Genomic DNA, 115,343 nt, shown 5'->3' with positions numbered 1-115,343 from the left:
CCAAACGCCCCGAGGGCGCCGAATAACGCCGCACCGTCAGGGGACGATTCCGGGACGCCCCGGCGTCACACCGCGTGACGTCCCGGACCGCCCGGAACGTCCCCTCCGGCGACGGACATGGGATCCGGCCGGACGGGCCCGGAGACGTCCGGGCCGCACCGGGAGACGTCCTCGAGCCACCTGACCACGGAGTGAGCCACCATGTCCGCCTACCTGCGATTCCCGACGGTCTTCGGCGACGTCGTCGTGTTCTCCGCCGAGGACGACCTCTGGATGGTGCCGGCCGCCGGCGGCCGCGCCTTCCGCCTCACCGCGGGGGTCGCCGAAGCCGGCTATCCCCGCTTCTCCCCCGACGGCGACCGGATCGCCTTCGCCGGCCGGGAGGAGGGCCCGGAGGAGGTCTACGTGATGCCCGCCGACGGCGGCTCCGCCCGGCGCGTCACCTACCACGGCACCCGCTCCACCGTCACCGGCTGGGATCCCGACGGGGCGATCCTGTACGCCAGTGACGCCGGCCAGCCCTTCCACGGCCAGAAATGGCTGCACCGCGTCCTGCCGCACCGCGGCCCCGAACGGCTGCCGTACGGCCCGGCCAACTCCATCTCCTACGGCCCGCACATCGTGATCGGCCGCAACACCGCCGACCCCGCCCGGTGGAAGCGCTACCGCGGCGGCACCGTCGGCGACCTCTGGATCGGCGACGGCGTCTTCCGGCGGCTCATCGCCCTGCCCGGCAACCTCGCCTCCCCCTGCTGGGCCTCGGGACGCGTCTACTTCATCTCCGACCACGAGGGCGTGGGCAACGTCTACTCCTGCACCGCCGACGGCACCGGCCTGCGCCGGCACACCGACCACACCGACTACTACGCCCGCAACCTGTCCGGCGACGGCCGCCGGCTCGTCTACCACGCCGGCGGCGAGCTCTACCTGCTGGACGACGGGGAGTCCCACCGCGTCGAGGTCAGCCTGCGCAGCTCCCGCACCCAGCGCAACCGCCGCTTCGTCGCCGCCGAGAACTTCCTCGACAGCGCCACCCTCAGCCCCGACGGCAGCGGCCTGGCGATCACCACCCGCGGCAAGGCGTTCTCCTTCGCCGCCTGGGAAGGCCCCGTCCGCCAGCACGGCGCCCCCTACGGCGTCCGCTACCGGCTGCTGACCTGGCTCAACGACGGACTGCGGCTGATCACCGCCGCCAGCGACGACCGCGACCGGGAGACCCTGACCGTCCTCACGGCCGACGGCGGATCCGGTCCCCAGCGGCTCGACCACCTCGACACCGGCCGGATCACCGCGCTGCAGGTCTCCCCCAAGGCCGACACCGTCGCCGTCACCAACCACCGCAACGAACTGCTCCTCGTCGACCTGGCCGCCGATCCCGCCGAGGCCACCGTGATCGACTCCAGCCGGTTCGGCGCCGTCGAGGACCCCGCCTGGTCACCCGACGGCCGCTGGCTCGCCTACGCCTTCCGCGACACCGCCCAGACCATGGCGATCAGGCTGTGCCGGGCCGCCACCGGCGAGACCTTCCCGGCCACCCGGCCCGTGCTCTGGGACTCCTCCCCCGCCTTCGACCCCGCCGGCCGCTACCTCTACTTCGTCGGCCAGCGCGTCTTCAACCCCGTCTACGACGAGCTCGGCTTCGACCTGGGCTTCCCCCTCGGCTCCCGCCTCTACGCCCTGGCCCTGCGCGCCGGCACCGGCTCCCCCTTCGTCCCCGAACCCCGGCCCCTGTCCGGCGCCGACGAGGAGGACGACGAGGAGGAGGTCGAGTTCGCCGTCGACACCGACGGCCTGGAGGACCGCATCGTCGCCTTCCCCGTCCCCGAGTGCCGCTACGAGGCCGTCGCCGCGGTCAAGGGCAAGGCCGTCTACCTCACCTACCCCGTCGAGGGCGCCCTCGGCGACGAGCACGCCGCCTTCTCCGACGGCACGCTGTGCGCCTACGACTTCGCCAAGCAGAAGCACGAGACGCTGGTCACGGACGTGTCGGAGTTCCAGCTCGGCCGCGACGGCGCCACCCTGCTCTACCGCTCCGGCTCACGGCTGCGCGTCGTCAAGGCCGGCGAGACCCCCGAGGACGACGAGAGCCCGGGCCGCGAGAGCGGCTGGATCGACCTGTCGCGCGTCAAGGTCTCCGTCTGCCCCGAAGCCGAATGGCGGCAGATGTTCCGCGAGGCCTGGCGCCTGCAGCGCGAGCACTTCTGGGCCGAGGACATGGCCGGCATCGACTGGGCGGGCGTCTACCGCCGCTACCTGCCGCTGGTGGACCGGGTCACCACCCGCGGGGAGTTCTCCGACCTGCTGTGGGAGCTGCTCGGCGAGCTCGGCACCTCCCACGCCTACGAGAGCGGCGGCGCCTACCGCGCCCGCCCGCACTACCGCCAGGGCAAGCTCGGCGCCGACCTGTCCTTCACCGACGGCCTGCACCGCATCACCCGCATCGTCGACGGCGACCGCTGGGACCCCGGGGCCACCTCCCCGCTCAACCGCCTCGGCGTCGACGTACGGCCCGGCGACGCGATCATCGCCGTCAACGGCCAGAGCGTCAACGCCGCCACCGGCCCCGCCGAGCACCTGGTCAACCAGGCCGAAGAGGAGGTCCAGCTCACCGTCGCCCGCGGCGAGGAGACACGGACCGTCACCGTGCGGGCCGTCGCCGACGAGCAGCCGGGCCGCTACCGCGACTGGGTCCGCGACAACCGCGCCCGCTGCCACGAGCGCACCGGCGGCCGGATCGGCTACCTGCACATCCCCGACATGGGCCCGGACGGCTACGCCGAGTTCCACCGCGGCTTCCTGGCCGAGTACGACCGGGAGGGCCTGATCGTCGACGTCCGCTTCAACGGCGGCGGCCACGTCTCCTCCCTGCTGCTGGAGAAGCTGTCCCGGCGCCGCCTGGGCTACAACCACCCCCGCTGGGGCGTGCCCGAGCCCTATCCCGAGGAGTCGCCCCGCGGCCCCATGGTCGCGATCACCAACGAGTGGGCGGGCTCCGACGGCGACATCTTCAGCCACACCTTCAAACTGCTGGGCCTGGGCCCGCTGATCGGCAAGCGCACCTGGGGCGGGGTGATCGGCATCTGGCCCCGCCACCAGCTGGCCGACGGGACCGTCACCACCCAGCCGGAGTTCTCCTTCGCCTTCGACGACGTGGGCTGGCGGGTGGAGAACTACGGCACCGACCCCGACCTGGAGGTGGACATCACCCCGCAGGACTACGCCGCGGGGATCGACACCCAGCTGGACACCGCGATCCGGGTGGCGCTGGAGCGGCTGGCCGCCCACCCGCCGCACACGCCCAACCCCGCCGACCGGCCCCGGCTCTCCATCCCCCCGCTCCCCCCGCGCTGACTCCTCCGGGCGCCGCACGCGGGCGGGGGCGCCGCCGGCCGCGGCCACCGTACGAGGGTCAGAGCGGGGTGCCGCCGACCAGGCACCCCACGGAGGCCGGGGCGGAGGTGCCGCCGGCCGGGCCACCGTACGGAGGTCAGGGCGCGGCCCACTCCGCCAGCCGTGCGGCCAGCGCCCGCACCTCCCCGCGCAGCGCCTCCGGTTCGAGCACCGTGAACGGCCAGCCGAGCCCGGCCAGCATCTGCGCCATCCCGTCCAGCCGCTCGGCCCGCGCCGTCAGCAGCACCCCCTCGGGCGTCTCCTCCAGCGTCGCGGCCGCCGCCGGCACCCGGCGGCGCACCTCCTCCAGCGTCGTGGCCAGCAGCACCCGCACCTCGTGCCGGTACGGCACCGCCGACAGCGACCCCGTCACGTGCCCGGCCGCGTCGAAGCCCTCCGGGACCTCGAAGCCCCGCCCGGTGCGCTCGGCGTCCGCCACCCGGTCCACCCGGAAGGTGCGGAGCTCGCCGCTGCGGTGGTCGAACCCCGCGACGTACCAGCGCCCGGAGTGGAAGACGATGCCGTACGGGTCCAGCTCCCGCTCCGACGGCTCCCCCCGCCACGACCGGTAGGCCAGCCGTACCGTGCGCCCGTGCCGGACGGCGTCGGCCAGCACCAGCAGCGGCCCGGCCCTCGGGACCGGCGTGGCCGCCGGGGCACGGGTGTGGTCCAGGGTCTGCGCGACCGCGTCGACGCGCTCGCGCAGCGCCCGCGGCAGCACCCGCTGGATCTTGGCCAGCGCGCTCTCGGTCGCCGCCTCCCCCACCGCCAGGCCGGTCCGCCGCCCGGCCACCAGCCCCAGCACCACCGCCGTCGCCTCGTCGTCGGTGAGCATCAGCGGCGGCAGCTTGTAGCCCGGCAGCAGCCGGTAGCCGCCGTAGCGCCCCCGCTCGGCCTCCACCGGCACGCCGAGCTCGCCCAGCCGGACCGCGTAACGGCGCACCGTGCGCTCGTCGACCTGCAGCCGGGCGGCCAGCTCCGGCCCGGTCAGACCGGGAGCGGCCTGCAGGAGTTCGAGCAGTGCCAGCACCCGCGCGGCCGTCATGGGAAACACCTCGTAAATCAGGACCGGAACTGCCCGGATTCCATCCTAGGGTGGAAGCACACGACGACGGAAGGACGAAGAACCCATGAGCCAGCCGACCACCGGCACCCCCGCCCCCATCACCGCCGAGACGCCGGCCCGGCGGACCTACGTCCTGGTCCCCGGCTTCTGGCTCGGCGGCTGGGCCTGGGAGAAGGTCGCCGCCCGGCTCCGCGCCGAGGGCCACGGCGTCCACCCCGTCACCCTCACCGGCCTCGGCGACCGGGTCCACCTGGCCACCGCGGAGACCGACCTGGAGACCCACGTCCAGGACATCGTCAACACGATCGTCTACGCCGACCTGCACGACGTGGTCCTCGTCGCGCACAGCGGCGGCGGCGGGCCCGTCACCGGGGCGGCCGACCGGATCCCCGAGCGCATCGCCCGCGTGGTCTACCTCGACAGCGGCCCCATGGCCGACGGCACGGCCTGGACGGACATGAACGAGCCCGCGGAGCGGGCCTTCGTCGAGCGGCGGGTCGCCGAGCAGGGCGGCACCGCCTACCCGCTGCCGTCCTGGGAGGAGCTGGAGAAGACCGGGGCCAGCCTGGAGGGCCTGGGCGAGGCCGAGCGCGCCTGGTTCGCGTCCCGCGCGACGCCGCAGCCGTACGGCGCCATGACCGCCCCGCTGGCGCTCACCGGCGCGGCGGCCCGCCTGCCCAAGACGCTCGTCGCGTGCTCGTTCCCGATGGAGCAGGTCCACGCGATGATCTCCTCCGGCCACCCGTTCTTCACGGCGCTGGCCGGGCCTGAGTGGAGCTTCGCCGAGCTCCCCACCGGCCACTGGCCGATGTTCTCCGAGCCCGGGCGGACCGCCTCGCTCCTCGCAGCCCTGGAGGGGTGAACCCGGCCGTGCCCGCCGCGGCCGGGTCCCGCCCGGAGCGGACGGAGCGGAGGGGGCCCGGTCAGCGTCGCCCGGCCGGCTCGTCGGCGGGCTCGTCGAGCCAGCCGCGGGCCGCGGCGAAGGTCGTCTTGGCGATCAGCCGCTGCCCCGCGGCGTTGGGGTGGAAGAAGTCCCATCCGCTGACGTGGTCCAGCGTGAAGGGATGGCGGAACACCGCCCCGCCGTCGAACCGGCACGCCCGGCCGTACTCCGCGCAGACGTCCGCCAGCGCCCTGTTGTAGGCCGCGACCCGCGCCCGCACCCGATCGCGGCGCGCCCGGTCGGCCGGGGCGGTGGAGGCCGGGCGCGCCAGCATCGTGGGGCAGATGCGGCCCACCGTCCAGAAACCGCGGGCCGCCGCGTTGCCCCTGCCCACCCGCCACAACCGCTTCAGATCGGGGATGCTGGCCAGGAACACCCGCGCCCCCGGCCGCCGCTCCTTCAGCAGCCGCAGCGCGGCGGCCACCCTGGCCCGGTAGACCGGGACCGGCGTCATCCTCCGCTCCTCCGGCACGCAGGCGTCCTGGGCCCCGATCAGGACCGTCACGTAGTCGGCCCGCCGCGCGACCGCCCGCGTCATCTGCCCGGACAGGTCGGCGCTGGTCGCACCTGGGACGGCGAGGTTGACGTTGTGCCCCTCGACTGCCTCGTCCCGGGCGAGCAGCCGCAGGTAGTGGCTGAGCACCTCGGCGTGGTCCCCCGCCGCCCACGAGCGCGAGGTGCAGGAGACGTACCAGCCGCAGACGTTGAACCCGGCGCTGATGGAGTCGCCCAGCGCCGCCATGACCACCGGCCGCCACGGCACGGCCGTCCGGCGCACCTCAGCCCCGGCGGCCCCTGCCGGGCCCGCCCAGCCGACCAGCAGGACCGCCGTCGCCGTCAGTGTCGCCGTCAGTTTCGCCGTCGGTGTCGCTGTGGACACGGTCACACTCCTGCGCGCCATGGCACCTCCGGGTGAGAGCTCACATCTGCTCCCGGATGTATCACCGCAGGCCAGGACGGCGCTCCCGGTTGACCGACTCCCTTGGTTCCCTTGACAGACCCCTGAGGCCGTGCCTACCCCGGGGGGCCGCCGTCGAACACGTTCAGTTTCCGCATAGAGTGTCAGGGGTGAGAGCCGCGCTCGGATCGACCCGTCCTCTCGTGGTGAGAACCGCCCTCGTCGCCGACCCCGGCGACCTGCTCACTCGACTTCCCGCCGCCGCCCCGCATGCCTGGATCCGGCACGGCGAGGGCCTCGTCGCCTGGGGGGAGGCCGCGCGGGTGAGCGTGCCGCCCGGCCCCGGGCGCTTCGACTGGGCCCGCGACTGGCTCTCGTCCGTCTTCGCCGGGGCCCACGTCGACGACGAGGCGCACGCCCCCGGCTCCGGCCCCGTCGCCTTCGGCTCCTTCACCTTCGACCCCGCCTCCCCGGGGTCCGTCCTCGTCGTCCCGCGGACGGTCCTCGCCCGCCGTGACGGCCGGGCCTGGCTCACCACCATCGGCGAGGGGCGCCTCGACGAGATCACCGCCCCCCGCGACCCCGGCCGGATCAGCTACGGGGACGGCAGCCTCACCGCTCCCGAATGGGAGCACGCCGTCGCGCAGGCCGCCCGCCGGATCCGGTCCGGCCGCCTGGAGAAGGCCGTGCTCGCCCGCGACCTGACCGCCGTCGCCGAACACCCCATCGACGTGCGGGTGCTCCTGTCCCGCCTGGCCGGGCGCTTCCCCGAGTGCTACACCTTCTCCTGCGCCGGGCTGGTCGGCGCCACCCCCGAGCTCCTGGTCCGTCGCACCGGCGAGACCGTCGAGTCCCTAGTCCTGGCCGGCACCACCCCCCGCGGCACCGGCCCGGACGACGACGCGGCACGCGGGGCCGCCCTGTTCGCCTCCGCCAAGGACCGCCGCGAGCACGCCTGCGCGATCGACTCCGTCCGCCGGACCCTCGCCCCGCTCTGCGCCGAGCTGAAGATCCCGGAGGAGCCCGAGCTGCTCGTGCTCCCCAACGTCCAGCACCTCGCCAGCCCGGTGACCGGCCACCTGTCCGCCGGGCTCTCGGTCCTGGACGTGGTCGCCGCCCTGCACCCGACGGCGGCCGTCGGCGGCACCCCCACCCGGACCGCCCTGCAGGTCATCCGCGAGCTCGAGGGCATGGACCGGGCCGGATACGCCGGCCCGGTCGGCTGGATCGACTCCCGCGGCGACGGTGAGTGGGGCATCGCCCTGCGCTGCGCCCAGATCGAGGGCGCCCACGCCCGGCTCTTCGCCGGCTGCGGCATCATGGGCGACTCCGATCCGGCCGCCGAGCTCGCCGAGGCCCAGGCCAAGTTCCGGGTCATGCAGTACGCCCTGGAGGGCTGAACGGAGGCTCGGCGGCCCTCATACGGCGGCGCGGAAAGCCCGATGGGGCGGCGATCCCGATGACGCGGCCGGCGACTCCGATGACACGGCGGCCGGGCACCCCCGTGGCGCGAGCGCACTCGGCGATCCCCGCAGCATGGCGCCGCCCGCGGCCCCGGATGCCGGGACCGCCCGGAACCGACCGGCCGCGAGGACCGGTCCGGTCAGCACCGGGGCCCCGCCCGGAGCGGTCCCGGCCGACGCCCTGACCGCCCCGACCGCCCCGCCGTCATCCGGCGTGGTGCTTGCCCTTGCCGCGGTCCTTCATCCGGACCGTGATGAAGATGACGATGGCCAGCAGGACGACGCCCAGCACCGCCTTGGAGACGATCCCCATGTACTGCTCGACCAGGTGGTAGTTCTCCCCGAGTGCGTACCCCGCCATCACGAACGCCGTGTTCCAGATGAGACTGCCCATCAGGGTGAGCAGGGTGAAGATCGAGAGCGGCATGCGCTCGACGCCGGCCGGGATCGAGATGAGGCTGCGGAAGATGGGGATCATCCGCCCGAAGAAGACCGTCTTCTTGCCGTGCCTGGCGAACCAGGCCTCGGTCTTCTCGATGTCGGAGACGCTGACCAGCGGCAGCTTGGAGGCGATCGCGATCACCCGCTCGCGGCCGAGCAGCGCGCCCACCGCGTACAGCGCCAGCGCACCGATCACCGATCCCAGGGTGGTCCAGAGCACGGCGTCGAACAGGCCCATGTTCCCCTGGCTGGCGGTGAAGCCTGCCAGCGGCAGGATCACCTCGCTCGGCAGCGGCGGGAACAGGTTCTCGAGCGCGATCGCGATCCCGGCCCCGGGCGCTCCCAGGGTCTCCATAAGGTTGATCGCCCACCCGGCGACTCCGTCGACAGTCGTTGAACTCATGGGGACAAGGCTAGGGAACCCTGGATATGCCATGCATGAGGTAGAGCGCCGTTGTGGAGTGACGGCCTCCCCAGCCGGAGGGTGTGGAAAACCCCAAGATCCGGCCATCCGGCGGCGGCGGCCCCGCGGTTCGCCGGAGGCGGCCACCGCCCATTGACGTCTTCGCACGTCAGGACGTTGCAGTGACCGCGCGAAGGAGGGAGGACGACCGGAGCCGGAACCACTCGGCGAGAGGAGGGACGGCCCGGCGGAGCCGGAGGCGGCCGCGTCACACCCGGAAGCGATGTGACCCATCTCACAGTTCCTCTGACCTCATGGAGGGGGAAGACCCGTCAGACTTTCCGGAGATACACCGTTTCACCTGGTTCGATGACGGCCTGGCCCGCCGTCAGCGTGGCGACCCAGTCGGGGAAGATCCCCAGCTCCGACTCCCGCACCGCCACCTCGAGACCGACCCGCGCGCCGTAGACCGCCCCGCGCACCTCGTACGGCGAGATCCGCAGGTCGTTCTCCAGCCGCCCGGCGCGGAGGTGGTCCACGGTCACGGTCATGATCCTGGCCGGCACCATCTCCACCGGCACGACCAGGTCCAGCGTCCTGCCGACCGCCCCGCCGTACGCGCGGACCAGCCCGCCCGCGCCCAGTTTGACCCCGCCGAAGTAGCGGGTGACCACCGTGGCCACGTCGCCGAGGCCCCGGCGCAGCAGGGTCTCCAGCATCGGCGTGCCCGCCGTCCCGCCGGGCTCGCCGTCGTCGTCGGCCTTCTGCAGCCGCCGGTCGCCGATCACGTAGGCCGAGCAGTTGTGCGTGGCGTCGGGGTGGAGCCCCCTGCGCCCGGCGACGAAGTCGCGCGCCTCCTCCTCCGAGGCGGCCGGGACGATCGCGCAGATGAACCGCGACCGCTTGATCTCGATCTCGTGCTCGACGGGTTCGCCCAGGGTCAGGTACGGCTCGGCCACCGCATCAGAGTATCCAGGCCGCTGGTTTTACAATGTAGATTCTTTGCTGGTCGGACTTCCGCTCCGCGCCGGAGGCGGGCACGCCGGTTCGCCCCCGCCGATCCGGCGCGGCCGCCGGTAGGCGACGATCCGCACCGTGACGGCGGCCATGATCGCCGCCTCTGCGATGTAGATTCACTGCGGGAGGCTCCGATGACCGAGCAGTTCGAAGCGATGCCCAGCGACTGGACCCGGGCGCTGGCGATCGTCGCCCATCCCGACGATCTGGAGTACGGCTCCGCGGCGGCGATCTCCCGCTGGACCAGCGAGGGACGCGAGGTCTTCTATCTGCTGGTCACCAGGGGCGAGGCCGGCATCGACACGGTGCCCCCCGGCCAGGCCGCCGCCCTGCGGGAGAGCGAGCAGCGGACCGGGGCCGCCGTGGTCGGCGTCACCTCGGTCGACTTCCTCGACCACCGCGACGGAGTGATCGAGTACGGCCCCGCCCTGCGGCGGGAGCTGACCCGGGAGATCCGGCGCCGCCGGCCGGAGCTGCTGATCACTCTCAACCACCACGACACCTGGGACGGCCGCACCTCCTGGAACACCCCCGACCACCGCGCCGTGGGCCGGGCGGTCCTGGACGCCGCCGCCGACGCGGGAAACCGGTGGATCTTCCCCGAGCTGGCCGCCGAGGGCTTCACCCCCTGGAACGGCGTGCGCTGGGTCGCCGTGAACGGCTCCCCCCACCCGACCCACGCCGTCGACGTGAGCGATCACCTGGAACGCGCCGTCCGCTCCCTGCTGGCGCACCGCACCTACATCGAGGCGCTCACCGACCGGAAGCCGGAGGAATACTGCCGCGCACTCGTCTCCCAGGCCACCTCGGAGGCCTCGGCCCGCTTCGGCGGCCGGCCGGCCGTCTGCTTCGAGCTGTTCCCCCGCTGATCCCGGATCAGGCGGGATTCACCGGGCCGGGCCCGCTTCCCGCCGCACGGCCGGCGCCGGAGGGCTGACCGTACCCGGCCTCAGCGGCGCCGCCGCGGCCGCCCGGACGAAGGCGACGACCTCCGGCGGGCCTGCCGTGCGGCAGCGGGAGCGGCCTTGGCGGGCAGGGTCAGGCGGACCCGGGTGCCGTGGCCGGGACCGCTCTCGATGTGCACGTTCCCGCCGTGCATGTCGGCGATTCTCCGCACCAGGGCCAAGCCCACGCCGGTGCCGCCGATCGCCCGCTGCTCGGCGGTACCGCCGCGGTAGAAGTCGTCGGAGACATGGTCGAGGTCCTGGGGGTCGATGCCGGTGCCGGTGTCGGCGACCTCGATCGCCGGGGCCGGGCCGGCGGTGACGGTGACGTCGATGCGGCCGCCGGGCGGGGTGAACTTGACCGCGTTGTCCAGCAGGTGGGCCAGCGCGTGCCGGATGCGCCCGGCATCGGCCCAGGCGATCACCGGTGCCGGGGCGTGCACGGTCACGGCCAGGTGCTCGGTGCGCCCCTGGGCGGTGATCGCCTGCACGGCGTTCTGCGCCAAGGCCACCAGATCGGTCTCGGCCGGAGTGAAGGCGGCGTTTCCGGCGTTCAGGCTGGCCATCAGCAGCAGCTCGTCCAGCAGCTGACCCAGCCGGGTGCTGTTGCGGTCGATGACCTCCAGGAAGCGCGCCTGGGTCGCGGCGTCCAGGTCGCCCTCGCGGATCAGCTGCAGGTAGCTGTGTATCGAGGTCAGCGGGGTGCGCAGTTCGTGGTTGACGGTGCGCAGGAACTGGTTCTTCACCTCGTCCACCTGGCGCAGGCGGCGAACCTGCTGCTGCTGCTGGACGAGCAGGCGCTCGCGCTCCTCGGTGATCTGGCGGCGGTCGGTGACGTCGGTGGAGATGCCGTCGACCAGCAGCCGCTCCCCCTCCCGGCGGGGCGCGCCCCGGCTCCAGATCCAGCGGGTGACGCCGTCCAGGCCGATGAGCCGGTACTCCAGCTCGGCCCGCCGCCCGGCGATGAGCTCGGCGCAGAAGGCGCCGAAGGCGTCCCGGTCTCCGGGATGGACGAAACGCAGCATGACGGCGATGAAGTCGTCGTCGGGCGACAGGCGCAGCCGCCCGCCGAACACGGTGGTGTGCTCGGTGTTGACGTAGACCGGGCGGGCGGTGCCGTCGGGCCGGATCTCGACGGTCCAGACCTTGTCGGTGAGCTGGTCGATGATCCGGTCGAACCGGCGGCGGCTCTCGGCCAGCTCCAGCGCGAGCTCCTCGGCGCGGCGGCGCTCCATGTACCGGCCCACATGGGCGCACACCCCGTCCAGCAGGTCGGCCAGATCGTCGTCGGGTTGCCGGGGGTGGTCGCCGGCGAAGGTCAGCACGCCCAGGACCTGCGCGCCGCTGCGCACCGGCAGGGCCACGGCCGAACGCAGACCGGCCCGCAGACCGGCCCGCACCCGGGGGGTACCGGCCGGCTCGGCCGCCGTGTCCGCGATCCAGACCGGCTCACCGCGCTCCCAGGCCAGCCCCGGCAGTTCCTCCCCCCTGACGAACACCTCCGGATGGTCTGCGGTGAAGGCGGACAGGTCCCGTCCGGGCCTGCTCCAGCTACCGATCCTGGTGATGGCCCTCTGGTCCCCGTCGACCTGCCAGTACTCGCCGTAGGCCCACCCCAGCGCGTCGGTGACCGCGGCGGCCACGCCGGCGGCGGCCTCCTGGCTGGAGGCGGCGTCGGCCAGCACCCGGGTGACGGCCTGCTGGGCCTCGCGCAGCAGGCCGATGCGGTACGAGTCGGTGATGTCGTGGCCGGCGACCAGCGCGCCCAGGCGGTGCCCCTCCGGCGTGTCGATGGGCCGGCCGTTGACCAGGAAGCGGCGCGGCCCGGCATCGGTCTCGGCCACCACCTGCCGCCCGTGGAAGCACTCACCGGCCCACGCCCGGGCCAGCGGCATCTCCTCGACCGCCAGCGGAGTCCGCCCGTCGGGGGCGTACAACGGATAGGAGCGCAGCCAGGAGTGCACGTCGGAGGGCGGGGTGTCGGTGTGCAGGCTCTCGCGCAGCGGCCTGTTGATCACCAGTCTGCCGTTCTCGTCGCAGGCCATCACCGACACCTCCAGGCTGTCGAGCAGGGCGCGCAGGAAGGTGCGCTCCTGCTGCCTGCCCGCGGCCCCCTGCGCGGCGTCGGCGCGGGCCAGCCGCAACGCGATCTCGGGCTCGATCAGGGCGGCCAGGTCCTCCAGGATCCGCACCTGCTCGCGGCTCCAGGTGCGGGCCGTGGCGTCGATGACGCACAGCACACCGATCACCTGCGCGGCCGGCGTGTTCAGCGGCACCCCGGCATAGGCCGCCAGCCGCCCGCCGGTGCTCTCCACGAGATCGTGCCAGCGCCCGTCACCGCGGGCGTCGTCGATCACCAGAGGCGCGTCGTCGGCCACGACGTGCCGGCACAGCGACCGCGCCAGGGGGTTCTCCCGCACCGCCTGCGGATCGGCCATCCCCGCCGTGCTGACGACGACCTGCCGGTCCTCGGTGATCAGCGACACCATCGCGACCGGCACGTCCAGCAGCCGGGTCGTCATCCGGGTCACCCGGTCCAGCACCGGTACCTCCGGCGCGTCGAGCAGACCGGTGGCGTGCAGTGCCTGCAGCCGTTCCGGGTCGCCGATGCGATCTTGATCACTCGCCCCCATGGCACACCACCCCTCACACCTTTCCTACCCATATGAGGGATTTCATCGGGCAGGTCGCGGGGAAGCCGTGCCGGACCCCGGGTGGTCCGACGCGCAGGAGGACGCGGAGAACGCCCCGTCACGGGGCCGCGGCGGGGCGATCCCGATGGGTGAAGATGCTGAGCAGGCTGTCGATGCGCACATCCGCCTCCGCCGGATGCCGGAAGCGCCGGGTGGCGTCGATGCTGTAGTGGTTGCGCCGCCCCACCCGGGTGCGGGTGAGGTAGCCGGCCTCCTCCAGGTCGGCGACGATCGCCTGCGCGGCCCGTTCGGTGATCCCGATCCCGGCGGCCACATCGCGCAGGCGGATCTGCGGATCCTGCGCGATCATCAGCAGGACCCGGGCGTGGTTGGTGAGGAACGTCCATCGGGCGGAAGGCCGGTCGGTGTCAGAGCTGCCCATGATCTCACCCTGGAAGTTCGCTGCCCGCAGGTTCGCCTCGCGAACCGGATCGCGTGCGGTCTCTTTCTGCTCACGATCTCATACGAAGGATATTTCATGTAACCCAGTTCGGGGTTATCCTTCGGGAGTGGTCGATCAACCCTACCACACGGACAAGTGAGGGATCGCAGGAGCGTCATGACGAACCGCTCTGTTGCCGAGGTGGATGCCAGGCCGGCCGGCGCCGGTTCCACTGCCGGGGCTCCGTCGAGGACGGCGCCGGTGGACGGCGACCTGACGCTCCATGGCGGACGGCGGCCGGAGAGCGGCGCGCCCGCGCCGGTGGAGCAGCCGCTCTACGGCGATCAGCGTCTCCGGATCGCCCGTTACGCCGGGCGGTCCGGTCATGTGCTGAGGCTCAGCGGGCAGATCGACGCCGGCAACAGCGCCGTGCTGGCGCGTGTCCTGAACGGCCACGGCGCGTGCGATGCGGGCACCGTCATCGACGTCGGCCAGGTGAGCTTCATCGACGTCTCCGGGCTGCGCGCCCTGTTGACCTGCGCGTGTCCGGCATCGCACCGGGTGCGCCTGGGCGATGTGCCGCCTCATGTGCAGCGGCTGCTGACCCTGCTGGGCTGGGACGGACTGTGCGACCGCATGACGTGGCCCGAAGACCTGCTCGCCGAGTGGGCGGCATAGCCGCCCGCGGCATCAGGTCTCCGGCGGGTCCACGGGGAGGCACACCGTGAAGACCGTGCCGCCCCCGCCGCGGGGGGAGGCGGTGATGGTGCCGCCGTGCGCGGTCACGATCGCCTTGGTCACGGCCAGGCCCAGGCCGGTTCCCTTGATCCCGGCGTCTTTGGCGGTGGAGGCGCGGAAGAACCGGTGGAACAGCTGCCCGTACTGCTCGGGAGGGATGCCGATACCGGTGTCGGCCACCGTGATCATGACCGATCCGCTCGCACAGGCGCTGCCGGCCGCGGGCTGGGCGGTGACGGTCACCCTCCCGCCCGGAGGGGTGTACTTGATCGCGTTCGACAGCAGGTTGTCGATCATCTGGCGCAACCGCACCGGGTCGGCGTGCACGCGCAGAGCCTGGGCGAGTTCGGCGCCGACGGTCAGCCGCTTGGCCTCGGCGGCGGGCCGGTGGTCGTCGACGGCCTCGCGCAGCAGGCCGGTCAGCGCCAGGGGCCGGGGGTCGATGCCGATGTGCCCGGCCTCCAGACGGGCCAGTTCGAGCAGGTCGTCGACCAGACGTTGCAGGTGGGCGCTCTTGCGGTCGATGACCTCGGTGAAGGCACGCTGCCCATCGGTCAGGTCCGCGTCGTCCAGCAGCAGCTCGGCGTAGCCGCGGACGGCGCCGATGGGGTTGCGCAGCTCGTGGGTGACCAGCGCCATCAGCTCGTCCTTCATCCGGTCCAGTTCCCGCAGACGGCGCACCTGCTCCTGCTCGGCGGCCAGCAGGCGCTCGCGCTCCTCGGCGATCCGGCGGCGTTCGGTGACGTCGGTGGAGATGCCGTCGACCAGCAGGCGGCCGCCTTCGCGGCGTGGCATGCCCCGCATCCAGATCCAGCGGGTGACGCCGTCCAGCCCGACCAGGCGGTATTCGATCTCCGCTCTGCGACCGGAGGAGACCGCGGACCGGAAGTCGGCCATGGCCGGGAGATCGCCGGGGTGGATCCGGCGCATGACGACCTCGGCTGGATCGACGCCCTCGGGCGGCGGCCCCCCGAGCAGTTTGGCGAGGTTGGGGCTGGTGTTCAGGCAGCGGGCCGCCCCGTCCGGGCCGGTCTCCACCGTCCACACGTCGTCGTCGAGCTGGGCGATGATCTGCTCGAACCAACGGCGGCTCCCGGCCAGCTCCAGCGCGAGCTCCTCGGCGCGGCGGCGCTCCATGTACCGGCCCACATGGGCGCAGATCCCGTCCAACAGGGTGACCAGGTCCTCGTCGGGCTCCTGGACCGTGTCGGCGAAGAAGGCCAGCACGCCCCCTGCCTGGCCGCCGCTGTGGACGGGCAGGCCGATGGCGGCGTGCAGACCGGCCCGCAGCGCCTCGTGCTTGCGGACGAAGTCGCGGTCGTCGGCGGACAGGTCGGCCACCCACATCGCGCGGCCGCTGTCCCACACCAGCCCGGCCAGTCCTCTCCCCCGCTCGAAGGTGAGCGGCTCGGCGCCGGTGAAGACCGATGCCTCCCGTCCGGGCCGCACCCAGGAGGCGATACGCGTGACACCGCTCCGGTCGGGCCGCACCTGCCAGTACTCACCGCAGGTCCAGCCCAGCGCGCCGGTGACCGCGGCCAGCACCCCGGCGGCGGCCTCCCGGCTGGAGGCGGCCTCGGCCAGTACCTGCACCACCTCCTGCTGAACGCGGCGCAGCACACCGAGGCGTTTCTGGTCGGTGATGTCGTGCAGCAGGGCGTCGTACAGCAGCCCGTCGCCGCCGCCGGCGGCGGTGCGCACGAGCATCTCGGCGGGGAACTCCCGTCCGGACCGGTCGACCGCGGTCAGCTCCAGGCGCCGCCCCGCCGGTCCGTCCTCTTCCCGCACCCGGCGCAGGACCTGCTCCCAACCGGCGCGCAACCGTCGCGGGCAGACCAGTTCCTCGACCGGGCTGCCGAGCGCCTCGGCGGGCGACCAGCCGAACAGGCGCTCGGCCGCGGCGTTCCACGCCATCACCTCCCCGGCGGCGTCGAAGGACAGCGCCGCCTCCGGCACATGGTCGAGCGCGGCCTGCGCGTGCGCCAGCCGCACGGCGATCTCCGCCTCCACCATCGCGGCCAGGTCCTCCAGCGTGCCCAGCTGCTCCGCGTTCCACTGCCGGGGCCGGTCGTCGATCACGCAGACCGCGCCGAGCACCCGGTCGCCCTCGGTGTGCAGCGGCATCCCCGCATAGGACAGCAGGTGCCCGCCGCCCACCGCCTCCACCTCGCACCAGCGCTCGTCGGTACGGGCGTCCGGCACGACCAGCGGCGCGCCGGTGGCCACGATGTGCTGGCACAACGACTGCGACAGGGGATTGTGCTGGGCCCTCCACGGATCGGCGGGCCCGGCCGCGCTGATGACGACCTGGCGGTCGGCGGTGATCAGCGACACCATGGCCACCGACGTCTCCAGCCACCGGGCCGCCAGCCGGGTCACCCGGTCCAGCAGCGGAACGTTCGTCGCCTCCAGCAGGCCGGTCGTGTGCAGGACCTGCAGGCGGGTCCGATCACGGAAACGGTCGACCGTACCCATCACCTTCACCTCCAAAGGAGTCTTGTACCCCTCTGTAGGTGTTTTGTCCGCTTATGAGTGGCGACCTCACCGGGCCGACGCCGGTTCCGTCAGCGTCTGCCGCCGATGAGCCCGTTCCCCGGGGCACGGTCGGCGTCGTCGCCGCGATGCCCCGGCTCACCCCGCCATGGCCGCGCGGACCGCCGCGCTCGCCGCCTCCCGCATGGTGACGTGCAGCGCCGCGTTGGCCCCGCGCTCCGTGCGCACCTCCACGATCCGCACCCCCTGCCCGCGCAGCGCCTTGTCCAGCTGCCCGGGCTCGCTCACCGCGGTGTACGGCGTGCCGGTGGCCGCGGCCGTGTAGGCCAGGTCCACGCCGTGCCGGGTGCCGAAGACCCGCTCGAACGGATCGCGGAACGCGGCCTGGGGCAGCAGCGAGAAGATCCCGCCCCCGTCGTTGTTCACCACGACCAGGCACAGGTCGGGACGGGGCTCCAGCGGGCCGAGGACCAGCCCGTTCTGGTCGTGCAGGAACGTCAGGTCGCCCATCAGCGCGAACGCCGGGCCGTTGTGGGCCAGTGCCGCGCCCATCGCGGTCGACACCACCCCGTCGATCCCGGCGACGCCCCGGTTGGACAGGATCCGCAGCCCCCGCCTGGGCCGCATCGCCTGGTCCAGGTCGCGGATCGGCATGGAGGAGCCGACCGTCAGCAGCGACCCGTTGGGCAGCAGGTCCGCCAGGTCCCGCGCCAGGCGCGGCTCGCTGAGGCCCGAGTCGTCCAGCACCTCGTCGATCGCCGCCCGGGCCGCCGCGTCGGCGCGGCGCCAGGAGTGCAGCCAGGCGTCGTCGCCGGCCGCGATCGGGATCTCCACCGCCTGCGCCACCTGGGTGGCCGAGCGGGTCGGGTCGGGCCAGCGGGTCAGGTCGGGGGCGACCACGACGTGCTCGCCGGCCTGACCCAGCCACCGGAGCAGGGACTTCGACAGGCTGGGTCGGCCGAGGGTGACCACCACCTCCGGGCGGTGCGCCTCGGCGAACTCCGGGGTGCTCAGCAGGTGGTGGTAGGCCGACATCGTGTGGTCGCCGTAGCGGGCGCCGCCGTTGGGCTCCGACAGCACCGGCCAGCCCGCCATGCCGGCCGCCGCGACGTACCGGCGCGTGCCCACGGCGCCGTCGCCGACCACCAGCACGCCCCTGCGGGTCTGCGGCAGGTGCAGCGCGACGCCCGGGGGCGCCACCCGCGCGCGGACCCAGGGCCCGTCCGCGCCGCCGTCCAGGGGCTCGCACCAGGAGGCGTCGCCGTCGGGGACCAGAGGCTCCCGGAAGGCCAGGTTGAGGTGGACCGGGCCGGGATCGGCGGGGCCGAGCGAACGCTGGTAGGCGCGGCACACCAGGGAACGCCAGTAGGCGACCTGGCCGGGCCGTTCCTCGGGGACGCCGACCTCGGCGAACCAGCGGACCGCCGTGCCGTACAGCTTGAGCTGGTCGGCCGTCTGGCTCGCGCCCGTGTCGCGCAGTTCGGGCGGGCGGTCGGCGGTGAGCACCAGCAGCGGCACCCCCGACTCGTGCGCCTCCATGACCGCCGGGTGGAAGTTGGCCGCCGCCGTGCCCGAGGTGCAGACCAGGGCCACCGGGCGCTCGCCGCGCCGGGCCAGGCCCAGGGCCAGGAAGGAGGCCGACCGCTCGTCGATGCGCACGTGCAGCCGGACCCGGCTGTCGGCGTGCGCGGCCAGGGCGAGCGGGGCGGAGCGCGAACCGGGCGCGATCACCACGTCCGTGAGGCCGCAGCGCACCAGCTCGTCGACCAGGACGGTCGCGAGCGCGGTCGCGGGGTTCACCGTGCCTCCTTCAGGCGCCGCACCCAGGCGGGCGACTCGATCTCGTAGCGGGACAGGGCTCCCGGGTCCGCCTCGGAGCGCCGTACCGGGAGCGTCCCGTCGACCGGGACGAGCGGCTCGGCCACCACGTCCCCCTCCAGCAGGGACAGGGTGCCCAGACCGCAGGCGTAGGGCAGGTCGGGCAGGGCCGCGGCGAGCGCCACCCCGGCGGCCAGGCCGACGGAGGTCTCCACCGCGCTGGAGACCACGGCGGGCAGCCCGCACGCCTCCACCACCCGCAGCGCGGCCGCCACCCCGCCGAGCGGCTGCACCTTCACCACCGCGATGTCGGCCGCCTCCGCCGCCCGCACCTTCAGCGGGTCCTCCGCGCGCCGGATCGACTCGTCGGCCGCGATCGGCACCTCGACCCGCCTGCGGACCCGGGCCAGCTCGTCCAGGGTCGCGCAGGGCTGCTCGGCGTACTCCAGGCCGAAGCGGCGGTCCAGCCCGGTGATCCGGGCCACCGCCTCGTCGACGTCCCAGGCGCCGTTGGCGTCCACCCGGATCCGGCCCGCCGCGCCGAGCGCGTCGCGCACGGCCTCGACTCTGGCCAGGTCGTCGGCGAAGGTCTGGCCCCGCTCGGCGACCTTCACCTTGACCGTGCCGCAGCGGGCCCGCCGTACCATCGCGCGGGCCTGCTCGGGTCCGACGGCGGGCACGATGGCGTTGACCGGGATCCGGTCGCGCAGCGGCGCGGGCCAGCCGGTGAAGGCCGCCTCCTCGGCGCAGGCACGCCAGCGGGCGCACTCGGCCGGGCCGTACTCGGGGAAGGGCGAGAACTCCCCCCACCCGGCCGGACCCCTCAGCAGCAGGCCCTCACGGGCGGTCTGCCCGCGGAAGCGGGTCCGCATCGGGATCCGGAACGCCCGGAGCTCCGCCGTCTCCGGTGCCCCGGATCCTCTGGCGCCCATTACGGCCGACGCGGAAACGCGCCGGAGCCGGGCGCCCGCTCCTCCCCGGACGCGTCGCGGCCCTCGCGGGCCCGCCCGCCCGTGCCGGCCGGGCCCCGCCGCGAGGAGGTCCGCGCACCGGACCGGGAGGCGCCGCGGCGTTCCGGCCGGTCGGCCGCGATCCTCACGGTCTCCTCAGCGGCCTCGCGGACGACGTCCTCGTAGTCATCCGACCGCTTCCAGCCGACCGTCACGATCGTCTCGCCCCTTCCCCCGCGCCGGCCCCTCGGTCGTCGTCCGGCTCGTCGGCACTAACCTTACCGAAGGCCCGCACAGGGCCTCTGCCTGCGGGCCGGGGACGAATGCGGTCCCCGTCAGGGGGTGACCCGCCGTCAGGTGGGACACCCGAGCATGGTAAGGGTCGGTGGAATCCCACCGTTCACCCTCCTGGATCAGGATCTCCAGCTGATGCGTTCGATTCCGAAGCGGGCAGGCGGCCGGGAGCTGCACGCCGTGACCCTGCCGCCGGGGCCCGCGCTGTTCCACGCGGTCGCCGCGGCGCTCGACGACAGCGGTCCCGCGGGCCCGGCGATCCTGCCCCTGCCGCCGAACCTGCCCGGCCCCGCGCTGCGGGCGACGCTGGAGGCCCTGCGCCCGGCCCGGCTGGACGGCGTACGGCGGCCCGGGGGCGAGCCCGTCCCCCCGGAGGTGGCCGTGGTGATCGCCACCAGCGGCACCACCGGGGTCCCCAAAGGCGTGCAGCTGTCCGCCGCCGCGCTGCGCGCATCGGCCTCGGCCTCCCTGGAGCGGCTGGGCGCCCGGCCCGGTGAGCGGTGGCTCTGCTGCCTGCCGCCCTCGCACGTCTCCGGCCTGCAGGTGCTGGTCAGGTCCCTGCTGGGCGGGACCGAGCCGGTCGTCCACGACGGCTTCTCCGCCGAGGCGGTGCTCGCCTCCGGGGCCGCCCACGTCTCGCTGGTCCCGACCCAGTTGCGCCGCCTCCTGGCCGTCTCGGCGGACCTGTCGGCGTTCCGGACGATCCTGCTCGGCGGGGCGGCGGCTCCCCCGGGACTGCTGGACGAGGCCCGCGCGGCCGGCGCCCGGATCGTCACCACCTACGGCATGAGCGAGACCTGCGGCGGCTGCGTCTACGACGGCCGCCCCCTCGACGGTGTGGACCTGCGGATCGGCGGCGGTTCCCCGGACGGCCGGATCCGCATCGCCGGGCCCGTCCTCTTCTCCGGTTACCGGCTCCGGCCCGACCTGACCTCCGCGGCCCGCGACGGCGACTGGTTCGTCACCTCCGACCTCGGCACGCTGGAGGACGGCCGGCTGCGGGTGCTGGGCCGGGCCGACGACGTGATCAACACCGGCGGGGAGAAGGTCGTCGCGGCGGCCGTGGCGGCCGCCGTGGCCGAGCACCCGGCGGTCGCCGACGCCGCCGTGGTCGGCCGCCCGGACCCCGAGTGGGGCGAGCGGGTGGTCGCCGTCGTGGTCTCCCCCGCTCCCCCGTCGCTGGCCGGGCTGCGCGTCTTCGTCAAGGAGCGGCTGCCCGCCCACGCGGCCCCGGCCGAGCTGGTCGTCGTGCCCGAGATACCGCTCCTGTCCAACGGCAAACCGGACCTGGCCGCGCTCCGTCGTGCGCTGCGAGGGGAACCGTGAGGGTGCTCCCGACGTCGAAGAGATGACGCGAGCAGGAAGGACGAGCCCGATGAAGCCAACCCGCAAGACGTGGGTCTCCGCCGGAGTCGTCGCCGTGGTCCTCACCGGCGGCGTGTCCGTCGCGGCGGCCGCCTCCGCGGGCGGGGCCGGACGGGCGGGCGGACCCGCGCCCGCGATCGAGCCGAACGAGCCGGTCCCCGCAGGATCGGCTCCGCCGACCGCCCCGGTCCCGCCCGCCTCGCCGGAGCCGACCGGCCCGGTGGAGGACTTCGTGGTCTCCAAGGAGATCGGCCCCGAACCCGAGAAGGTCGCGCGCTACTGGACCGAGCACCGGATGGAGGAGGCCCGGCCGATGCCGATGCCGGTGGTCGAGGGCCGCGTCGATGGCCCCGTCGACGGCTCTGTCGAGGGTCCGGCCGGCCCGACCGGGTAGGCGGTTCTGGACGGCGCGACAGGACTCCGATGGGATGGGCCGGTTGAAACCGGCCCATCCCATCATATTTTCCCCGTCAAGTCGGGAACAGAAAGGTCGTCCGCGGGGTTATTGGTACTGGTGCGCTGAGCGGTCCCCCGGCCGCCCCACCCGCAACGTGTCACACCCACAACCTGCAAACAGACGACTCCGTAACGGAGGAGGTGTCCTCATGCCCCAAACCGCCGCCGCGACCTCGACCGAGGCCCCGACGACCCTCGAGCAGCTCCTTGACCGAGGGCGAGTTCAGGGTCACCTTTCTCTCGCGGAGCTGCGCCACGCCTTCGCCGACGCGGGCATCAGCCCGGCCGAGGGCCGCACGATCCTGCGCGAGCTCACCGAGGCGGGCGTGAGCCTGGCCGCCGAGGACGAGCCCACGCTCGCCGCGGCCACCAAGAAGGCCGCGGCCAAGACCGCCGCCCGCAAGACGGCGGCCCGCAAGGTCTCTCCGCGCACGGCCGGGGCCGCCGGCGGCAGGACCGCCGAGAAGGCCGGGAAGAAGGCCGCGGCCGCCCCGCAGGACGCCCCGTCCGGCAAGACCGCGCCGGGGCCGGACGACGAGCCGGAGAACCTCGAGGCGAAGCTGGCGGAGGAGGGCTGGACCGCCCCTGACGAGGCGGAGCTCGAGGCCGAGGTGGAGCAGGCGGCGGCGGACCTGGACGACCAGTCGTCGGTCATGGGCGACTCGGTGCACACCTACCTCAAGTCGATCGGCCGCCGCACGCTGCTCACCGCCGCGCAGGAGGTCGAGCTCGCCAAGCGGATCGAGGCCGGCCTGTACGCCGAGGCCAAGCTGGAGTCCGAGCCCGGCCTGCCCGCCGACGTCCGCGACGACCTGGAGTGGGTCGCCGAGGACGGCCGCCGCGCCAAGGACCACATGCTGGAGGCCAACCTCCGGCTCGTCGTCTCCGTCGCCAAGAAGTACACCGACCGCGGCATGGCCCTGCTCGACGTGGTCCAGGAGGGCAACCTCGGCCTGATCCGCGCGGTGGAGAAGTTCGACTACACCAAGGGTTACAAGTTCTCCACCTACGCGATGTGGTGGATCAGGCAGGCCATCCAGCGCGGCTTCGCCGACTCCGCCCGCACCATCCGCCTGCCCGTGCACGTGCTGGAGATGCTGTCCAAGCTCTCCCGCGTCGAGCGCGACATGCACCAGCGGCTGGGCCGCGAGCCCACGCCCGAGGAGCTGGCGGTCGAGCTGGACAGGACCCCCGACCAGATCGAGGAGCTGCTGCGCACCAGCCGCCAGCCGCTCAGCCTCAACGCCACCATCGGCGAGGACGGCGAGACCACCATCGGCGACCTCATCGAGGACGTCGACTCCCCGGAGGCCTCCGAGGTGGTGGACCGCCAACTGCTGGGCGAGCAGCTGCGCGGCGTGCTCGGCAACCTCTCCCCCAGGGAGGCCCGGATCATGGCCCTGCGCTTCGGCCTCGTCGACGGCAAGCCCCACACCCTCGACGAGATCGGCAAGCACCTCGGCCTGACCCGGGAGCGCATCCGCCAGCTGGAGAAGGAATCCCTGTCCAAGCTGCGCCACCCGAGCAACACCCGCCCGCTGCTCGACTGGGCCAGCTGAGCCCCGCGGACGCGCCGAGCCCCGGTACGGTCCCGCCGTACCGGGGCTCGGCGCGTCCGGCGCCCGGGTCTCAGGGCGTGGTGCCCGCGCGGTTCGCGGTGCCGACGGGGAGCACGTCGCGCGGCATGTCGACGAGGCGGTTGCGCTCACGCAGAGTGCGCAGGCGCTCGACCTCGGTGGTCCACTCGGCTCCTCTGGGGGTCGCCCGGCCCTTGCGGCGGCGGAGCCGGTCGTCGTAGGACCTGACGCCGAAGGCCACCCGCTGGTTGGCCTCGGCGGCGCGCAGCGCCTCGGTCAATGCCTTGTCCAGGACCAGGGCGGCGGCCCGCCGCTCGGCGGAGGAGGTCGTGGTGGCCTGCACCTCGCGCAGCGCGGCCTCGGCCAGGCGGGCCTTCCGCAGAAGCTCGGGGAAGCTCTTCCCGACCTCCTGGTCAGCGTGGTAGCGAACCTCCGCCTCCCGGCTCACTCGCGGTCGGAAAAACGCCATCTTCTGCCCTCTCTCGGCTGACTGCCCGGCTGGTGACAGCGGTTAGCCTACGCCGTCCGCCGCGGGCCCACGCACTCAGGGGACGGCGGCGCACCATGCGGCACCGCGCGGCACCGGCGAGCGGCTCAGTGCCGCCCCGGTGCCGCCCCGGTGCCGCCTCAGTGCCGACCCGGTGCCGACCCGGTGCCGGCCCGGCGGACACGCCGCCGACGGAACCGGCGATTTCCTTTACACAGTAAGGCAGCTGGTGGCAGGATGGCTCCATGCCGGCCAAGCGACCACCGATCCCCCTGTCCAGGGAGCGCATCATCGAGGCGGCCCTGCACATCGCCGACAGCCAGGGGCTGCGGCGGCTGACCATGCGGCGGCTGGGCGACGCGCTCCAGGTGGAGGCGATGGCCATCTACCACCACCTGCCCCGCGGCAAGGACGCGCTGATGGACGCCCTCGCCGAGCACGTCACCACTGTCCACGTGGAGCCCGGCGGCGACTGGCGGGAGACCGCGCGCGAGTGGTGCCGGGCGAGCCGCGCCGCACTGCGGGAGCACCCCGGAGTGCTCGCCCTGGCCCTGACCAAGCCACCCAAGGGGCAGGCCGCGATGGCCGTGCGGGAGCAGACCGAACAGCTGGCCGAGGCGGGGCTGCCGGACGCGGCCCAGGCCGTGCGGGCGCTGCGCGCCTACGTCTTCGGCGCGGTGGCGGTGGAGGTCCAGCAGTCGGGCTGGGCCGAGCCCGCCGGTCCGGAGGATGACGCCGAGCCGTGGCTGCCGCCCTCCAGAGGCGGCGGCAGCGCGGCGGCCGACGCGGATTTCGAGCGGGGGCTCGACGCCCTGCTGGCCGGCCTCACCCGGAGCTGACCCCTCCCGGACCGGCGCGGACGGCCCGGGACGCGGAGGCGGCTCCGGTCGGCTCTCCGGTTCACAACCGATCGTTTACACAATCTCCGGCGTGTCGCACTTGGCCGGTTATCGGGTGATGCGGCACGCTGTGTCATAGGTCACATACCGGTGTCATAGGTCACGCCCCCACTGGGACCGAAGGGCCACTTCCAATGGCCCTCAAACGGTCCTAACTGACTATGTCGCGCGGGTGTGACCCGTCACACACTTGAGCTGTTCAGTGTGCACGCCTCACCCCGTTCGAGGCGTGCACCGTCATATGTCAACCGCAAACGCTCGTCCCTCGTCATACGTGGGAACGGGGTCCCATCGGTGACGGTGCCCGCCGATCGCCGACGTCGACCCCGGCGAGCCGACACGAGAGATCTGGAGGCACGCCGATGTGCCCGCACGAGCCGTCCTGCCCTTCCGCCGATGGGCCGGGCCGCGAGGCCGCCCGCACCGTGGTCGCCCACCCCGAGCAGGGGTGGAGCCTTCTCTGCAACGGCGTGGTGCTGTTCGAGGACACCGGTGAGCTGCTGCCCGATGGTGCCGTCATCGAGCCGCACCGCCCCCTGGCCGGCGTCTCCTGAGCATCCGCGTCACCGGGGGCGGGCCGCGCCCTGTCTGATCAGCGCCGGGCCCGCGCCCTGGCGTCGAGCCACCCGGCCACGGCCCCGCCCACCAGGGCGGGGTCCTTCTTCAGGTCGTGTCCCTCCCCCGGCAGCACGACCAGGCGTGCGACGTCCTCCGCCGCCGGCACGCCGAAGGGGTCCCGGTCCCCGCTGACCGCCAGCACGTCCACGCCCGCGGCGCGCAGTTCCTGCGCGCGGGAGCGCTCCGGCCTGCTCGGCGGGTGCAGCGGGAAGGCCAGTGCGACGACCGCCTCGGCCCCCACCGCGCCCGCCGTACGGCACGCCACCCTGGCCCCGTTGCTCCGCCCGCCCTGCACCAGCGGCAGGCCGGGGTGACTCCGGCGGACCTCCGCCACCGCGGCCGCCCACGCCTCGTCCTGCTTGACCGCCGAGCCCGGCGCGTGCGCACCGCGCAACCGGAACGGCTGCGTCACCCGGGCGACCAGGCCGCCGATCCCCAGCACGGCGTCCCGTACGGCCAGCAGGTCCGGCGCCTCCACTCCCCCGGCCGAGCCGTGCGTGAGGACCAGCAGGAACCTGGGGTCCGGAACCGGGTCGATCTCGGCCCGCGCCGGGCCGTGCGGCGTCACGATCTCCATGGGGGAACGCTACCGGTGCCGTCCGCGGATCTCGTCCTGATGACCGATGCCATGCCCCCGCGCAGGGTGCAGACTGGGAACGTGCAGGAAAACCACGACATCCGCCAGGACATGCGCGCCACCCTCGACGCCCGGCGCGAACTGGGCCCCGAGTACGAAACGGCGCTCGTCGAGTCGTTCGTCGAACGGCTCGACGCGACCATCGCCGCCCGCGTGCGGGCCGAGGTGCATGCCACCGGCTCCGCACCCTACGGACCGCCCCCCAAGAAGCAGCGCAGGAGCGGTGATTCGTCGGCCACGATCGCGCTGGGCTCACTGGGCATCGGCATCCCGCTGACCGGCATCGCCGCGGGCGAGGCCGGGGTCGCCGGCCTGCTGCTCGCCTGGGGCGGCATCATCGCGGTCAACCTCGCCCACGCGCTGGGCGGCTGGCGCCGCCGCGACTACCGCGACTACTGATCCGGCCGCCGTCCCCCGCCGGGGCCGTGCCCCCCCGGAGGGGGTGCTCCCACGGGTGGATCGGCCGCCGGGCCGGACGGCCCGGCCCCCGAGCGGTGCCCGGTCCGCCCGCTCCCAGCAGGGACCGTGACACGGCTCCTGCTCCGTCCCGCATGAGGGTGGGCCCGCGGCGGCGGAACCGCCACTCGCTACGGCAGGTCGCGGTCGCGGCGCAGCCGGACCTGGGCGGCCAGCCGCTCGTCGGCATGGCCGAGGCCGTAGTCCCACACCCGCTCGGCGTCCTCGTCGCGCCCCCGCAGCGGGAGCGTCCGGGCCAGGAGCTCGATGGCCAGCGCGCTCGTCTCGACGTCGCCGCCCTCCTCCACCGCCCCCTCGAACTCCGCGCACGCCAGTTCCAGGTGCGCCACGCCGAGCAGCACCCGCAGCCGCGGCGGATCGGCCACGTCCGGCACCGCCAGCGCCTCCAGGAGCACGTCGGCCGCTTCCCCGGGTTCCCCCTCCTCCAGGAGGAACTCCGCCAGCCGCTGGGCCGCCCGGGAGGCGATCTCCGGGTCCCCGGTGGCCAGGGCGGCCCGCAGCGCCTCCTCCGCCTCCCGCTCGTCCGCGGCCAGCCGGGCCAGGGCCATGTGCGCCAGCGGTGCGTAGCCGGGGTTCCCGAGCCCCAGGGCGGCCTGCCAGGCCGCCCTGGCCTGATCGGTCAGGTCCTCGCTCTCGAAGCTCTCGGCGAGCAGGCAGGCCGCCTGCGCGGCGAACTCCGGATGCCCCGTCGCCAGCGCGGTGCGCGCGGCGGCACGGGCCCCCGGCACGTCCCCCCGCTCCTGGAGCACCACGGCCAGCCCCACCGCTGCCTGGGCCCGGTCGGGCCCGTCGGCGTCGGCGGCCAGCTCGGCGAAGATCGCGGCGGCGCCGTCCAGGTCGCCGTCCTCGGCCAGCCTGCGCGCGACCTCCAGGGGGTGTGTGTCGACGTCCGGCATTCAAGATCCTCCCCGGGTAAGGAACGGCCCCGAGCCTAACGACTCGGGGCCGTCCGCGTCTTCGCATACGCGGTGATCCGTGCGGTCCCGCGGGCGGGCCGTACGGCGGGCGGGTCAGTCCTCGTACGCCTCCAGCGGCGGGCAGGAGCAGACGAGGTTGCGGTCGCCGTAGGCCTGGTCGATGCGGCGCACCGGCGACCAGTACTTGCCCTCGCGCAGCGACGGCACCGGGTAGGCGGCCTCGGTGCGCGTGTAGGCGTGGGACCACTCGTCGGCGGCGACGCAGTCGGCGGTGTGCGGCGCGTTGCGCAGCGGGTTGTCGGTCCGGTCGTAGGCCCCCGAGGCGACCTTCCCGATCTCCTCCCGGATCGCGATCATCGCGTCGCAGAACCGGTCGAGCTCGGCCAGGTCCTCGCTCTCGGTCGGCTCGATCATCAGCGTCCCGGCCACCGGGAAGGACATGGTCGGCGCGTGGAAGCCGTAGTCGACCAGGCGCTTGGCCACGTCGTCGACGGTGACGCCGGTCTCCTTGGTGATCTGGCGCAGGTCGACGATGCACTCGTGGGCGACCAGCCCGCCCCGGCCGGTGTACAGGACCGGGTAGTGCGGAGCCAGTCGGCGGGCCAGGTAGTTGGCCGACAGGATGGCCTGCTCGGTCGCGGCCTTGAGGCCCTCGCCGCCCATCATCCGGATGTAGGCCCAGGAGATCGGCAGGATGCCGGCCGAGCCGTACGGCGCGGCGGAGACCGGGCCGACCGCCGAGCCCTCGCGCAGCGGGTGGCCGGGCAGGTAGTCGGCGAGGTGGGCGCGGACCGCGACCGGGCCGACACCGGGGCCGCCGCCGCCGTGCGGGATGCAGAAGGTCTTGTGCAGGTTCAGGTGGGACACGTCGGCTCCGAACTCGCCGGGCTTGGCCAGGCCGACCAGGGCGTTGAGGTTGGCGCCGTCGACGTAGACCTGGCCGCCGGCCTCGTGGACCAGCTCGCAGACCCGGGTGATGCCCTCCTCGTACACGCCGTGCGTGGACGGGTAGGTGACCATGATCGCGGCGAGCCGGTCGCGGTGCGCCTCGATCTTGGCCTCCAGGTCGCCGAGGTCGACGTTGCCGTCGTCGTCGCAGGCCACCACGACCACCTTCATGCCCGCCATGACGGCGCTGGCGGCGTTGGTGCCGTGCGCCGAGGACGGGATGAGGCAGACCTCGCGACCGGCCTCGCCCCGAGCCCGGTGGTAGGCGCGGATGGCCAGCAGGCCGGCGAACTCGCCCTGGGAGCCGGCGTTGGGCTGGATCGACACGGCGTCGTAGCCGGTGACCTCGGCCAGCCAGCGCTCCAGCTCCCTGATGAGCTCCAGATAGCCCTCGACCTGGTCCTCGGGGGCGTACGGGTGCAGGCCGGCGAACTCCGGCCAGGTGATCGGCTCCATCTCGGTGGTCGCGTTGAGCTTCATGGTGCAGGAGCCCAGCGGGATCATCGACCGGTCGAGCGCGACGTCCTTGTCCTGGAGCCGGCGCAGGTAGCGCAGGAGCGCGGTCTCGGAGCGGTGGGCGTGGAAGACCGGGTGGGTGAGGTAGTCGCTCGTGCGCAGCAGCTCGGCGGGGAGCGCGTCGTGCGCGGCGGCGTCCAGGTCGGCCAGGACCGCGCCGCTGACCTCGAAGGCGGCCAGGACCTGCTCCAGGTGGAGCAGCTCGGTCTTCTCGTCGCAGCTGACGCCCACGTGGTCGGCGTCGACCAGGCGGAGGTTGACCCCGTTGTCGCGGGCGGTCGCGACGACCCGCTCCGCGCGGCCGGGCACCCGGGCGAGCACGGTGTCGAAGAAGACGTCGTGCACGACCTCCACGCCGCCCTGGCGCAGGCCCTCGGCGAGCACCACGGCGAGCCGGTGCACGCGCCGGGCGATCCGGCGCAGGCCGTCGGGGCCGTGGTGGACGGCGTACATGCCGGCGATCACGGCGAGCAGCACCTGCGCGGTGCAGATGTTGCTGGTGGCCTTCTCCCGGCGGATGTGCTGCTCGCGGGTCTGCAGCGCGAGCCGGTAGGCGGGGCGCCCGTCGGCGTCCTGGGAGACGCCGACCAGCCGGCCGGGCATCTGCCTCTGGAGACCCTCGCGGACCGCCATGTAGGCCGCGTGCGGGCCGCCGAAGCCGAGCGGGACGCCGAACCGCTGGGAGGAGCCGATCGCGATGTCGGCGCCGAGCTCGCCGGGCGGGGTGAGCACCGTGAGCGCCAGCAGGTCGGCGGCGGCCACGACCTGGGCGCCGCGGGCGCGGGCGGCCTCGGCGACCGCGCGGAAGTCGCGGATCCGGCCGCTCGCGCCGGGGTACTGCACCAGGACGCCGAAGCACTCGGGGAGCTCCCCGGACAGGTCGCTCTCGACCAGCTCGATGCCGAGCGGCTCGGCGCGGGTGCGCAGCACGGCCTTGGTCTGCGGCAGCGCGTCGGCGTCGACCACGAACACGTCCGACTTCGCCCGGCCGGCGCGGCGGGCCAGGGTCATCGCCTCGGCCGCGGCGGTGGCCTCGTCCAGCAGGGAGGCGCCGGCGATGTCGAGCCCGGTGAGGTCGGAGACGACCGTCTGGAAGTTGAGCAGGGCCTCCAGCCGGCCCTGGGAGATCTCCGGCTGGTAGGGGGTGTACGCGGTGTACCAGCCGGGGTTCTCCAGCAGGTTGCGGCGGATGACCGCGGGGGTGACCGTGTCGTGGTAGCCGAGGCCGATCATCGAGGTGAGCACGGTGTTGCGGGCGGCCAGCGCGCGCAGCTCCCCGATCGCCTCGGTCTCGCTCGCCGCCGAGGGCAGCTCCAGCCGGTCCGCGGAGCGGATCACCTCGGGCACGGCCACCGCGGTCAGGTCGGCGACGGAGGCGAATCCGACCGCCTCCAGCATGCGGGTCTGGTCGGCGTCGTCGGGCCCGATGTGGCGGGTGGCGAACGGCGGGGGGGCGAGCTCGCTGAGGGGTGACAGGTCGGTCATGGAAAGCCTCCCGAGGCGGTGGAGACCGGCGCTGGGCGCGGGCGTACGGGCCGGATCTCCCCCTCTGTCATCTCGACCTGAGAGCTTCACCTGCCCCTGACGGGGAGGCTTTCACCGTCGGTGAGACGCGCCTGGCGGACGCACCTGCTTTCCAGAGTTGCCTCGTCCGTGCGGTACAGGGTGCCTGAGAGATTCCGGGGAGGTTGCTCCTTCGGCGCCCCGACCATGGTCGGGGTCTCTCCCGCACAGGGTCGTCAGCGAGAACAACTTTACCCCGTGCGCCGAGCCTGCCGACGGCGGGCCAGCTCATCGCCGGGGTGATCGCCTAAAGGGCCTTCGTCGCTCTCCGCACGCTCGCCGGGAAGCTCCGCCAGGGAGCCCTCCACCTCCTGCCAGACCCGGCCCAGCGCGATGCCGAACACACCTTGGCCGCCCTGCAGCAGGTCGATGACCTCGTCGGGCGAGGTGCACTCGTAGACGCTGGCCCCGTCGCTCATCAGGGTGATCTGGGCCAGGTCGCCGGCCCCGCGGGAGCGCAGGTGGTGCACGGCGATCCGGATCTGCTGCAGGGAGACGCCCGTGTCGAGCAGGCGTTTGACGACCTTGAGCACCAGGATGTCGCGGAAGCCGTACAGCCGCTGGGTGCCGGAGCCGTGGGCGGCCCTGACGGTGGGCTCCACCAGGCCGGTGCGCGCCCAGTAGTCCAGCTGCCGGTAGGTGATCCCGGCAGCGGTGCAGGCCGTGGGGCCTCGATAGCCGACGTCGGCGGGCGGGCTCACCGGTCGCCCGTCGAACAGCAGGCCTTCTTCTCCGGCGCGCTGGCGCGCCGACCGGCGCCGCCCCGGATCATCCTGGCCGGCCGCCTTTCCTTCGCCGCTGCTGACCGCCACTGCGGACCTCCGGCTTTCTCTCATCCCATGGCCTGATCTGGGGGTTTGTACACGGCCACAGGTTCACTCGCACCGTAAGACTGGGATCTGCCTCAGTCAACGACCCCACTCGGCGCGTCGTGAAGCGTAAATGCACCGAAATTCCTACCCCGCACGGCCGAAGTCCTCCGGCGAGATCTGGTCAAGGAACTCCCTGAACTTCTCCACCTCGTCCTCCTGCCCCTCCTGGTCCTCAGGAATGATCACTCCGGCCTCCCTGACGACGTCCTCGCTGGCGAAGATGCGGGCACCGGTGCGCAGGGCCAGGGCGATGGAGTCCGACGGCCGGGCGCTCACCTCGGCCCCGTTGGAGAACACCAGGTCCGCGAAGAAGATCCCCTCCCGGAGCGCGACGATGTTCACCGTGGTCAGCCGGACCCCGAGCGCGTCGATGACGTCACGGAACAGGTCGTGCGTGAGCGGCCGGGGCGGCGGCTCCTCGGCCTGCGCCATGGCGATCGCGGTCGCCTCGGTCATCCCGATCCAGATCGGCAGGTAGCGCTCCCCGTGTGCCTCCTTCAGCAGGACGATCGGCTGGTTGGAGGGCATCTCGACCCGGACGCCCACGACCTCCATCTGCAACACGGGCTGCTCCGTTTTCGCTGGGTTCAACCGTTTCATTCAACGTAACACCCGCGGGGGCGCGGGCGCCCGGTCAGGCCCTCACCGGCCCAGGACCCCACGAACACCGGAACGCAGCAGCGAGGCGTGCAATTCCAGCAGCAGGCCGGAGATCTCCCTGGCGGTCTCGTCGGCCCGGTCGATCGCACCGGGCGCGCGACGGCGCAGCAGCGGCGCGACGGCCTGCTCCACGAGCCCGGCCTCCCGCTCGGCGGCGGCCCTGACCGCCCTCAGGTGGCGGGCCCGGAGACCGAAGGCGGACAGCGCGCCGACGCTGCGGGCCACGGCCAGCGCCTCGGCGTCGTAGTGCCGGGCCACGGCCGCCAGCAGTCCGTAGTCCTCGAGCTCGGCCAGGGTCTCCTCGTCGATCTCGGCGGCGGCCAGGAGCTCCTCGCGGCTGAGCCGGACCTCCGGCTGCGCCTCCGAGGGCACGGCGCGCGGCCGGGCGACGGGCCGCTCCTCGCGGTCGGCCTCCTCCAGCCGGTCCTTGATCACGCGCAGCGGCAGGTAGCGGTCACGCTGCTCGCTGAGGATGTAGCGGAGCCGCTCGACGTCGGCGTAGGTGAACTTGCGGTAGCCGGAGGGACTGCGCTCCGGTTCGATCAACCCCTCGCCCTCCAAGAAACGGATCTTGGAGATGCTGACGTCGGGGAACTCGCCCTGCAGCAGGGCGAGCACCTCCCCGATGCTCATGTGCGCACGAGCGGCCTGCGGGCTCATCATCCTCCAGCGGCGCCGCGGGTGAGGAACACCAGGCGGAACTTGCCGATCTGCACCTCGTCACCGCCGTAGAGCGGGACCTCCTCGATCCGCTCGCGGTTGACGTAGGTGCCGTTGAGACTGCCCACGTCGCGGACGGTGAACACGCCGCCGCCGCGCCGGTAGAACTCCACGTGGCGCCGCGAGACGGTGATGTCGTCCAGGAAGATGTCGCTCTCCGGGTGGCGGCCCACGGTGGTGAGGTCACTGTCCAGCAGGAAGCGACTGCCGGCGTTGGGACCGCGCTGGACGACGAGCAGGGCCGTGCCCGGGGGCAACTGCTCGACGGCCTGCCGCTCGGCGAGGAGCGCCTCCCCTGTCTCCGCCTCGTAGGCCTCGATCCCGGAGAGGGAGATCGTCGACGTGCTGTCTCCGGGTGTCTCGGCTCTGGTCAGCGGCGACCCGCAGCGAGAACAGAAACGCGCGTCCTCGGGGTTGGCATGACCGCACTGCGTGCAGTAGACGCTCGGCATCGATCGGCTCGGCCTCCTACCGCGAAGGCGCGGCAACGGTGCTCGGGGATGCGCGCCTCGCTTCTTCGCTTCTCAAGTGTTTGCTCAAACTGCGAATGCCGCAACTTACGCCGCTGAGGCGCAAAGGTCAAGGCGAGCACTGGACCGGGGGTTCGGTCGGGGACAAAGTTACAGGCGGGGAAGGCCCAAGGTCCATATCTTCGCCAAGCCGGGCGCGTCGCGCCGCCCGCCAGGTTCTCCCACGTCCCTCAGACCTCTCCCGTCCCGGACTCCCTCCGCCCCGCAGGCCCTCGATCCCCGCCCGCCCGGCGGGGTCACCCGGCTCACGGGCCGGCCGCCCGTTCCACGATCCGGGCCCAGTGCTCCAGCAGGACCTGCGCGGAGTCGGCGTCGGGCCCCTCGGCCCACAGGTGGGTGACCGCCTCGGAGGGGTCGGGCAGGACCAGCGTCCAGCTCCCGTCCTCGCCGACGACCCGCACGCCGTCGGTGGTGTCGATGCGCTGGCGCTCGGCCGCCTCGATGACCGAGCGCATCACCGCCCCCTTGGCCGCCCAGGGGGTCGGCACCGTACGGCGCAGCAGCCTGGCGACGGGGATCCTGGCGTCGATCTGGCTGAGCGAGAGCCGGGTCCTGGCGACCAGGCCGAGCAGGCGCAGGAAGACCGCCAGCCCGTCCACCGCCGGGCCGAACTCCGGCACGATGAACCCGCCGCGCCCGTCCCCGGCGAACACCATGTCCGGCGCGCGGGAGGCCGCGGTGAGCGCGTCGAGCGCGGTGGAGGTCCATTCGACCTGCACGCCGTGGAAGCGGCAGACCTGCTCGGCCACCCGCGTGGTGGTCACCGGCAGCGCCACCCGGCCGCCGCGCCGCTCGGCCGCGACCAGGTCCAGCACGACCAGCAGGGCGCGCTCCTCACTGATCAGCTGGCCCGTCTCGTTGACCAGCGAGACCCGCTCGCCCACCGGGTCGAACCGCACCCCGAACGCCGCCCGGGAGGAGCCGACCAGCTCCGCCAGGCGCTGCAGGTCGCGGCGGCGCTCGGCGAAGGTCTCGGTGGGCGAGGCCTCGTCCAGCCGGTTGTTGACGGTCAGCACGTCGACCCCGGCCCTGCCCAGCAGGCTCGGCAGCACCAGGGAGGAGGTGCCCCCGGCGCAGTCGACCACGACCTTCATGTCGGCGTCGCGCACGCCGGTCATGTCCACCCGGCGCAGCAGCTCGTGGGTGTAGTCCTCGACCGCCCGCGGGGGGAAGCCGAGCTCGGCGATCTCGCCGGGGAAGGCCCGGCGGAACTCCTGGCGGGAGAAGACCCGTTCCAGTTTCCGCTGCGCGGACCGGGACAGGTCGGCGCCGCTGTCGTCCATGAAGACGATGTCCACGCTCTGCGGGTCGCCCGCGGTGGTGCGCAGCGCGATCCCGCCGACGGCATTCTCCTTGGCCGTGTGGAAGCGGGAGACGGGCAGCGGGGTGGCCTCCAGGTCCAGCACGTTGATGGCGCTGGCGTTCAGGGCGCTGATCACCGCCCGCTTCAGGGCCCGCGCCGCGCGCGAGGAGTCGCGGGAGGTGACGACCGAGGCGCCCTTGCGCAGCGTCGTGGCGTAGGCGCTGGCCAGCCGTACGCACAGCTCGGGGGTGATCTCGACGTTGACGAGCCCGGAGACCCCCCGGGGACCGAACAGGCTGCGCTGGCCGCGGGACTCCCAGATCACGCTGGTGTTCACCACCGCCCCGGCCTCGACGGTCTTGAACGGGTAGACCTTGACGCCGGAGGAGACGTAGGCCTCGGCCTCGATGACGCACTCGTCCCCGATGACGGCGCTCTCCTCGATCCGGGCCCCCGTCATCAGGTCGCTGTTCTTGCCGATGACGCAGCCGCGCAGGTGGACCCCCGGGCCGACGTAGACGTTGTCGTGGACCACCGCCCGGTGCAGGAAGGCGCCCTCGCGGACCACCGCGTTGCTCCCCAGCACGGTGTACTCGCGCAGCTCGGCGCCGGCTTCGACCTTGGCGTAGTCGCCGATGTACAGCGGGCCCTTGAGCACGGCGTCCGGGTCCACCACGGCGCCCTCGGCCACCCAGACTCCGGGCGAGAGCTCGAAGGCGTCGAGGTCCACCGCCACCCGGCCGGAGAGCACGTCGGCCTGGACCGCCAGGTAGCTCTCGTGGGTGCCGACGTCCTCCCAGTAGCCCTCCGCCACGTAGCCGAAGATCGGGGCCCCGCGCGCCAGCAGGCGGGGGAAGACGTCCGCCGACCAGTCGACCGGCTCCCCCGCGGCGACCTCGTCGAGGATCTCGGGCTCCATCACGTAGATGCCGGTGTTGACCGTGTCGGAGAAGACCTGGCCCCAGGTGGGCTTCTCCAGGAAGCGCTCGACCCGGCCCCGCTCGTCGGCGATGACGATGCCGAACTCCAGCGGGTTGGGCACGCGCTTGAGCCCGATGGTGACCAACGCGCCCTGCTCCCGGTGGAACCGGACCATGTCGGTCAGGTCGATGTCGGTGAGCGCGTCACCGGAGATGACCAGGAACCGGTCGTCGCGGAGCTCGTCCGCGGCGTTCTTGACGCTGCCGGCCGTGCCGAGCGGCGTCTCCTCCGTGGCGTAGTACAGGTCCATGCCGAGCTCGTCGCCGTCACCGAAGTAGGTGCGGACGAGGGCGGCCAGGAACTGCACGGTCACCACGGTCTCGGTGAACCCGTGCCTCTTCAGCAGCCGCAGCACGTGTTCCATGATCGGCCGGTTGACCACGGGCAGCAGCGGTTTGGGCTGGTTGGCGGTCATCGGCCGGAGCCGTGTCCCCTCCCCGCCCGCCATCACGACGGCCTTCACGAATCACCTCATTAAGGCGTTCCAGCTCCTTTGAGAAGTTGCCGCACCTGTACCCAATACAGCACCCCCGACCACCAGTACAGCCCCACGCCCCAGATGGCCAGCGCCCAGCCGAGGATCCGGGCGGGGCCGGCGTACCACGCGTCGTGGTGGGCGAGGAAGAGGAGGGGGAAGGAGTAGAGCAGGTTGGCGGTGGCGGCCTTGCCCAGGAAGTGCACCGGGAGCGCCGGGCCGTACCCCAGGCGGCGCAGGATCGGCGGGATGCCCAGCAGCATGACGTCCCGCAGCGGGATGACGAGCGCCAGCCACCACGGGATGATGCCGCGCAGCGCCAGGCCGAGCAGTGTCGCCAGGATGTAGAGCCGGTCGGCCAGCGGGTCCAGCAGCCTGCCGAGCCTGCTGGTCTGGTTCCACGCTCGGGCGATCTTGCCGTCGAGCCAGTCGGAGAACCCGGCGAGCATCAGCAGCGCGACGGCCCAGCCGTCGGCCTCGGGGCCGAGCACGAGCCAGAGGAAGACGGGCACGCCCAGCAGCCTGGCCAGGCTCAGCGCGTTGGGGACCGTCCAGATCCGGTCCTCGGTCCCCGAAACTTCCGCATTCACCCGTTCGTCCCCTCCCCGTACCTGAGGGTGACACTACTGTGTTGATGGCGACGCTGACGCGTCGCGGCTCGGGGGCCGGTAACCGGCCTCGGCCCGGAGGAGTGACATATCCCTCACCGCCGTGCGGGCTGGCGATCGGCGTGAAGATCGCGTTATGGTTTCGCCGACCAACGCGGGAGCCCGGAGAACCGGGCTGAGAGGACGGCTGGAACGGCCGCCGACCGCCAGAACCTGCTCCGGGTAATGCCGGCGAAGGGAGTTTGCGCGATGTCCGACGCGCGCCCGACCAGTTCCAAGATCTACTGCGGTGACCTCCGCGTCCCCATGCGCGAGGTCCGGCTGACCAACGGCGAGTCCGTCACGCTGTACGACACCTCGGGCCCCTACGCCGACCCCGCGGTGACCGTCGACATCACCCGCGGCCTGCCCCGCCTGCGCGAGGAGTGGATCACCGGCCGGGGCGACGTGGTCCGGTACGGCGGCCGCCCGGTCGAGCCGGGCGACGACGGCTACCGGGACCCCGAGTCCCGGTCGCGCGACCTGCGCTCGCTGGACGCCGTCTTCACCGGCGGCGGCCATCGGCCGCTGCGGGCGGCGGGGGCGCCGGTGACCCAGCTCGCCTACGCCCGGCGCGGCGTGATCACCGAGGAGATGCGGTTCGTCGCCGTCCGCGAGGGGGTGAGCCCGGAGTTCGTCCGCGACGAGGTGGCCGCCGGACGGGCGATCATCCCGGCCAACGTCAACCACCCGGAGAGCGAGCCGATGATCATCGGCCGCAACTTCCTCGTGAAGATCAACGCCAACATCGGCAACTCGGCCGTGGCCTCCACCATCGCCGAGGAGGTCGACAAGATGACCTGGGCGACCCGGTGGGGCGCCGACACCGTGATGGACCTGTCCACCGGCCGCAACATCCACACCACCCGCGAGTGGATCATCCGCAACTCCCCGGTGCCGATCGGGACCGTCCCCCTCTACCAGGCGCTGGAGAAGGTCGGCGGCCGCCCCGAGGAGCTGTCCTGGGAGGTCTACCGCGACACCCTGATCGAGCAGTGCGAGCAGGGCGTGGACTACTTCACCGTGCACGCCGGGGTACGGCTGGCCCACGTGCCGCTGACCGTCGGACGCAAGACCGGCATCGTCTCCCGGGGCGGCTCGATCATGGCGGCCTGGTGCCTGGCCCACCACCGCGAGAGCTTCCTGTACGAGCGCTTCGCCGACATCTGCGAGATCCTGGCCGCCTACGACGTGGCGTTCTCTCTCGGCGACGGCCTGCGCCCGGGGTCGATCGCCGACGCCAACGACGAGGCCCAGTTCGCCGAGCTGCGCACGCTCGGCGAGCTCACGAGGATCGCCCACGCACACGACGTCCAGGTGATGGTCGAAGGCCCGGGCCACGTGCCCATGCACAAGATCAAGGAGAACGTCGACCTGCAGCGCGAGCTCTGCGACGACGCGCCGTTCTACACCCTCGGCCCGCTGACCACGGACGTCGCCCCCGGCTACGACCACATCACCTCCGCCATCGGCGCGGCGATGATCGGCTGGTACGGCACCGCCATGCTCTGCTACGTCACGCCCAAGGAGCACCTGGGGCTGCCGGACAGGGACGACGTGAAGACCGGCGTGATCACCTACAAGATCGCGGCGCACGCGGCCGACCTCGCCAAGGGCCACCCGGGGGCCCAGGCCCGGGACGACGCCCTGTCCGACGCGCGGTTCGAGTTCCGCTGGGAGGACCAGTTCGACCTGTCCCTGGATCCCGACACGGCCCGGTCCTTCCACGACGAGACCCTGCCCGCCGCCCCGGCCAAGACCGCGCACTTCTGCTCCATGTGCGGGCCGAAGTTCTGCTCGATGCGGATCAGCCACGACATCGCGGCCGCGTACGGCGGCGGCGCGGGCCTGTCCGGCGACGACGTCGAGGCCGGCCTGCGGGCCAAGGCCGAGGAGTTCGCGGCGAACGGCAACCGCGTCTACCTGCCTCTGGCCGACTGACCGGCGGGTCCCGCGGCCCCGCGGTCCGGAACCCGCCGGACCGCGGGGCCGCGTGCGCCGGGCTCCGCGGCGGACGGCGGTCCGGGTGACCTCCGTCGCATCCCGCGGCTCTCCTCAGTTCCCTTCCTCCCGCACCGATGGAACGGCGACGCCCCCACCCGGGACCGTCGTACAGCCCTCCCCCGGTTCAGCGCTGGAAAGGACCTGCCGTGAACCCCCTCTTGACCGAATTGAACCCCCCGCGGTGACCGTACGCCGCAACGCGCTGCGCGGTCGCTTCGCCGACCTGCGCATCAGCACCAAAATGCTCGTCGCCGTGGCGCTGGTGGCCGTCATGGCAGGCGTGATCGGCGTGACGGCGCTCAGCCGCATGTCGACGATGAACGAAGACATGCGGTCGATGGGGAGGGCCAACACCAACCAGGCCGCCCTCGGCGAGGTCCGCGCCCGGATGGCCGACATGTACAACACCTCGGTGGGCGCCGTCCTCGAGCGGGCCCCCGAGAAGCGGGCCGAGCGCACCCGGCAGGTGCACGACTACACCGACCAGGTGACCGCCGCGTTCGAGGCCTACAGGGCGGACGTCGCGGATTACCAGCCCCTGCAGCAGGACCTGGCCGCCTTCGAGGAGGTGTGGCAGGAGTTCGAGGTCCTGCGCGACGCCGTGATGTTCGGCGCGCCCCTGCCCGCAGGATCGGGCACGGACCTCGCCCAGGCCGCCACCCGGCTCGGCGAGACCTCCATGGAGCTCAACGTCCTGATGGACAAGCTGGTGGACAACGAGCGGAAGGCGAGCGAGATGATGGTCGCCGCCGGCAACGCCGGCTACGAGGACGCCCGTGTCTCGGTCATCGTGCTGCTCACGGTCGGCCTGGCGCTCTCCGTGGTCGTCGCCCTGCTGATCGCCCGCACGATGGTCGGCACGCTGCGGAAGCTGTCGCAGACCCTCTCCGCCATGGCCCGGGGCGATCTGACCCGGACCGTCGAGGTGACCTCCCGCGACGAGGTCGGCGAGATGGCGGTGGCGGTCAACCAGGCCAACACGGCCATCCGCGAGGCCATCGAGGCGCTGGCCACCAGCGCCGACACGCTGGCCGCCAGCTCGACCGAGTTGTCGGGCGTCAGCGACCGCATCGCCGCCAGCGCGGACGAGGCCTCCACCCAGGCCGGCAACGTCGCAGCCGCCGCCGGCCAGGTCTCGCACAACGTGCAGACCGTCTCGGCCGGCAGCGAGGAGATGGGCGCGTCCATCCGGGAGATCGCGCACAACGCCGGCGAGGGCGCCAAGGTCGCCTCGAAGGCGGTGGAGGTCGCCGCCTCCACCAACGAGACCGTCGCCAAGCTCGGCGCCTCGTCGGCGGAGATCGGCAGCGTGATCAAGACCATCACCTCGATCGCCGAGCAGACCAACCTGCTGGCCCTGAACGCCACCATCGAGGCGGCGCGGGCCGGGGACGCCGGCAAGGGCTTCGCGGTCGTGGCGGGCGAGGTCAAGGACCTGGCGCAGGAGACGGCCAAGGCGACCGAGGACATCTCCAAGCGGGTCGAGGCGATCCAGGCCGACACCGAGAGCGCGGTGGCGGCCATCGCGGAGATCTCGACGATCATCGGCAGGATCAACGACTACCAGCTGACGATCGCCGGTGCGGTGGAGGAGCAGACCGCCACCACCGGGGAGATGAACCGCAGTGTGGCCGAGGCCGCGCAGGGCAGCGCGGACATCGCGGCCAACATCTCGGTGCTGGCCGGGGCGGCGCGCGTGACGGCCGAGGGCGTGGGCGAGAGCCAGCGGGCCGCGGCCGAGCTGGCCGGGCTGTCGGCCCGGCTGCACACGCTGGTCTCCGGTTTCCGTTACTGAGATCCGGGCCCGGCCGCCCTCGGACGGGCGGCCGGGTCCGGTCGCGGTCCGGTCGCGGTCCGGTCGCGGTCCGGCCGCAGGGTCAGGAGCGGCGCGCGGCGGCGCGGGGCGACCAGGCCCAGACGAGCACGGCCACGGTCAGCCCGAACAGCGCGAGCCCGCTGGGCACGTGGGTGCCGAGCGCCTCCCAGCTGAAGTGCTGGCCCATCCCGACCAGGAACAGGCCGAGGCTGGCCAGCGCGGGCCAGCCCGCGCCGCGGCCCGGCCGCCAGACCAGCACGGCCGCCACGATCTGCAGGAGGGCGATCAGGTGCACCGCCATGCCCGCCATCACGTGGGTCTCGGCCAGGTCCGCCCCGCCGTTCACGGCCTGGCCGGCGAACGAGGCCGCGACGATCAGCCCGGCCGCCTGCGCGGTGACCAGGACGCGCAGGCCGTACAGCAGGCCGGTGGAGACCGGGCGGGTCTGGGCGGCGCGGCCCTGGGTGATGACCTCCTGCATGAGAGGTGTCCTTCCTCGCGGTGGTTGCCTGGCAGCACATCGTGGCCGCGAGGGGGCGCTCCCGTCGTCAGCCCGGGGGCGGACCCGCCGGTCCGCCGCGGGGAGGATTCCGTACCGGGCGGAAGTCCGCGCCGACCAGGCCGATCCGGTGGGCGACCACCGCCGCCTGGATGCGGTTGCGCAGGCCCAGCTTGTCCATGGCGGTGGAGACGTGGGTCTTGACGGTGGTCACGCCCACGTGGAGGGCGTCGGCGATCTCCCCGTTGGACAGTCCCGCCCCGACCAGGGAGAGCACCTCCAGCTCCCGGTCGGTGAGCCCGGCCGGGACGCGCGGGCCGGCCTGCTCCTCGGCCGCCAGGGCGCGCTCCACCACGCGGCGCAGCACGGAGGGGGCCAGCAGCGGCTCCCCCGCGGCGGCCCGGCGCACGGCGTCGACCATCCGCTCCGGCTCGTCGTCCTTCACCAGGAAGCCGATCGCCCCGGCCCGCAGCGCCGCGTAGACGTTCTCGTCCTCGGCGAACGTGGTCAGGATGACGATCCGCGCGGCGGGCCAGGCCGCCAGGATCCGCCGGGTGGCCTCCAGCCCGTCCACCCGGGGCATGCGCAGATCCATCAGCAGCACGTCGGGGCGGAGCCGCTCGGCGTGCTCGACGGCCTGCGCGCCGTCCACGGCCTCGCCGCAGACCTCCATCTCCCCCGCCGCCTCCAGGAGCATCCGCACGCCCGCGCGCACCAGCGCCTGGTCGTCGGCGACGACGACCCGGATCACGGGGCCTCCTCCCCCTGCCGCCGGGACTGGGCCGCACCGCGCCCGCTCACACCGTCTCCTCCTCCTCGCGACGCCACGGCAGCAGTCTGTACTGCGGCGTCATCCCGCACGAATATCCGGCCGGATGGCCGGGGCGCTCCACCGGGAGCGTCGCCGCCAGCCGCCAGCCGCCGTCCGGGCGGGGACCGGCGGACAGGTCCCCGCCCAGGGCGCGGGCCCGCTCGCGCATGCCCGCGATGCCCTGCCCCGAGGAGGGCAGCGCGTCGCGGGGCCCCGGCGGCGGGCCGCTGAGCACGTTCACCTCCAGCGCGCCGCCGGCGTCCCGCAGCTCGACGGTCGCACGGGTGCCGGGCCCGGCGTGCTTGAGGACGTTGGTCAGGCCCTCCTGGACGATCCTGGCGGCCGAGGCGCGCGTCACCAGGGGGACGGACTCGGCCCCCGGGTCGAGGCGGAGCTCGACCTCCAGCCCGGCGGCGTTCATCCGCTCCACCGCGTCGCGGACCACCTCCTCGGGGTCGGCGACGGGCAGGTGGGCCAGTTCGGGGTCGCGCAGCACGTTGAGCAGGCCCCGCAGGTCCTCCAGCACCTGGTGGCCGGTGGCGCGGATGTCGGCCAGCGCCTCGGCCACCGGCCCCGACGGCGCGGCGTACTGCGCGGCGCCGGCCCGCAGCACCATGGCGCCGACGTGGTGGGCGACGATGTCGTGGACGTCGCGGGCGATGCGCTCGCGCTCGGCCAGCAGGTCGGCCCGGGCGCGCTCGGCGGCCAGCTGCCTGGCCTCCTCGGCCATGGCCAGCTGCAGGCCCGCGGCGGCCCGCCGGACGCCGAGGTAGCGGCCGATGATGACCGGCGCGGCCACCATGGCCATCAGGGCGGCGATGCGCAGCGGGGTCACCTCGGCCAGTTCGTCGCCGACGACGTTCAACGCGGTCACCCCGGCGGCGAGCAGGTAGGCGACGGCGGTCCAGGACCACGAGGCGTACATCGCGAAGGCGCCCAGCGTCACCAGGAACAGGCCCTGCAGCGAGTTCGCGGCGAACTGCGCGTTCTGGTCGGCCAGCAGCACCAGTACGGCCTGCAGCGCGAAGGCCGTGCCGGGGAGCAGGCGGACCAGCCCGGCGGTGAGCCCGCAGCCGATCACGAACCAGCCCACCCCCCAGACGGGCCACGGCCCGGCGTCCCAGCCGGTCCAGGTGTCCAGGACCATGAAGGCCACCCCGCCGCCGGCCAGCAGCAGGTCCAGGCCGGGCCGGCGCTCCACCTCGGCCACCGCCTCGATGGGGCTGCGCAGGTAGCGGCCGACCACGACCGGGACCGCGCTCATCCCGAGCGGGAAGTACCAGGTGGCGGCGGTGAGGGCGGTCGCCGGGTCGGCGAGGTTGACCGCGGTGGCGGCGCCGGCCAGGACCGCGCCGGGCACGATCCGGCGCCAGGCGTCGCGGTGGGCGAGGATCCCCACGGCCACCGGGAGCAGGATCTGCGCGGTGTCGGTGGCGAACGCGGGGAACCGGTCGCCGACGACCAGGAAGGCCGCGTAGTAGGCGCAGACCACCAGCGGACCGCGCCGGACGAACCCCATCGGGGCCCCGGCCAGCAGGGCGAGCGCCGCCGCGGCCGGCCACGGCGCGGGCTCGCCGGTCTTGCCGGAGACGACGAGGCCGAGGGCGATCCCGGCGAGCGCCAGAAGGACGTCCGGCACCGGACCGCGGGATCTCATAGCGAAAAGGTATCCGCCCGCGCAGGCGGTCCGCTCATCCTCCCGAAGGGCGGCGCCTCCTCCTACTGGCCGGAAGATCGGCCGAATGACCGGTAATCAACGGCCAAAGAACCCTTAACCTTCACATCATGACCAATGACACCGCGGTCTTCCTGGGGCAGTGGATGCGGGCCCCGGGGACCACCGGAGCCGTGGCACCGAGTTCCCGCCGGCTCGCCGAGGCCGTGACCGCACCGATCCCCCACCGGGGCGATCCGGTGATCGTCGAGCTCGGCCCCGGCACCGGCGCGTTCACCGCGGAGATCCAGCGGCGGCTGGGCGGCCGGGGGCACCACCTGGCGGTCGAGATCAACCCGAAGCTGGCGGAGTTCCTCGCGGCCCGCCACCCCAAGGTCGACGTCGTGGTCGCGGACGCGGCGGAACTGCCGGACCTGCTGGAGCGGCGGGGCTTCCTCCAGGCCGACGCGGTCGTGAGCGGGCTGCCCTGGGCCGCGTTCTCCGAGGGGACGCAGGCGAGCCTGCTGGACGCCGTCGCCGCCGTCATGGGGCCGAACGCGGCCTTCACCACCTTCGCCTACAGCTTCGCCAAGCACCTGCCGCCCGCGCGGCGCTTCCGGCGGCGCCTGCACCGCACCTTCGAGGAGGTCGTCACGGGCCGGACGGTGTGGGCGAACGTCCCGCCGGCCTTCGTGTACCACGCGCGGCGCCCGCGCGCGTGACCCTCGCCTTCTGACCGAACTTCGTTCTACCATTGCGTGCGCAACCGGTTCGCTGCGCACGCGACCAGGACGGAGCCGATCAGGGTGGACTTCACTCTTCCGGAGAGCGCGCTGGCCGTACAGCGCGGCGTCGCCGACATCTGCTCACGCTACGACCTCGGCTACTGGCAGCGCTGCGAGTCCGACAAGCGCTGGCCGGAGGAGGTCTGGGCGGAGCTGGCCAAGGGCGGCTGGCTGGGGCTGGCCGTCCCCGAGGAGTACGGCGGAGGCGGCCAGGGCCTGCTGGAGCTGGCCGTGGCCACCGAGACCCTCTCCGCCTCCGGCGCGGCCGGAGGCTCGGCGTTCACCTACGTCCTGACCCCCGGCTTCGGCGCGATGACCCTGGCCCGGCACGGCAGCGCGCGCCAGCGCGAGGAGCTGCTGCCCCGGCTGGCCACCGGCGAGATCGAGACCTGCTTCGCCCTCACCGAACCCGACGCCGGCTCCAACGCGCTCGGCATCTCGACCTCCGCCCGCCGCGACGGCGACGAGTTCGTGGTCAACGGCCAGAAGATCTGGATCACCGGCGTGCAGCGCGCCGCCTGGATGCTCCTGGTCACCCGGACCGTGCCCGCCGCCGAGGCCCGCCCACGCAGTCACGGCCTGACCGTCCTGCTGGTGAACGTGCCCGAGGCCGTCGCCGCGGGCCGGCTCTCCTACCGGCCGATCCCCAAGATGGGCGCCAACACCACGCCGTCCAACACGGTCTTCATCGACGACCTGCGCGTGCCGGCGGCGAACGTCGTCGGCGAGGCGGACCAGGGCGCGCGGGTGCTGTGGGACATCCTCAACCCCGAGCGCATCCTGCTGGCCGCATCCGCGCTCGGCGGCGCCGAGGTCGCGCTGCGGGCGGCCGTGCAGTACGCGAAGGAGCGCGAGGTCTTCGGCCGCCCGATCGGCGCCAACCAGGCCGTCGCCTTCCCCCTCGCCCAGGTCAAGGCCAAGATCGAGCTGGCCAGGCTGATGCTGTACAAGGCCGCCTGGCTCTTCGACGAGCGGCGGCCGTGCGGCACCGAGGCCAACATCGCCAAGCTGACCGCCTCCCAGGCGGCCTGGGAGGCGGCCGACCACGCCTTCCAGACCCACGGGGGCATGGCCTACTCGCTGGAGTACCCCGTCGCCCGGCTGCTGGCCGACGCCCGCATCGGCAGGGTCGCCCCGGTCACCGAGGAACTGCTCCTCAACCACCTGGCCACCCAGGTCCTCGGCCTGCCGCGGAGCTTCTGACCCGCACCCGCCCGGCGGCCGCCGCGCCCGCCGCCAGCACCAGCGGCACCAGCAGGTACGGCCCGCAGGCGGCCAGCAGCGCCAGGGTGAGGACCGTGGCCACCGCCGCGGTCCGCCGCCCGGCCCCGGACAGCAGGCGGGTCGCGGCGGCGACGCCGACCGCGGTGACCGCGGCCAGGCAGGCCGAGGTCGCCCGCATCAGCGGGTCGAGTCCGAGCCCGGAGCCCGCCACCGCCGCGGTCACCGCGCCGGAGAGCACGGCCAGCAGGAGCAGGCTGCGGTGCGGCACCCGGCCCGGGTCCGCGTCATGCCCCACCCGCGCCGAGTCCGCGCCGTGCCCCACCCGCGCCGGGCCCGCGCCGCCGGCCAGCCAGGCGGGCAGTGCGCCGTCGCGGGCCAGCGCGGCGCCGAGCCGGGCGCCCCCGGCCACGTAGGTGTTGATCGCGCCGAAGCTCAGCAGCAGGGCCGCTCCGGCGGTGACCGGCCCGGCCAGGCTCCCGGCGCCGTGCTCCAGCAGCAGGGCGAGCGGGACCGGTGAGACGGCCGCCCGCCCGCCGAGCACGCCGATCACGCTCACCGCCAGCCCGGTGTAGAGCACGCCCACGACCGCCAGGGTGAGCACCGTGGCCCGCGGCAGGTGGCGGCGGGGATCGGCGAACTCGGCCGACAGGTGGCTGGCCGCCTCCCAGCCGACGAAGGCGAAGAACAGCACTCCGGCGGCCCGGGCGACCCCCTCCGGTCCGTGCGGGGCGAACGGCGTGAAGTTGCCGGGCCGTACGGCGGGCAGGGCCGCCGCCACCGCCGCGACCAGGAGCGCGACGAGCAGGACCGCCAGCAGGAGCTGCAGCCCGCCGGAGAACCGCAGGCCCGCGTGGTTGGCGGCGAACGCCGCCGCCAGCAGCCCGCAGGTCACCGCCAGGGTCCCGCCGGCGCCCAGCCCCAGGGCCGAGGAGACGTACTCGGCTCCGATCAGGGCTCCGGCCGGCACTCCGACCGGGACCGCGAAGTAGAACCACCAGCCGGTCACCGCCGCGGTCCGGGCGCCGAAGGCCCGCGCGGCGAACGCCGCCACCCCGCCGCCGTCGGGGAACCGGCCGCCCAGCGCGGCGAAGGTCAGCGCCACCGGCGCGCTGAGCGCCAGCAGCGCGGCCCAGGCCACGATCGAGGCCGGTCCGGCGGCGGCCGCGGCCAGGTGCGGCAGGGCGAGCACGCCGGGCCCGAGCACCGCCCCGAGGAGCAGCGCCGTGCCCTGTCCCGGTCCCAGCCGGCCGCCCGGCCCCGCACCGCCCGTCCCCCGTGCCCCCGCCACCCGCGTCGCACTCGTTTCCGGCACCGCACACCGGCCTTCCCATCGATCGGTCATATGCCAAGGAAGGTAGCCAGACGAACGAAGAAAACGGCCTTTCATCGAACGTTCGACCGGAATCACGGCATAATCACCGTCATGGACGAACTTGATACGGAAATCATCCGCCTTCTCCAGACGGATGCGCGGCGGTCCAACCGGGAGCTCGCCCGGCTGCTCGGCATCGCCCCCTCGACCTGCCTGGAGCGCGTGCGCGCGCTCACCCGGCGGGGGGTGATCCGCGGCTACCACGCCGAAATCGACCACGCCGCCCTCAACCGGAGCGTCCAGGCCATGGTCTCGGTGCAGGTCCGCCCGCTCAGCCGGGCCGTCATCGACAGCTTCAAGGAGTCAGTCAGCGCCCTGCCCCAGGTGCTGAGCGTCTTCGTGCTGGCGGGCGGCGACGACTTCCTGCTCCACGTCGCCGTGCAGGACCTGGACCACCTGCACGGTTTCCTGCTCGACCGGCTCAGCCAGCGCCGCGAGATCGCCGGGTTCCGCACCTCGGTGATCTTCCAGCAGGTGCGGAACCCGGTGCTGAGCCGCCTGCCCGACCCGGCGTGACCCGGAGCCGGAGACCGGGCCACGGACAGGCCACGGACGGGCCACGGACGGGCGCCGGAGCGGCGTCCGGCGTCCGGGGCGGCGTCCGGGGCTACGGATGTCCGGCGGTCAGCGGGCGCGGCACGGGCGTCCGCCGCCCGGAGTCCGGTCCGTCACGCGAAGGCCTCCTTCAGCCGCGCGGCCGCGTACTCGCGCGCCTCGGCCGCCTGGTCGAAGAAGCCGGGCAGGCCGAAGAAGCCGTGGATCGCCCCGGCGTAGCACCGGTACTCGACCGGGACCCCCGCCGCCGCGAGCCCGGCGGCGTACGCCTCGCCCTCGTCGCAGAGCGGGTCGCACTCGGCGGTGAGCACCGTGGCGGGGGCCAGGCCCGCCTTGTCGGCCAGACGAAGCGGGGCCAGCCGCGGGTCGGCCGGGTCGCCGCCGTACTGCGCGGCGAACCAGGCCATCTCGTCGGCGCCGAGCCCGTAGCCGGTGGCGTAGGTCCGGTAGCTGGGCGTGTCCATGGCGACGTCGGCGACCGGGTAGACCAGCACCTGGTGGGCCAGGCGCAGCCCGGCGTCCCTGGCCTGCCAGGCGGCCACGGCGGCGAGGTTGCCGCCCGCACTGTCGCCCAGCACCGCGATCCGCTCCGGGTCGGCACCGTAGGCGGCCGGACGGGCGAAGACGTCCCGGACCGCGGCCAGCGCGTCGTCGGCCGCGGCGGGGAAGGGATGCTCCGGGGCGAGCCGGTAGTCCACCGAGACCACCACCGCGCCGGTGCGCACGGCCAGGTCCCGGGCGAGCGCGTCGTTGCGGGCCACGCTGCCGAACACCCAGCCGCCGCCGTGGAAGTAGACGATCACCGGAAGCGGGTGGTCGCCGTCGTCCGCCCGGTAGACGCGCACGGGCACGCCCGCCGCGCTCCCGTCGCGCACCACCGGGAGCGGGACGACCGGTCCCCGCTGTTCGGCGAACCCGTCCAGGGCCCGCATCTGGGCGATCGTCTCAGGGGTGAGCTCGGCGAGGGGCGTGCCGAGATCGGTGGGGAAGAGCTTCAGGTAGGCCTCGGCCTGGGGGTGCAACGCCATGGCCGCACCCTACTCGCCCGGATCCGGCCTCCGGCGCTCAGTGGGCGGCGGCCTCGATCAGGGCCTCGATCAGGCGGTTGTCGTCGCCCCGCTCCGGATGCCACTGCACGCCGACCGCGAAGCGGTGTCCCTGCAGCTCGACGCCCTCCACGATCTGGTCGTCCGCCCAGGCCACCGCGAGCAGACCCGTCCCGAGCCGCTTGACGGCCTGCCGGTGCGGCGCGGTCACCTCCGCCCGGTCGCCGAGCGCCTTGCCCAGCGCGCTGGACACGCTGATCTGGACGGTGTGCGGCCGGCCCGGCTCGCCGTGCCGGTCATGCCCGACCACCTCGGGGAGCCAGGGGATCAGGGTGCCGCCCTGGGCGACGTTCAGCACGTGCATGCCCCTCGCGACGGCGAGCAGCGGCAGCCCGGCCTGCACCGCGGAGCGGGCCATGGCCAGCTCGAAGCGGTCGCGGTGCGGCTGGGGCCCGTCCAGGCGCCCGTCCGCGGCCGCGCCGTACAGGCCGGGGTCGAGCTCGGTGCCGCCGGCCAGGATCAGCCCGGACAGGCCCGCCGTGTAGCCGTCGATCCCGCCCAGGCCCAGGGGCGGGAGCAGCACCGGGGCGCCGCCGGCCTTCTCCACCGCCCGGACGTAGGACGCGGGTGACAGGACGGCCTCGCGGACCCAGGTGCCCCAACGGGCGGCCTCGAGGTAGGCGGTGATACCGATCAGGGGTCGGGACATGCGTCCTCCAGGGCCATGCGCGGGGTCACGCCGCCCGGCGCGGGCGGCGCCCATCCCATCTCCAGCAGCACCCCCATCATGGCGCACAGTATTTGCGCTATGTCACACATCCCGGGTATCGGTGTCGTCTCGCCGGGAAGCCGCCTCCGTCGCCGACGGCGGGGGGTTGAGGGCACGGAGGGCGTTTCGGCGGACCCGACAATGGTTTTCACCCCAATTGAATCACCCCCTTTCCGGCGAATGTGATTCTTATTCGCTTATTCCACTAAAAGCGGGCACGCCTATCACCGATAATGACCAGCCGACTACGGCAAGTTAGTTTCCGCATCATATTGGCGGGAAACGGTTGTGACGTCCAGAGGGTGATGGAAGACTTAAATTCGAGCGACCAGGGGCGCCGGGGCCGCGGGCCGCTCGTCACCCGGAACCGCCAGGGAGGTGGATCTGCACGACCGGACACCGGTCCGGTCAATGAGGTTGGGTTCCGTCACATGTCATTGAATCCGCGTCTCGTCAAGGAAAGCTTCTCCGTCGTCGAGCCCGTCGCGGACAAGGCCGCGGCGTACTTCTACGGCCGCCTGTTCGCCGAGAACCCGCACCTGCGGGGCATGTTCCCGCCGGCCATGGACGTCCAGCGCGACCGGTTGTTCGGCGCTCTGACCAGGATCGTCTGGAGCATCGACAGCCCGGACGGCCTGGCGTCGTTCCTCGGCCAGCTCGGCCGCGACCACCGCAAGTACGGCGTGCTCGCCGAGCACTACACCGCGATCGGCAACGCCCTGCTGGCCACGGTCAGGCGCTTCGCCGCCGAGATCTGGAACGCGGAGATCGAGGCGGCCTGGGTCGCCGCCTACACCGCCGCCGCCAACACGATGATCGAGGCCGCCGAGGCCGACGCCGGGGTCTCCCCCGCCTGGTGGCTGGCCGAGGTGGTGGACCACGAGCGCCGCACGCCGGACATCGCGGTGATCACCCTCCAGCCCGGCCAGCGCATGCCGTACCTGCCGGGGCAGTACGTCAACGTGCAGACCGCGCGCTGGCCCCGGGTGTGGCGGACGTACTCCATCGCGAACGCCCCGCGCGAGGACAACACCCTCCGGCTGCACGTCCGGGCGGTCTCCGGCGGCTGGGTGTCCACCGCGCTGGTCGAGCACACCCGGATCGGCGACACCCTGATGCTCGGCCCGCCGGTCGGCACGATGACGCCCGCCGACTCCGGCCGCGACCTGCTGTGCGTGGCGGGCGGCACCGGCCTGGCGCCGATCAAGGCCATCGTGGAGCACGTGATCGCCTCGGGCCGGCGGCCCAACATCCACCTGCTGCACGGCGTGCGCCACTCGCGCGAGCTCTACGACCTGCCGGACCTGATCCGGATGGAGTCGGGCTTCCCCTGGCTGCGCGTGCTCCCCGTGGTCTCCGACGAGCCCGGCTACGACGGGATGCGCGGCCGGGTGCCCGACGTGGTGGAGCGGTTCCGCTCGTGGGCCGAGCACGAGGTCTACGTCTGCGGGCCCTCCGCCATGGTCGACGAGACGGTCCGGCGACTGCAGTACGGCGGGGTGCCCCTGGCGCACATCCACAGGGACATCGCCCTGGGCGAGCCCTGAACACGCCCCGCGCTTTTCGGATCCCCCTCCAAAACGACTTTCCGTTCGAATGCGGAATGTCGATCCGATAAAGCGTGCGATACGGCTCGCACCGTGCAAGCATGGGGCCGACGAGATAAGGAGACGACATGCACGACGCACTCCTGGCCATCGGCACCCGCAAGGGGCTGTTCCTGGCCCGCTCCACCGGCGGCGGCCCGTTCGAGGTCGACCCGGTCCGCTTCTCCACCATCGGGGTCTCCGCGGTCGCGATCGACACCCGGAGCCCGTCGCCCCGCCTCCTCGCCGGCATCGAATACGGCCACTTCGGCCCGTCCGTGATGTGGTCGGACGACCTCGGCGGCACCTGGCAGGAGGCCGAGCAGGCCCCGATCGCCTTCCCCGAGGAGACCGGCGCGGCGCTGGAGCGCGTCTGGCAGCTCCAGCCCTCCCCCAGCGAGCCCGACGTCGTCTGGGCCGGGGTCGAGCCGGGGGCGCTGTTCCGCTCCGAGGACCGCGGGATCACGTTCTCCCTGGTCGAGGGCCTGTGGAACCACCCGCACCGGGCCCAGTGGCATCCCGGCGGCGGCGGGCTCTGCATGCACACCGTGCTGCCCCACCCCAGCGACCCGAAGACCATCGCGATCGCCGTCTCGACCGGCGGCTTCTACCGCAGCACCGACGGCGGCGCCTCCTGGGAGGCGGCCAACCAGGGGATCCGCGCGCCGTTCCTCCCCGAGGGGTCTCAGTACCCCGAGTTCGGCCAGTGCGTGCACAAGGTCACCGGCCACCCGGCCCGGCCCGAGCGGCTCTTCCTCCAGCACCACTTCGGCGTCTACCGCAGCGACGACTTCGGCGGGTCCTGGACCTCGATCGGCGACTCGCTCCCGTCCGACTTCGGCTTCCCGATCGTCGTGCACCCCGAGCGGCCCGACACGGTCTACGTCTTCCCGCTCAAGGCCGACATGGACCGCACCCCCGTCGACCACCGCTGCCGGGTCTTCCGCAGCGACGACGCGGGCGGCTCCTGGCAGGCCCTGAGCACCGGCCTGCCCGAGGACCCGGTCCACTCGACCGTGCTGCGCGACGCGATGTGCGCCTCGCCCGCGGGCGTCTTCTTCGGCACCCGCGACGGCGAGGTGTACGGCTCCCGCGACGACGGGGAGAGCTGGTTCACCGTCGCCCGGCACCTGCCGGACGTGCTGACGGTGCGCGCCGCGGTGCTCTAGCGTGCTGAGCCGGCGACTCACCGACAGCGTGAGGCGCGCCGGGTGGGTGAGGCGCCGGCTCTCCGCTCACCAGGTCACCAGGTCACCAGGTCACCAGGTCACCAGGTCACCAGGTCACCAGGTCACCAGGTCACCCACAGCGTGTGCGCGCCGTACACGAGGCTGAAGACGCGGAAGTCCACCTGCTCGTCCGGATCGGCCAGGGCGAGACCGGGGAAGCGCCGCAGCAGTGCCGGGAAGGCGATGCGCATCTCCATCCGTGCCAGCGGCGCCCCGAGGCAGTGGTGCACGCCATGACCGAAGGCGACGTGGCCGGAGGCTCCCCGGGTGATGTCGAGTGTCTCGGGATCGTCGATGAAGGCGGGGTCGCGGTTGGCGGCGGGGAACGAACAGAGCACGAGCGGTCCCGTGGGGATGGCATGCCCGGCGATCTCCACGTCCGTCGTGGTCGTGCGCGGCGGCAGCGACTGCACGACGGACAACCAGCGCAGCAGCTCCTCGACCGTGGGCTCGGCCTGCGCCGGATCCTCGACGCCTACCGGAGGATGGTCGGCGCCCGGCTCAACGTTCAGGAAGCCCGCCACCGGCCCGCACGCCGCATCGCCTTCGGTAACCACGGACAGCTCCGGCAGCGAACCGGGTGAACGAATCGACCTCGTACACCTGGCGACATGGGCCTTACCGACATCCCGCGACAGGCCAGAAACGGACAGTTAACCACTTTCCATTCAATCCGGATACTTACCCTAAGTAGCGTTTTGTTACTCAGAGTATCGGACATCGTCATGGATGCCACCTGCGACTCATAGTGGCCCATCCAGCACGAAAGGCGACAACGACATGTTCGATCAGCGACCTATCACGACCCGCACCCACCGGACCGCCGCCGTCCTGGCCGCTGCCGCCGCCACCGCCCTGCTTCCCTTCACCGCCCCGGCCTTGGCCGACCAGAGCGCCGATGCCCTGCCCGCGGGCGTGGTCAAGCTCAGCGACGGCGAGACCTGCCCGACCGCCACGCTGTGCCTGTACCGCGACTACGGCCGAAGCGGCCCCGCCTACGGCATCGGCGCCGGCTACACCGTCGATCTCAGCGAACTGCCCATGGGCGTGCGCACCGCCGCCGACAACATCTCCTCCTGGGTCAACCAGACCCAGCACACCGCTGTGCTGGTCGACCGCGACAACAGCCGGACCCGCCCCCTGGCCTCGAGCCAGTCCATGGAAGAGCCGATGGGCAGCAACGACAGCGTCGACGAGATCAGCTGGCAGCTGTCCTGACTCTCCGGCCCGCAGCCGGCCCCGGGACCCGCCGGCGGCCATTCGCTCGAGACGGCTTGTGCGGCGTCCCGCACAAGCCGTCCTCGCCGAAACAGCCGACACGTCCCTTGTTGCGCCCCGCCGCAGGCCCGCCGCCGCACGACCGCGCGCCATCCGCGCAGGCGCCCGCCACCACCCCGGCCCGCGCCTTCCACACGGCAGGCACCGACCCGATCCGTTCGCGTAAGGAGATCCTCATGCCACGCACCACCGTCAAACTCGCCGTCCTGGCAGCGGCCGCCGCGCTGCTGTCGCTGACCCAGCCCGCTGGCGCGACCCCGACCGGTGCCACCGCCCACCGCGGCGCGGCCGCCTCGGAGGCCTACTTCGAGTTCGACTACCCCCCGAGCCCCGACAAGGTCGTCTTCAAGCTCACCGACACCGCCAAGATCCAGGAGGCCCGCAACATCGTCAACGGCACCCAGAAGGACAGGACCCACATCATAGGCAGGATCGTCAAGCGGCCCGAGTCCTACAACCCCGGCTGGAGCTTCCACCTCGACCCGGCGTCGATCAGCTTCTTCCAGGTCGCCATCGAGGTATGCGACGCCGCCCCCCGCTACGTCGAGGACCATCTGGACGAGGCCGGCGGCGCCTTCCTGCCGGGAGCCCACTGGTGCCCGTGGAACTCGCGCCTGCTGCGCGAGGTCCCCGCGCCGCAGACCTCGTAGGCGGACCCGGTACCGCCGACGACATCCCGCAGCGACCGAGCCGCCACAAGGCCCCCGCCCGTCCGGCACCGCCCGCACCGCAACGGCCGGTGACGATGACCCGAGCCCCGACGGCTCGCCGACGCCGTCGGCCGTTCGATCGCCGCTCAGCTCCCGTCTCCGAAGATTCATCGGGTGGGCGGTGCCGGTCGTCACCCCTGGCCACCATGCCGCCGCCGACGGTTCGGCGCCGATGACCACGGGGGCCTGCCGCGGCGGGCGGCGTTGGCGGTCAGGTTGATGAGGATCTGCTCCAGCCGGTGCCACGGGCTGCTGGAGCTGGCCGGCTGGCGGGTGCACGCCGTGGCGGGCGGCGCCCAGGCCGTGGCGACGGCCCAGGAAGTGCGCCCGGACCTGACGGTGGACCGGCGGCTGCCCAGCCTGCCCCGGGCCGGGCGGACCGTAGGACCATCACGCTTGCGGTGCCGCTGCGCGCGCTATCCGGCCCTGCGCTCCCGATGCTCCGGCGGGGATCGATGCGCTCACGCGCCGCCGTTGATCGCGCCGGTCTTGAGGGAGCCTTCGCTGATCTGCCACTTGTCCAGCAGCTTGTCGTAGGTGCCGTCGTCGAACAGCTCGTACAGGGCCAGCTGGACGGCCTGGCGCAGGCCGCTGCGGTCCTTGGCGATCGCGATGCCGTAGGGAGCCGCCTCGATCTGCCGGCCGGAGATGGCCAGCGAGGGGTTCTCCCGTACGGACACCGCCGCCGGGGGGAAGTCGTCGAGGTAGGCGTCCGCCTTGCCGGCCAGCACCATTTCCTTGGAGCCGGTCAGCGTGGGCACAGCGATGATCGTCATCTTCTCGCCCGCGGGGCAGCGCTTGTTCTGCGCCTCGGCCAGGTCGACGTAGAGGGTGCCCGCCGGGAGGGCGACCCGCCGGCCGCACAGGGCCTCGATGCCGTCACCACCCTGCCCGCCGCGGGTGACGACGACGGAACCGACGTTGAGGTAGTCGACGAAGTCGACGCTCTTTTGCCGTTCGGCCTTGTCCGTGATGGAGGCCATGGCCGCGTCGAGGTCGCCCGCCTCCACCTTGCCGAGCAGTTCGGGCCAGGGCGTCTGCCGTACCTCTGCCTTCAGGCCGAGCCTGCTGGCGATCGCGGCGGCCAGCTCGACGTCGAAGCCGGTCTGCTTGCCGTCCTTGACGAACTCCATGGGCGCGAACGACAGGTCCGAGCCGACCACCAGGACACCTGCCCGCCGGATGTCGTCGGGTAGCGAGGCACGGGCGGCGGTCCGCGCGCCGGCGGCGACGGAGCCGCCCGCAGTGTCGGGTGCGGCCGCGCACCCGGTCAGCAGGAGGCCTGCGGCGACGGCCGCGGCCCAGATGGTGATCCGCATAGACGTTCCCGGGTGCTCGTAGGGCTGTGGGTCCTTTCCCCGGCAATCGACGGAAACCGGCCTCACCTGAGTACTCAGCTCCGACCTCTTGCGGTCGAAGCACAAGGAAAGCGACTGGAGAGGCAGTGATGAGACTCACTATCCGGCATCAGATCCTGGCCCTGGCGGTGGCCGGCTTCCTCCTTGTGGGAGTGGCCGGCCTGATCGGCTACCGGGGCATCTCCCAGCTGGAGGAGGCCCAGGTGCAGGCACGCGCCGCGACGGCGGCGCTGGAGGCCGCCGGAGCGGCCGACACCGCCCGGGTGGCCTTCCGCGCCGATGTGCTGAACGCGATGACCACGCGCGACAGCGCCGAGCGGCAGCAAGCCCTCGACCTGCTCGGCGACCATGTGCGCGCTCTGCGCACCGGCTTCGCACGCGTCATCGAGAACCAGCCGGAACTGACCGATGAGGTGCAGCGCCTGCAGACCACCGCCCAGGAGATGATCGCCACCGGGCAGCGGGTGGTCACCCTGGCCAGCCGGGTGGTCAGTGACCCCGGGCAGAGCGGTGCCGCTGAGGCCCGTCCCGGCTTCGAGAGCCACTACAAGACGTTCGACGAGGCCCTGCCTCTGCTGAAGCAGCGCATCGCCGCGCGGGCCGAGGAGAGCACCGCCCGGGCGAAGGACGTCGCCTCCGGCGCCAAAGCGTTCACCGTGCTCACCGCCGCAGTGGCCGCGCTGCTGCTGGGCGGCGCCGCCGTGCTCCTGGCCGGGCGGGTCTCACGCCGCATCGGCTCCTACGTGTCAGTCATGAAGGCCCTGGCCGCCAAGGACCTGACCGTCTCCATCGACACCTCCCACCACGACGAGCTGGGCGGCATGGCCCGCGCGCTGGCCCAGACCGTGGACGTGCTGCGCGACGCCCTCACCGTGATCGGCCGCCACAGCGCGACCCTGACCGAGGCCTCCCGTGAGCTGAACGGTGTCTCCACGCGGATGGACACCGCCGCTGCCGGCACCGCGGCCCGCTCCGACCAGGTCGCCGCGACCGCGGCGCAGGTCTCGGCCAACGTGCAGACCGTCGCCGCGGCCAGCGAGGAGATGAGCACCACCATCGCCGAGATCGCCGGCAGCGTCAGCCAGGCCGCCCGGGTGGCCGACACCGGCGTGCGGACGGTACGGGACGCCGGTGAGACCGTCGCGAAGCTGGGCGCCTCCAGCGCGGAGATCGGCTCGGTCATCAAGACCATCACGAGCATCGCCGAGCAGACCAACCTGCTCGCCCTGAACGCGACCATCGAGGCCGCCCGCGCCGGCGAGCAGGGCAAGGGCTTCGCGGTCGTGGCCGGCGAGGTCAAGGACCTGGCGCAGGAGACGGCCAAGGCCACCGAGGACATCGCCCGCCGGATCGAGGCCATCCAGGCCGACACCGATGCCGCGATCGCGGCCATCGGGGGGATCAGCGCGGTCATCACGACCGTCAGCGAGCACTCCACCACCATCGCCGCCGCGGTGGAGGAGCAGAGCGCCACCTCCGGGGAGATGAGCCGCAACATCTCCCAGGCCGCGGTCGGCGCCGACGACATCGCCGCCGGCATCACCGGGGTCGCCGAGGCGGCGGTGATCACCACCGCCGGGGTGGCAGAGGCCCGCCGGACCGCCGGTCAGCTCGATGAGGTCGCCGCCGAACTGCACGGCATCGTCGAGCAGTTCATCGTCTGAACGCCTGGGGACGCCGCTACCGCCTGGGCTCACTCCTGGTGCTATCCGCGAGGACGCCGAACCCGCGCTGAGCGCCCGGCGCGCCGGCTGCTCGCCGTCCTGGTCACCAGGGGGTTCACACCGCTTCCCCGGCGCTGGGCGTGGAGCGGACCATCGGCTGATCGAAGTGGTGATTTCCGCTGCTGGCCCACTCCTCCAACTCATGATCGCCAATCTGCCGATCATGCGCAGCGCGGAACCTAGGGGGCGACGCGGCCGTTGGCGACGAAGGCCGCGTGGGTGAGCGGCATCAGCTCCGCCCAGGCGGCCTCCATCTTCTCGGCCACCATCTCGATCTCACGCTGTGGGAACGACGGCACCCTGGCCTGCTCGCTCTTGGTGCGCAGCGACAGGAAGTGCATCAGCGAGCGGGCGTTGCACGTGGCGTACATCGAGGAGAACAGCCCGACGGGCAGCACCGTCCTGGCCACCTCGCGGGCGACCCCCGCCTCCAGCATCTCCTGGTAGGCGGCGTACGACTGCCGGTAGGCCGACTCCATCGCCTCGGTGACGACCTTGTGCTGCTCCGCGGTCCCCTCCACGAAGACGTACTTGCCCGGCCGCCCTTCCTGCACCAGCTTTCGCTCCCTACCCGGAATATAGAAATTGGGCTGAAGCTGGCGATATCTCCCACTTTCCTCGTTGTACGACCATCCCACCCTGTGGCGGTGAAATTCACGGAAGACGAAGATCGGCGCGCTGACGAGGAAGGTCATCGAGTTGTGCTCGAACGGGCTGCCGTGCCGGTCCCGCATCAGGTAGTTGATCAACCCTTTGGACCGCTCCGGGTCCTTGCCGATCTCCTCCAGGGACTGCTCCCCAGCGGTGGACACTCGGGCCGCCCAGAGCACGTCGGTGTCCGAAGCACTGTGCTTGACCAGCTCCACGGTCACGTCGTCGAGGAAACGCGGCTGACTGTCGTCCACGCGAGAGAACCTTCCAGGCTACGGGATCAAATCCTGACAACCTTAGCGTTCCGGCGGCGGGGCACCGCGTTCGCCCCGAGGAGCACACCCGTCGAAGGGGACCCGGGCGACCTACAGCCGGTAGACCCGGCGGGCGTTACCCGAACCGATCATGTAGGCCACCCGGGCCGCGTCGGAGGCGCTCCACTCGTCGGCCGCCAGCCGGAGCGCCAGGGCCCTGGCCAGAGCCCTGCGGTGCTGCAGCGCCCCGAGGTAGCAGGTCTCGGCCACGCCGTGGGCGTGGGAACCGAACAGCTGCTTGTGGAAGGGCGCCAGCTCCAGCAGCTCTTCGATGACGGCGTCCGCCCCGGCGCGGGCCGGAGCGCCTCCGACGTCCACGTAGACGTGCGGGAAGGCGGCCGCCAGGTGGGCGGCCTGGCGGTGGAAGGGACGGCAGCCGAGCAGGATGACCGGCACGCCCATGGGCTGGAGCGCCCGGACGAATCCGGCCATCAGCGCCGGGTCGGCCCGGTGCGGGGCCGCCTCCGGCCCGCCGTGCCCGGTGTGGAACTGCAGCGGCAGGCCGCCCGCCCGGGCCACCTCCACCGCGGTCCAGAGCAGGTGGCGCAGGAGCACCGGGTCGGCCAGCGGCTCCTTGGGGTCGGACAGCCTCCGGTTGGCCGCCGCGATGACGGCGCCCCGGCTCGGCCTGGCCGGATCGAAGTCGAGGCCGTACCGGTGGGCGATGGCCGAGGCGAGCCCGGCGGCCCGCGCGGCCCGGTCCGCGAGCTCGCCCTCCAGGGCCGAGATGTAGGAGACGCCGGCGCCCGAGGTCTCGGCCACCTCGTGCTCGATCTGCTCGATCCGGACGATCTCGTCGGCGGCGGCCTCGCCGTGCCTGCCCGTCTCGGTCACCGAGAGCAGCTCCGGTGACTCCGGGGAGGTCTCGACCAGGAAGGCGGCGACCCCCGCGCCGCGCAGCATCCGCCGGTTCACCTCCTCCGCGCCGAGTTCGGCGCGGCGGGCCAGGTAGACGGCGGGCGGGGTGTGCGGTTCCAGGTCCAGCAGCGGGGCGCACCAGCGCCGGATGGCGGCGCCGGCGGGCGTGTCGAAGTGGGTCGTGCCGGGCGGAGCGGGGGCGTCCGCTTCGGTGATCAGCAGCTCGAACCGGGCCCGCACCAGGTCGTCGCGGCGCACGCCGCGGCAGTGGTGGTCGACGAGCGGCGCCAGCAGTGCCTCCCGGACGGCGTCGGGCAGTGCGACGGGCAGCCCGTCGGGCAGCGCGTCCTGCGGTCGCATCGTCGGCTCCTCTCACATGCCCGCGGGCGGACCGGTCCGACCGGTCCGCCCGCAGCCCTATGTCAGGAGTAACTGTACGACCACCGAGCGTGTCCGCGTCGCCGTTTCAGGCCACCGGCCGGGACAGCTTCAGGACGTTGGCGATGATGCGCGCGCCCGCGCCGCCCTCGGCCGTGAGGATCGACTCGGGGTGGAACTGCACCGCGAAGCGGCGCCGTGCCACGTCCTCGATCGCCATGACCGCGCCGTCGGGGGTGAGCGCGGTGACGGTGAAGCCGTCGACCCCCGGCTGCTTGGCGTGCAGCGAGTGGTAGCGGGCGGCGACGAACTCCTCGGGGAGGCCGTCCAGCAGGGCGCTCCCGCCCATCCGCTTGACCTGCCCGCGCTTGCCGTGCTCGGGGTAGGACAGCAGCTCCAGCGTGCCGCCGGCCTGCTCGACCATGCCCTGCAGGCCGAGGCAGACGCCGAAGACGGGCAGGTCGCGGGCGTAGAGCGCGTCGACCAGGGCCGGCAGGCCGAAGTCCGACGGCCAGCCGGGGCCGGGCGAGAGCACCACGAGCGAGGGGTCGATCTCGTCGATCATCTCGGCCGGGAAGCCGTGCCGGAGGGTGACGACCTCGGCGCCCTGCTGCCGGAAGTAGTCGGCCAGGGTGTTGACGAAGGAGTCCTCGTGGTCGACCAGGAGCACCTTCATGCCCTCGCCGGGCCGCTCCGGCGCCTGCGTCGCGGCCGGTGCGGAGGCCGCCGCCCCGGCCTCGGCGGTCCGGGCCGCGACCGCGGCGAGGGCGCCGAGCAGGGCGCTGGCCTTGAGCTCGGTCTCCCGCTCCTCGGCGTCGGGGTCGGAGTCGAACAGCAGCGTGGCCCCGGCCCGCACGGTGGCGACCCCCTCCCTGATCTGCGCGGTGCGCAGGGTCAGGCCGGTGTTCATGGAGCCGTCGAAGCCGATGTAGCCGACCGCTCCGCCGTACCAGCGGCGGGTGGTGGCCTCGTGGTCCTCGATGAACTGCATCGCCCAGGTCTTGGGGGCGCCGGTGACGGTGACGGCCCACATGTGGGTGAGGAAGGCGTCGAGGGCGTCGAACCCGGGGCGCAGGCGGCCCTCGATGTGGTCCACGGTGTGGATCAGGCGGGAGTACATCTCGATCTGCCGGCGGCCGATGACCTGGACGCTGCCGGGCACGCAGATGCGGGACTTGTCGTTGCGGTCCACGTCGGTGCACATGGTCAGCTCCGACTCCTCCTTGACGCTCGACAGGAGGGTGCGGATCGCCTCGGCGTCCTCGACCGGGTTGCCGCCGCGGGCGATGGTGCCGGAGATCGGGCAGGTCTCCACCCGGTCGCCGCTGACCCGGACGTACATCTCCGGGGAGGCGCCGACCAGGTGCTCGCCCTCGCCGAGGTTGAACAGGAACTCGTAGGGCGCGGGGTTGGCCTTGCGCAGTCCCCGGTAGAAGGCGGCCGGGTCGGTGCAGGGGGCGTGGAAGACCTGCCCGGGGACGACCTCGAACAGGTCGCCGCGGACGAACTTCTCCTTGGCCGCGGCGACGACCTTGGCGTAGGCGCCCTTGGCGGGGTCGGCCGGGAGCTCGGCGGGGGCGGGCGGCAGCGGGACGCTCTCGCCGTCGCGGGGCAGGCCGTGCGTGGAGACGCCGTCCACGGTGAACTCGTAGCGGTATTCCTTGCTGGTCTCCCGCTTGCGGTCGATCACCATGATCCGGTCGGGCAGGTGCAGCACCAGGTCGCGCTGGTCGGCGGCGCGGGTGAGCACCTGCCGGATCGGCTCGAACTGGAAGGCCAGGTCGTAGCCGAAGGCGCCGTACAGGCCCAGGTGCTCGTTCTCGCCCTTGAACGCGGCGATGACCTCGCGGATCGCGGTGAAGACCGTGGGCCGACGGCTGCGCATCTCCTCGGGGAGGATCTCCGCCGACTCCGGGACGTGCACCTCGACCCGGTCGGCGGCCGGCTCGGAGACCGGCTCTCCGGCGGCCAGCAGGCAGGAGGCGACCGCGGGCAGCACGACGCGGCCCCGGGCGTTCAGCGCCCGGGCGGTGACGGTGCGGCCCCGGGCCACGATCTCCAGGCAGGGATCGACGTAGGCCAGGTGCCACCGGCTGTAGCGGCCGGGGTACTCCATCCCGGAGGAGAGGACGCCGCCGCGCCGCTCGCCCAGCGTGCTGACGACGTCGTCGAGCACGGTCTCCGGGACGTCGGCCGTCGCGACCTCGACCCTGATGCCTCCGGCGGTGGTATATCCGCTCGTCTCCACTGCAGTCTCGCCCCTCGTTGGTGTTTTTCCGATGCCAGGGGGGCGGACGCAGAAAAGGCCGCCTCCCCGGGCGGCCGTCCCTCTGCTCGCGTGTGCGAAACCTGCGCCGCCTAGAAGCGGCGCCACCACTGAAGGGTTCCGGGGTTTCGCATGCCCGCAAGAGTACCGGCGTCAGCCGTGGTCAGGCAACATCATCGACACGGGAGCGAGCTCGGGTCGCTTGGCGCCCAGACCGTCGCCGGAGGAGCGGCCCTGCAGGCGGCGGTTGACCCACGGGGCCAGGAACATGCGGGCCCAGCGCAGGTCCTCCTTGCGCGCCTCGGCCCACACCGACGGGCCCAGCGGCGGGTACGGCTCGCGCCAGTCCTCCTCGGCGGGCAGGCCGAGGGCCTCGGCGGCGCGCAGCGCGATCCTGCGGTGGCCGTCGGCCGACAGGTGGAGGCGGTCCTCGCTCCAGGCGCGGCGGTCGCGGAGCACGCCCATGGCCCACAGGTCCACGAGGGTGCAGCCGTGCCGGGTGGCGATGTCGTGGATGTGCAGGTTGTAGACGGCGATCTTGTGGTGGACCAGGCGCATCACCGGGACCTGGCGCAGGTCGAAGCCGGTGAAGAGCAGCACCCGGGCCCCGGTGGCGCGCAGTCTGCCCACGGCGGCGTCGAGCTGGGCGGCGATCGCGTCGGGGTCGCCGCCGGGGCGCAGGATGTCGTTGCCTCCGGCGCAGAGCGAGACCAGGTCCGGCGCCAGGGCCTCGGCCTGGGGCACCTGCTCGTCGGCGATGCGGCCGATCAGGCGGCCCCGGACGGCCAGGTTGGCGTAGCGGAACCCCGGCTCGCGGGCCGCCAGCAGTTCGGCCAGCCGGTCGGCCCAGCCCCGGTAGCGGTCGCCGCCGAGGTGGTCGTTCAAGCCCTCGGTGAAGCTGTCCCCAAGAGCGACATACGAGGTTATTGATGACATGTCGCAGTAGTTTGCCGCGCCCTCCGCTCCCTACGCGACCGTAGGCGCCCGGCCCGCCGCCACCGGCGTCGACCGGCCCGGGCAGCGGCGCCCACCGTGCCCAGCGCGCCCGTACGGCGCCGGACGGGTCGCGCCCACCGTGTCCGGGCGGCGTCAGCCGGACGGATCGCCCCGCCCCGTCCGGGCGGCGTCAGCCGGGCGGCCCGCCCAGCCGTACGCCCAGGTCGTCCGCGGCGTCCCGCGGGTCACGGCCCCGGTAGCCCACGTGGCGGTCGGGCCGGATGACGTAGACCGATCCCGGCTCCGCGGCGTAGCGGCGGTGCAGCAGGCCGTCCGGGTCGGACAGGTCGCCCGTGCCGTCCGGGGCGACCACTCGTGCGACCAGGCGCGGGCCGTACCGGCCCTCCAGTTCCCGCGCCGCGCGCAGCAGCGGCTCGGCCGGGGAGCCCGCGGTGAAGAGCAGGGCGGTGTGGTGCGTGCCGCGCAGCACCTCGTGGAGCCGGTGCACGCCCTCGCCCAGGACCGGGGCGTCCCAGGCCCGGCCGCCCGGGCCGGGCCCTCCGTGCCACCGTCCGGCCTGGCCGCAGATCGGGCTGCCCGGGTAACCGACCCTCAGCTGGGAGATGGCGCCCACGAGCGCGCGCCGGGCCGACGGGCGCTCCAGCACCGCGGGGGCCAGGTGCCGGAGCAGGTGCCGCCGCACGAACCTGGCGGTGGCGGAGGCCGCGACCGCCAGTCCGAAGGCCCGGTCGGTGGTGCGCAGCAGCGCGGCTCCCACCGGGTGGCGCTCGGCGTGGTAGGTGTCGAGCAGGCCGTCCGGCGCTCCGGCCGCGGCCAGGGCGAGTTTCCAGGCGAGGTTGTAGGCGTCCTGGACGCCGGTGTTCATGCCCTGGCCTCCCGCCGGGCTGTGGATGTGGGCCGCGTCCCCGGCCAGGAACGCCTGCCCGGACCGGTAGCGGCGCACCCCGCGGCGGTGCAGGCGGTAGCGGGAGACCCAGTTCGCCTCGATGATCCTGGCGGGGACCGGGAGCCGCTCGTCCAGGAGCCGCTGGAAGTCCGCCAGAGCGGGGTCCCCGTGGCCGGGCGGGACGTCGCCGAAGACGCGGAAGCGGCGCTCGCCCGGCATGGACCAGGCGGCGAGGATGCCGCTGTCCTCGAAGAGCGGGCCGCCGCCGGGGAAGAGGTAGAGCTCGCCGTCCGGAAGTTCCCAGTCCAGCCGGGCGTCGGCCATGATGAACTCCCGGCCGTAGGTCACGCCCTCGAAGGCGATCCCCGCCTGCTCCCGGACCGTGCTGTGCGCGCCGTCGCAGCCGGCGATCCAGCGGGCGGCGGCCCGCTCCACCCGCCGGTCCGCGTGGCGCAGCAGGGCGACCACCCCGCCGCCGTCCCCGTCCCCGGTCTGCCGGTAGGACTCCAGGGCGACGCCGCGCTCGACCTGCACGCCCAGGCCGGCCAGGTGCCGGGTGAGCAGCGACTCGGTCCGGTCCTGGGGCAGCATCAGCGGCCGCGGATAGGCGGTGTCCAGCTCGGGCGAGCCCGACAGGTCCGCGTCGAAGCGGAGCCGCACCGGCCGGGGGCCGGGGAACACCGCGGTGAAGGCGTCGACCTCCCGGCCCTCGGCCAGCGCCTCCGCCGCGACCCCCATGTCGTCGAAGACCTCCAGCGTGCGCGGCTGGACGACGAGCGCCCGCGAGGTCGGCGGGGGTTCGGGGGCGCGCTCGACCACGCGCGGCGCCAGGCCGTGGCGGGCCAGCTCGGCCGCCAGGGTGAGGCCGGTGGGGCCCGCGCCGATCACCAGGACGTCGGTCATGGGACCAGCATGATTCATCAAGCGATGAAATAAAAGCACCCGGCATGTCTTGCCGGTTCGCGCACTCAGGCGCGAGCTTTGTTCTATTACCAGCGGGTAAGAAACCGGATGAGGAGGACATATGGTTACGACGTGGCCGAGTTGGCCGGGCCGGTCCGCCAGGCCTCAGACCGCGCACCGGGTGGCGGTCCAGCGTGACCTCCCGGTCCCGATGCCGGACGGGGTGGTCCTGCTCGCCGACCGCTACGTCCCCCGGGGAGCCGTCCGGCCGCCCACCATCCTGATCCGCTCGCCGTACGGCAGGCGCGGGATGTTCGGGCTCATGTACGGCCGGGCCTTCGCCCGGCGGGGCTTCCAGGTGGTCATGCAGAGCTGCCGGGGGAGCTTCGGCTCCGGCGGCCTGCCGAACCCGCTCGACGAGCACGACGACGGACTGGCCACCCTCGCCTGGTTGCGCGGGCAGCCCTGGTACGGCGGGAGCCTGGCGATGCACGGCCCCTCCTACCTCGGTTACGCCCAGTGGGCGATCGCCGCGGAGGCCGGGCCCGACCTGAAGGCCATGGCCACCTCGGTGACCGCCTCGCAGTTCCGCGACGCCGCCTACGTGGGCGGGGCGTTCGCGCTGGAGTCGTCGCTGATCTGGACCACGCTGACCGCCTCGATCGACAGCCCCTTCGGCGCGCTGACGGCTCCGCGCAGGACCCGGCGGGCCGCGCTGTCGGGGCGCCCGCTGGCGGAGCTGGACGTGCTGTCGGCGGGCCGGGCCGTGCCCTTCTTCCAGGATCTGCTGACCCACCACGCCGACCCGGCCGCCTACTGGGGCAGGCGCGACTTCTCCGCCTCGGTGGGCGAGGTGGAGGCCGCGGTCACCATGGTCGGCGGCTGGTACGACGTCTTCCTGCCCTGGCAGGTGAAGGACTACCTGGCGATGCGGGCCGCCGGGCGACGGCCGCAGCTGACCATCGGCCCGTGGTACCACGCGGACGTGCGGCAGACCCGGGCGGCCAACGCCGACGCGCTGTCCTGGTTCCGGGCCCACCTCATGGGAGACCTGTCGGGCCTGCGGGAGCAGCCGGTCCGGCTCTTCGTCACCGGCGCGGACGAGTGGCGCGACCACCCCGACTGGCCGGTGCCGGGCATGCGCCCGCAGCGCTGGCACCTGCGGCCCGGCGGCGGGCTGGACCCGGGCGGCCCGGAGGACTCCGGGCCGGACCGCTACCGCTACGACCCGGCGCACCCCACCCCGGCGCTGGGCGGCCCGGTGCTGCTGGGCAACTCCGAACCGCGCGACAACCGGCGCCTGGAGGCCCGGCGCGACGTGCTCGTCTACACCGGCCCCGAGCTGCGCGAGGACACCGAGATGATCGGCCCCGTCTCCGCCGAGCTGTACCTGCGCTCCAGCACCGGGCACACCGACGTCGTGGTCCGGGTCTGCGACGTGCACCCCGGCGGCGCGTCCTACAACGTGTGCGAGGGGGTGCGGCGGCTCACCCCGGGCGACCCGGTGCCCGACGCCGACGGCGTCCGCCGGGTCGAGGTGGACCTGTGGCCGATCGGCCACCGCTTCCGCCGCGGCCACCGCATCCGCGTGCACGTGGCGAGCGGCGCCTACCCCCGCGTCGCCCGCAACCTCGGCACCGGCGACCCCCTGGGCACCGGCAGCGCCATGGTCATCGCCGACCAGGAGGTCTTCCACGACCCGTCCCGCCCCTCGGCGGTCGTCCTGCCCCTCGTCCCCCGCTGAACCGCGTCCCTCCCGCCGGCCGCGATAATGCCGAAGATCGGTGAACGGAAACGGTGAGGTGGAAGTGGGACATGGGCCCGGCACGTCCTCCCCCGCGGCGAGGACGTGCATGAGTGACAGGATCTACCAGGGGATGACACCCGAGGAGCGACTGGCCGACCGCCGGGAGCGACTGATCGACGCGGGTTTCGCCCTGTACGGCACGCTGGGTTTCACCAACACCACGATCGAGAAACTGTGCACGATCGCACGGATCTCCAACCGCGCGTTCTATGAGTGCTTCGCCACTCGCGAGGAACTGCTGGAGGTCATCTACCACCGGTGCGTGGAACAGAGCGTGCAGGTGGCCTCCCAGGCCGCTGCGCAGGCACCGAGGACTCTGGAAGGAGTCCTCGAGGCCGGGATCGAGGCCTACATCCGCTTCATCACCGACGATCCACGCCGGGCCCAGATCATGTACGTCGAACGGGCCCGGGCGAGTGCGGCCTACCTGGCGGGGACGGTGCAGATGAACGCGGCGGCGTTCTTCCAGGTCACCGGGGCGGACCTCGACCTGCCGGACACGGTCGACCCCGGTATGGCCGCGCGCGGTCTCAACGGCGCGATGGAATCCATCCTGCTGGAGTGGGTGACAGCCGAGGATCCCTTCCCGATCGAGCAGGTGATCGCGTCGGTCAAGCACGTCTTCCTCCGAGCGTTGACCGCGTGACGGCGCAGAGGCGACGGCCCGTGCGGCGGCGGCCCTACGGCGTAGCCGGTGCGGTTCCACCATGAGCCGGGGACCGCGGGTGGGACCGGGAATGAGAGGCCCCGGCCCGTCCCACAGGTGGATCAGCGGGAGCGCCGGTACTCCTCGGCCGCCGCCAGGAACACGTCATTGGCCTTCCGCTCGCCGATCGTCACCCGTACACCGTCACCGGGGAAGATCCGGACGTTGACATCGTGTGCCGCGCAGACTTCGGCGAAACCGGCGGACTCCTCTCCCAACCCCAGCCAGAGGAAGTTCGTCTCACTCGGCGGGACCGGCCAGCCGGCGCCGAGCAGCGCGCTCCGGACGCGATCCCGCTCTCTCACGGTTCGTTCGACCCGGGCGGTCAGTTCGTCCTGTGCGCGCAGCGACGCGGACGCCGCCACCTGCGCCAGCTGGTTGACGCAGTACGGCAGGCGGAGCATACGCACTCCGGCGGCGATCGCCGGGTCGGCCACCAGGTATCCGACCCGGAGCCCGGCGAGTCCGAAGGCCTTGCTGAAGGTCCGGACCACCACCACGTCGGGGCGCCCCCGCTGGAGGCGGAGTCCGTCGGGAGAGTCGGTGTCCCTGACGTACTCCCGGTACGCCTCGTCCAGCACCACCAGGCAACCGTCGGGCACGGCGTCGAGGAAGTCCTCGAGCTCGGCGCGCTTCACCGTCGTGCCCGTGGGGCTGTTGGGGTTGCAGACGACGATCAGGCGGGTCCGGGGCGTGATCGCGGCGGCCATCCCCGGCAGATCGTGCCGCTCGCCGCGGAGCGGTACGGCCACCGCCTTCAGCCCCGCGAGCTCCGCCAACATCGGATACGCCTCGAACGAGCGCCACGCGTAGAGCGCCTCCGCGCCCGGCTCGCCGACCATCTCGAACAGCAACTGGAGCACGCCGACCGACCCGCAGCCCACCACCACCTGGTCGCTTCCGACCCGCAGCCATGCGGCGATGTCGTTCGCGAGTCCACCGGCCGCCGCGTCGGGGTAGCGATTGACCCGTCCGACCGCCGCCGCCATCGCCTCGGCCACCGACGGCAGCGGCGCGAACGGCGACTCGTTGTTCGCGAGCGGGTGGGAGGTGTCCGTCGGAGTGCTGGTCAGGGATTCCGGCCGGCGCTCGCTCAGGTCTGCGAGAGTCGCCCGCAGGTGCGGTCGTAGCACGCTCATTGTCGCTCCTCGGTGGACGAAGGTGCACACGATGGGCCCGCCCTCCGGGACGGGCGCCGAAACGGCGGAGCGGTCTCAACGCCCGGAGTCGCCGATCAGGGTGAGGGCGCTCTCGATGAACGCGGTGGTGTCCGCGATCGCGCGCTCCTTCTCCACGTCGTGGAAGATCCCGTGCGGCACACCCGGGTAGATGCGCTCGGTGAGATAGGCCCCGCGTATCCTCTCGATTCCCGCTCTGCTCTCCTCGAGCCGGGCCAGCATGTCGGCGTCGCCGTGCAGCCACAGGACGGGCAGGAAGAGCAGGCTTCCTCCCCTGTCGATCCGCTCCAGCGACGCGGCGATCGCCTCCAGCGTCCTCCGCACGAAGGCGCCGTGCCAGATCAGCGGATCTTCGTTGTAACGCCGTGCCTCCTGGGGATCCCTCGACATCACCGCTCCCACGTCCAGCGGCATCTCGGGGATCTCTTCGAAGGCCAGCAGCGATGTCGCCGTGCTCCAGGCGCCGAGTACCGGAGCGACCAGGACGAGTGCCGAGAGGTCGTCGGCGTGACGCTGCGCGTAGCGGGTCGCGACCGTCCCGCCGACGGAATGGCCGATCATGACCACCGGGCGGCCGGGATGGTCGGCGCGTGCCTGTCCCACCGCCGCGCGGAGGTCGGCGACGACCTCCTCGTAATCCTCCACGAGTGCGGGCCTGCCGCCCGACAGACCGCTGCCCATGTGATCCGGCGCGTAGACGGCGGCGCCGTGCTTGACCAGAGCGTTCGCCACATGGCCGTACCGCCCGGCGTGGTCGGCGTATCCGTGGACGAAGACGGCGACGTACGCCGGGGACGGATGCGGCCACACATGCAGGTGGATCGGCTGGCGGACGCCGTCGAACCGTCGGCCTGTCTCCTGGGCCATGTTCCTCACTCCGATTTCGTGTGCTCCTCGTGCGGATCCCGGGCAGCCCCGCGTCAGGTGACGTCTTCGCCGCGGCCTCACTCCCCGAGTTCCACCCGGTAGTCCCGCATCCAGTCGTTGATCCTGATCAGCGATTCGAATCCGACGCGCAGAAAGCGCAATCCCTCCGGTGACGCCTGCCGCACCGCGGCGAACGCCTGCTGCGCGCTCTTCGTGTCCATGAGTGCGCGCACGGGGGCTCCGCGGTCCTCCATGATCTCGCTCAGCCGGCCTTTGAGCATCTGGTCGTAGTCCGGGTCGGTGATCATCGGGTAGGGCGCCTTCCTCCTGGCCAGGATGAACTCCGGGAGATCAGAGGCCATGGCCGCGCGCAGGAGGCTCTTCTCCCGTCCGTCGAAGGCCTTCATCGGCCACGGGACGTTGAAGAGGTACTCCACCAGGGAGTGGTCGCAGAACGGTACCCGTACCTCCAGTCCGACGGCCATGCTCATGCGGTCCTTGCGTTCCAGGAGCATGGGCAGGAAACGGGTGAGGAAGAGATGGCCGACCCTGCGCATGCGCCGTTCCGGCTCCGGTTCCCCGGGGAGGGAGGGGACGGCGGCCACCGCTTCCGCGTAACAGGCCGCACGGTACTCGTCCAGTGCGAGGCGTTCGGGCAGGGACGGGTCGAGGAACGAGGGTCCCTGCGGCACGCTGACATCGCCCGTGTACATCCAGGGAAACGTCTGCGCGCGGGTGGTCGCCTCGTCGTGGAACCACGGGTACCCGCCGAAGAGCTCGTCGGCGCCCTCACCGGACAGCGCGACGGTGGAGCGCTGCCGGACCGCTTTGAACAGCAGGTACAGGGACGTGTCCATGTCGGCCAGGCCCTGCGGCAGATCACGGGCGCGGAGCACCGCGGCCCTCGTCGCGGGATCGGACAGCAGCCGCGCGTCCAGGGTGATGGTCTCGTGGGCGGCACCGATCTGGGAGGCCAGTTTCGTCGCGTAGTCGGCGTCGTCGATCGGTCCGGGCCCGGCGGCCGGGGCGGGTCCGGTGAAGCCGACCGAGAAGCAGTTGAGGGCCGGCTCCCCCCGCGCCCGCATCGCGTCCGCGGCGAACACCGCCACGGAGCTGGAGTCCAGGCCGCCCGAGAGCAGTGAGCACAGCGGAACGTCCGCGACGGTCTGGGAGGCGACCGCGGTCCGCAGCAGTCCGCGGACCCGGTCGATGGTGGTGTGCAGGTCCTCGGTGTGCGGGCGGGCTTCCAGCTCCCAGTAGGCGGTCTCGCCGGTCCGCTCGCGTGAGACCCGGACGATGTGCCCGGGGCGGACCTGGAACATGCCCTTGAAGATCGCGTGTCCTGGTGTGCCCGCCCACGTCATGAGCTCCCGCAGGCCGGAGGCGTCGAGGCGGGCCCGTGCCTCGGGATGGGCCAGGATGGCCTTCGGCTCGGATCCGAAGAGCACGCCGTCCGCGGTGGGGTAGTAGTAGAGCGGCTTGATCCCCAGCCGGTCGCGGACCAGTAACAGTTCCTCGCGGCGGGCGTCCCAGAGGGCGAAGGCGAACATGCCGCTCAGCCGCCGGGCGAAGCCGGCCCCCCATTCCAGATAGGCGCGGAGCACCACCTCGGTGTCGCTGCGGGTCCGGAACCGGTGCCCTGCGGAGTGCAGTTCCCGTCGGAGCCGGTCGAAGTCGTACACTTCTCCGCTGTAGGAGACGGCCGCCGCGACGTGTCCGTCCTCGTCCGCGACCATCGGTTGCGCGCCGCCGGCCGGGTCGATGACGGCCAGTCTCCGGTGCCCCAGAGCGACGTGCCGGCCGTACCAGGTGCCCGCGGCGTCCGGACCGCGGCACGCCATGGTCTCCGTCATCGCCTCCACGGCCGAGCGCTGGGTTCGAGGGTCGCGTTCGAACGCGACCCAGCCTGTGATCCCGCACATGTCTTCCCCAAAATCTCGTCTACGCCGGAAGAGCACCGAGCTGCCGGTGCAGGCCGAGCAGGTCCATCTGGTCCCAGTGCCGGGCGAACAGGCCGTCTTCGACGAGGAAGATGTCGATGAGGCCGACGGAGAACCGCTCGCCGGAAGGCGGGATGCCGAGGATCGTGCCGACCTGCCGGCCGCTGAAGGTCATGCGTGCGACGACCTTGTCCCCCTCGACGACGAGGTCGTCGAGGGTCAGCCGCAGATCCTCCACCGACGCCGCCCAGCGCCGGACCGCCGCCCGCATGCCCTCGATGCCGCGCTCGACCGCCGGGTTCGGGTGCCGGTAGTCCGGATGCAGGCAGTGGTCCAGGTGCTTCGGTTCTCCTTCGTTGTACGCGGCCAGGAAATGCTCCATGAGGCGCAGCGCGCTTTCTCTGTTCAATGGGGTCCCCTTGTGCCCGAGGTCGAGGTGGAGCCGGTTCCGTTCGCAGGCGGTGGAACCGGTCGTCATCCGTCGCGGGGAGCCGGCTCGGCGAGCCTGCTCATCCGGGGAGGGTTCGCCGGGGCGGCCTCGATCCCGAACGCCGTCGCGGCGATGAGGTCACACGCGTCGGAGTTGCCGTACGGGTGCATGGTCCCGGCCCGCACGTCTCTGTGCGCACGCTCGTACGGGGAGCCGGGACGCAGCGCCGGCGTGCCCATCACCCTGATCACGCGGTCGACCACCTCCACGGCGTTGTTGGTTCCGACGATCTTCGTCAGCACGACGCGGGACATGCCTTGCTGGATGCTCATCGAACTCCACAGGGCGTTCCCCATCACCTCGCGCGCCGTCCGCTCGATGAGGGCGCGGGACGTCTCGACCAACGCCTCGCACTCGCTGACCGCCACCTGCACGTAAGGGCGGTTCTCCCAGCCGCGGCTCAGGACGTCCTGCACGCACTGCTCCAGGGCCCCCACGGCGACTCCGAGGTAGACCGCGGCGAAGGTGGGCATGGCCCAGCCCCACACGGTCTGCAGGAGCGAGCCGTCCAGCGAGCCCACGGGGAAGCTCAGCAGGACGTCGTCCTCGGCCACCATGACGTCGCGGAGTTCGATGTTCTCGCTGCGGGTCGCCCGCAGTGCGGAGGAGTTCCAGGTGCCCTCCAGCACGCGGACGCCGGGAGCGTCGGCGGGGACGCGGAAGACGAGGACGTGCGGGCCGCCGGGGTGTTCCCGGTACACGGCCATCGACGTCATGTGGGTCATGACCGCCGAGCCCGTCCCGAAGGTCTTGTCCCCCGTGACCAGGTAGCCTCCCTCGGTCTTGCGCGCTTTGGCACCGGTACTGCGCACCAGGGCGTGCCCCGGCTCGGCGGTGGCCCCCATCAGGATCACCTTGCCGTCGGCGATGTCGCCGAGTGTCCGCCGGGCTCGTTCGTCGCCGGTGGTGCGCCAGTTCCTGGCGAGCTGGCCGGCCATCGACAGGTGCATGTTCACGGTCAGCGCCGTGGAGGCGCATCCCGAGGCCAGCGCCTCCTGTGTCGCGGCCATGTCGGTGAGGTCGCCGCCGAGTCCGCCGAGTTCTTCGGGAACCGTCAGCCTCAGGTACCCCGCGTCCCGCAGTTCGTCGATGTTGCGGTGGGGGAACTCGGCGTTCCCGTCGTACTCCGCGGCCCGCTCGCGGAAGACCGCGGCCAGTTCGGCCGCCATGGCCACATGCCGTTCCCGGGTCGGCGAGGTGTTGAGTGGTCGCATACCGGCTCTCCGTCCGTGGGGTGTCAGGATGCTGTCGGGGTGTCGAGGAGATCAGCGGATACGAGCCAGGTGCGTGCGGCCCCCGGCGTCCCGCGCGGCGGTGTCCTAGGGATCATGCGTCCCGCCGACTCCGGCAGATCGCACGGTTCGAATACGGCGGCACGCCAGCCCCAGCCGGCCAGCCAGGACTCGGGGTCGTTCACCCCGGACCGCCAGGGGCGCCCTTCGTCGCGCATCTTCTGCAGCCAGTCCTGCATCCACGGGGCGTGGTAGAGGTCGGTGTTCACCTGCTCCAGACCCAAGGCGCTGCCTGGTGCGGACAGCTCGGTGACCTGGCCGACGACGGTGTCGGCCTGCTGCTCGCCGAGGTAGTAGAGGACGCCTTCGACCAGCCATGCCGTGGGAAGCGCGGAGGAGAATCCCGCGCGCAGGAGTTCCCTGGGCCAATCGGCGGTGAGGTCTGCGGCGACGGGGACGCGGCGGCACCGTTCGGCGGCCGGACGGTGCCGGGCGAGGAACTCCGTCTTCTGCTCGACGGCCTCGGGCAGGTCCAGTTCGTAGAGGACGGTGTCCGGACGCCACGGCAGCCGGAACGCGCGTCCGTCCATGCCCGCGGCCAGGATGACGACCTGCCGGATGGTGCCGGAGGCCGCGGTGCGGACCAGGTAGTCGTCGAAGAACTTGGTCCGCAGCGCGAGGACGTCGAAGCGGGCGGCCGGTCTGGTCCGGAGTTCCTCGTACAGTTCCGGTTCGGTGCGCCGGATGAACTCGACCGCGACCGGGTCCTCGAACATCCGGTCGGGTCTGAGCGACTCGCAGGCTCTCGCGCATGCGATCCAGTGTCCGGTTTCGGTCAGGCTCGACATCGCGCTCTTTCTCGTGTCCGGTTTCGGTCAGGCTCGACATCGCGCTCTTTCTCGTGTCCGGTTCCGCCGGCGGAGGCGGGGCCGGGGCCTGCCCGGCCGGTCACCGTTCCGGAGACGTTCACGCCCTGTGCCCGGCCGCCTCCAGGGCCTTGGTCAGCCCGCGCCGGAGGGACTCGTGCAGAATCCGGGTCTGGTTGTGGCGGAGCTGGTTCCAGTAGGCGTCACCGGCCTGGTTCCTCGTACGGAGCACGACACCGATGAACGCCGTTTCGCCGGCGACGATGAAGGACATCCGATGGTCCAGGAGCTTGTCCGTGTCACCGAGGAACACCTCGTGGCCGTCCGCCTCGAACACCTCGTAGGGGCCGAGCCTGCCTCCCTGCTCGGGCAGCGGCTGCTCCCGCCCGCTGCGCATCGTGTTGGGCTTGACCCCCAAGGGGCGGAGCAGCACCCCCTGCATTCGGATCCACAGGTCGACCAGCCAGAAGGCCCGTTCCGGGGTCATGCTCGGCTGCTCCATGGCCGATCGGGCGAGCTCGCGGGCGCCGACTCCCCCGCCCGGCGGTATCACGGCTTTCGCCGCCTCCGCGTGCGTGTACTCTCCGGCGTCGCGGAAACGTGCGAGAGCAGAGTCCCCCGGAATGGGACATGTTCTTATTTCCATGTGGAACCCCGTTTAAATCCAATGCGCGGCCGGCGGCCACGTGCCTGATTCGGGATGCAGTCGACACTGTAGGTCAACCTCTGCCAGATCTGTAGTCAATGTCCAGCTGCTGGGACAATCCCGCAGGATCTCCGATCGGCGCAAGACATGGCCGTGTGATCCATGTCACACTCGATTCGCTATTGAAGATCTCCGGCGCGTGTGCGTATGGTCGAAAAGTCCGGGTGATAGGCGCTCAGTTGATTCAAGGAACAACGGGTACCAGCCGGCTCACGGAGCAGCGGGAGTACGAATCCCATTAATCCCTGGACCGATCAGAATTCATTTTCTGGACCCAAGTCCGCTGTCGTTCGTCACCGGACGCGGACCCGCATTCGCGCGGTCAGAACAGGTGTGGGCGCGACAGGCGCGGCCACAGTCACCGAAAGGGTGAGGTAAGGGTATGAGCACTGCCACCAGCCAGAGCATCGGAGTCGAGAGCCTGACCGGCCTGGACGTCGACATGCTGGAGATCAGCGACTACATCGACGAGACCCTGCTCGACACGGCCGACCTGACCGTGACGATGGTCTCCTCGGCTTCCTGCACCACCTGCATCTGCACCTGCAGCTGCAGCTCCTGAGGTAGCAGCAGGCGCGGGGGCGAGCCTCGCCGTCCGGACCTGCCCGCGCTAATCGGGCAGGTCCGGTGTCCGGCCCGGTCGGCCCCGCGCCTGCGCGGTGCGTGATCCGATTTCTCCCGGCCGGCCGACACCGGCCATCGGACACTTCCCGCAAGCACAGTATGCCTGACCTGAAGGCATGTGCACCGGCGGCCCCGCTGCGGCATTCCGGCATCCGGTCTGCGCGTCGAAAGCCGATGGGACCGCCGGTGACGGCCCGCAGAGCGATCGGGCCGACGCGACGACCGCCAGCATCGCCTGATAAGCGATAAATCGCCATGCCATTTTTTATGCGCACTCCGGCCATCCGCATCCGGCTATTCGGTCTTCCCTTACGAAGGAAGGATTGGTATCGACGCGTGCGAACCATAATTCTGGTCCACGGTCTCATGGGCACCGAGGATGTTCACTATGCGGGATGCCGGCGATGGTGGAGCCGCCCGGTCGTGGAAGTGCGGCTTCCCGGGCACGGGGACGAACCGGGAGTTCCCGAGCATCCGGCCGCTTCAGCGATTTCCCGCGTCAGAAAGTCTATTACCGATCAGCCGGCACCCCCCGTCGTCGTGGGGCTCTCCTATCTGGGCGCCGCCGTGGCGTTTCATGCCGCGCGAAACGAACCGGGCGCGGTGGCCGGAGTCGTCATGGCGGGATACTCCTTCCTGGTCTCCCCCGACATGCTGACCCGCTGGCTGCAGGGCTTCACCGGCATGGCGGCCCGCCAGCGGCGGGCCCGCGACCATTTCGCCGACCTGCACGGCCGGCAGTGGGAGGACCTGCTCACCGCCACCTTCGACGAACTCGCCGACGGCTGCCTGAGCCTGCCCGGCCTCGACGATCTCCGGCGATTCGACGCCCCCCTCCAGCTGGTCAACGGCGCGCTGCTGCAGAACGAGCGCAGGGCGATCGAGCCGGCGGCGGCTTCGGGCGCCGACGTGACCGTGATCGCCGGAGCCGGACACGTCGTACCGGTGGACGCACCGCGGATGTTCACCGCAGCCGTCGAGGACTTCTCCGACCGCATCGACACCGAGTGCACCGTCTTTCACGAGCGGCGGCGCGCCGCGGCCCGGAGATCGTCCACCGACGCGTCCGTCGAGGAGGACGCCCGTGTCTGATCCAGGGATCGGCATCGCCGGATACGGCATCGCGCGCGTCTGCTCGCAACCGGTCAGCGTGGTGACCCGGCTCTCCGCCCCCAAGCTGGCCCGCCTCTGCGATGAGCTCACCGACCTGCGACGCGACTGGCGGGACCGGGCCCCGCAGGTGGCCGACGGGCTCACCGCCGTGGTCCCGCTGCTGGGCGACCGTTTCCAGCGCCGGGAAGTCCTCGCGCTGAGACGGCGGCTGCACCGCGCGGCGGACGTGTCCGCGGCCGAGATCGACGCGGTTCTCCACCGCCCCGGTATGCCGGCCGTGCCCGGCGCTGCGGAACTGGGTGCGCTGGCCGCCCTCCGCGACGACCTGGCCCGCCGGCTGGAGGACGAGTACGGAGCCGCCCTCGACGCGGAGCAACGGGTGCTCGCCTCCCTGGTGCGCGACGGCTCCCTGAGGGCGGGAGCCCAGCTGAGCGCCGACGGCCTGCTGCACAACATGGATCGCTACGCCGACGCCGTGGCCGGCGGGAACGCGCGCGACAAGCGTGCCCGGGCGACCGAGTCGACCCTGGTCAACCTGGTGGCACGGAGCGCGCTCAAACCGTCTCCCTTCGGGAGGCTGGTTCACACCCACCCGATCGTCTTCGAGGACCGGAGCGCGTCCGGACAGGCTCCCCCCCTGCCCGGCAGCACGGTCGCGCACCGCTCGGTCTGCCGTCTCCCCCGCCAGCTCGTGAACTGGGTCGAGCGCTGCCTCGCGGACCATCCCGGCCTCCGCTCCGCCGCCGTCCTGCGCCGGGCTCCCGTCGCGGGCTCCTCGGACAAGGGCGTCGTCTTCCTGGTCCGGGGCCGTGACGGCACCCACGAACCCGCCGCCAGGGAGCGGCTGGTCCGCATTCCGCCCGCTCCCGCCGTCGCGGAACTCCTCACGCTGCAGGCGGACGTCCCCGTCCCCGAGCGGGAGCTGCTGGCGAGGTTCGCCGCGCTTCCCGGGGAGAGCACCCGATCGGCCCGGTCCCGGCTGGACGCACTCATCGAGCGGGGTGTCCTCGCCCGCGACCTGGGCGTAGGCGAGCAGGCCGCCCATCCGATCGCGCGGCTGACCGAACTGCTCCCTCCGGACTGCGAACCCCGGCTCAGGGAGTGCGCGACCGGGCTGGCCGCCGCCGAGTCCGCGTTCGAGAAAGCCGGCATAGACCGACGGCAGGAACTCATCGCCCGGATCCAGCGGCATGTCACCGACCTCGCCGACCTGTGCGGCGTCCCCACGCCACCGATCGAAGCGGCCAGAACGCTCATCTACGAGGACACCGTGGTGGCCGCCCCCCGGCCGCAGGACGGTGACCGATGGCGGCGGCACCTGCCGGCGCTGTCGCACTGGCACCGGCTGCTTCCGATCTTCGACGACGGCGCCCACGTACGGACGATCATCGCCGACCTGGTCCGGGAGGCGTTCGGCCCCGGCCCCCACCGCCTCCTCTCCCTGTTCACGGCGCTCTCCTCCGCCAAACTGCAGGAGCTGATCGCGCAGCGGCTCACCGACCTCTCCGCCCCGGTGCCGGCGCGGCTCCGGGACCTGCAGAACTCGGTGTTCGACCTGGCCGACGCCGGCGACGGCGTCGAATCGGTCGTCGACCCGCGGCGCGCGGCGGAGATCGCCGAGGATCTCCCGCCCTGGATCCCCCGATGGCCCAGGGTGAGCTGGCACGTCCAGCACCACACGTCGGCCGGTGAGGACCTGCTGGTCGTCAACGGGGGCGCGATCGGCTTCGGACGCGCCATCTCGAGGTTCCTGCCCGCCTATGCCGCGGTCGGCGACCAGGGGTTCACCGAGCTGGTCAAGCGGGAGATCGGCGGCGGCGACCTCGAATCGGCGCCCCTCACCGACCTCTCAGCCGTCCTCGGCATCAACGCCAACGTCCATCCCCCGCTCCTGGGCGCCCACCTGCGCTATCCCTGCTCCACCCCCGAGGAGTGGGGCGGCGGCCGCGGGATCTCCCTGGAGGACTGCTGGGCCGAGGTCGACGCGGGCTCGGGGCGGCTCCTGCTCCGCAACGGCAGGGACGGCCACCCGATGCGGTTCGTACCGCTGAACTTCCTGCTCAACGAGCTCGCCCCCCGGTTCTACCAGTTCCTCGGCTTCTTCAGTCTCGGCGGCATGGCCAACCTCGCGTGGTGGGACAGGGTCGACCAGCGCCGCGGCCCCTCGGACGGGGTGCGCCGGTATCCGCGCGTCCGGTCGGGGAACCTGATCCTGGCCCGCCGCACCTGGAAGGTGCCCGCGCAGCTGCTTCCGGACCTCACCGACCGGAGCGGCGCCTCCTCCTTCCGGGAGGTACGGCGGTGGCGGGACTCCCTGGGGCTGCCGGAGCGCGTCTTCTACCGGGGATTCACCCTGCCCGATCCGCTGGTCCCCATGTCGGAGGAGGAGCAGCACACCTGGACCAGGACGCTCGCCAGGTTCCCGACCTCCGCCGAGCGCAAGCCCACCTTCGTCGACTTCACCAGCGTCACCAGCGTCCGCGCCTGGCAGCGCACGCTGCGCCGCGGCCAGGGCCACATGACGTTCCAGGAATGCCTGCCGACGGTCGACGACGCCCCGCGGGAGCACGACGACCGTTTCACCCAGGAGTTCGTGATCGAGACGACCGAGGAGGACCGGTGAGCACGACGATCGGCACGGTCTGGTTGTCCTGCCATGTCTTCTACCACGGCGACACGGATCCGCTGCTGACGGATCTCCTCCTGCCCATGGTCGACGGGCTGCGCCAGGACGGACGCGTGCGACGCCACTTCTACCTGCGCCACTGGGAACGCGGCCCGCACGTCCGGCTCCGGCTGGAGGTGCGGCCGGAGCACCGCGACGAGGTCCGCAGCGAGGTCGAGCGCAGGATCCGCGATCATCTGCGGCGTGCTCCGGGCCCCGCCGACACCGACCCGGTGCGGCTGCGGGAGGCGCTTCACCACCTCAGCGAACTGGAGCACGGAACCGCCTCCGACGAGGAACTGCGCACACCCGAGCCGCCGAACACGGTCCGCTGGATCCGATACGAGCCCGAACTGGCCAAGTACGGAGGAGCGGAGGGCATGGAGATCGCCGAGGACGTCTTCCACGCCAGTTCGCTGCTGGCGGGGCAGGTGCTCCGGCTGGTCCGCAACGACCGGGCGCGCCTGGGGGTGTCCCTCCAGATGCTGCTGCTGGCCTCGCGGGCGCTGGGCCTCGGCGAAGAGGACCGGCTCGTCTTCCTGCGCTCCTACCACGAGCGCTGGGCCGGCTACGTGGCCGACGAACGGCTTCTGACCGCCTGGGACGAGCAGTACCGGCTCCAGCGCAGCACCTACACGTCGCTGATCGAGGACCTGGACGCGGGAAGACCCCTCGGCAAGGGGATCGGCGAGCGGTGGGAGCACGTGCTCGCCACGGCGATCGAACGCCTGCGCCCGCTTGTGGAGGCGGGGCGCACGTGGCCGGCCGAGGTCGACCGATCGGCGCCGCCCCTGGTCGCCCTGGCGACACTGACCAGCCAGTACCTGCACACGACCAGCAACCGGATGAACGTCCGCCCGCAGGGCGAGTGCTTCGTCGCCTACCTGGCCCATCGGGCGGCGCGGGAGCAGACGCAGTCCATCCCGGCGCAGCCCGGTGCCGCCCGCTCATGACAGGAAGCCCCATGTCGACTGATGACCGGAAAGACCTCACCGTCAACGTTCCGTGGTCGGTGCAGGAAGACCTCCTCCTTGACGTGATCGCACCCGCGCTCGACGAGTCCGTGGAACTCGGCGAGACGGCGTCGTGGTTCTACCTCCGCGAGAACCACGGGAACCGACCCTTTCTCCGGCTGCGCTTCGCGACCGGGAGCCCGTCGGTGGAACGCCGTCTCAAAGCGCGCATCCTGGAGCACCTGGGATCCGTCCAGCACGAGAACCTGTTCGAACACCAGCCGTACAACAAGGAACACGACTGGCTCGGCGGCGGTGCGGGACTGGGGCTGGCCGAATCCTTCTGGACCGAGACCACGCCGCTCGCCCTGCACACCCTGCGCGCCACCCGCGGCGACCGGACGCTCCGCCTCGCCGCCTCCTTCGACCTGCTCGTCTGCACCGGTGTGCTGCTCGCCCCCCGGCTGCCTCCGCCCATCGCGAAGTTCGGCCACAAGGCCGGCTACCTCTCCTACCTGGCGACGTTCGAGGGCTACATGCTGCTGATCCGGGATCCGGAGGGCACCCGGGCCAAGCACGCCCAGCGGTACGAGAAGAACCGGGACGTGCTCCGGCCCCGGCTCCGCGAGCTGATCGAGGCCATGCGGGACCCCGACGGCGACCTGGCCGATCTGCCGGAGACGGCCCGCGAGTGGGTGGTACGGCTGCGCGGGTACCTCCCGGCCATCCAGCAGGGATTCGACGAGGGCAGGTTTCATCTCTACGCCACCCCGCGGAAGGCGGAGAACGCCAAACTCGTCCCGTCTCCCGACGGCCTGTACCGCCGGCCGCAGGTCGAGTGGCTCGCGGACCTTCCCGAACCACCCGTCGCCGGTATCCACCGAGCCATCGCCGACAACAAGTTCTACCAGGGCATGATCCGCGAGGACCGGCGGTTCCTCGCCTCCCGGCTGGCTCAGGCGTACACGAACTGGCACCTGTTCCGGTTGGGCTTCCTGCTCGCCGACCGCTACACGCTCTTCTACCTGATCTCCCGCGCGTTCGAGGAGGAGTTCGGCCTCGACGCGGCGGAGATGATCCGATCGGTCCGCCCGGAGACCGGGGTCGCCGGATGACGGCCCTCGACACCGGCGCCCCGCCGTCCGGCGGCACGCCGCGGGCCGAACCGTTCGACGCCGCGCAGGTGGACGCCTTCGTGCACAGGCTCCGCGGCGGTTACGCGCAGGTCCACCCGGAGCACTGGCAGATCGACTGGAGGAGCATCCCCAGTCCCTTCCGCTGGTACGCCGACCTGCCCCGGATCGATCTCCCCCCGCTGTCGCGCGCCGCCGCGGCCGGCGGCACGGCCGCGGCGCGGGCGGTCGCGGCCGCGAGTCCGGCGGCGCGGCTCGGCGCGCTGCTCCAGGCCGCCTACGGGGTGACCGGCGTGCGGTGGTATCCCGAGGGGATCGCCAAGAGCAGTCCCGAAGAACCGACGCCGGTCCACCGCAACCCCCACTACCAGCTCCGCCGGGCCGTACCCTCCGGAGGGGTCACCTACCCGGCCGAGTGCTACCTGGCCACGGAGGGCATCGGGGGCATCGGGGGCACGGACGGCCTGGACGCCGGGCTGTACCACTACGACGCGGTACGCCACGCGCTGGCGGTGCTGTCCGCGGGGTCGCCTCCCGCAGGGCTCGCTCCCCCTCGGGGAGCCGTCCGCGTCGTCCTCACGCAGCCGCTCTGGAAGAACTACTTCAAGTACGGGGACTTCTCCTACCGGCTCGGTGCGATGGACACCGGAGCGGTCGTCGGCCAGTTCGCGCTCTGCGCCCGCTCCATGGGCCTGGCCTGCAGGGTGACCTTCAGCACCGACGAGCGGCTGCTGCTGGGCCTTTTAGGGCTGGACTCCGAGGAGGAGGCCGCCCCGGCCGTGCTCGACGTCACCGTGGGGGGCACCGGCCGCGGGCCGCGGCGGGCTTCCGCGGACGCCGCCGGAGCGCTCGCGGCCGGCCGGCCGCGCTGGCTGGGCGCCTCCACAGCCCCCGGCCCGGACACCGGCACCCGCCGCATGCACGCCGCCTGCCTGGCGGCCGGCCGGCCCGGACGGCCGATCGATCTCCCCCCCGTCGCGCTGGAGACATCGGAGGGGGACCCGGGGGTCGAGCTGCCCGCCGTACCCGCGCAGCCGCTCTCCGCGGCCGACTCCTGGACGCGGTCGGCGCTGGGAGAGCAGTTCCGCGGCACGCCGATCGCCCTCGGCGTCCTGTCCGGGTGGCTGACCGAGGCCCTCGCCCCGATGGACTGCGACGTCCCGGGAAACGAGAACCGCCTGTCCCATCCCCGCTGCGTGCTGCTCGTCCGGTCCGTGCCGGGAGTACCCACGGGAGCCTATCTGCCGGATCGGGACGGCAGGCGGCTCTCCCGTCTCGCCGAGGGGGACTTCGGCCCCCTGGTCCAGCGGAGCATGTTCGCGAACTACATGAACGTCGGGCAGGCCCCGCTGGTCGCCGTCATGGTCGGCGCGGCCGAACCGCACCGCGGCGCCGGAGGCCCGGTCGCCTACCGAGTGCAGCACCTGCTGGCGGGAGTCCTCGCCCAGCGGCTCTCGGTGTGCGCGGCCCGCGACGGCATGTCCGCCCACCCGGTGCTGGGCTTCGTCAGCGGTCTGCTCGACGACGCGATCGGGCTGGCCCCGCGACGCCTGACGTCCCTGCTGCTGGTCGCCGTGGGCGGTTACCGGCGGGGCCTGTACCTGGAGAACAGCCTGAACCCGTCCGCCAGGGCGGCGCGTACCGGAGGTGGGAGATGACGGGCACCCCGCTGCGCCTGCGTACCGACGCCTATTACGTCCCGGTGCCGGAGGGGGTGTGGATCCGCACCACGGACGGCTCGTTCACCCTGATCGGGAAGACGGTCGCGACCTGGGTGGAGAAGCTCGCCCCCCTGCTGGACCGCGGCGTCGTGCCCGAAGAGCTCCTCCGGGCCCTCCGCCCGGACCAGGCGGATTTCGTGGGCACGCTGCTGCGGACGCTGGAGCAGCGCAGGGTGCTGCTCCGGAGTCCCGCCGAGGACGTACCGGAGGACTCGCCGCTCGTCGGCGCCTTCCCCCAGCAGGTCGAGTTCCTGCGGCACTTCACCGTCGATCCCGCGGCGGGCCTCGAACGCGTCCGGGCGCACCCGCTGGCGGTGGTCGGCCCCGCCGACCGGGCCGGGCCGCTCGCCGCGGCGCTGGTGGAGACCGGTTTCGGTGACATCGCGATGCCGGACGCGGCCGCGGACACGGACACGGACCTGAGGGAACTCGCGGACGACCTGGCACGCCGGGCGGTTCCGGTGCACCTGTCCGGCGCGGAGGCCGGCCTCCGCGGCCGGACCCTCGTCGGGCTGTTCCCCGCGGGGGCCGAGGACGACGCCTGGCGCTTCCTGGCCCGCGCCGAGTCGACGGACGGCGCTGCCTGGGCAGGACTCGTCCGGGGTCAGGCGCTGCTGCTGAAAGGCCAGGTGCCGCGCTCGGGGCACGCGTGCGTGCGCTGCGCCTGGCGGCGGCTCGCACACCAGGCCGTGGACCTGCCTCCGGCGGACCGCCTCGGACACGTCCCGGTGTCGGTGGCCGCCGCCGTGATCGCGCAGGAGCTGTTCCGGCATGTCGCCGCGCGCGACGACGCGGTTCTGGGCGAGGGCGTGGTGGTCGATCTGACCCGGCTCAGCATCTGGCGTACGGAGATCGACCCGGACCCCGGCTGCCCCGGTCACGGAGTCCACGCCGGCTCGGCACATCCCGGGATCCCGCCGCGGCCTCCCCGCAGGACGGCGTTCCCCGACTCCGTCTTCGGCGCGCGGTGCTTCGGCCCGTTGCTGTCCTGCGCGCCGGAGCGGCTGCCGCAGTCCCCGCTCACGGCGCTGCGGGTGCGGTGCAACCCCCCCGGGCGCACCGAGCCGGTCGGTTCGGGCAGCGGCCCGGTCGTCGTGGCGGAGACGATGTCCGACGCCCGGGCCGAGGCCGCGCTCATCGCGGTCGAGTCTGCGCTCCCCGCGGCGGAGGGCACCGTCGTGGGAGCGGGCCGTGAGAGCGGTGAGGCGCTCGCCCGGGCCCTGCTCCGCTGGGCCGACACGGGACTGGCTGGCACGGGACTGGGCGACACGGCGCCGGGCGACACGGGACTGGGCGACACGGCACCGGAGGGCGTGCCCGCGACAGACCGGACCGCCCTCTCGGATCGGGCGCGCGGGCTCGCCGGACTGGCCGGGACCGACCACGCGCTGCGGAGCGAACGCCATCCGAGCGGCCTGTGGCGGGCCTGGACCGATCGCGACGTGATGCGCACCGGTTTCGATCCCGCGCAGGCGCAGGAGCGCGCCCTGATGGCCGCGCTGGCGCTGGAGCAGTTCGGGCCGGATGACGGCGCGCATGCCGTACCGGCGTGGACGGGAGCGGTCCCCGAGGAGGGGACCGTCCGGGACGTCGCCGCCGCGCTCGGCCTGAGGTGGTCCGTCGCCGCGTTGCCGCCCTTGGTCTCCGGTCGGCTGACAGGGGTCGTCCTGGCTCCCGGAGCAGGCAGGTGAGGGGGACGGCGGCGCAGGGGCGCCACGCTTCGGGCACCGCTTCAGGCACCGCTTCCGACATCCTGGTGGCGCGGTTGCGGCGGCTGGTGGGGGACGTCCTCGACGTCCGCGCCGCCGACGGTCTGGACGGAGCCGGGGACGGCCTGGACGGAGCCGGGGACGGCCGCCCGCTCGTCGTGGTCGACATGGACTGGGATGCCGACCTCTCTCGCCTCCCGCGGGCGGAGGGCCCGGTGCTGCCGGTGTACGGGCTGCGGGGCCGGGTGGTGATCGGCCCGGCGATGCTCCCCGGCCGGCCGGGATGCCCGCACTGCCTGGCGCTGCGGGTGCGGGCGGTGGACGGGCAGCCCCGGGGCGTCCAGGTGGGCCCGGCGGACCTGCGGCGCCTGTCCGCTCGGCGGGGCGGCTGGGGCGGCTGGCTGCCGCCCGGGGCGGAGCGTCTCACCGCCGCGATCGTGCGCGGTGAGGCGGAACGCCTCGCCGGCGGCGGGCGGGCGCGAAGCGCCGAGGCCGCCTTCGCCGTCGGATCCGGCGGGCTGAGCGGCGACTGGCATCCGGTGATCGCCCATGCGATGTGCGCCTCACCGCACTGCGCCGGCAACCGGCGGCCGCCTCCCCCGCCCGTCCCCGACCTGACCGGCCCGCTGCCCGCGACGGAGACGGGGTCGTCACGGCGGTTCCCCGCCTCCCGGTACGCCGGACGACTGGAGGAGGAGTACCTCGACTCCTGGTCGGGGATCGTCCGGTCCCCCAGCGTCGGGGACGGCACCGCCCTCCCCTCGGTACAGGTGCGGGTGCCGACGGCCTGGGGATTCGAGGAGATCGCGATCGGGCGCGCCGAGGACTACGCGACGGCGCGGCCCGCGGCGGTGCTGGAAGGGCTGGAGCGCTACGCCGGATGGCACTGCGGAGGCCGCGCCCCCGCGGTCTTCGCGGCGTTCGCGGACCTCGACGAGGCGGTCGACCCGCGGCTCCTCCTCCTGCACCCCGACGAGGCCTACCGCACCCCCGGGTTCCCCTACACCCCGTTCACCCCGGAGACCCCCACGGGATGGGCCGAGGCGTACTCCGCCCGCACCGGCCGCCGCACGCTGGTGCCGTTCCACGTCGCCTACTACGGCGCGGCCGAACGCCCCGAGACCGGCCCGCGGTTCGTCTACGAGAACTCCAACGGCTGCGCCCTGGGGTCCGGCACGGAGGAGGCCCTGATGGCGGCGCTGCTGGAGGTCGCCGAACGGGACGCCTTCCTGTGCGCCTGGTATTCGCAGACCCCGCTGCCCGAAATCGATCTCGACGCGCTGCCGGACGCGGCCGGGCGGGCCGTGCACGCCGTACGCCACCGCACCGGACGCGATCTCAGGGCGTTCTGGGCGGTCGGCGTGTTCGACGTGCCGGTGGTCCTCCTCGTGTCGACGTCGGATGATCCGGAACGGCCCGCGACGCTCGTCACGGCCGGTTCGGCGTTGACGAGGGAGCGGGCCCTCATCGGGGCCGCACACGAGATGGCCGCGTGCGCACCCGCGATCACGGCCGGCTACCGGCCGCGCCGCGCGGAACTGGAGCGGGCGCTGGAGGACCCGGACCTCGTGCGGCGGATGGAGGACCACGCTCTCGCCGGCGCCCTGCCCGGAGCCCGCCGGCGGTTCTCCTTCCTCCTCGACGAGGTCTTCCCGGAACCCCCGCCCGTCGCAGCCCTCCACGAACCGGTCGGTGACATCGCGGCCGACCTGGCGGCGATGCTCGCGGCGGCGGAGCGCCAGGGGCACGAGGTCCTCGTCGTCGACCACACCACCGGTGAGCTGGAGCGCCTGGGACTGCGCTGTGTCAAGGCGATCGTGCCCGGGACGGTGCCGATGACGTTCGGGCACCGCCACCGGCGGCCGCCGCCGGTGGAGACGCTCAACGCCTTCCGGGCCAGGAACGGCATGAGCCGGTACGGACTTTCCAGCGAGGAGGTACGGCATGAGCCACACCCGTTCCCCTGACGCGGGCGCATCCGCCGCAGGGACGGCCCTCCCGGACGGCTTGAGCGGGCTGCCCAACGGTCTGGGCTGGCTGGTCGCCGACCGGCACCTGGCGGTCCGGCTGCTCACCGGCGACCGGCTCGGCGTCCTGGAACCGGGTCCGGTGATGGCGGACCTCGCCGCGAGGCTGCCCGGTGAGGCGCGTCCGCTCGCGCGGGAGCTCACGTCCTTCGCCGAACGGATCATGCTGCAGGCCGGACCCGCCCGGCACGCGGAGCTGCGCAAGGCGTTCGGCGGGTTCTTCGACGCGGACGCGGTCAAGGCCGTCACCCCCTTCATGGGGAGCGCGGCCGAACAGGTCGTGCGCCCGTTCGCCGGCGCCGGAGGCGGTGAGTTCATGACCGCGGTGGCGTTCCCGTACGCGGTACGGGTGGGCGCCCGGCTCGTCGGCGTCACCGACGACGACTACCGGCGCCTGCACAAGCTCAGTCAGCAGGTCGCGCTCGTCGCGTACGCCGCCCGGCTCAAGGATCCGGAGGAGGCGGTCCGCGCGGGCCACGCCGCACTGGCCCGCGTCCGCGAGACCCTCGCCGCCGCGCGGCCGGCCGCCCCGCCCGGATCCGTGCTCGGTGAGTGGAACGCCGGGGCGATCGGGAACCTCTGCGACGCCGACATCGAGGCGAACGCCGTGATGCTCGTGCAGGCATCGCTGGAGACGGTCGCCGGGATGCTGGGGAACGCGGCGGTGCGCATCCTCGGCGCACCGGGAGCACTCGCCGACCCCGGACGTCTGGACGCGCTGCTCGACGACGCGCTGCGCGAGGAACCGCCGCTCAAAACCCTGGAACGCGTCGTCCGCGAACCGTTCACCGTCGACGGGCACGAGTTCCGCCGGGGGCAGGTGGTCTCGGTCAGAGTCGCGGACGCCAACCGGCTGGACGACGATCCGGTGGCCGGGCGGGCGCTGTTCTCCTTCGGCTGGGGCGCGTACCGCTGCCTCGGCGCCCGGCTCGCCCGCATACAGGCGCTGGAGCTCTTCGGAGCGCTGCACCGCGCGGCGCCGGACGCCGCCCTGGCCGGCGAGGAGGTGGAACGGGTCCGGCACATCCGGTTCGCCATGCCGCGCCGGCTCCGCGTGGTGTGCCCCCCGCCGAGGACGGACCGGGACGGGCTGACCCGGGCGCTGTGCGAGGCCCTCGACGAACACGACGCCGACCGGCCGCTGACCTCGCTGGAACGCGAGGTGGCGCTCGTCGTGCTGGCCGAGCGCGGCATGGCCGGACCCGAGGACCCGCGGGAACTGACGACCATCGGGGAGTGGGTGACATGGGCGACTTCGGCGCATGGCTGAAGGCCGCCGAGCCGACGCTGCGCACGTCCGCTGCGGCCGTGGTGACCGAACACGGACGATTCACCTGGTCCTCGCTGGTGGACCGGGCCCGCACGCTCGCGGCCGGGCTTCCCCCGGCCCCGTACGGATGGGTGATCCCTCCGGGCGGCGGTGAGCGCACCGTCGTCGGGCTCCTCGCGCTCGGCCTCATGGACCGCTCTCCGCGCTGGGTGCTCGGCGATCCCGCGACCTGGTCCGCATCGGGGCCGGGGACCACGGGCGGAGCGGAACCGGTGCCGGCCGGACCCCAGGCCGCCCCGCCCCCGCACGTCGACGGACCCACCTACGCGACCGCCACGTCGGGTACCACGGGCCGGCCGAAGCTGCTGTTCGGCAGGCCGCACTCGATGGCCGAGGCGGTGGAGCTCTACGTCGGGGGCATGCCCGAGTACGCCTCGGCCGAGGTGTTCGCGACCTGCTCCGCGATCGACTTCGCCGCCGCCTTCTACATGGTGGTCGCGCCGGCCATGTGGCTCGGCCGCGATCTCGTCCTGTTCCGGCCGAGCCGATGGCAGACGGCCGTCCCCGAACTCGCCGGCCGGCCGGGGATCTGCCTGGTGCCACCGGCGATCGCCGTTCTGGGCGCGCGCACGGCGGCTGCGCGGCGGACGTTCCGCGGGACCTGCTTCGTGCCGGCCGGAGGGGGGCTCACCCCCGGCCGGGCCGAGCGCATCACCGAGGGGTTCCCCGCGAGCACGTTCCTGACCATGCTCGGCTCCACCGAGACGGGACTGCTCACCGTCAGCCGCGAGGTGCGCGACGACGGCCACGTCGGACGGCCGCTGCCGGGTAAGCCGGTGTGGCTGGAGGACGCCGGCCCCGACGGGGTCGGCACGCTGTGGACGCGGGGACCCGACACCCGGTTCGCCGTGACCGGAGGCCGCCTGACGGCCCGGCGGGACGGTTCGGTCAGCACCGGCGACCTCGCCCGCCGCTCCGGCGACGGCGGCTACGTACTCGAAGGCCGCGCGGACGACCTGGTCAAGGTCGACGGCGTGAGCGTGTACCCGCGGGAGATCACGGCCGCCGTCCGCGCCCTGGAAGGCGTCGTGGACGCGTCGGTCTCGGTCGACCGCTCCGGACCGCTCGACCGGATCACCGTCGTCGCGGTCGGCGACGTCACCGAGGCGCAGGTCCGTGACGCCTGCCTGCGGCTTCCCACGCCCGTGACCCCGTACCGGGTGGTCCGCCGCCACGCCGAGGAGTCCGCGTACGACGAACGCGGCAAGGTGCTGCGTTGAAAGGAGCGTGACGGCATGGCGACCCGACCCACCCCCGCGGAGGTGACCGAGGCCGTACTGAGGTGCCCGGCGCTCCTCTACCGGAGGCTGCACCGCCAAGGCGCCCTGCTGTGGAGCCGGCCCGATCGGATGTGGATGGTCACGGGCCACGAGCTCGCCCGCCTGGTCCTGCGCGACCCGCGGTTCCGCCTGCCCGGCCCGCCGGACGGGTCCGCGTGGGCCGAGGGCGGCAGCCACGGCGGTTTCCTCCAGAGCATGCTGCTGGCGTCCGAGGGCGAGCGGCACGCACGTCTGCGCCGCTTCTTCAGCGGGCTCTTCACCCCCCGCGCCGTCCGCGCCCGCACCACCCGGATCGAGGCGGCCACGGCGTCGCTGTTCGACGGCATCGCGCCCCGCCCGCGGATCGACGGCGTCACCGAGATCACCGCGCGGCTGCCGGTCAGCGTGATCGGGGATCTCGTCGGCATTCCGGAGAGCGACCGCGACGAGGTCAGCGAGCTGTGCCGCCTGATCAGCAAGGGGGGTGGCGTGGCGTCCGGGCAGCCGTCCGGCCGGGAGGTCGGAGCGGCGCTGGCGCACGTCGACGAGCTCACCGGCCTCGTCCACCGGTGGCTGGCCGTACCGCACCGGCTCATGCCGGACTCCGTGCTGGCGGCGGCCGCGGCGGCGCGGGACACACCGGAGGCGCTGTCCGAGGTCGAGATCGTCGCCAACGTCTTCAGCCTGTACATCGCGGGCCACGACACGTCCCGCAACATGCTCAGCGGCCTGCTGCTGCGTCTGGCGACGCACCCGGAGCTGCTCGACGGCCTCGCGGCGGGCGCGGTCGACGTCTCGGCGGAGGTCGACCGGTTACTGCTCGCCGAGTCGCCGCTCACGTTCACCGTCCGGGTGGCGCAGGAGGACTGCGAGCTGGAGGGGCACCGCATCCGCGCCGGCGACCGGATCAGGGTGATGCTCGGTGCCGCCAATCACGAGCTGCTCGCGAGCGGCGCGCCGGCCGACAACGCCGGCGTCAGCTTCGGCGAGGGCCGCCACGTGTGCCTCGGGGCGCACCTGGCGCGTACGGAGGGACGCGTGCTGCTGCGGACCGCCGGGCGGCGGTGGTCCGGACTGCGTCCGGCCGCCCCGCCCGTGTGGGCTCCGCACTTCCTCCACCGGGGGCTGGACGAGCTGATGCTGGAGATCGAATGGCGCCGGTAGGCGAGGATCCGGTCTCCCCGGACCGCGGCCGTGTCGTCCTCGGCCCGGTCGTGGTCCGCAGGCGGTGCCTGCTGCCGGGTTCGGTCCTGGCGGGCCTGGGCGGCGACCGGGTGTGGCGGGCCGCCGGGGCCGTCGCCGACGCCGAGCTCGCCTGCTCCCGGCGCGGCGGTGACCTCGCCGACCGCATCAGCGCCCTGGTGCCCGCCGCGGCGAAGGAGGAACGCCGCGGCCTGCTGCGAGCCCGGCGGGACGCGTTCAACTCCCGGCCGGTCGGGACCGGCCTTCCCGCCGACCCGGAGACCGCCGGCCTGGCCGCCGCGTACACCGATGCCCTGGCGTTCCGGGACGCGGCCGGGCGGGAGCTCGCCTCGGCGCTGGCGGAGCTCGCCCGGACCACCGGCACGGTCCTGGAGACGGCACTGGGCGACCCCGATCTCGCCTGGTCCGTCGAGTTGTCCGTGCCCGGCCTGTCGACGGCCGGGCCGATCGACCCCGGCCCTGCCGCGGGGAGGAGGGCCCGCAGGCGTGCCCTGACCCTGCTGCGGCTGGTGCAGCGGGCCGCCAGCAAGCCCACTCCGTTCGCCCGGTCGGCCACGACCACCCTGCTGTTCCGCGGTGCCGGGGAGGGCTTCCCGCTCCGTGGCGCCGGGGAGAGCCCCCCGCGCAGCCATGTGCGGGTGCGCCGCGAGGTGCTCGACTGGACGCGGCGGTGGATCGCGGACGGAGGCTACCGGTACCTGCGTCCGGACCGCATGTGGCTCACCGTCAACCCGAGCGCGACGGTCGCGGACGGCGACGGTGACGGCGGCCTGCGGGTGACCTGGCTGGTGACCGGCGAGAACGGCACGGAGCGCTTCGCGTCCGCGCGATGCGGCCCGGATCTGGTCTCCTTCCTGCGCGGAGTGCGCGACCCGGTCCGCCTGGACGCCCTCCTCGCCGGCGGCGCGCTGCCCGGCGTGCTCACCGACCTCATCGGGCGCGGGATGCTGGAGGTCGGGCCGCGCCTGCCGTCGCACGGCCGCCGGACGCTGCGCGCGGCGGCCGACGCCGCCGTCCCCGCCCGGACCGCGGGCAGGGACGACGCTCCCTCGCCCGGGGCCGCAGGAAGGGACGACGGTCCCTCGCCCCGGGCCGTCCACGACGCGTTGTGCGGGCTGCGCGACGCGGAGCACGCCGCCGCACACGGCGGTGACACCGGGACCGTACGGCGTGCGGCGGCGGGAATCGGCGCGCTCGCCCGCGCCCTCGGCCTCGACGCCGGGGGGATCGAGCGTGCCCCGGTCAGCGAGGACGTCGTCGGGACCGGACCCGACGACGGAATCCTCCGGGCCGACCCCGGGCTGCTCGCCGATCTGGGCCGGGTGCAGCGGATCGTGCCGCTGCTCGGTGCCGAACTGCCCTTCCAGCTGGCCACCGCGACCGCCTTCCGGCGTCGTTTCGGGCCGGATCCGGTGCCGCTCCTCGCCGCCTACCGCTGGTTCGCCGAGTCCGGCCGGACGGAGTCCGACGCCCTGCTCGCCGATTGCTCCACCGGAGAACTGGCGGTGGTGCTCGACCTGCGCACCCGGCTCTTCGCCGGGCTGCGCGCCGCGGCGCAGCAGCCGGGCGCGGAAGAGGTGCCGTGCGACCCCGCCCTGCTCGACGCCCTGGCGGCCGACCTCCCGGACGCCGTCCTGGATCTGCCGTGCGCGGCCTGGCCGCTCCAGCGGGCCGGAGAACGGGTCGTGGTCAACGGCGTCAGCAGCGGTTACGGGCGCTTCGCCGCACGCTTCGGCGCGGCCCTGGACGACCGCGGCATGGATGAGCTGCGGCACTGGGCGGCGACCGCGGCCGCGCCGCACGACGACGGCGTGATGGTCGACATCTCGGCGCTGCTGGGTGCCACGGTCAACGAACACCCCCTCGTGCTGCCCGCCGCACTGAGTTATCCCGGCCGTGCGCTGGAGTGCGCCCCCGCGACCCGGATCGACCTGTCGGAATGCGTCGTGCAGGCGGCGGGGGGACGGTTGCTGCTGTTCAGCGACCGGTTCGCCGGACGTCCGCTGTTCCCGGTCCCGCACAATTCGACCCTGCCCACCGTGGCCCCCGGACTGTACCGGTGGCTCAGCCGTTTCGGCCCGGTGTCCGGCACCACGCTCGACCTGTGGGACCAGGTGGACGCCATGGTGACCGCGGAGGCGCCGCAGGCCTCGGAGTCCGTCCGTCACTACCCGCGGCTGGTGCTCGGGCGCCTGGTGCTGGGCCGGCGCACCTGGAAGGTCCCCGGCGCCGCGCTCCCCGCAGCAGAGCCGGGACCGGCGGAGGCGGCGGCGTGGCACCGCTGGTGCGCCCGCACCGGTGTCCCCCGCCGGTCGTTCCTGCGCACCGTGACGATTCCCGACCCGTGGAGCGTCGTGCGGGGCCTGGCCGACAAACGCGCGGTCCTCGAGGCGCGCTCCCCGTCCGGTGCCGCGGTGCGCAAGCCCATCTACGTCGATCTGTCGCAGCCCCTGTGCTGGCCGGCCCTGGCGGTCGCCCCGGAGACCACCCTGACGTTCACCGAACCGCTGCCGGACCCCGCAGCGACCGGCGAAGGCCGGGCGGCCGAGTACGTGCTGGAGACCTCCCGGCCTCCGCGCGTCCTGGCGGGCCGCGCCGCCGCGTCCGAAGCGCGCCGTACCCCGGACGCCTGACGAACCATAAGGAGATCCATGCGACACAAAGGTGTTGTCGTGCTCGTCAACCCCAACCAGATCCATCCTCCCATCGCCCCGTACGCCCTGGACGTGCTGACCACGGCACTCGAGGCCGCGGGTTTCGAAGCGCACGTACTGGATCTGACGTTCCATGCGGACGACTGGCGGCAGGTGCTGCGCACGTACTTCCGGGGCGCCGGGCGTCCGCTGCTCGTCGGCGTCACGTGCCGCAACACCGACACCGTGTACGCCTTCGAACAACGTCCCTTCGTCGACCGGTACAAGGAGGTCATCGACGAGATCCGCAGGCTGACCGACTCCCCCGTCGTCACCGGCGGAGTCGGTTTCTCCACGATGCCCTTCGCACTCGTCGACTACTTCGGCGTCGACTTCGGCGTGAAGGGGCCCGGGGAGCACATCCTCTGCGAACTGGCGGAGGCGCTGCACGACGGACGGCCCGCCGACGGCGTTCCCGGCCTGCTCGTCAACCACGGGCGGGGAAAGGTCGTGCGGGTGCCACCGCCCGTACTGAGCGAACTCCGGACCGCCGTCACCGCCTCCCTGCCCTTTCCCACCGGCCGCGAGGAGGGCCGGGCCTGGCAGGTGGAGACGGAACTGCCCTACACGCGGCGGTCGGGCGTGCCGTACAAGGTCGACAACCTGACCTACTACCGGCTGGGGGGTCTGGGCAGCATCCTGACCAAGAACGGCTGCGTCTACCGGTGCACGCAGTGCGTCGAGCCGGACGCCAAGGGCACCCGGCTCACCCGGCGGAGCGTCGCATCCGTGGTCGACGAGATCGAGTCCCTGACCGGCCAAGGGATCTACGACCTGCACACCACCGACAGCGAGTTCAACCTGTCGATCGCGCACAGCAAGCAGCTGCTGCGGGAGATCATCAGGCGCAAGGACGGCGATGCCTCCGGTTCGCTGCACCGCCTGCGGCTCTGGGTCTACTGCCAGCCGTCGCCCTTCGACGAGGAACTCGCGGAACTCCTGGCGCACGCGGGCTGCGCGGGCGTGAACATCGGTACGGACCACGTCCGCTCCGACATGCTCGACGGCTGGAAGGTGACGAAGAAGGGGACCAGGTACTACGGCTTCGAGGACACGGCGCGGCTGGTCGAGCTGAGCCACCGGTACGGGATGCTCACCATGGTCGAGGCCCTGCTGGGGATGCCCGGCGAGACCCGGGAGACCATGCGGGAGTGCGTCGACCGGCTGATGGACCTGGACGCCACGGTGACGGGCTTCAGCCTCGGGCTCCGTCTCTTCCCCTATACGGATCTGGCGGTCTCCCTGGCCCGGCGGTGCGACGGGGTGCGCACGCTCCCCGGGCTCCAGTCCAACAACGCCACCGGGCCGATCATCCTGAAACCGATGGAGAAGTGCAGCGGCCCGATCGAGTACGAGAGGCAGTTCATGTTCGACGAGTCGGGGGGTTTCCGCTTGGTCTGCTACTTCTCTCCCGATCTCCCCGAGTCGCCGGAGACGGTGAACAGCCCGAACGGCATCTGGCACGAGTCCGTCGACTTCCTGTGGAGCCATATCCCGGAGTCGGAGTACTACCGCGTCATGCTGCCGACGCTCAACGGAAGCAGCGAGAACGACAACAACTACGCCGACAACCCGTTCCTGACCAGCTTGAAGAGGAAGGGCTACACCGGCGCGTTCTGGGCGCACTGGCGCGACCGGGAGAACATCATGAACGGTACCGGCGCTCTCGAGGCGCTGGCCGCCGAGGCGGCCCGGTGAACGGCTCCGCTCCGGGCCGCCGGGGCGACGGGAAGGACCGTGCGGCGATGAGCGCCACCGGCGGAACGGCCCGGACCCTGAAGGGGCAGGTCGCACTGATCACCGGTGCGGGCCGCGGCATCGGCCGCCGACTCGCCGTCGGGCTCGCCGGAGAGGGTGTGTCCGTCGGACTGGTCGGACGGGACCGGGGAAGGCTGGAGGAGACCGCGCGCGGTTGCGCGGAGCGGGGGGCCGCCGTCACCGTCGCCGTCGCGGACGTCCGCTCCGCGGAGTCGATCCGCGACGCGGTCGAGCACGTGCGCGGCGCGCTCGGGCCGCTGAACCTGCTGGTGAACAACGCCGGCCTCGTCGACCGCGGAGAGGTCCCCTTCTGGGAGGCCGATCCGGGGCACTGGTGGGATGTGTTCGAGACGAACTTCCGCGGCACCGTCAACGCCTGCCAGGCGGCGGTGCCGGACATGGTCCGGCGCGGGCAGGGCCGGATCGTCAACATCAACTCCATATTCGCCGTACGGGGAGACATCCGCTACTCCGCCTACAGCGCGTCCAAAGCAGCTCTGCTGGCCCTGTCCGAGACCCTGAACGGAGCGTTCGCGCAGCGGGGCGTCCACCTGTTCGACATCAGTCCGGGAGCGGTCCGTACGGACATGACACTCGGTATGGCCATCTGCAGGAACCGGGAGGAGTGGACGGACCCGGCGCTCATCGTGACCGCGGTGATCCGCGTGGCGCGCGGGGAGCTGGACCCGCTTGCAGGGCAGTTCCTGCACGTGGGCGTCGATGATCTCGACGAACTGCTCGCCGCGGCCCGCGGGGGCTCGCCGCCCCGAGCCTCGTTCAGCAGGGCCTGGAGGTCACCTCGGTCACTGCCGGGGAGATGACCGCGGTTCACCGGGCCTGCCCGGACCGGCTCGCGGCAGGCCGCGGCCTGCCGACGGTGAGCGCCTGAACGCCACGGCGGCTCAGCTGCCGGACGGGGAGGGGACGCCGGTCACGATCGCGTGGACGGTGGCGGCGACCAGGGCCCGGTCGGGCGGCGTCCGGTCGAAGGTGCGGTGCATGGGCCAGCCCTCGACGAGCACGTCCAGGGCCTGACCGACGTGAGGCGGGAAGTGCAGGGCGAGACTCCTGCGGCTGCGGTGCAGCCAGGCCCGGGTCGTGGTGGCCACCGCGGGGTTGTGGTTGGCGTAGGCGTACATCTCGAAGATGAGCGTCATGTCGCGCGCCGTGGCGTAGGCCGGTCCGCAGATGAGGTCGACGACGGCGGCCTCGGCCTCCTGCGCGGACGCCGCCTTCTGCAGGGTCGCACGGTACAGCTCGCTCATGGTGTCGGCCAGCCGGGCGAAGGCCTGGGCCAGGAGGTCGTCCAGGCCGTCGAAGTAGTACGTCAGGGACCCGAGCGGGACCCGCGCCCGCTCGGCGATCTTGCGGTGCGTGGTCCTGTGGACGCCCCACTCGGCGATCACGTCGAGCGCGGCGTCCAGGATGCGGTCCTTGCGTCCCGGGTCGTTGGGTACCTCCCGCCGCGTGCCTGTCACGCCCCCATGTTGCCATGGCCGACGACCCCACCCTAGTGTGTACATCAGTACAGTCTTTTCGACCCTTTTGCCCCTTGTTCGTCCGCCGTGGGAGCCCTTCTCGTGCCCGTCCACCTGTCCGCGCGCCGCAACGCCCTGTTCGCGCTGTTCTTCCTCCCCGGTCTGACGATCGCCTCATGGGTCACCCGCACTCCCGACGTGCGGGACCTGGTGGGGGCGTCCACCGCGCAGATGGGGCTCATCCTGTTCGGGCTCTCCGTAGGCTCCATGATCGGCATCCTCTGCTCGGGACCGCTCGTCTCGCGCTGGGGCACCCGGCCCGTGATCACGGCCGGCACCGTCGCGGTGGCGGCCGGCGCGGCCGTCATCGGCATCGGCGCCGCCGCGGGAGCCGGCGCGGCCGTCGCACTCGGCCTGGGCCTCTTCGGCTTCGGCATGGGCGGCGGCGAGGTCGCGCTGAACGTCGAGGGCGCGGAGGTCGAGCGCCTGCTGGGCCGCTCGACGATGCCCGCCATGCACGGCTTCTTCAGCCTCGGCACGGTCCTCGGGGCGGCCTGCGGCATGGCCCTGACGGCCCTGGCGTTCCCCGTCGTCGCGCACCTGGTGATCGTCACCGTCGTGGTCGCCGCCGGCCTGGCGCTCGCCGTCCGGCACATCCCCGCCGGCGACGGGCGGCAGGCACACGGCGACGGCCGGCCCGCCCCGCGCGCCGAGCGGCCCGCGGTGTGGAAGGACTCGAGGCTGCTGCTGATCGGGGCGATCATCCTCGCGCTCGCCATGGCCGAGGGGACGGCCAACGACTGGCTCCCGCTCGTCATGGTCGACGGTCACGGGCTCGACGCCGCGCTCGGGTCGGCCGTGTACGCCCTCTTCGCCGCGGCGATGACCCTCGGCCGCTTCGCCGGCGGCCGGTTCGTCGACCGCTTCGGACGCGCCCCCGTCCTGGCCGCCAGTGCGATCACCGGCGCCGCCGGTCTCGCCCTCGTCATCTTCGTCGACCACCAGGCCGTCGCCGCGGCCGCCGCCGTCCTGTGGGGACTCGGTGCCTCCCTGGGCTTCCCCCTCGCCCTCTCCGCCGCCGGCGACTCCGGCGAGAACCCGGCCGCGCGCGTCTCGCTCGCCGCGACCCTCGGCTACGTCGCGTTCCTCGTGGGACCGCCCGCCCTCGGGTTCCTCGGCGAACACCACGGTCTGCGCTCCGCCCTCGTCCTCGTCCTCGTCATCGTCATCGCGGCGACCTTCGCCACCCCGGCGGCCCGCACCCCCGATCCGGCAGGCGGCAGGACACCGGAACGCGTCTAGGATCGGCCCGAACCCCCGCATGACCGCGGTGAACCCCGGCGATCAAGGCGTGGCCGACTCGTCACCCTCGCTTCCCCATGCATTTCACCCCGGCCGGGTCCTCGTGGATCGACCAGGTCGAGCCGAACACCGCCGACGGCTTTCGGACGCAGGGCGCTAGGGTCGGCGGGTGCGTGCGGCCAGGCTGATGTCATTGGTGCTGCTCCTCCAGTCGCGCGGCGGGATGACCGCGGCCGAGCTGGCCCGGGAGCTGGAGGTGTCCGAGCGGACCGTGCACCGGGACGTGCTCGCGCTGTCCGAGGCGGGCATCCCGGTCTACGCCGACCGGGGGCGCGGCGGAGGCTACCGGCTGCTGGACGGCTACCGGACCCGCCTCACCGGCCTGGACCGGGCCGAGGCGGAGGCCCTGTTCCTGTCCGGCGTCCCGGAGGCGCTGCGGGAGATGGGGCTGGGCGAGGTCGCGGCCACCGCCAGACTCAAGGCGTCCGCGGCGCTCTCCCCCGGCCTGCGCGACGCCCCCGCGACGGCCGCGCAGCGCTTCCACCTCGACGCCCCCGGCTGGTTCGCCAGCGAGCGTCCGCCCCCGGCGCCCCTGGCCCCGCTGGCCAGGGCGGTCTGGGGCGACCACCCGGTCACCGGGCTCTACCGGGGCGCCGAGCGGACGCTGGAACCGTACGGCCTCGTGCTCAAGGCCGGCGTCTGGTATCTGGCGACCCGCTCGGCGATCTACCGGGTGGACCGCTTCTCCGCCGTGGCCGTCCACGCCGACCGGCGCTTCGACCGGGACCGCGACTTCGACCTGGCCGCCTTCTGGGCCGCGCGGGCCGCGGAATTCACCCGCTCCCTGCTCACCGCCCGCGTCACGGTGCGGCTCAGCCCCGACGGCATGCGCCTGCTCCGGCACGTCGCCGATCCGGCGGCCCTCGACGAGGCGCTGGCCTCGGCCGGGGAGCCCGACGAGCAGGGCTGGACCACGCTCGTCCTGCCCGTCGAGTCCCCCGAGGTCGCCTACGGCCAGTGCCTCCGCTTCGGCCCGGAGGCCGAGGTCCTCGACCCGCCCGCCCTCCGGGCCCTCCTCGCCGAGGCCGCCGCCCGCCTGTCCCGCCTGTACGGCTGAGCCGGCAGCCGGTCCGGCAGGTCGAACGCCGCCCGCTCGTCCAGCCCCGTGCCGAAGTGCATCGCCCCCGGAACGAGGCCGGCTCTCAGCGGTAGCCGGTGGCGTCGGCGGGCCTGCCCGCGTCCTGCACCTCGACCAGGTAGCGCCAGGCGTCCGGCCGGGTGCCGTCGACGTCGGTGAAGCCGTACACCTGGGCGAGCCCCCCGCTGGAGAGCGACCGGCCCGACCAGCGCTCCCGTTCCGGGTCGGCGGCCAGCGCCACCACCGCGCGGCCGGTGAAGGCGGGCGACTCCGAGATCACGAAGTGCGGCTCCTTCTCGAGCGCGTCACGCCAGTTCTCCTCCTTCACCCCGTAGATCTCCAGCATCATCTCCGAGCGCAGCCAGCCGGGGGTCAGGGAGACCGCGGTGCAGCCGTACGGGCGCAGCTCGTGGGCCTGGGAGAACCCCAGCCGGTTCACCGCGACCTTGGCCAGGTCGTAGAAGCAGGAGACCCGGTAGTGGCCGGCGTTGTACTCCCAGGTGCCGTCGGTCACCTCCACGAGCAGGCCGCCCCGGTTCCTGGTCAGCAGCGGCAGCGCGAAGTGGCTGGTGATCAGGTGGGTGTCGACCGCCAGCCGGAGCAGGCGCAGGCCGTCGTCCAGGGAGTGCTCCCACAGCGGCGTGTCCCAGGCGGCCAGCCTGTCGCCGCCCCAGATGTCGTTGACCAGCACGTCGAGCCGGCCGTGCTCGCGGTCGATCCGCTCCACCAGCGCCCGCACCCGCTCCGGTTCCAGGTGGTCCACCTGGACGGCGATGCCCTCGCCGCCCGCCCGGGTCACGAGCTCGGCCGTCTCCTCGATGGTCTCCGGACGGTCCATCTCCGAGCGTTGCTCCTGCGTCGTGCGCCCGGTGCAGTAGACGGTCGCCCCCGCGGCGCCCAGCTCCGCCGCTATCGCCCGGCCCGTACCGCGCGTCGCCCCGGCGACCAGGGCGACCTTCCCCGTCAGTGTCTTCTCCATGAGACCGATGCTGACCGGATAAGAGGACACCCACTGTCATGTTTCTCCGCCGATCTCCATGCACAGGCCGGGCAGGACCTCCCCGCCTTTACGAGCCGCCTGCAAGCTTGTCAAGGCGGGGACGCGGGTCATTCTGCGGCCGGTGGGATCCGTTCGCCGAGCGACGGGGCCGGCGGAGCGGGACGGCCCTGACCTCGACCGCGGCGCCGCGCAGGCGGCCGGCCGACCGTTCGGCGCGCTGACGGGTGCGTTCGACGCGCGGTGACCGCAATGAAACGATCACATGGTTACTCTGCCGGTCAGCCCGAAGGGCCGGTCCGTGGCCGACCGGCTTCTCTCCGATATGAGGGGATCGCGTTGTCCGCACCCAATGGGAACCGGAGCGATCGCAGCCCGTGGAACCGACTGCTGCTCGTCCCGATCGTCCTGCCCCTGCTGCCCTTCCTGTTCAACTCGGACGAGCCCCGGCTGCTCGGCTTCCCGATGTTCTACTGGCTCCAGCTCGCCTTCATCGCGGTCGGCGTCACCTGCACCACGATCGTCTACCAGATGACCAAGCGGGGGCGGTGACGTCGTGCAGGAGCACCTGACCGAGATCATCGTATTCACCGTCCTGTTCCTGGTCGTCAGCGGCATGGGATTCGTCGCCTCCCGCTGGCGCCGGCCCAAGGACCTGGCCAGCCTCGACGAGTGGGGCCTGGGCGGCCGGAGCTTCGGCTCCTGGATCACCTGGTTCCTGGTCGGCGGCGACCTCTACACCGCCTACACCTTCGTCGCCGTGCCCGCCCTGCTGTGGGGCGCGGGCGCGATGGGCTTCTTCGCCGTGCCGTACACCGTCGTCATCTACCCCATGGTGTTCCTGGTGCTGATCCGGCTCTGGTCGGTCTCGCACATCCACGGCTTCGTGACCCCGGCCGACTTCGTCCGGGCCCGTTTCGGCTCCCCCACCCTCGCCCTGCTGATCGCGATCACCGGCATCGTCGCGACCATGCCGTACATCGCCCTGCAGCTCGTCGGCATCGAGGCCGTGCTGAAGTCGATGGGCGTGACCGGGCACCTGCCGATCATCATCGCGTTCGCGATCCTGGCCGCCTACACCTACCAGTCGGGGCTGCGCGCCCCCGCGCTGATCGCCTTCGTCAAGGACACGCTGATCTACATCGTGATCCTGGCCGCGGTCATCGTCATCCCGGCCAAGCTGGGCGGCTGGGACGTGATCTTCAACAAGGCCCAGGAGAAGTTCGCCGCCTCCCCCGCACCGGGCGACGGCATCCTGCTCAACGCCAACAACCAGTTGCAGTACGTCACGCTCGCCTTCGGCTCGGCGCTCGCGCTCTTCCTCTACCCGCACAGCATCACCGGCGTGCTGGCCTCGAAGAACCGCGACGTGATCAAGCGGAACATGTCGGCGCTGCCCGCCTACAGCCTGCTGCTCGGCCTGATCTCGCTGCTCGGCTTCATGGCGATCGCGGCCGGGACCACGCCGATCGGCAAGGACAACAACACGATCGTGCCGCGGTTGTTCGACCAGATGTTCCCCGACTGGTTCACCGGGGTGGCCTACGCCGCGGTCGGCATCGGCGCCCTGGTCCCCGCCGCCATCATGTCGATCGCCGCGGCGAACCTGTTCACCCGCAACATCTACAAGGAGTACGTCAAGCCGGACGCGAGCGACGCCGACGAGGCCCGTGTCTCCAAGATCACCTCACTGCTGGTCAAGGTCGGCGCGGTGGCCTGCATCCTCTTCCTGGACACCGGCTTCTCCATCGACCTGCAGCTCATCGGCGGCGTCATCATCCTGCAGACGCTCCCGGCCGTGGCGCTGGGCCTCTACACCCGCTGGTTCCACCGCGCCGGTCTGATCACCGGCTGGGTCGCGGGCATGGGCGCGGGCATGCTCCTGCTCTACAACATCGGCAACCCGGCCACCGGCAAGCTGCACTTCGCCGGATCGGCGTTCCCGCTGGACAAGCTCGGCCTGGACACGAAGATGACCGTCTACGCGGGCGTCCTGGCACTGGCCGTCAACCTGGCCGTCGCGGCCCTCGGCACGGTCGTCGCGCGCGCCGCCGGGCTCGCCGACGGCGGAGACGCCACCCGCCCCGACCACTACCTCGCCGACGAGGGCGACCCCCGCATCAAGGACCTCGACCTCACCGCCCACTGAATCCGGTACGGCCCCGTGCCCGGTCACGGGGCCGGTCACGGGGTCGTACGCCCGGGCGACCCCGGTTTCGCGCTCCTCCGGTTCCGGGATGGTGACACGGCCCCGTCACCGACGGCGCGAGCCGGCCGGATGACGTGCAGCCCGCCGGGGTGCCGGACCCCAGGACGCGGGTGGCGCCCGGGCGGCCGGGCCGGGCGCGGGCTTCAGTCCCGGCGGCCTGCCCTCGCCCTCCGGCGTGTCCACATGATCCCGGTCAGCATCACCGCCCCGACCGCTACGGCGATCACCATGAGCCCGGTGCGGCCGGAGGCGGGAGCGGGCCTGTCGTCCACGGGTCCGGTGCGGACGGGGGCGGCGGGCTCGGTGTCCGCTCGGGTGGGCTCCCCCAGAGCGGTGATCAGCTGGGAGGTGAGCGGCCCCCTGCCCTGGGTCCGGTCGGAGAGCCGCAACGGCTCGTCTCCGGCCGGAAGGAGCCTGTTGCCCGAGCACAGTGTCGTGACCAGCCGCGAGTCCCGGACGTCCGCGAACACCAGATAGCGGCGGCCTTCCACGAACTCGTATCCGCAGGCCGACCCATGGGCTCTGGTGAACACCGCGGATTCGGCATCGGGTTCGCCCTTGTAGACGTGGTCGGTGTGGAGCACGGCGGTGACGCTGCCGCCGCCCAGCGTCGATTCGCCCACGCGGACGTCCGTGGCGGTGGCGGAGAAGACGACCTCAGCCGCCTCCACGAGCTGCCGCGGTGTGCGCTCCGCGCACGAGCAGGCCGACGAGGCACCGGCCGTACCACCGGTACCCGCCGTCAGGGCCGCGATCAGGGTGAGCATGGTCGTCACGCGTGACATCATGCCTCCCGGGACGTACCGCAGAGGTGATCGGTTCAGGTCACCGAGGCCGGCAGCGAGATCGCCATCGCCATGACCGACAGCGCGGGATCGGGCTCGGACCGTGTCAGCCGGGACTCGGTGCCGGGACGTCCTCATCCGCCGTCATCCGGGCGACGAGCAGGTGCCAGACGACGAGCTGCAGCAGGGCGAGGGCCAGCGCGAAGGGCATCAGGGTCCACACTCCGACGCCCTGCGCGACGGCGCCCGCCAGCCAGGGCAGCGCGGAACCGCCGATGACCGACACGCCGTTCATGACGCCGATGGCCGTGGGCACCAACCGGGGCGTGGTGAGCCTCGGCACCACCACCATCGCCGTCGGGAAGAGCGGCCCGAGGAAGAACCCGAGCAGGGCGAAACCGGCGGCGGCCACCGCCGTCACCGGCGCCAGCCAGATCAGCGCGGCACTGGCCGTGACCCCGAACAGGCACACGAACGCCATCCCGGTCGCCGTCAGCCCCAGTCTGGCGGCGACCGGGCTGATCAGGAACCGGCCCAGGGTCAGCCCGAGCCAGTAACCGCTGACGGTGTACCCGGCCACCAGGCCCGGCTGCCCGTACTCCTCGACCATGAAACTGAAGCCCCAGTTGCCCACGCCGATCTCCAGCCCGACGTAGACGGCGAGGAACACGGAGGCGAGCAGCACACCGGGCGTCCTGAGGGCGGCGGCCAGCAGGCCCTTCTCCGCCTTCTCCGGGGTGTGGGCGGGGCTGGCGGGGTCGGGCGCACCGGAGGACTGTGGCGACGCCGGATCCGTACGGCGCCCGGCTCTCCTCCCGGTGGTGCCGCCTCCGGGATAGGCAACCAGGAAGCCCGCCGTCAGCGGTAGGCACACCACGGCCAGCACCAGCCAGACGGCCGTCCAGGGCAGGAAACCCAGCATCCAGGCGGCCAGCAGCGGGCCGAGCAGCGCACCGACGCCGAAGAACGCGTGCAGGTGGTTGAGCAGGGTCGTGGCCGACGGCAGCCGGGTGAGGTAGGCGTTGAGCACGGACTCCAGCACACCCGTGCCGTAACCGGCCACCACCTGCACCGCCACGAGCGCGGCGAACGGCGGGCGGATCGCCGTGTACAGCCCGGCCAGCACGAACGCGCCGCCGCCGACGACGAGCGCGGCACGGGTGCCGAGCCGGTCGACCAGCGATCCGGCGGTGGCTCCGGCGAGCATGAACCCCGCCGAGAAGGTGAAGAAGGTGAGCCCGACGGTGGCCTTGTCCACGCCGTAGTCGCCGATCTGCGCGGGCAGCAGCACGCCCCCGACCCCGGCGCTCATCCCGACCAGCACGAAGGCCGCGTACGCCAAGGCGACCGAGACCCGCCACCGATCATGCAAGACGGACAACGTGACTCCAGAGAACAGGAACAGGAATCGGTGAATGGGATCGGGCGGGTGCGGCATGTTCTGGTCGCGGCCCGTGTCTGTACCGGATCATCCGGTCCACCCGGTTCACAAGCCTGGGTGATCACCCGCATGTTTGTAAAGGGGGTACCGGGAAGCTCACGGCCGCTGCCGGACACGCCCGCCCCCGGAACGACAGGAAGGTCTCCCTCGGACGGCGGCCCGCCCGATGAGCGGCGAAGCGGCCCGCGTCCGGGGCGAGTTGCCCGGCTGGCAGCCGTACCGCGGTGACCGGAGGCCCTCGCGCTGAACACCGGATAACGATCACCGACCGCCCTCGAAGGAGGACCCGCCCCGTTCCGCAACCAGCCCCGGAAACCTGGGAGCACCCCCGCGAAAACAAGAAAGGGCCGCCCCGAAGGGCGGCCCTCACTCAACAAATGTCCGGCGGCGACCTACTCTCCCACACCCTCCCGAGTGCAGTACCATCGGCGCTGAAGAGCTTAACTTCCGGGTTCGGAATGTAACCGGGTGTTTCCCCTTCGCCATAACCGCCGTAACCCCATGAAACAATCAAACAGGAAACCCGTTTGCCGTCTCAGAATTGCCTAGTGGACGCGAGCAAGAAAAGTATGCTTTGAGGTCAAGTCCTCGGCCTATTAGTACCGGTCAGCTCCACACATTACTGCGCTTCCACCTCCGGCCTATCAACCCGGTCGTCTACCGGGAGCCTTACCCCTCACGGGTGGGAGACCTCATCTCAAGGCGAGCTTCCCGCTTAGATGCTTTCAGCGGTTATCCCTTCCGAACGTAGCCAACCAGCCGTGCTCCTGGCGGAACAACTGGCACACCAGAGGTTCGTCCGTCCCGGTCCTCTCGTACTAGGGACAGCCCCTTTCAAGTCTCCTGCGCGCGCAGCGGATAGGGACCGAACTGTCTCGCGACGTTCTAAACCCAGCTCGCGTACCGCTTTAATGGGCGAACAGCCCAACCCTTGGGACCTACTCCAGCCCCAGGATGCGACGAGCCGACATCGAGGTGCCAAACCATCCCGTCGATATGGACTCTTGGGGAAGATCAGCCTGTTATCCCCGGGGTACCTTTTAGCCGTTGAGCGACGGCGCTTCCACATGCCACCGCCGGATCACTAGTCCCAGCTTTCGCTCCTGCTCGACCCGTCGGTCTCACAGTCAAGCTCCCTTGTGCACTTACACTCGACACCTGATTGCCAACCAGGCTGAGGGAACCTTTGGGCGCCTCCGTTACCCTTTAGGAGGCAACCGCCCCAGTTAAACTACCCACCAGACACTGTCCCTGATCCGGATCACGGACCGAAGTTAGACGTTCAAAACGACCAGAGTGGTATTTCACCAATGACTCCACCCGAACTAGCGTCCGAGCCTCATAGTCTCCCACCTATCCTACACAAGACGCTCCAAACGCCAATGTCAAGCTGTAGTGAAGGTCCCGGGGTCTTTCCGTCCTGCTGCGCGTAACGAGCATCTTTACTCGTAGTGCAATTTCGCCGGGTCTGCGGTTGAGACAGCGGGGAAGTCGTTACGCCATTCGTGCAGGTCGGAACTTACCCGACAAGGAATTTCGCTACCTTAGGATGGTTATAGTTACCACCGCCGTTTACTGGCGCTTAAGTTCTCAGCGTCGCAGGCTTGCGCCCGCTAACCGGTCCCCTTAACGTTCCAGCACCGGGCAGGCGTCAGTCCGTATACATCGTCTTACGACTTCGCACGGACCTGTGTTTTTAGTAAACAGTCGCTTCCCCCTGGCCACTGCGGCCCCCACCAGCTCGGGGAGCAAGTCCCGTCACCAGCGAAGGCCCCCCTTCTCCCGAAGTTACGGGGGCAATTTGCCGAGTTCCTTAACCACAGTTCACCCGATCGCCTTGGTATTCTCTACCTGACCACCTGAGTCGGTTTCGGGTACGGGCCGCACTGATGCTCGCTAGAGGCTTTTCTCGGCAGCATAGGATCACCCACTTCGCCACAATCGGCTCGGCATCACATCTCAGGATACATGAGAGGCGGATTTGCCTACCTCTCTCCCTACCTGCTTACCCCAGGACTACCATCGCCTGGGATGGGCTACCTTCCTGCGTCACCCCATCGCTTACCTACTACCAGATCAGGCCAGGCGTTCACTCTGACACCATCCCCGAAGGGACGATCGAGTTAAGGACCCTTAGTATCACTGGATTCGATATGGGCGCATCACCACGGGTACGGGAATATCAACCCGTTGTCCATCGACTACGCCTGTCGGCCTCGCCTTAGGTCCCGACTTACCCTGGGCGGATTAGCCTGGCCCAGGAACCCTTGGTCATCCGGCGCAGAAGTTTCTCACTTCTGATTCGCTACTCATGCCTGCATTCTCACTCGCACGGCCTCCACAACTCGATCACTCGGCTGCTTCGCCGGCCGCACGACGCTCCCCTACCCATCCACACACCCAGACAGCTCACGCTGCCAGGCTCAATGTGTGAATGCCACGACTTCGGCGGTGCACTTGAGCCCCGCTACATTGTCGGCGCGGAATCACTTGACCAGTGAGCTATTACGCACTCTTTCAAGGGTGGCTGCTTCTAAGCCAACCTCCTGGTTGTCACTGCGACTCCACATCCTTTCCCACTTAGCACACGCTTAGGGGCCTTAGTCGGTGGTCTGGGCTGTTTCCCTCTCGACTACGGAGCTTATCCCCCGCAGTCTCACTGCCACGCTCTCACTTACCGGCATTCGGAGTTTGGCTGACGTCAGTAACCTTGTCGGGCCCATCGGCCATCCAGTGCTCTACCTCCGGCAAGAAACACGCGACGCTGCACCTAAATGCATTTCGGGGAGAACCAGCTATCACGGAGTTTGATTGGCCTTTCACCCCTAAACACAGGTCATCCCCCAGGTTTTCAACCCTGGTGGGTTCGGTCCTCCACGCAGTCTTACCCACGCTTCAACCTGCCCATGCCTAGATCACTCCGCTTCGGGTCTACAGCATGCGACTCAAACGCCCTATTCAGACTCGGTTTCCCTACGGCTCCCCCACACGGGTTAACCTCGCCACACACCATAACTCGCAGGCTCATTCTTCAAAAGGCACGCAGTCACATCACGCACAGCAAGCTGTGCACGCTCCTACGGCTTGTAGGCACACGGTTTCAGGTACTATTTCACGACCCCTCACCGGGGTGCTTTTCACCTTTCCCTCACGGTACTAGTGCACTATCGGTCATCAGGGAGTATTTAGGCTTACCAGGTGGTCCTGGCAGATTCACACAGGATTTCTCGGGCCCCGTGCTACTTGGGATCCCCTCCAGCAGTCCAACAGGTTTCGCCTACCCGGCTCTCACGGTCTACGGCGTCCCTTCCCAGAGACTTCGACTACCCACTGGATTTCTCACTGCTTACGGTCTCGGCAGAAACCGTCAGAAGGTCCCACGACCCCGCACACGCAACGCCTGCCGGCTATCACACGCATACGGTTTAGCCTCATCCGCTTTCGCTCACCACTACTCACGGAATCACATGTTGTTTTCTCTTCCTACGGGTACTGAGATGTTTCACTTCCCCGCGTTACCACCAACCGCCCTATACATTCAGGCGGAGGCAACACCCCATGACGGGTGCTAGGTTTCCCCATTCGGACATCCCCGGATCAACGTCTGGTTGGCGACTCCCCGAGGCTTAACGCAGCCTCCCACGTCCTTCATCGGCTCCTGATGCCAAGGCATCCACCGTGTGCCCTAAAAAACTTGGCCACAAAGATGCTCGCGTCCACTATGCAAATCTCAAACAACAAACAGCCACCGACCCCACCCGCCACCAGACCCCGCCCTCACAGGCAAGCGGTATGACAGAAGATCGGCCCCGTCCGAGGATCATCACGAACCCCCGCCCCGACGACTCGGGGCGAGCCGGAACGCGACCTGCCCGCCATCCGGCGGGAGCCGCGCTCCGCAAGGTCCGTTTCCTCAGGACCCAACAGTGTGCTGCAGACCAGCCCCGACCCCCTGACGACCCCGTTCCCACTCCCATCCCCTCGAAAGAGGCGGGCGGTACTGGCGGCCCGGCGACCCGGACTGCTGACTAGCCAGTGCTCCACTAATGAGCGCGCCGAGCGCGGGACACTCGCCCGCGGACCCGGCATGGACCCGCCGGCCACCAGGTGGCCTGCGGACCGGTGCTCCTTAGAAAGGAGGTGATCCAGCCGCACCTTCCGGTACGGCTACCTTGTTACGACTTCGTCCCAATCGCCAGCCCCACCTTCGACCGCTCCCCCCCACAAGTGGGTTGGGCCACGGGCTTCGGGTGTTGCCGACTTTCGTGACGTGACGGGCGGTGTGTACAAGGCCCGGGAACGTATTCACCGCAGCGTTGCTGATCTGCGATTACTAGCGACTCCGACTTCATGGGGTCGAGTTGCAGACCCCAATCCGAACTGAGACCGGCTTTTAGGGATTCGCTCCACCTCACGGTATCGCAACCCTCTGTACCGGCCATTGTAGCATGTTTGCAGCCCAAGACATAAGGGGCATGATGACTTGACGTCATCCCCACCTTCCTCCGAGTTGACCCCGGCAGTCTCCCATGAGTCCCCACCACCCCCGAAGGAGCGTGCTGGCAACATGGAACAAGGGTTGCGCTCGTTGCGGGACTTAACCCAACATCTCACGACACGAGCTGACGACAGCCATGCACCACCTGTCACCCGGTCCGAAGAGGGCCCTATCTCTAGAGCTTTCCGGGCGATGTCAAGCCTTGGTAAGGTTCTTCGCGTTGCGTCGAATTAAGCAACATGCTCCGCCGCTTGTGCGGGCCCCCGTCAATTCCTTTGAGTTTTAGCCGTGCGGCCGTACTCCCCAGGCGGGGCGCTTAATGCGTTAGCTACGGCGCGGAAACCGTGGAAGGCCCCCACACCTAGCGCCCAACGTTTACAGCGTGGACTACCAGGGTATCTAATCCTGTTCGCTCCCCACGCTTTCGCTCCTCAGCGTCAGGTAAGGCCCAGCAAGCCGCCTTCGCCACCGGTGTTCCTCCTGATATCTGCGCATTTCACCGCTACACCAGGAATTCCGCTTGCCCCTACCTACCTCTAGCCAGCCCGTATCGAATGCAGACCTGGAGTTAAGCCCCAAGCTTTCACATCCGACGCGACAAGCCACCTACGAGCTCTTTACGCCCAATAATTCCGGACAACGCTTGCGCCCTACGTATTACCGCGGCTGCTGGCACGTAGTTAGCCGGCGCTTCTTCTGCAGGTACACGTCAACTTCGTCCCTGCTGAAAGAGGTTTACAACCCGAAGGCCGTCATCCCCCACGCGGCGTCGCTGCGTCAGGCTTTCGCCCATTGCGCAATATTCCCCACTGCTGCCTCCCGTAGGAGTCTGGGCCGTGTCTCAGTCCCAGTGTGGCCGGTCGCCCTCTCAGGCCGGCTACCCGTCGTCGCCTTGGTGAGCCACTACCTCACCAACAAGCTGATAGGCCGCGAGTCCATCCCCGACCGAAAAAACTTTCCACCCGCAGGCCATGCGGCCGCGGGTCGTATCCGGTATTAGACCCAGTTTCCCGGGCTTATCCCAGAGTCAGGGGCAGGTTACTCACGTGTTACTCACCCGTTCGCCGCTCGAGTACCCCGAAGGGCCTTTCCGCTCGACTTGCATGTGTTAAGCACGCCGCCAGCGTTCGTCCTGAGCCAGGATCAAACTCTCCAAACAATGTCTGAACAGTTCCCATCCCGGCTGAAAGCATCCATGATGGATGATCCAACCAAAGGAATCCGTCCTCCCGACCCTCAGGGGTTCGGGTGGGACGGGGTTGTGCATCATGCACTGGCTTTTAGCACACTGTTGAGTTCTCAAGAAACGGACGCGTTCTCCGTCCGAGCGGACCGTGAGGCCACTCTCGCGGGGCGTTTCGTTCGTTCCGTTGTGTCTTTATTCTTTCAGATCCGCTTTTCCGTGTCAATTTGACCCGGTCTGGCCGATCTTTCTGGAATTCGGACCGCCTCGTTTCCGAGGCAACCCCTCGAACTTACCCGAACATCCGATTCGCGTCGAATCGAGTGGAGATGATCAAGGGGTCCCGGGTCCCCGGCGTCACCGCCGGCTCCTCAGGCCCGGTGAACTTTATGCACCCTCGCCCACCTCGTCAAATCGACCCGGCCGCCTCCGAAAACCCTTTGCCCGGTCCCTGTGACGGGGCGCACGCTTGGACGGTGACGATTCTGGAGGCCAAGGCCCTGGCGAAGAGATTCGGTGCGGTGACCGCCGTCCACGAGGTGAGCCTCGACGTCGGCGCCGGCGAGATCATCGGGCTCCTCGGCCCCAACGGTGCCGGCAAGTCCACCACCCTGCACATGCTCCTGGGGCTCATCACTCCCGACTCCGGGAGCATCCGCATGTTCGGCCTGGACCTGGAGCGCCACCGCGTCGAGGTCCTCAGCCGGATCAACTTCGCCGCCAGCTACGTGGACCTGCCCGGGGTGCTGCAGGTCCGCGAGGTGCTGGACGTCTTCGCCCGCCTGTACGGCGTGCGCGACCCCGGCGCCCGCGTCGGGGAGCTCATCGAACTGCTCGACCTCGGCTCCCTGCGCAGGCGCAAGGTGATGGAGCTCTCCTCCGGCCAGCGCACCCGCGTCCAGCTGGCCAAGGCGCTCGTCAACGAGCCCAGCCTGCTCATCCTCGACGAGCCGACCGCCAACCTCGACCCTGATGCCGGCGACCGGATCCGGAGCCTCCTGGTCCGCGTCGCCCGGGAGCACGGCCGGGCCATGCTGATCACCTCTCACAACATGCAGGAGGTGGAGCGGATGTGCGATCGCATCCACTTCATGTCCGCCGGACGGATCGTCGCGAGCGGCAGCGCCGCCGAACTCGCCGACGTCTACAGCGCGGACAGCCTGGAGGAGGTCTTCCTCAAGGTGGCCCGCTCACGACCCGAGGTGACCCGCCCATGACACCCGTGACCGTGACCCATCCCCCGCTCAGCGTCCCGGCGCGCATGACGCGCATCGGAGGCGTGGTCCGCCGGGACTTCGCCGCGTTGCGGCGCAGCCCGATCCGGATGTTCGAGATCGTGTTCTGGCCGACGATCGAGTTGCTCGTCTGGGGCTTCGTGACGGTGTTCCTGCAGTCGCAGCAGGTCCCGTTCGTGGTGGCCTTCCTGATCGGCGCCGTCCTCCTCTGGCAGGTGCTGCAGAAGGCCAGCAACGAGATCTCGATCGCGTTCCTGGAGGACATCTGGAGCAGGAACCTGCTGAACGTCCAGGTGAGCCCGCTCTCCACCGTCGAGTACGTGATCGGCCTGATCCTGTTCTCCCTCGGCAAGGTGGTCTTCGCCGTGGCCGTCATGTCGGGTCTGGCGCTGGCCTTCTACGGCTTCGGCGTCACCTCCTTCGGCGCCGGGCTGGTGCCGTTCATGGCGCTGCTGCTGGTGATGGGCTGGTCCCTGGGCCTGGTGGGCATCTCGGCCGTCCTCCGCTTCGGGGAGAACGCCCAGGTCATCGCCTGGTCGCTGGTCTTCGTCGTGCAGCCGCTGGCCGGGATCTTCTACCCGGTCGAGGTGCTGCCCGCGCCGCTCCAGGCCGTCGCCTCGTTCCTTCCGGCGACGCACGTGTTCACCGGCATGCGGACCGTCCTGGGCGGCGGCGCCGTACCGTGGGACTCCCTGGCCTGGGCGGCGGTGCTGGCCGCCGTCTACCTGGCGGCGACGCTGGGACTGTTCGCGTGGACGCTGCGCTACGCCCGCTCCCACGGCAAGCTGTCCCGTTTCGGAGAGTGACCGCGGGAGGAACGGCCCCGGGAGGAGCGGCCGCGGGACGGGTCAGCGGGGACGGGCCGCCGATGCCGGGGTGACGGACATCGCCGCCACGATCACGCTGACCAGTCCCTCGACGACCTCGGTCCGGTCCACCTCGGGATGCTCCAGCCACCAGTCGCCGGTGGCCTGGACCATGCCGACGAAGGCGTGCCCGAGCACCTGGGCGCGGACCGGGTCGAGGTCGTCCGACTCCGCGGCGATCACCCTGCCGAGCTCCTCCCCCAGCCCGCGCACGACCGCGGTCATCTGGGAGTGGGTCCGGCTGTCCTCCGCGCCGGCCCGGTGGAAGAGGAACCGGTAGAGGTTCAGGTTGGCCGAGATCATGTCGAGGTAGGCGGTGACCGCGGAGCGGGCGCGGCCGCGCAGGTCGGCCCCGGCCCTGTCGAACTCGGGCCGCAGGAGGCCGACCACGCTCCGGACGTGCCGGCCGGCCAGCGCCTGGTAGAGCCCGCTCTTGTCGCCGAAGTGCCGGTAGAGGATGGGTTTGGTGACCCCGGCCTCCGCGGCGATCGCGGCCATGGACGCCTCCGGGCCCTCCCGCCGGATCACCCGGTCGGCGGCGTCCAGGAGCGCCCGCCGCCGCTCCGGATCCCGTCCGCTCACGAGTGTCCCCTCTCGGAAGAGATCAGGATAAGCGGGGAGGCCGATCCCGGGTCCGCCGGTTCCCGCCCCGTCGGAGGATCCCGCCCGAGGACCCCGTCATGGAGGTCCTGCCTCCCGTAAAGGTCTCATGGCGGTTTCCAAAGGATATTTCCCAGCATCCCGGGCAGGGCCAGCCTCGCAGGACGCGCCTTCGGGCGGGCGGACCGGTCGGGCAGGGGACTCTTCAGGTGACGGGCGATTCGATGGGGAAAGCGGCGAGGAAGGCGGCGGGGAGGATCCGCGGGCTGGCGGCGCGGGTGGCGCTGTGGCTGCTGCAGGCGCTCAACGCCAGGCGGGCGCGCAGGGCGCCGGCGCCGGACGCCGGGACGGTCCGGATCCTGCTGCAGCACGCCTACGGCATGGGCGGGACGATCCGTACCGTGTTCAACCTCGCCGGCTACCTCGCGAGGGAGCGCGACGTGGAGATCGTCAGCGTGGTCCGGACGGCCAGGGAGCCGTTCTTCCCCGTTCCACCCGGCGTGCGGGTGTCGTTCCTGGACGACCGGACCGGGCCGGCCGGGCCGCTCGCCCGGCTGCTGTCACGCTTCCCCAGTCTCCTGGTGCCCGAGCAGGAGCGGGTCCACCACGCGTTGAACCTCTGGACCGACCTGTGCCTGGTGCGCCGCCTGCGCTCGTTCCGCTCCGGCGTGGTGATCTCCACCCGCCCCGCGTTCAACCTCGTCACCGCGCTGTTCGCGCCGCCCGAGGTCGTCACCGTCGGCCAGGAGCACGTCACGTACGGCGTGCACGCCCCGGAGGTCCTGCGCCTGGCCAGGCGGAGGTACGGCAGGCTCGACGCCTTCGTCACCCTCACCCGGGCCGACCGGGACCAGTACGCCAGGCTGCTGCGGGCCGCCCCGCCGCGGCGGCTGGTCCGCATCCCCAACGCCCTTCCCGACCTCGCGGGCGACGTCTCGGGGCTGGAGGAGAAGGTCGTGGCGGCCGCCGGCCGGCTGGTGCACGCCAAGGGCTTCGACCGCCTGGTCGCGGCCTGGAAGCACGTCGCAGCGGAGCATCCGGACTGGGTGCTGCGCATCTACGGCGCGGGCACGCGGAAGGCGGAGGACCGGCTGCGCGCGAGGATCGAGGAGGCGGGCCTGTCCGGCAGGGTGTTCCTGATGGGGCGCGCGGCGGAGCTCGGCGTGGAACTGTCGAAGGCGTCGGTCTACGTCGTCAGCTCGCGCTACGAAGGGTTCGGCATGACGATCCTGGAGGCGATGAGCAAGGGCGTGCCGGTGGTGAGCTTCGACTGCCCGCACGGGCCGGGGGAGATCATCACGGACGGGCACGACGGGCTGCTCGTGGGTTCCAAGAAGCCGTCCGCACTGGCCGAGGCCGTCTGCCGGCTCATCGAGGACCGGGAGCTGCGCCGCAGGCTCGGCGGGAGCGCCCTGGTGACGGCCGCCGGGTACGACCTCGACACGGTCGGCGCGATGTGGGACGAGCTGCTGGACGACCTGACGGAACGCAATTCAACCGGGATGAAAGCGAACTTCCGGTAATCTTGCCGCTCTCTCCAGGAGGTGGCAGGTGGCCGAAGCAGGTGCCGTGGCGGTCCCGGGCTACGAGGTGTCCGGCGTGCTCGGTCAGGGCGGTTTCGGGATCGTCTACCGGGCCCGGCAGCTGGCCGTGGACCGGGAGGTCGCGCTCAAGGTCGACAACCGGGTCCTGGTCTCCGAGCGCGACCGGCGCCGCTTCATGCGCGAGGTCACCTCGGCCGGGGCGCTGTCCGGCCACCCGCACGTCGCCCACGTCTACGACGCCGGGGTGCTGCCCGACGGCCGGCCGTACATGGTGCTGGAGCTGTGCCCGGGCGGGTCGCTGCTGGACCGGCTGCGCGCCGAGGGGCGGCTGGCTCCCGCCGAGGTCGCCGACATCGGCGTCCGGATCGCCGACGCGCTCTCGGCCGCGCACGCCGTCGGCGTGCTGCACCGCGACATCAAGCCCGCCAACATCCTGATCAACCGCTACGGCAACGTGGTGCTGTCGGATTTCGGGCTGGCCACCATGCCGTCGGCGGGCGGTGAGATGTCGGTGACCCGCGAGTCGCTCACGCCCGCCTACGCGCCGCCCGAGGCGTTCGAGCTGACCGAGCCCACCGCGGCCGGGGACGTCTACTCCCTGGCCGCCACGCTGTACGCGCTGCTGTCGGGCCGCCCGCCGCGCTTCCCGGAGAGCGGCGTGGCCAACCTCGCGGTCATCATGGCCCTGCACCGGCAGCCGATCCCCGAGATCCCGGGGGTGCCGCCGGAGCTGACCGAGGTGCTCCGGCAGGCGATGGCCTCGGATCCGGCCCGGCGCACCCCCTCGGTCGCGGCCCTGCGCGACGCCCTCACCGACCTGCACCTGGCGCGGCACGCCACCGGGTCCCGCCCCTTCTCCCCCGCGACCCCGTCGGCGGCCCCGTCCGGGTTCGCGGCGGGGTTCCCGACGGGGGCGCCGTCCGCCACCGGGCCCTCGCCGTACGGCATGCCGCCTGGACGGCCGCCGTCCGGCCCGTCCGGAACGGGGGGCGGTCCCGGCGGTGAAGCGGTGCGCGCGCATCTGACCTCGCCCGGTCTGCGGGGGTCCGCGCACACCCAGACCCCCGCGGTTTCCACGGCGTCCGGCGGGTCGAACGGCAGGGTGTTCGCCGCCGTGGCGGTGGCCTTCGTCATCCTGCTGCTGGCCGGGGTCGGGCTGATGTACATGGAGGGCGGCATGGGGGGCGGCCTGTCGGCCGGGTTCTCCTCCACGGGGGCGAGCACCGATGGGTCCGCAGCGGGCGGGGGTCCGGCCTCCACCGGGAGCGAGGGTTCCGCCGGGGAGGGGGCTCCGGCGAAGTCCGCCGCGATCGAGGGGGTCGACACCGTCACCGCCGGCTGCCCCGCCGCCGGGGTCTCCGGGGCGGGGGCCGCGTGCGTGGCGGAGGCCGAGTGCTGGAGCGGTCTGCTCGTCATGGCCGGCGACGCGAGCGCGGGACGGGTCGGCTGCGAGGAGGCGCACTACTGGGAGACCTACGCGGTCGCCACCCTGCCGTCGGACGTCTCCACCCACGTCCAGCAGGTGGTGGAGAAGAACCCGACCGTGAAGAAGGTGTGCGCGTCGCGGATCATGCTCGCCTCCCGGTACGGCGACGCCCGCAAGATCGCCGCCGGGAAGTGGCGCTCGACGGTGCTGCCGCCCTCGAAGCAGCAGTTCGCCGACGGCGATCGCACCTACCGCTGCCTCGGGGGGATCCTCGGGCCGGAGGAGACGGGCACGCTCTTCCGTCCGTCCTGACCGCCCGCGGCGGGCCCTGACCCCCGGCGGCGGGCCCGCCGCCGGGGGTCAGGGCCCGCCGCCCGCTCCAGCACCGCGGTCGTCTCGGCGTACCGTGCGGCCACCGTGGGCGTCGCGGGTGCGCCGTCCCCGCCG

89 protein-coding genes, 3 rRNA genes and 2 riboswitches are annotated in these 115,343 nt (G+C 72.2%); of the genes, 45 read left to right on the top strand and 47 right to left on the bottom strand.

What is annotated here, in order from left to right; translation table 11 throughout:
• Positions 1–201: 201 nt before the first annotated feature.
• A complete protein-coding gene (locus HS048_RS19700) occupies positions 202–3,351 on the top strand; it encodes a S41 family peptidase (protein ID WP_196468176.1) in 3,150 nt (1,049 codons plus the stop codon).
• Positions 3,352–3,487: 136 nt separating this feature from the next.
• Here the strand turns inward: HS048_RS19700 and HS048_RS19695 are convergent, their stop codons facing one another.
• A complete protein-coding gene (locus tag HS048_RS19695) occupies positions 3,488–4,435 on the bottom strand; it encodes a YafY family protein (RefSeq protein ID WP_196468175.1) in 948 nt (315 codons plus the stop codon).
• A gap of 85 nt (positions 4,436–4,520) precedes the next feature.
• On the opposite strand from HS048_RS19695, the gene HS048_RS19690 reads away from it, so the two are divergent.
• On the top strand, positions 4,521–5,318 hold the full coding sequence (locus HS048_RS19690) for an alpha/beta fold hydrolase (protein WP_196468174.1): 798 nt from the start codon (positions 4,521–4,523) through the stop codon (positions 5,316–5,318).
• Positions 5,319–5,379: 61 nt separating this feature from the next.
• Here HS048_RS19690 and HS048_RS19685 read toward each other — a convergent pair whose 3' ends face one another.
• Positions 5,380–6,279, bottom strand: coding sequence for a GDSL-type esterase/lipase family protein (locus HS048_RS19685; RefSeq protein ID WP_307832562.1), 900 nt, complete (start codon positions 6,277–6,279; stop codon positions 5,380–5,382).
• A gap of 188 nt (positions 6,280–6,467) precedes the next feature.
• Here HS048_RS19685 and HS048_RS19680 point away from each other — a divergent pair, with 188 nt between their 5' ends.
• The gene (locus HS048_RS19680) at positions 6,468–7,697 is read left to right on the top strand and encodes an isochorismate synthase MenF (protein ID WP_196468172.1); all 1,230 of its coding nucleotides are present in this window, start codon (positions 6,468–6,470) and stop codon (positions 7,695–7,697) included.
• A 268-nt stretch (positions 7,698–7,965) separates the two neighbouring features.
• Here HS048_RS19680 and HS048_RS19675 read toward each other — a convergent pair whose 3' ends face one another.
• Both HS048_RS19675 and HS048_RS19670 read right to left on the bottom strand, forming a co-directional pair.
• On the bottom strand, positions 7,966–8,604 hold the full coding sequence (locus HS048_RS19675; RefSeq protein ID WP_068900711.1) for a DedA family protein: 639 nt from the start codon (positions 8,602–8,604) through the stop codon (positions 7,966–7,968).
• Positions 8,605–8,936: 332 nt separating this feature from the next.
• Positions 8,937–9,563, bottom strand: coding sequence for a YigZ family protein (locus HS048_RS19670; protein ID WP_196468171.1), 627 nt, complete (start codon positions 9,561–9,563; stop codon positions 8,937–8,939).
• Positions 9,564–9,755: 192 nt separating this feature from the next.
• Between HS048_RS19670 and HS048_RS19665 the strand changes: the two genes are divergently transcribed.
• Positions 9,756–10,490, top strand: a complete 735-nt coding sequence (locus tag HS048_RS19665) for a PIG-L deacetylase family protein (protein ID WP_196468170.1) — start codon at positions 9,756–9,758, stop codon at positions 10,488–10,490.
• A gap of 80 nt (positions 10,491–10,570) precedes the next feature.
• On the opposite strand, the gene HS048_RS19660 is transcribed toward HS048_RS19665, so the two are convergent.
• Together HS048_RS19660 and HS048_RS19655 are read right to left on the bottom strand one after the other, a co-directional pair.
• Positions 10,571–13,198 (bottom strand): ATP-binding protein, encoded by a 2,628-nt coding sequence (locus tag HS048_RS19660; RefSeq protein WP_196468169.1) that lies wholly within the window; start codon positions 13,196–13,198, stop codon positions 10,571–10,573.
• A gap of 118 nt (positions 13,199–13,316) precedes the next feature.
• Positions 13,317–13,640: a winged helix-turn-helix domain-containing protein gene (locus HS048_RS19655; protein ID WP_068900702.1), complete on the bottom strand. Its 324-nt coding sequence runs from the start codon at positions 13,638–13,640 to the stop codon at positions 13,317–13,319.
• 177 nt (positions 13,641–13,817) lie between these two features.
• Here HS048_RS19655 and HS048_RS19650 point away from each other — a divergent pair, with 177 nt between their 5' ends.
• Complete coding sequence (locus tag HS048_RS19650) at positions 13,818–14,318, top strand: STAS domain-containing protein (protein WP_196468168.1); 501 nt, start codon at positions 13,818–13,820, stop codon at positions 14,316–14,318.
• A 12-nt stretch (positions 14,319–14,330) separates the two neighbouring features.
• Here the strand turns inward: HS048_RS19650 and HS048_RS19645 are convergent, their stop codons facing one another.
• The 3 genes from HS048_RS19645 to HS048_RS19635 all read right to left on the bottom strand — a co-directional run bounded on the left by HS048_RS19645 (position 14,331) and on the right by HS048_RS19635 (position 19,561).
• A complete protein-coding gene (locus HS048_RS19645; RefSeq protein WP_196468167.1) occupies positions 14,331–16,853 on the bottom strand; it encodes an ATP-binding protein in 2,523 nt (840 codons plus the stop codon).
• Positions 16,854–17,009: 156 nt separating this feature from the next.
• The gene (gene menD / locus HS048_RS19640) at positions 17,010–18,671 is read right to left on the bottom strand and encodes a 2-succinyl-5-enolpyruvyl-6-hydroxy-3-cyclohexene-1-carboxylic-acid synthase (protein WP_196468166.1); all 1,662 of its coding nucleotides are present in this window, start codon (positions 18,669–18,671) and stop codon (positions 17,010–17,012) included.
• Positions 18,668–19,561: an o-succinylbenzoate synthase gene (locus HS048_RS19635; protein ID WP_230881793.1), complete on the bottom strand. Its 894-nt coding sequence runs from the start codon at positions 19,559–19,561 to the stop codon at positions 18,668–18,670. The genes menD and HS048_RS19635 overlap by 4 nt, the downstream gene beginning before the upstream one ends.
• A gap of 507 nt (positions 19,562–20,068) precedes the next feature.
• On the opposite strand from HS048_RS19635, the gene HS048_RS19630 reads away from it, so the two are divergent.
• The 3 genes from HS048_RS19630 to HS048_RS37325 all read left to right on the top strand — a co-directional run bounded on the left by HS048_RS19630 (position 20,069) and on the right by HS048_RS37325 (position 23,313).
• Entirely contained in the window at positions 20,069–21,259 is a 1,191-nt protein-coding gene (locus HS048_RS19630) for an AMP-binding protein (RefSeq protein WP_196468164.1), read from the top strand.
• Positions 21,260–21,308: 49 nt separating this feature from the next.
• Positions 21,309–21,692 (top strand): hypothetical protein, encoded by a 384-nt coding sequence (locus HS048_RS19625; protein WP_196468163.1) that lies wholly within the window; start codon positions 21,309–21,311, stop codon positions 21,690–21,692.
• A 211-nt stretch (positions 21,693–21,903) separates the two neighbouring features.
• The gene (locus tag HS048_RS37325; RefSeq protein WP_230881792.1) at positions 21,904–23,313 is read left to right on the top strand and encodes an RNA polymerase sigma factor; all 1,410 of its coding nucleotides are present in this window, start codon (positions 21,904–21,906) and stop codon (positions 23,311–23,313) included.
• Positions 23,314–23,383: 70 nt separating this feature from the next.
• Here the strand turns inward: HS048_RS37325 and HS048_RS19615 are convergent, their stop codons facing one another.
• On the bottom strand, positions 23,384–23,800 hold the full coding sequence (locus HS048_RS19615; protein ID WP_068900685.1) for a hypothetical protein: 417 nt from the start codon (positions 23,798–23,800) through the stop codon (positions 23,384–23,386).
• A gap of 263 nt (positions 23,801–24,063) precedes the next feature.
• On the opposite strand from HS048_RS19615, the gene HS048_RS19610 reads away from it, so the two are divergent.
• On the top strand, positions 24,064–24,657 hold the full coding sequence (locus HS048_RS19610) for a TetR/AcrR family transcriptional regulator C-terminal domain-containing protein (protein WP_196468162.1): 594 nt from the start codon (positions 24,064–24,066) through the stop codon (positions 24,655–24,657).
• 422 nt (positions 24,658–25,079) lie between these two features.
• A complete protein-coding gene (locus HS048_RS19605; protein ID WP_068900681.1) occupies positions 25,080–25,271 on the top strand; it encodes a DUF5999 family protein in 192 nt (63 codons plus the stop codon).
• A 38-nt stretch (positions 25,272–25,309) separates the two neighbouring features.
• Here HS048_RS19605 and HS048_RS19600 read toward each other — a convergent pair whose 3' ends face one another.
• Positions 25,310–25,912, bottom strand: a complete 603-nt coding sequence (locus tag HS048_RS19600; protein WP_196468161.1) for an alpha/beta family hydrolase — start codon at positions 25,910–25,912, stop codon at positions 25,310–25,312.
• 81 nt (positions 25,913–25,993) lie between these two features.
• On the opposite strand from HS048_RS19600, the gene HS048_RS19595 reads away from it, so the two are divergent.
• Positions 25,994–26,371: a hypothetical protein gene (locus tag HS048_RS19595; protein ID WP_196468160.1), complete on the top strand. Its 378-nt coding sequence runs from the start codon at positions 25,994–25,996 to the stop codon at positions 26,369–26,371.
• A 188-nt stretch (positions 26,372–26,559) separates the two neighbouring features.
• On the opposite strand, the gene HS048_RS19590 is transcribed toward HS048_RS19595, so the two are convergent.
• The 8 genes from HS048_RS19590 to HS048_RS19555 form a co-directional block, all read right to left on the bottom strand.
• Positions 26,560–27,345 (bottom strand): hypothetical protein, encoded by a 786-nt coding sequence (locus HS048_RS19590; RefSeq protein WP_196468159.1) that lies wholly within the window; start codon positions 27,343–27,345, stop codon positions 26,560–26,562.
• A gap of 114 nt (positions 27,346–27,459) precedes the next feature.
• The gene (gcvP, locus tag HS048_RS19585) at positions 27,460–30,315 is read right to left on the bottom strand and encodes an aminomethyl-transferring glycine dehydrogenase (RefSeq protein ID WP_196468158.1); all 2,856 of its coding nucleotides are present in this window, start codon (positions 30,313–30,315) and stop codon (positions 27,460–27,462) included.
• Positions 30,316–30,476: 161 nt separating this feature from the next.
• Positions 30,477–30,569, bottom strand: a riboswitch (glycine riboswitch).
• 15 nt (positions 30,570–30,584) lie between these two features.
• On the bottom strand, positions 30,585–31,205 hold the full coding sequence (locus HS048_RS19580) for a MerR family transcriptional regulator (protein ID WP_068900674.1): 621 nt from the start codon (positions 31,203–31,205) through the stop codon (positions 30,585–30,587).
• A 144-nt stretch (positions 31,206–31,349) separates the two neighbouring features.
• Positions 31,350–31,829 carry a bifunctional nuclease family protein gene (locus HS048_RS19575; RefSeq protein WP_153054485.1) on the bottom strand — a complete coding sequence of 160 codons (480 nt, stop codon included), beginning with the start codon at positions 31,827–31,829 and terminating at the stop codon, positions 31,350–31,352.
• A gap of 78 nt (positions 31,830–31,907) precedes the next feature.
• The gene (locus HS048_RS19570; protein ID WP_229798260.1) at positions 31,908–32,558 is read right to left on the bottom strand and encodes a MerR family transcriptional regulator; all 651 of its coding nucleotides are present in this window, start codon (positions 32,556–32,558) and stop codon (positions 31,908–31,910) included.
• Between the two features lie 26 nt (positions 32,559–32,584).
• On the bottom strand, positions 32,585–33,097 hold the full coding sequence (locus HS048_RS19565) for an FHA domain-containing protein (RefSeq protein WP_068900670.1): 513 nt from the start codon (positions 33,095–33,097) through the stop codon (positions 32,585–32,587).
• Between the two features lie 323 nt (positions 33,098–33,420).
• A complete protein-coding gene (locus HS048_RS19560) occupies positions 33,421–35,922 on the bottom strand; it encodes a mannose-1-phosphate guanyltransferase (RefSeq protein WP_068900669.1) in 2,502 nt (833 codons plus the stop codon).
• A gap of 11 nt (positions 35,923–35,933) precedes the next feature.
• A complete protein-coding gene (locus HS048_RS19555) occupies positions 35,934–36,524 on the bottom strand; it encodes a CDP-alcohol phosphatidyltransferase family protein (protein ID WP_068900667.1) in 591 nt (196 codons plus the stop codon).
• Between the two features lie 162 nt (positions 36,525–36,686).
• Positions 36,687–36,799: riboswitch (TPP riboswitch) on the top strand.
• On the opposite strand from HS048_RS19555, the gene thiC reads away from it, so the two are divergent.
• Together thiC and HS048_RS19545 are read left to right on the top strand one after the other, a co-directional pair.
• A complete protein-coding gene (thiC, locus tag HS048_RS19550; RefSeq protein ID WP_196468156.1) occupies positions 36,792–38,522 on the top strand; it encodes a phosphomethylpyrimidine synthase ThiC in 1,731 nt (576 codons plus the stop codon). (Overlaps the previous riboswitch by 8 nt.)
• Before the next feature lie 244 nt (positions 38,523–38,766).
• Positions 38,767–40,380 carry a methyl-accepting chemotaxis protein gene (locus HS048_RS19545; protein WP_196468155.1) on the top strand — a complete coding sequence of 538 codons (1,614 nt, stop codon included), beginning with the start codon at positions 38,767–38,769 and terminating at the stop codon, positions 40,378–40,380.
• Between the two features lie 82 nt (positions 40,381–40,462).
• Here HS048_RS19545 and HS048_RS19540 read toward each other — a convergent pair whose 3' ends face one another.
• The 3 genes from HS048_RS19540 to HS048_RS19530 form a co-directional block, all read right to left on the bottom strand.
• Positions 40,463–40,882, bottom strand: coding sequence for a hypothetical protein (locus HS048_RS19540; RefSeq protein ID WP_068900663.1), 420 nt, complete (start codon positions 40,880–40,882; stop codon positions 40,463–40,465).
• Between the two features lie 67 nt (positions 40,883–40,949).
• A complete protein-coding gene (locus HS048_RS19535) occupies positions 40,950–41,651 on the bottom strand; it encodes a response regulator transcription factor (protein ID WP_068900661.1) in 702 nt (233 codons plus the stop codon).
• A gap of 46 nt (positions 41,652–41,697) precedes the next feature.
• Entirely contained in the window at positions 41,698–43,368 is a 1,671-nt protein-coding gene (locus tag HS048_RS19530; protein ID WP_068900659.1) for a sensor histidine kinase, read from the bottom strand.
• Between the two features lie 128 nt (positions 43,369–43,496).
• Between HS048_RS19530 and HS048_RS19525 the strand changes: the two genes are divergently transcribed.
• Complete coding sequence (locus HS048_RS19525) at positions 43,497–44,087, top strand: class I SAM-dependent methyltransferase (protein WP_068900658.1); 591 nt, start codon at positions 43,497–43,499, stop codon at positions 44,085–44,087.
• A gap of 84 nt (positions 44,088–44,171) precedes the next feature.
• Positions 44,172–45,353: an acyl-CoA dehydrogenase family protein gene (locus tag HS048_RS19520; RefSeq protein WP_068900656.1), complete on the top strand. Its 1,182-nt coding sequence runs from the start codon at positions 44,172–44,174 to the stop codon at positions 45,351–45,353.
• Here HS048_RS19520 and HS048_RS19515 read toward each other — a convergent pair.
• Positions 45,307–46,662 carry an APC family permease gene (locus HS048_RS19515; RefSeq protein ID WP_196468154.1) on the bottom strand — a complete coding sequence of 452 codons (1,356 nt, stop codon included), beginning with the start codon at positions 46,660–46,662 and terminating at the stop codon, positions 45,307–45,309. The two genes, HS048_RS19520 and HS048_RS19515, sit on opposite strands and share 47 nt — an antisense overlap.
• Positions 46,663–46,797: 135 nt before the next feature.
• On the opposite strand from HS048_RS19515, the gene HS048_RS19510 reads away from it, so the two are divergent.
• Positions 46,798–47,262, top strand: coding sequence for an Lrp/AsnC family transcriptional regulator (locus tag HS048_RS19510; RefSeq protein WP_068900652.1), 465 nt, complete (start codon positions 46,798–46,800; stop codon positions 47,260–47,262).
• Positions 47,263–47,414: 152 nt separating this feature from the next.
• Here the strand turns inward: HS048_RS19510 and HS048_RS19505 are convergent, their stop codons facing one another.
• Positions 47,415–48,329, bottom strand: a complete 915-nt coding sequence (locus HS048_RS19505) for an alpha/beta hydrolase (RefSeq protein WP_196468153.1) — start codon at positions 48,327–48,329, stop codon at positions 47,415–47,417.
• Positions 48,330–48,366: 37 nt separating this feature from the next.
• Positions 48,367–49,056, bottom strand: coding sequence for a gamma-glutamyl-gamma-aminobutyrate hydrolase family protein (locus HS048_RS19500; protein WP_196468152.1), 690 nt, complete (start codon positions 49,054–49,056; stop codon positions 48,367–48,369).
• A gap of 491 nt (positions 49,057–49,547) precedes the next feature.
• On the opposite strand from HS048_RS19500, the gene HS048_RS19495 reads away from it, so the two are divergent.
• Positions 49,548–50,663 (top strand): globin domain-containing protein, encoded by a 1,116-nt coding sequence (locus tag HS048_RS19495; RefSeq protein WP_068900647.1) that lies wholly within the window; start codon positions 49,548–49,550, stop codon positions 50,661–50,663.
• Between the two features lie 128 nt (positions 50,664–50,791).
• Entirely contained in the window at positions 50,792–51,871 is a 1,080-nt protein-coding gene (locus tag HS048_RS19490) for an exo-alpha-sialidase (RefSeq protein WP_196468150.1), read from the top strand.
• A 122-nt stretch (positions 51,872–51,993) separates the two neighbouring features.
• Here HS048_RS19490 and HS048_RS37320 read toward each other — a convergent pair whose 3' ends face one another.
• Positions 51,994–52,488, bottom strand: coding sequence for a cytochrome P450 (locus tag HS048_RS37320; RefSeq protein WP_307832561.1), 495 nt, complete (start codon positions 52,486–52,488; stop codon positions 51,994–51,996).
• 223 nt (positions 52,489–52,711) lie between these two features.
• Between HS048_RS37320 and HS048_RS19480 the strand changes: the two genes are divergently transcribed.
• Positions 52,712–53,149, top strand: a complete 438-nt coding sequence (locus HS048_RS19480; protein WP_153054483.1) for a peptidase inhibitor family I36 protein — start codon at positions 52,712–52,714, stop codon at positions 53,147–53,149.
• Positions 53,150–53,385: 236 nt separating this feature from the next.
• Entirely contained in the window at positions 53,386–53,859 is a 474-nt protein-coding gene (locus HS048_RS19475; protein ID WP_196468148.1) for a hypothetical protein, read from the top strand.
• Between the two features lie 521 nt (positions 53,860–54,380).
• Here the strand turns inward: HS048_RS19475 and HS048_RS19470 are convergent.
• Entirely contained in the window at positions 54,381–55,238 is an 858-nt protein-coding gene (locus HS048_RS19470) for an ABC transporter substrate-binding protein (protein ID WP_196468146.1), read from the bottom strand.
• 128 nt (positions 55,239–55,366) lie between these two features.
• Between HS048_RS19470 and HS048_RS37315 the strand changes: the two genes are divergently transcribed.
• Positions 55,367–56,941 carry a methyl-accepting chemotaxis protein gene (locus HS048_RS37315; protein ID WP_230881790.1) on the top strand — a complete coding sequence of 525 codons (1,575 nt, stop codon included), beginning with the start codon at positions 55,367–55,369 and terminating at the stop codon, positions 56,939–56,941.
• A 239-nt stretch (positions 56,942–57,180) separates the two neighbouring features.
• On the opposite strand, the gene thyX is transcribed toward HS048_RS37315, so the two are convergent.
• The 5 genes from thyX to HS048_RS19440 form a co-directional block, all read right to left on the bottom strand.
• On the bottom strand, positions 57,181–57,906 hold the full coding sequence (gene thyX, locus HS048_RS19460) for an FAD-dependent thymidylate synthase (RefSeq protein WP_196468144.1): 726 nt from the start codon (positions 57,904–57,906) through the stop codon (positions 57,181–57,183).
• Between the two features lie 111 nt (positions 57,907–58,017).
• On the bottom strand, positions 58,018–59,184 hold the full coding sequence (locus HS048_RS19455; protein ID WP_084008743.1) for an amidohydrolase family protein: 1,167 nt from the start codon (positions 59,182–59,184) through the stop codon (positions 58,018–58,020).
• Positions 59,185–59,290: 106 nt separating this feature from the next.
• The gene (locus tag HS048_RS19450) at positions 59,291–61,450 is read right to left on the bottom strand and encodes an anthranilate synthase component I (protein ID WP_196468142.1); all 2,160 of its coding nucleotides are present in this window, start codon (positions 61,448–61,450) and stop codon (positions 59,291–59,293) included.
• A 171-nt stretch (positions 61,451–61,621) separates the two neighbouring features.
• Positions 61,622–62,404, bottom strand: a complete 783-nt coding sequence (locus tag HS048_RS19445; RefSeq protein WP_068900627.1) for an SGNH/GDSL hydrolase family protein — start codon at positions 62,402–62,404, stop codon at positions 61,622–61,624.
• 190 nt (positions 62,405–62,594) lie between these two features.
• Positions 62,595–64,214, bottom strand: coding sequence for an FAD-dependent monooxygenase (locus HS048_RS19440; RefSeq protein ID WP_196468140.1), 1,620 nt, complete (start codon positions 64,212–64,214; stop codon positions 62,595–62,597).
• Between the two features lie 181 nt (positions 64,215–64,395).
• Between HS048_RS19440 and HS048_RS19435 the strand changes: the two genes are divergently transcribed.
• Positions 64,396–65,958, top strand: a complete 1,563-nt coding sequence (locus HS048_RS19435) for a CocE/NonD family hydrolase (protein WP_307832560.1) — start codon at positions 64,396–64,398, stop codon at positions 65,956–65,958.
• Positions 65,959–66,067: 109 nt separating this feature from the next.
• On the top strand, positions 66,068–66,667 hold the full coding sequence (locus HS048_RS19430) for a TetR/AcrR family transcriptional regulator (protein ID WP_068900622.1): 600 nt from the start codon (positions 66,068–66,070) through the stop codon (positions 66,665–66,667).
• A 122-nt stretch (positions 66,668–66,789) separates the two neighbouring features.
• On the opposite strand, the gene HS048_RS19425 is transcribed toward HS048_RS19430, so the two are convergent.
• The 7 genes from HS048_RS19425 to HS048_RS19395 form a co-directional block, all read right to left on the bottom strand.
• Positions 66,790–67,866, bottom strand: coding sequence for a histidinol-phosphate transaminase (locus HS048_RS19425; RefSeq protein WP_196468136.1), 1,077 nt, complete (start codon positions 67,864–67,866; stop codon positions 66,790–66,792).
• 75 nt (positions 67,867–67,941) lie between these two features.
• Positions 67,942–68,772 (bottom strand): alpha/beta fold hydrolase, encoded by an 831-nt coding sequence (locus HS048_RS19420; protein WP_196468134.1) that lies wholly within the window; start codon positions 68,770–68,772, stop codon positions 67,942–67,944.
• A 77-nt stretch (positions 68,773–68,849) separates the two neighbouring features.
• Complete coding sequence (gene asnB, locus HS048_RS19415; protein WP_068900617.1) at positions 68,850–70,694, bottom strand: asparagine synthase (glutamine-hydrolyzing); 1,845 nt, start codon at positions 70,692–70,694, stop codon at positions 68,850–68,852.
• A gap of 19 nt (positions 70,695–70,713) precedes the next feature.
• Positions 70,714–71,121: an ester cyclase gene (locus tag HS048_RS19410; RefSeq protein WP_196468132.1), complete on the bottom strand. Its 408-nt coding sequence runs from the start codon at positions 71,119–71,121 to the stop codon at positions 70,714–70,716.
• Between the two features lie 65 nt (positions 71,122–71,186).
• The gene (locus HS048_RS19405) at positions 71,187–72,416 is read right to left on the bottom strand and encodes an acyl-CoA dehydrogenase family protein (protein ID WP_196468130.1); all 1,230 of its coding nucleotides are present in this window, start codon (positions 72,414–72,416) and stop codon (positions 71,187–71,189) included.
• 23 nt (positions 72,417–72,439) lie between these two features.
• Complete coding sequence (locus tag HS048_RS19400; RefSeq protein WP_196468128.1) at positions 72,440–73,282, bottom strand: SAM-dependent methyltransferase; 843 nt, start codon at positions 73,280–73,282, stop codon at positions 72,440–72,442.
• 118 nt (positions 73,283–73,400) lie between these two features.
• Positions 73,401–73,787, bottom strand: a complete 387-nt coding sequence (locus HS048_RS19395) for a DUF2867 domain-containing protein (RefSeq protein ID WP_196468126.1) — start codon at positions 73,785–73,787, stop codon at positions 73,401–73,403.
• A 601-nt stretch (positions 73,788–74,388) separates the two neighbouring features.
• Here HS048_RS19395 and HS048_RS19390 point away from each other — a divergent pair.
• From HS048_RS19390 to HS048_RS19325, 14 genes are all read left to right on the top strand, one after another.
• Entirely contained in the window at positions 74,389–74,568 is a 180-nt protein-coding gene (locus HS048_RS19390; protein ID WP_068900607.1) for a thiocillin/thiostrepton family thiazolyl peptide, read from the top strand.
• Positions 74,569–74,885: 317 nt separating this feature from the next.
• Positions 74,886–75,722 (top strand): alpha/beta fold hydrolase, encoded by an 837-nt coding sequence (locus HS048_RS19385; protein ID WP_307832559.1) that lies wholly within the window; start codon positions 74,886–74,888, stop codon positions 75,720–75,722.
• Entirely contained in the window at positions 75,715–78,366 is a 2,652-nt protein-coding gene (locus HS048_RS19380; protein WP_196468122.1) for a lantibiotic dehydratase, read from the top strand. The genes HS048_RS19385 and HS048_RS19380 overlap by 8 nt, the downstream gene beginning before the upstream one ends.
• Positions 78,363–79,361, top strand: a complete 999-nt coding sequence (locus HS048_RS19375; RefSeq protein ID WP_196468114.1) for a lantibiotic dehydratase C-terminal domain-containing protein — start codon at positions 78,363–78,365, stop codon at positions 79,359–79,361. Before HS048_RS19380 ends, HS048_RS19375 begins: the two co-directional genes overlap by 4 nt.
• 11 nt (positions 79,362–79,372) lie before the next feature.
• On the top strand, positions 79,373–80,476 hold the full coding sequence (locus HS048_RS19370; RefSeq protein WP_196468112.1) for a lantibiotic dehydratase C-terminal domain-containing protein: 1,104 nt from the start codon (positions 79,373–79,375) through the stop codon (positions 80,474–80,476).
• Positions 80,473–82,152: a SagB family peptide dehydrogenase gene (locus tag HS048_RS19365; RefSeq protein WP_196468110.1), complete on the top strand. Its 1,680-nt coding sequence runs from the start codon at positions 80,473–80,475 to the stop codon at positions 82,150–82,152. The genes HS048_RS19370 and HS048_RS19365 overlap by 4 nt, the downstream gene beginning before the upstream one ends.
• Positions 82,149–83,906 (top strand): hypothetical protein, encoded by a 1,758-nt coding sequence (locus tag HS048_RS19360; protein ID WP_196468108.1) that lies wholly within the window; start codon positions 82,149–82,151, stop codon positions 83,904–83,906. Before HS048_RS19365 ends, HS048_RS19360 begins: the two co-directional genes overlap by 4 nt.
• Positions 83,903–85,891 (top strand): TOMM precursor leader peptide-binding protein, encoded by a 1,989-nt coding sequence (locus HS048_RS19355; protein ID WP_196468106.1) that lies wholly within the window; start codon positions 83,903–83,905, stop codon positions 85,889–85,891. Before HS048_RS19360 ends, HS048_RS19355 begins: the two co-directional genes overlap by 4 nt.
• Positions 85,869–87,221: a cytochrome P450 gene (locus HS048_RS19350; protein ID WP_196468104.1), complete on the top strand. Its 1,353-nt coding sequence runs from the start codon at positions 85,869–85,871 to the stop codon at positions 87,219–87,221. Before HS048_RS19355 ends, HS048_RS19350 begins: the two co-directional genes overlap by 23 nt.
• Complete coding sequence (locus HS048_RS19345; RefSeq protein WP_230881938.1) at positions 87,197–88,501, top strand: class I adenylate-forming enzyme family protein; 1,305 nt, start codon at positions 87,197–87,199, stop codon at positions 88,499–88,501. Before HS048_RS19350 ends, HS048_RS19345 begins: the two co-directional genes overlap by 25 nt.
• A 15-nt stretch (positions 88,502–88,516) precedes the next feature.
• A complete protein-coding gene (locus tag HS048_RS19340; RefSeq protein WP_196468100.1) occupies positions 88,517–89,704 on the top strand; it encodes a cytochrome P450 in 1,188 nt (395 codons plus the stop codon).
• Positions 89,692–92,376 (top strand): lantibiotic dehydratase, encoded by a 2,685-nt coding sequence (locus tag HS048_RS19335; protein ID WP_196468098.1) that lies wholly within the window; start codon positions 89,692–89,694, stop codon positions 92,374–92,376. The genes HS048_RS19340 and HS048_RS19335 overlap by 13 nt, the downstream gene beginning before the upstream one ends.
• An 18-nt stretch (positions 92,377–92,394) precedes the next feature.
• A complete protein-coding gene (gene tsrT / locus HS048_RS19330; RefSeq protein WP_068900584.1) occupies positions 92,395–94,134 on the top strand; it encodes a tryptophan 2-C-methyltransferase in 1,740 nt (579 codons plus the stop codon).
• 47 nt (positions 94,135–94,181) lie between these two features.
• Positions 94,182–95,015 (top strand): SDR family oxidoreductase, encoded by an 834-nt coding sequence (locus HS048_RS19325; protein WP_196468091.1) that lies wholly within the window; start codon positions 94,182–94,184, stop codon positions 95,013–95,015.
• 81 nt (positions 95,016–95,096) lie between these two features.
• Here the strand turns inward: HS048_RS19325 and HS048_RS19320 are convergent, their stop codons facing one another.
• Positions 95,097–95,672, bottom strand: a complete 576-nt coding sequence (locus HS048_RS19320) for a TetR/AcrR family transcriptional regulator (RefSeq protein ID WP_068900582.1) — start codon at positions 95,670–95,672, stop codon at positions 95,097–95,099.
• Positions 95,673–95,759: 87 nt separating this feature from the next.
• On the opposite strand from HS048_RS19320, the gene HS048_RS19315 reads away from it, so the two are divergent.
• Positions 95,760–96,974: an MFS transporter gene (locus HS048_RS19315; RefSeq protein WP_231647509.1), complete on the top strand. Its 1,215-nt coding sequence runs from the start codon at positions 95,760–95,762 to the stop codon at positions 96,972–96,974.
• Positions 96,975–97,143: 169 nt separating this feature from the next.
• A complete protein-coding gene (locus HS048_RS19310) occupies positions 97,144–98,091 on the top strand; it encodes a YafY family protein (protein ID WP_068900579.1) in 948 nt (315 codons plus the stop codon).
• 85 nt (positions 98,092–98,176) lie between these two features.
• Here HS048_RS19310 and HS048_RS19305 read toward each other — a convergent pair whose 3' ends face one another.
• Positions 98,177–99,091 (bottom strand): SDR family oxidoreductase, encoded by a 915-nt coding sequence (locus tag HS048_RS19305; protein WP_196468089.1) that lies wholly within the window; start codon positions 99,089–99,091, stop codon positions 98,177–98,179.
• Between the two features lie 357 nt (positions 99,092–99,448).
• Between HS048_RS19305 and HS048_RS19300 the strand changes: the two genes are divergently transcribed.
• Together HS048_RS19300 and mctP are read left to right on the top strand one after the other, a co-directional pair.
• The gene (locus HS048_RS19300; RefSeq protein ID WP_230881787.1) at positions 99,449–99,661 is read left to right on the top strand and encodes a DUF3311 domain-containing protein; all 213 of its coding nucleotides are present in this window, start codon (positions 99,449–99,451) and stop codon (positions 99,659–99,661) included.
• 4 nt (positions 99,662–99,665) lie between these two features.
• The gene (mctP, locus tag HS048_RS19295; protein ID WP_068900575.1) at positions 99,666–101,258 is read left to right on the top strand and encodes a monocarboxylate uptake permease MctP; all 1,593 of its coding nucleotides are present in this window, start codon (positions 99,666–99,668) and stop codon (positions 101,256–101,258) included.
• Positions 101,259–101,461: 203 nt separating this feature from the next.
• On the opposite strand, the gene HS048_RS19290 is transcribed toward mctP, so the two are convergent.
• The 5 genes from HS048_RS19290 to HS048_RS19270 form a co-directional block, all read right to left on the bottom strand.
• On the bottom strand, positions 101,462–102,094 hold the full coding sequence (locus HS048_RS19290; protein WP_196468087.1) for a hypothetical protein: 633 nt from the start codon (positions 102,092–102,094) through the stop codon (positions 101,462–101,464).
• A 115-nt stretch (positions 102,095–102,209) separates the two neighbouring features.
• Positions 102,210–103,475 (bottom strand): sugar MFS transporter, encoded by a 1,266-nt coding sequence (locus tag HS048_RS19285; protein ID WP_196468085.1) that lies wholly within the window; start codon positions 103,473–103,475, stop codon positions 102,210–102,212.
• Positions 103,476–103,923: 448 nt separating this feature from the next.
• A 5S ribosomal RNA gene (rrf, locus tag HS048_RS19280) occupies positions 103,924–104,040 on the bottom strand.
• 80 nt (positions 104,041–104,120) lie between these two features.
• Positions 104,121–107,244, bottom strand: a 23S ribosomal RNA gene (locus tag HS048_RS19275).
• A gap of 433 nt (positions 107,245–107,677) precedes the next feature.
• A 16S ribosomal RNA gene (locus HS048_RS19270) occupies positions 107,678–109,201 on the bottom strand.
• Together the 16S, 23S and 5S rRNA genes form the textbook arrangement of a ribosomal RNA operon.
• 500 nt (positions 109,202–109,701) lie before the next feature.
• Between HS048_RS19270 and HS048_RS19265 the strand changes: the two genes are divergently transcribed.
• Positions 109,702–110,442, top strand: a complete 741-nt coding sequence (locus HS048_RS19265) for an ABC transporter ATP-binding protein (RefSeq protein ID WP_068902945.1) — start codon at positions 109,702–109,704, stop codon at positions 110,440–110,442.
• Positions 110,439–111,266 carry an ABC transporter permease gene (locus HS048_RS19260; RefSeq protein ID WP_068902947.1) on the top strand — a complete coding sequence of 276 codons (828 nt, stop codon included), beginning with the start codon at positions 110,439–110,441 and terminating at the stop codon, positions 111,264–111,266. The genes HS048_RS19265 and HS048_RS19260 overlap by 4 nt, the downstream gene beginning before the upstream one ends.
• Positions 111,267–111,308: 42 nt before the next feature.
• Here HS048_RS19260 and HS048_RS19255 read toward each other — a convergent pair whose 3' ends face one another.
• Complete coding sequence (locus tag HS048_RS19255; RefSeq protein WP_196468083.1) at positions 111,309–111,908, bottom strand: TetR family transcriptional regulator; 600 nt, start codon at positions 111,906–111,908, stop codon at positions 111,309–111,311.
• Between the two features lie 242 nt (positions 111,909–112,150).
• On the opposite strand from HS048_RS19255, the gene HS048_RS19250 reads away from it, so the two are divergent.
• Together HS048_RS19250 and HS048_RS19245 are read left to right on the top strand one after the other, a co-directional pair.
• Positions 112,151–113,449 (top strand): glycosyltransferase family 4 protein, encoded by a 1,299-nt coding sequence (locus tag HS048_RS19250; protein WP_196468081.1) that lies wholly within the window; start codon positions 112,151–112,153, stop codon positions 113,447–113,449.
• 28 nt (positions 113,450–113,477) lie between these two features.
• Positions 113,478–115,208 carry a serine/threonine-protein kinase gene (locus HS048_RS19245; protein WP_196468079.1) on the top strand — a complete coding sequence of 577 codons (1,731 nt, stop codon included), beginning with the start codon at positions 113,478–113,480 and terminating at the stop codon, positions 115,206–115,208.
• Positions 115,209–115,343 lie beyond the last annotated feature (135 nt).

Origin of the sequence: Planomonospora sp. ID91781 (assembly GCF_015711595.1) — a bacterium.
Classification (GTDB): Bacteria; Actinomycetota; Actinomycetes; order Streptosporangiales; family Streptosporangiaceae; genus Planomonospora; species Planomonospora parontospora.
This window is presented reverse-complemented; position numbering and strand designations above follow the sequence as displayed.

Excerpts from the sequence above, each read along its gene's own strand:
- HS048_RS19590 (WP_196468159.1), bottom strand. The coding sequence starts at position 27,345 with ATGCCGGACGTCGACACACACCCCCTGGAGGTCGCGCGCAGGCTGGCC.
- HS048_RS19345 (WP_230881938.1), top strand. The coding sequence starts at position 87,197 with ATGGGCGACTTCGGCGCATGGCTGAAGGCCGCCGAGCCGACGCTGCGC.
- HS048_RS19645 (WP_196468167.1), bottom strand. The coding sequence starts at position 16,853 with ATGGGTACGGTCGACCGTTTCCGTGATCGGACCCGCCTGCAGGTCCTG.
- HS048_RS19445 (WP_068900627.1), bottom strand. The coding sequence starts at position 62,404 with ATGTCATCAATAACCTCGTATGTCGCTCTTGGGGACAGCTTCACCGAG.
- HS048_RS19630 (WP_196468164.1), top strand. The coding sequence starts at position 20,069 with ATGCGTTCGATTCCGAAGCGGGCAGGCGGCCGGGAGCTGCACGCCGTG.
- HS048_RS19400 (WP_196468128.1), bottom strand. The coding sequence starts at position 73,282 with ATGTCGAGCCTGACCGAAACCGGACACTGGATCGCATGCGCGAGAGCC.
- HS048_RS19490 (WP_196468150.1), top strand. The coding sequence starts at position 50,792 with ATGCACGACGCACTCCTGGCCATCGGCACCCGCAAGGGGCTGTTCCTG.
- HS048_RS37315 (WP_230881790.1), top strand. The coding sequence starts at position 55,367 with ATGAGACTCACTATCCGGCATCAGATCCTGGCCCTGGCGGTGGCCGGC.
- HS048_RS19430 (WP_068900622.1), top strand. The coding sequence starts at position 66,068 with ATGAGTGACAGGATCTACCAGGGGATGACACCCGAGGAGCGACTGGCC.
- HS048_RS19650 (WP_196468168.1), top strand. The coding sequence starts at position 13,818 with ATGACGAACCGCTCTGTTGCCGAGGTGGATGCCAGGCCGGCCGGCGCC.
- HS048_RS19525 (WP_068900658.1), top strand. The coding sequence starts at position 43,497 with ATGACCAATGACACCGCGGTCTTCCTGGGGCAGTGGATGCGGGCCCCG.
- HS048_RS19365 (WP_196468110.1), top strand. The coding sequence starts at position 80,473 with ATGACGGCCCTCGACACCGGCGCCCCGCCGTCCGGCGGCACGCCGCGG.
- HS048_RS19565 (WP_068900670.1), bottom strand. The coding sequence starts at position 33,097 with ATGCCGAGCGTCTACTGCACGCAGTGCGGTCATGCCAACCCCGAGGAC.
- HS048_RS19360 (WP_196468108.1), top strand. The coding sequence starts at position 82,149 with ATGACGGGCACCCCGCTGCGCCTGCGTACCGACGCCTATTACGTCCCG.
- HS048_RS19470 (WP_196468146.1), bottom strand. The coding sequence starts at position 55,238 with ATGCGGATCACCATCTGGGCCGCGGCCGTCGCCGCAGGCCTCCTGCTG.
- HS048_RS19475 (WP_196468148.1), top strand. The coding sequence starts at position 53,386 with ATGCCACGCACCACCGTCAAACTCGCCGTCCTGGCAGCGGCCGCCGCG.
- HS048_RS19370 (WP_196468112.1), top strand. The coding sequence starts at position 79,373 with ATGTCGACTGATGACCGGAAAGACCTCACCGTCAACGTTCCGTGGTCG.
- HS048_RS19695 (WP_196468175.1), bottom strand. The coding sequence starts at position 4,435 with ATGACGGCCGCGCGGGTGCTGGCACTGCTCGAACTCCTGCAGGCCGCT.
- HS048_RS19425 (WP_196468136.1), bottom strand. The coding sequence starts at position 67,866 with ATGAGCGTGCTACGACCGCACCTGCGGGCGACTCTCGCAGACCTGAGC.
- HS048_RS19510 (WP_068900652.1), top strand. The coding sequence starts at position 46,798 with ATGGACGAACTTGATACGGAAATCATCCGCCTTCTCCAGACGGATGCG.
- HS048_RS19505 (WP_196468153.1), bottom strand. The coding sequence starts at position 48,329 with ATGGCGTTGCACCCCCAGGCCGAGGCCTACCTGAAGCTCTTCCCCACC.
- HS048_RS19660 (WP_196468169.1), bottom strand. The coding sequence starts at position 13,198 with ATGGGGGCGAGTGATCAAGATCGCATCGGCGACCCGGAACGGCTGCAG.
- HS048_RS19625 (WP_196468163.1), top strand. The coding sequence starts at position 21,309 with ATGAAGCCAACCCGCAAGACGTGGGTCTCCGCCGGAGTCGTCGCCGTG.
- HS048_RS19305 (WP_196468089.1), bottom strand. The coding sequence starts at position 99,091 with ATGGAGAAGACACTGACGGGGAAGGTCGCCCTGGTCGCCGGGGCGACG.
- HS048_RS19340 (WP_196468100.1), top strand. The coding sequence starts at position 88,517 with ATGGCGACCCGACCCACCCCCGCGGAGGTGACCGAGGCCGTACTGAGG.
- HS048_RS19600 (WP_196468161.1), bottom strand. The coding sequence starts at position 25,912 with ATGGAGATCGTGACGCCGCACGGCCCGGCGCGGGCCGAGATCGACCCG.
- HS048_RS19440 (WP_196468140.1), bottom strand. The coding sequence starts at position 64,214 with ATGACCGACGTCCTGGTGATCGGCGCGGGCCCCACCGGCCTCACCCTG.
- HS048_RS19405 (WP_196468130.1), bottom strand. The coding sequence starts at position 72,416 with ATGCGACCACTCAACACCTCGCCGACCCGGGAACGGCATGTGGCCATG.
- HS048_RS19395 (WP_196468126.1), bottom strand. The coding sequence starts at position 73,787 with ATGACCCCGGAACGGGCCTTCTGGCTGGTCGACCTGTGGATCCGAATG.
- HS048_RS19260 (WP_068902947.1), top strand. The coding sequence starts at position 110,439 with ATGACACCCGTGACCGTGACCCATCCCCCGCTCAGCGTCCCGGCGCGC.
- HS048_RS19420 (WP_196468134.1), bottom strand. The coding sequence starts at position 68,772 with ATGGCCCAGGAGACAGGCCGACGGTTCGACGGCGTCCGCCAGCCGATC.
- HS048_RS19455 (WP_084008743.1), bottom strand. The coding sequence starts at position 59,184 with ATGCGACCGCAGGACGCGCTGCCCGACGGGCTGCCCGTCGCACTGCCC.
- HS048_RS19350 (WP_196468104.1), top strand. The coding sequence starts at position 85,869 with ATGAGCCACACCCGTTCCCCTGACGCGGGCGCATCCGCCGCAGGGACG.
- HS048_RS19250 (WP_196468081.1), top strand. The coding sequence starts at position 112,151 with ATGGGGAAAGCGGCGAGGAAGGCGGCGGGGAGGATCCGCGGGCTGGCG.
- HS048_RS19335 (WP_196468098.1), top strand. The coding sequence starts at position 89,692 with ATGGCGCCGGTAGGCGAGGATCCGGTCTCCCCGGACCGCGGCCGTGTC.
- HS048_RS19675 (WP_068900711.1), bottom strand. The coding sequence starts at position 8,604 with ATGAGTTCAACGACTGTCGACGGAGTCGCCGGGTGGGCGATCAACCTT.
- HS048_RS37325 (WP_230881792.1), top strand. The coding sequence starts at position 21,904 with ATGCCCCAAACCGCCGCCGCGACCTCGACCGAGGCCCCGACGACCCTC.
- HS048_RS19700 (WP_196468176.1), top strand. The coding sequence starts at position 202 with ATGTCCGCCTACCTGCGATTCCCGACGGTCTTCGGCGACGTCGTCGTG.
- HS048_RS19615 (WP_068900685.1), bottom strand. The coding sequence starts at position 23,800 with ATGGCGTTTTTCCGACCGCGAGTGAGCCGGGAGGCGGAGGTTCGCTAC.
- HS048_RS19540 (WP_068900663.1), bottom strand. The coding sequence starts at position 40,882 with ATGCAGGAGGTCATCACCCAGGGCCGCGCCGCCCAGACCCGCCCGGTC.
- HS048_RS19480 (WP_153054483.1), top strand. The coding sequence starts at position 52,712 with ATGTTCGATCAGCGACCTATCACGACCCGCACCCACCGGACCGCCGCC.
- HS048_RS19635 (WP_230881793.1), bottom strand. The coding sequence starts at position 19,561 with ATGCGGACCCGCTTCCGCGGGCAGACCGCCCGTGAGGGCCTGCTGCTG.
- thiC (WP_196468156.1), top strand. The coding sequence starts at position 36,792 with ATGTCCGACGCGCGCCCGACCAGTTCCAAGATCTACTGCGGTGACCTC.
- HS048_RS19690 (WP_196468174.1), top strand. The coding sequence starts at position 4,521 with ATGAGCCAGCCGACCACCGGCACCCCCGCCCCCATCACCGCCGAGACG.
- HS048_RS19385 (WP_307832559.1), top strand. The coding sequence starts at position 74,886 with ATGCCATTTTTTATGCGCACTCCGGCCATCCGCATCCGGCTATTCGGT.
- HS048_RS19570 (WP_229798260.1), bottom strand. The coding sequence starts at position 32,558 with ATGAGCATCGGGGAGGTGCTCGCCCTGCTGCAGGGCGAGTTCCCCGAC.
- asnB (WP_068900617.1), bottom strand. The coding sequence starts at position 70,694 with ATGTGCGGGATCACAGGCTGGGTCGCGTTCGAACGCGACCCTCGAACC.
- HS048_RS19655 (WP_068900702.1), bottom strand. The coding sequence starts at position 13,640 with ATGGGCAGCTCTGACACCGACCGGCCTTCCGCCCGATGGACGTTCCTC.
- HS048_RS19605 (WP_068900681.1), top strand. The coding sequence starts at position 25,080 with ATGTGCCCGCACGAGCCGTCCTGCCCTTCCGCCGATGGGCCGGGCCGC.
- gcvP (WP_196468158.1), bottom strand. The coding sequence starts at position 30,315 with ATGACCGACCTGTCACCCCTCAGCGAGCTCGCCCCCCCGCCGTTCGCC.
- HS048_RS19325 (WP_196468091.1), top strand. The coding sequence starts at position 94,182 with ATGAGCGCCACCGGCGGAACGGCCCGGACCCTGAAGGGGCAGGTCGCA.
- HS048_RS19500 (WP_196468152.1), bottom strand. The coding sequence starts at position 49,056 with ATGTCCCGACCCCTGATCGGTATCACCGCCTACCTCGAGGCCGCCCGT.
- HS048_RS19390 (WP_068900607.1), top strand. The coding sequence starts at position 74,389 with ATGAGCACTGCCACCAGCCAGAGCATCGGAGTCGAGAGCCTGACCGGC.
- HS048_RS19665 (WP_196468170.1), top strand. The coding sequence starts at position 9,756 with ATGACCGAGCAGTTCGAAGCGATGCCCAGCGACTGGACCCGGGCGCTG.
- HS048_RS19495 (WP_068900647.1), top strand. The coding sequence starts at position 49,548 with ATGTCATTGAATCCGCGTCTCGTCAAGGAAAGCTTCTCCGTCGTCGAG.
- HS048_RS19530 (WP_068900659.1), bottom strand. The coding sequence starts at position 43,368 with ATGAGATCCCGCGGTCCGGTGCCGGACGTCCTTCTGGCGCTCGCCGGG.
- HS048_RS19610 (WP_196468162.1), top strand. The coding sequence starts at position 24,064 with ATGCCGGCCAAGCGACCACCGATCCCCCTGTCCAGGGAGCGCATCATC.
- tsrT (WP_068900584.1), top strand. The coding sequence starts at position 92,395 with ATGCGACACAAAGGTGTTGTCGTGCTCGTCAACCCCAACCAGATCCAT.